Source organism: Enterobacter sp. 186315 (assembly GCF_053290175.1).
In genome coordinates, this window is sequence record NZ_JBPTTK010000018.1 from 1 (window position 1) to 81,486 (window position 81,486).

Annotated in this window: 74 protein-coding genes and 5 tRNA genes; 20 read left to right on the forward strand and 59 right to left on the reverse strand. The window is 57.2% G+C overall.

Annotated features, from left to right (window positions below; genetic code table 11):
* Positions 1-103: 103 nt before the first annotated feature.
* The 4 genes from hemG to pepQ are packed head-to-tail and all read right to left on the reverse strand — an operon-like array spanning position 104 to position 4,098.
* Positions 104-649 (reverse strand): menaquinone-dependent protoporphyrinogen IX dehydrogenase, encoded by a 546-nt coding sequence (gene hemG / locus ACSVHP_RS17555; RefSeq protein ID WP_417312702.1) that lies wholly within the window; start codon positions 647-649, stop codon positions 104-106.
* 11 nt (positions 650-660) lie between these two features.
* Complete coding sequence (trkH, locus tag ACSVHP_RS17560; protein WP_234674798.1) at positions 661-2,112, reverse strand: Trk system potassium transporter TrkH; 1,452 nt, start codon at positions 2,110-2,112, stop codon at positions 661-663.
* Between the two features lie 40 nt (positions 2,113-2,152).
* A complete protein-coding gene (locus ACSVHP_RS17565; protein ID WP_234674797.1) occupies positions 2,153-2,767 on the reverse strand; it encodes an IMPACT family protein in 615 nt (204 codons plus the stop codon).
* Positions 2,767-4,098, reverse strand: a complete 1,332-nt coding sequence (gene pepQ, locus ACSVHP_RS17570; RefSeq protein ID WP_447552581.1) for a Xaa-Pro dipeptidase — start codon at positions 4,096-4,098, stop codon at positions 2,767-2,769. Before pepQ ends, ACSVHP_RS17565 begins: the two co-directional genes overlap by 1 nt.
* A gap of 190 nt (positions 4,099-4,288) precedes the next feature.
* On the opposite strand from pepQ, the gene fadB reads away from it, so the two are divergent.
* Both fadB and fadA read left to right on the forward strand, forming a co-directional pair.
* Positions 4,289-6,478: a fatty acid oxidation complex subunit alpha FadB gene (fadB, locus tag ACSVHP_RS17575; RefSeq protein WP_447552582.1), complete on the forward strand. Its 2,190-nt coding sequence runs from the start codon at positions 4,289-4,291 to the stop codon at positions 6,476-6,478.
* 9 nt (positions 6,479-6,487) lie between these two features.
* Positions 6,488-7,651 (forward strand): acetyl-CoA C-acyltransferase FadA, encoded by a 1,164-nt coding sequence (gene fadA / locus ACSVHP_RS17580; protein ID WP_447552583.1) that lies wholly within the window; start codon positions 6,488-6,490, stop codon positions 7,649-7,651.
* A 163-nt stretch (positions 7,652-7,814) separates the two neighbouring features.
* Here fadA and fre read toward each other — a convergent pair whose 3' ends face one another.
* Entirely contained in the window at positions 7,815-8,516 is a 702-nt protein-coding gene (gene fre, locus ACSVHP_RS17585; protein ID WP_417312709.1) for an NAD(P)H-flavin reductase, read from the reverse strand.
* A gap of 30 nt (positions 8,517-8,546) precedes the next feature.
* The gene (ubiD, locus tag ACSVHP_RS17590) at positions 8,547-10,052 is read right to left on the reverse strand and encodes a 4-hydroxy-3-polyprenylbenzoate decarboxylase (RefSeq protein WP_417312711.1); all 1,506 of its coding nucleotides are present in this window, start codon (positions 10,050-10,052) and stop codon (positions 8,547-8,549) included.
* 169 nt (positions 10,053-10,221) lie between these two features.
* On the opposite strand from ubiD, the gene rfaH reads away from it, so the two are divergent.
* Entirely contained in the window at positions 10,222-10,713 is a 492-nt protein-coding gene (gene rfaH, locus ACSVHP_RS17595; RefSeq protein WP_234674801.1) for a transcription/translation regulatory transformer protein RfaH, read from the forward strand.
* Here rfaH and tatD read toward each other — a convergent pair.
* From tatD to udp, 9 genes are all read right to left on the reverse strand, one after another.
* Positions 10,710-11,492, reverse strand: a complete 783-nt coding sequence (gene tatD / locus ACSVHP_RS17600; protein WP_447552584.1) for a 3'-5' ssDNA/RNA exonuclease TatD — start codon at positions 11,490-11,492, stop codon at positions 10,710-10,712. The genes rfaH and tatD overlap by 4 nt on opposite strands.
* Positions 11,493-11,533: 41 nt before the next feature.
* Positions 11,534-12,304 carry a Sec-independent protein translocase subunit TatC gene (tatC, locus tag ACSVHP_RS17605; RefSeq protein WP_234674791.1) on the reverse strand — a complete coding sequence of 257 codons (771 nt, stop codon included), beginning with the start codon at positions 12,302-12,304 and terminating at the stop codon, positions 11,534-11,536.
* A 2-nt stretch (positions 12,305-12,306) separates the two neighbouring features.
* Entirely contained in the window at positions 12,307-12,849 is a 543-nt protein-coding gene (gene tatB, locus ACSVHP_RS17610; protein WP_447552585.1) for a Sec-independent protein translocase protein TatB, read from the reverse strand.
* A gap of 3 nt (positions 12,850-12,852) precedes the next feature.
* Positions 12,853-13,107, reverse strand: coding sequence for a Sec-independent protein translocase subunit TatA (gene tatA / locus ACSVHP_RS17615; protein ID WP_234674789.1), 255 nt, complete (start codon positions 13,105-13,107; stop codon positions 12,853-12,855).
* A gap of 76 nt (positions 13,108-13,183) precedes the next feature.
* A complete protein-coding gene (gene ubiB / locus ACSVHP_RS17620; protein WP_234674788.1) occupies positions 13,184-14,824 on the reverse strand; it encodes a ubiquinone biosynthesis regulatory protein kinase UbiB in 1,641 nt (546 codons plus the stop codon).
* Positions 14,821-15,426, reverse strand: coding sequence for a ubiquinone biosynthesis protein UbiJ (ubiJ, locus tag ACSVHP_RS17625; RefSeq protein ID WP_417312715.1), 606 nt, complete (start codon positions 15,424-15,426; stop codon positions 14,821-14,823). Before ubiJ ends, ubiB begins: the two co-directional genes overlap by 4 nt.
* A gap of 13 nt (positions 15,427-15,439) precedes the next feature.
* On the reverse strand, positions 15,440-16,195 hold the full coding sequence (gene ubiE, locus ACSVHP_RS17630) for a bifunctional demethylmenaquinone methyltransferase/2-methoxy-6-polyprenyl-1,4-benzoquinol methylase UbiE (RefSeq protein WP_234674786.1): 756 nt from the start codon (positions 16,193-16,195) through the stop codon (positions 15,440-15,442).
* A 66-nt stretch (positions 16,196-16,261) separates the two neighbouring features.
* Positions 16,262-17,719 carry a DNA recombination protein RmuC gene (gene rmuC, locus ACSVHP_RS17635; RefSeq protein ID WP_417312717.1) on the reverse strand — a complete coding sequence of 486 codons (1,458 nt, stop codon included), beginning with the start codon at positions 17,717-17,719 and terminating at the stop codon, positions 16,262-16,264.
* A 135-nt stretch (positions 17,720-17,854) separates the two neighbouring features.
* Positions 17,855-18,616: a uridine phosphorylase gene (udp, locus tag ACSVHP_RS17640; RefSeq protein WP_234674784.1), complete on the reverse strand. Its 762-nt coding sequence runs from the start codon at positions 18,614-18,616 to the stop codon at positions 17,855-17,857.
* Positions 18,617-18,876: 260 nt separating this feature from the next.
* Between udp and ACSVHP_RS17645 the strand changes: the two genes are divergently transcribed.
* Positions 18,877-19,683, forward strand: a complete 807-nt coding sequence (locus tag ACSVHP_RS17645; protein WP_234674783.1) for a dienelactone hydrolase family protein — start codon at positions 18,877-18,879, stop codon at positions 19,681-19,683.
* 78 nt (positions 19,684-19,761) lie between these two features.
* Here the strand turns inward: ACSVHP_RS17645 and metE are convergent, their stop codons facing one another.
* Positions 19,762-22,023, reverse strand: coding sequence for a 5-methyltetrahydropteroyltriglutamate--homocysteine S-methyltransferase (gene metE / locus ACSVHP_RS17650; protein ID WP_447552586.1), 2,262 nt, complete (start codon positions 22,021-22,023; stop codon positions 19,762-19,764).
* A 116-nt stretch (positions 22,024-22,139) separates the two neighbouring features.
* On the opposite strand from metE, the gene metR reads away from it, so the two are divergent.
* Positions 22,140-23,093 carry an HTH-type transcriptional regulator MetR gene (gene metR / locus ACSVHP_RS17655; protein WP_447552587.1) on the forward strand — a complete coding sequence of 318 codons (954 nt, stop codon included), beginning with the start codon at positions 22,140-22,142 and terminating at the stop codon, positions 23,091-23,093.
* Here the strand turns inward: metR and ACSVHP_RS17660 are convergent.
* From ACSVHP_RS17660 to pldB, 3 genes are all read right to left on the reverse strand, one after another.
* On the reverse strand, positions 22,981-23,880 hold the full coding sequence (locus ACSVHP_RS17660; RefSeq protein WP_234674780.1) for a carboxylate/amino acid/amine transporter: 900 nt from the start codon (positions 23,878-23,880) through the stop codon (positions 22,981-22,983). The two genes, metR and ACSVHP_RS17660, sit on opposite strands and share 113 nt — an antisense overlap.
* Before the next feature lie 82 nt (positions 23,881-23,962).
* Positions 23,963-24,763, reverse strand: a complete 801-nt coding sequence (yigL, locus tag ACSVHP_RS17665; RefSeq protein ID WP_234674779.1) for a sugar/pyridoxal phosphate phosphatase YigL — start codon at positions 24,761-24,763, stop codon at positions 23,963-23,965.
* A 26-nt stretch (positions 24,764-24,789) separates the two neighbouring features.
* Positions 24,790-25,782: a lysophospholipase L2 gene (gene pldB / locus ACSVHP_RS17670; RefSeq protein WP_447552588.1), complete on the reverse strand. Its 993-nt coding sequence runs from the start codon at positions 25,780-25,782 to the stop codon at positions 24,790-24,792.
* Between the two features lie 109 nt (positions 25,783-25,891).
* On the opposite strand from pldB, the gene rhtB reads away from it, so the two are divergent.
* The gene (gene rhtB, locus ACSVHP_RS17675) at positions 25,892-26,512 is read left to right on the forward strand and encodes a homoserine/homoserine lactone efflux protein (protein WP_417312726.1); all 621 of its coding nucleotides are present in this window, start codon (positions 25,892-25,894) and stop codon (positions 26,510-26,512) included.
* Here the strand turns inward: rhtB and rhtC are convergent.
* From rhtC to pldA, 3 genes are all read right to left on the reverse strand, one after another.
* Positions 26,509-27,129: a threonine export protein RhtC gene (rhtC, locus tag ACSVHP_RS17680; protein ID WP_447552589.1), complete on the reverse strand. Its 621-nt coding sequence runs from the start codon at positions 27,127-27,129 to the stop codon at positions 26,509-26,511. The genes rhtB and rhtC overlap by 4 nt on opposite strands.
* A 61-nt stretch (positions 27,130-27,190) precedes the next feature.
* Positions 27,191-29,020, reverse strand: a complete 1,830-nt coding sequence (recQ, locus tag ACSVHP_RS17685) for an ATP-dependent DNA helicase RecQ (protein ID WP_234674775.1) — start codon at positions 29,018-29,020, stop codon at positions 27,191-27,193.
* Positions 29,021-29,110: 90 nt separating this feature from the next.
* Positions 29,111-29,980 carry a phospholipase A gene (gene pldA, locus ACSVHP_RS17690; RefSeq protein ID WP_447552590.1) on the reverse strand — a complete coding sequence of 290 codons (870 nt, stop codon included), beginning with the start codon at positions 29,978-29,980 and terminating at the stop codon, positions 29,111-29,113.
* A gap of 165 nt (positions 29,981-30,145) precedes the next feature.
* Between pldA and yigI the strand changes: the two genes are divergently transcribed.
* Together yigI and rarD are read left to right on the forward strand one after the other, a co-directional pair.
* Positions 30,146-30,613, forward strand: a complete 468-nt coding sequence (yigI, locus tag ACSVHP_RS17695) for an acyl-CoA thioesterase YigI (protein ID WP_234674773.1) — start codon at positions 30,146-30,148, stop codon at positions 30,611-30,613.
* Between the two features lie 51 nt (positions 30,614-30,664).
* On the forward strand, positions 30,665-31,561 hold the full coding sequence (gene rarD / locus ACSVHP_RS17700; protein WP_234674772.1) for an EamA family transporter RarD: 897 nt from the start codon (positions 30,665-30,667) through the stop codon (positions 31,559-31,561).
* 436 nt (positions 31,562-31,997) lie between these two features.
* Here rarD and corA read toward each other — a convergent pair whose 3' ends face one another.
* The 8 genes from corA to lptM all read right to left on the reverse strand — a co-directional run bounded on the left by corA (position 31,998) and on the right by lptM (position 38,925).
* On the reverse strand, positions 31,998-32,948 hold the full coding sequence (gene corA / locus ACSVHP_RS17705; RefSeq protein ID WP_063868853.1) for a magnesium/cobalt transporter CorA: 951 nt from the start codon (positions 32,946-32,948) through the stop codon (positions 31,998-32,000).
* A 148-nt stretch (positions 32,949-33,096) separates the two neighbouring features.
* Positions 33,097-33,153 (reverse strand): YsgD/CorL family protein, encoded by a 57-nt coding sequence (gene ysgD, locus ACSVHP_RS17710; RefSeq protein ID WP_212743980.1) that lies wholly within the window; start codon positions 33,151-33,153, stop codon positions 33,097-33,099.
* 149 nt (positions 33,154-33,302) lie between these two features.
* Positions 33,303-35,465, reverse strand: a complete 2,163-nt coding sequence (gene uvrD / locus ACSVHP_RS17715; RefSeq protein ID WP_417314678.1) for a DNA helicase II — start codon at positions 35,463-35,465, stop codon at positions 33,303-33,305.
* 77 nt (positions 35,466-35,542) lie between these two features.
* Entirely contained in the window at positions 35,543-36,259 is a 717-nt protein-coding gene (gene yigB / locus ACSVHP_RS17720; protein ID WP_447552591.1) for a 5-amino-6-(5-phospho-D-ribitylamino)uracil phosphatase YigB, read from the reverse strand.
* Positions 36,259-37,161, reverse strand: a complete 903-nt coding sequence (gene xerC / locus ACSVHP_RS17725; RefSeq protein WP_234674768.1) for a tyrosine recombinase XerC — start codon at positions 37,159-37,161, stop codon at positions 36,259-36,261. The genes yigB and xerC overlap by 1 nt, the downstream gene beginning before the upstream one ends.
* On the reverse strand, positions 37,158-37,865 hold the full coding sequence (locus ACSVHP_RS17730) for a DUF484 domain-containing protein (protein ID WP_234674767.1): 708 nt from the start codon (positions 37,863-37,865) through the stop codon (positions 37,158-37,160). Before ACSVHP_RS17730 ends, xerC begins: the two co-directional genes overlap by 4 nt.
* Positions 37,862-38,686 carry a diaminopimelate epimerase gene (dapF, locus tag ACSVHP_RS17735; protein WP_447552592.1) on the reverse strand — a complete coding sequence of 275 codons (825 nt, stop codon included), beginning with the start codon at positions 38,684-38,686 and terminating at the stop codon, positions 37,862-37,864. Before dapF ends, ACSVHP_RS17730 begins: the two co-directional genes overlap by 4 nt.
* A 35-nt stretch (positions 38,687-38,721) precedes the next feature.
* Positions 38,722-38,925, reverse strand: a complete 204-nt coding sequence (gene lptM, locus ACSVHP_RS17740; RefSeq protein WP_234674765.1) for an LPS translocon maturation chaperone LptM — start codon at positions 38,923-38,925, stop codon at positions 38,722-38,724.
* 134 nt (positions 38,926-39,059) lie between these two features.
* On the opposite strand from lptM, the gene cyaY reads away from it, so the two are divergent.
* A complete protein-coding gene (gene cyaY, locus ACSVHP_RS17745; RefSeq protein ID WP_234674764.1) occupies positions 39,060-39,380 on the forward strand; it encodes an iron donor protein CyaY in 321 nt (106 codons plus the stop codon).
* Positions 39,381-39,517: 137 nt separating this feature from the next.
* Here cyaY and cyaA read toward each other — a convergent pair whose 3' ends face one another.
* The gene (gene cyaA / locus ACSVHP_RS17750; RefSeq protein ID WP_234674763.1) at positions 39,518-42,061 is read right to left on the reverse strand and encodes a class I adenylate cyclase; all 2,544 of its coding nucleotides are present in this window, start codon (positions 42,059-42,061) and stop codon (positions 39,518-39,520) included.
* Positions 42,062-42,410: 349 nt separating this feature from the next.
* Between cyaA and hemC the strand changes: the two genes are divergently transcribed.
* The 5 genes from hemC to ACSVHP_RS17775 all read left to right on the forward strand — a co-directional run bounded on the left by hemC (position 42,411) and on the right by ACSVHP_RS17775 (position 47,889).
* Positions 42,411-43,352, forward strand: a complete 942-nt coding sequence (gene hemC / locus ACSVHP_RS17755) for a hydroxymethylbilane synthase (RefSeq protein WP_447552593.1) — start codon at positions 42,411-42,413, stop codon at positions 43,350-43,352.
* On the forward strand, positions 43,349-44,089 hold the full coding sequence (gene hemD, locus ACSVHP_RS17760) for a uroporphyrinogen-III synthase (RefSeq protein WP_234674761.1): 741 nt from the start codon (positions 43,349-43,351) through the stop codon (positions 44,087-44,089). Before hemC ends, hemD begins: the two co-directional genes overlap by 4 nt.
* A gap of 21 nt (positions 44,090-44,110) precedes the next feature.
* Positions 44,111-45,307: a uroporphyrinogen-III C-methyltransferase gene (hemX, locus tag ACSVHP_RS17765; protein ID WP_417314670.1), complete on the forward strand. Its 1,197-nt coding sequence runs from the start codon at positions 44,111-44,113 to the stop codon at positions 45,305-45,307.
* A gap of 2 nt (positions 45,308-45,309) precedes the next feature.
* Positions 45,310-46,509 (forward strand): protoheme IX biogenesis protein HemY, encoded by a 1,200-nt coding sequence (hemY, locus tag ACSVHP_RS17770; RefSeq protein ID WP_234674759.1) that lies wholly within the window; start codon positions 45,310-45,312, stop codon positions 46,507-46,509.
* 168 nt (positions 46,510-46,677) lie between these two features.
* A complete protein-coding gene (locus ACSVHP_RS17775; protein WP_447552594.1) occupies positions 46,678-47,889 on the forward strand; it encodes an MFS transporter in 1,212 nt (403 codons plus the stop codon).
* 506 nt (positions 47,890-48,395) lie between these two features.
* Here ACSVHP_RS17775 and ACSVHP_RS17780 read toward each other — a convergent pair.
* The 17 genes from ACSVHP_RS17780 to trxA all read right to left on the reverse strand — a co-directional run bounded on the left by ACSVHP_RS17780 (position 48,396) and on the right by trxA (position 63,546).
* Positions 48,396-48,472 (reverse strand) — tRNA-Pro (locus tag ACSVHP_RS17780).
* Between the two features lie 43 nt (positions 48,473-48,515).
* A tRNA-Leu gene (locus ACSVHP_RS17785) sits at positions 48,516-48,601 on the reverse strand.
* Between the two features lie 20 nt (positions 48,602-48,621).
* A tRNA-His gene (locus tag ACSVHP_RS17790) sits at positions 48,622-48,697 on the reverse strand.
* 67 nt (positions 48,698-48,764) lie between these two features.
* Positions 48,765-48,841: transfer RNA gene (locus ACSVHP_RS17795), tRNA-Arg, on the reverse strand.
* 102 nt (positions 48,842-48,943) lie between these two features.
* A complete protein-coding gene (gene thrP / locus ACSVHP_RS17800; protein ID WP_417314667.1) occupies positions 48,944-50,329 on the reverse strand; it encodes a bifunctional threonine/serine APC transporter ThrP in 1,386 nt (461 codons plus the stop codon).
* Between the two features lie 196 nt (positions 50,330-50,525).
* Positions 50,526-51,266 carry a lipopolysaccharide N-acetylmannosaminouronosyltransferase gene (wecG, locus tag ACSVHP_RS17805; protein ID WP_234674756.1) on the reverse strand — a complete coding sequence of 247 codons (741 nt, stop codon included), beginning with the start codon at positions 51,264-51,266 and terminating at the stop codon, positions 50,526-50,528.
* A gap of 11 nt (positions 51,267-51,277) precedes the next feature.
* A complete protein-coding gene (gene wzyE, locus ACSVHP_RS17810; RefSeq protein WP_234674755.1) occupies positions 51,278-52,630 on the reverse strand; it encodes an ECA oligosaccharide polymerase in 1,353 nt (450 codons plus the stop codon).
* Positions 52,627-53,706, reverse strand: a complete 1,080-nt coding sequence (locus ACSVHP_RS17815) for a TDP-N-acetylfucosamine:lipid II N-acetylfucosaminyltransferase (protein WP_447552595.1) — start codon at positions 53,704-53,706, stop codon at positions 52,627-52,629. The genes wzyE and ACSVHP_RS17815 overlap by 4 nt, the downstream gene beginning before the upstream one ends.
* Positions 53,703-54,953 (reverse strand): lipid III flippase WzxE, encoded by a 1,251-nt coding sequence (gene wzxE, locus ACSVHP_RS17820; RefSeq protein WP_447552596.1) that lies wholly within the window; start codon positions 54,951-54,953, stop codon positions 53,703-53,705. The genes ACSVHP_RS17815 and wzxE overlap by 4 nt, the downstream gene beginning before the upstream one ends.
* A 1-nt stretch (position 54,954) precedes the next feature.
* Positions 54,955-56,085 carry a dTDP-4-amino-4,6-dideoxygalactose transaminase gene (gene rffA / locus ACSVHP_RS17825; RefSeq protein WP_447552597.1) on the reverse strand — a complete coding sequence of 377 codons (1,131 nt, stop codon included), beginning with the start codon at positions 56,083-56,085 and terminating at the stop codon, positions 54,955-54,957.
* Between the two features lie 4 nt (positions 56,086-56,089).
* Positions 56,090-56,767 (reverse strand): dTDP-4-amino-4,6-dideoxy-D-galactose acyltransferase, encoded by a 678-nt coding sequence (rffC, locus tag ACSVHP_RS17830; RefSeq protein WP_447552598.1) that lies wholly within the window; start codon positions 56,765-56,767, stop codon positions 56,090-56,092.
* Positions 56,764-58,026: a UDP-N-acetyl-D-mannosamine dehydrogenase gene (wecC, locus tag ACSVHP_RS17835; protein ID WP_447552599.1), complete on the reverse strand. Its 1,263-nt coding sequence runs from the start codon at positions 58,024-58,026 to the stop codon at positions 56,764-56,766. Before wecC ends, rffC begins: the two co-directional genes overlap by 4 nt.
* On the reverse strand, positions 58,023-59,153 hold the full coding sequence (wecB, locus tag ACSVHP_RS17840; protein WP_447552600.1) for a non-hydrolyzing UDP-N-acetylglucosamine 2-epimerase: 1,131 nt from the start codon (positions 59,151-59,153) through the stop codon (positions 58,023-58,025). The genes wecC and wecB overlap by 4 nt, the downstream gene beginning before the upstream one ends.
* A gap of 59 nt (positions 59,154-59,212) precedes the next feature.
* Positions 59,213-60,259 carry an ECA polysaccharide chain length modulation protein gene (gene wzzE / locus ACSVHP_RS17845; protein WP_447552601.1) on the reverse strand — a complete coding sequence of 349 codons (1,047 nt, stop codon included), beginning with the start codon at positions 60,257-60,259 and terminating at the stop codon, positions 59,213-59,215.
* Between the two features lie 12 nt (positions 60,260-60,271).
* Positions 60,272-61,375 carry a UDP-N-acetylglucosamine--undecaprenyl-phosphate N-acetylglucosaminephosphotransferase gene (gene wecA / locus ACSVHP_RS17850; protein WP_234674747.1) on the reverse strand — a complete coding sequence of 368 codons (1,104 nt, stop codon included), beginning with the start codon at positions 61,373-61,375 and terminating at the stop codon, positions 60,272-60,274.
* A gap of 241 nt (positions 61,376-61,616) precedes the next feature.
* The gene (rho, locus tag ACSVHP_RS17855) at positions 61,617-62,876 is read right to left on the reverse strand and encodes a transcription termination factor Rho (protein ID WP_447552602.1); all 1,260 of its coding nucleotides are present in this window, start codon (positions 62,874-62,876) and stop codon (positions 61,617-61,619) included.
* A 340-nt stretch (positions 62,877-63,216) separates the two neighbouring features.
* A complete protein-coding gene (gene trxA, locus ACSVHP_RS17860; protein ID WP_014072297.1) occupies positions 63,217-63,546 on the reverse strand; it encodes a thioredoxin TrxA in 330 nt (109 codons plus the stop codon).
* Between the two features lie 144 nt (positions 63,547-63,690).
* Here trxA and rhlB point away from each other — a divergent pair, with 144 nt between their 5' ends.
* The gene (rhlB, locus tag ACSVHP_RS17865; RefSeq protein WP_447552603.1) at positions 63,691-64,959 is read left to right on the forward strand and encodes an ATP-dependent RNA helicase RhlB; all 1,269 of its coding nucleotides are present in this window, start codon (positions 63,691-63,693) and stop codon (positions 64,957-64,959) included.
* A 6-nt stretch (positions 64,960-64,965) separates the two neighbouring features.
* Positions 64,966-66,450: a guanosine-5'-triphosphate,3'-diphosphate diphosphatase gene (gppA, locus tag ACSVHP_RS17870; RefSeq protein WP_447552604.1), complete on the forward strand. Its 1,485-nt coding sequence runs from the start codon at positions 64,966-64,968 to the stop codon at positions 66,448-66,450.
* 51 nt (positions 66,451-66,501) lie between these two features.
* On the opposite strand, the gene rep is transcribed toward gppA, so the two are convergent.
* Positions 66,502-68,526 (reverse strand): DNA helicase Rep, encoded by a 2,025-nt coding sequence (gene rep, locus ACSVHP_RS17875; RefSeq protein WP_417314650.1) that lies wholly within the window; start codon positions 68,524-68,526, stop codon positions 66,502-66,504.
* An 84-nt stretch (positions 68,527-68,610) separates the two neighbouring features.
* Between rep and ppiC the strand changes: the two genes are divergently transcribed.
* Positions 68,611-68,892 carry a peptidylprolyl isomerase PpiC gene (gene ppiC / locus ACSVHP_RS17880; RefSeq protein ID WP_039031237.1) on the forward strand — a complete coding sequence of 94 codons (282 nt, stop codon included), beginning with the start codon at positions 68,611-68,613 and terminating at the stop codon, positions 68,890-68,892.
* A gap of 76 nt (positions 68,893-68,968) precedes the next feature.
* Here ppiC and ilvC read toward each other — a convergent pair whose 3' ends face one another.
* Positions 68,969-70,444 carry a ketol-acid reductoisomerase gene (gene ilvC, locus ACSVHP_RS17885; RefSeq protein ID WP_447552605.1) on the reverse strand — a complete coding sequence of 492 codons (1,476 nt, stop codon included), beginning with the start codon at positions 70,442-70,444 and terminating at the stop codon, positions 68,969-68,971.
* 152 nt (positions 70,445-70,596) lie between these two features.
* On the opposite strand from ilvC, the gene ilvY reads away from it, so the two are divergent.
* Complete coding sequence (gene ilvY / locus ACSVHP_RS17890) at positions 70,597-71,487, forward strand: HTH-type transcriptional activator IlvY (protein ID WP_234674742.1); 891 nt, start codon at positions 70,597-70,599, stop codon at positions 71,485-71,487.
* Here ilvY and ilvA read toward each other — a convergent pair.
* The 7 genes from ilvA to ilvL all read right to left on the reverse strand — a co-directional run bounded on the left by ilvA (position 71,484) and on the right by ilvL (position 78,034).
* A complete protein-coding gene (gene ilvA, locus ACSVHP_RS17895; protein WP_234674741.1) occupies positions 71,484-73,028 on the reverse strand; it encodes a threonine ammonia-lyase, biosynthetic in 1,545 nt (514 codons plus the stop codon). The genes ilvY and ilvA overlap by 4 nt on opposite strands.
* Before the next feature lie 2 nt (positions 73,029-73,030).
* Entirely contained in the window at positions 73,031-74,881 is a 1,851-nt protein-coding gene (gene ilvD / locus ACSVHP_RS17900) for a dihydroxy-acid dehydratase (protein WP_447552606.1), read from the reverse strand.
* 60 nt (positions 74,882-74,941) lie between these two features.
* Entirely contained in the window at positions 74,942-75,871 is a 930-nt protein-coding gene (gene ilvE, locus ACSVHP_RS17905; protein WP_417314645.1) for a branched-chain-amino-acid transaminase, read from the reverse strand.
* Positions 75,872-75,889: 18 nt separating this feature from the next.
* Positions 75,890-76,153: an acetolactate synthase 2 small subunit gene (ilvM, locus tag ACSVHP_RS17910; RefSeq protein WP_417314643.1), complete on the reverse strand. Its 264-nt coding sequence runs from the start codon at positions 76,151-76,153 to the stop codon at positions 75,890-75,892.
* Complete coding sequence (gene ilvG, locus ACSVHP_RS17915; protein WP_447552607.1) at positions 76,150-77,796, reverse strand: acetolactate synthase 2 catalytic subunit; 1,647 nt, start codon at positions 77,794-77,796, stop codon at positions 76,150-76,152. Before ilvG ends, ilvM begins: the two co-directional genes overlap by 4 nt.
* 2 nt (positions 77,797-77,798) lie before the next feature.
* Complete coding sequence (gene ilvX, locus ACSVHP_RS17920) at positions 77,799-77,849, reverse strand: peptide IlvX (RefSeq protein WP_166792073.1); 51 nt, start codon at positions 77,847-77,849, stop codon at positions 77,799-77,801.
* Between the two features lie 86 nt (positions 77,850-77,935).
* Positions 77,936-78,034 (reverse strand): ilv operon leader peptide, encoded by a 99-nt coding sequence (ilvL, locus tag ACSVHP_RS17925; RefSeq protein ID WP_001311244.1) that lies wholly within the window; start codon positions 78,032-78,034, stop codon positions 77,936-77,938.
* Between the two features lie 342 nt (positions 78,035-78,376).
* On the opposite strand from ilvL, the gene ACSVHP_RS17930 reads away from it, so the two are divergent.
* Entirely contained in the window at positions 78,377-79,897 is a 1,521-nt protein-coding gene (locus tag ACSVHP_RS17930) for a YifB family Mg chelatase-like AAA ATPase (protein WP_447552608.1), read from the forward strand.
* Positions 79,898-79,928: 31 nt separating this feature from the next.
* Here the strand turns inward: ACSVHP_RS17930 and ACSVHP_RS17935 are convergent, their stop codons facing one another.
* The gene (locus tag ACSVHP_RS17935) at positions 79,929-80,267 is read right to left on the reverse strand and encodes a DUF413 domain-containing protein (RefSeq protein WP_234674735.1); all 339 of its coding nucleotides are present in this window, start codon (positions 80,265-80,267) and stop codon (positions 79,929-79,931) included.
* A gap of 118 nt (positions 80,268-80,385) precedes the next feature.
* On the opposite strand from ACSVHP_RS17935, the gene hdfR reads away from it, so the two are divergent.
* Positions 80,386-81,207 (forward strand): HTH-type transcriptional regulator HdfR, encoded by an 822-nt coding sequence (gene hdfR, locus ACSVHP_RS17940; protein ID WP_447552609.1) that lies wholly within the window; start codon positions 80,386-80,388, stop codon positions 81,205-81,207.
* A 98-nt stretch (positions 81,208-81,305) separates the two neighbouring features.
* Here hdfR and ACSVHP_RS17945 read toward each other — a convergent pair.
* Positions 81,306-81,381 (reverse strand) — tRNA-Trp (locus ACSVHP_RS17945).
* Between the last annotated feature and the right edge of the window lie 105 nt (positions 81,382-81,486).

The window sequence follows — 81,486 nt, forward strand, 5'->3', positions numbered from 1 at the left end:
CCGTTGTTCCGTGTCAGTGGAGGCGCATTATAGGGAGTTCTTCGGCGGTGACAAGCATAAAATTCAAAAAACTTTTCGTTCGCTCAATTTTCAAACTTAACGCTTATTTTACTCGCGATTTGTCCGTTAATTGGGCGATTTCACGGGCAAAACCGGCGACCTGGTTCCAGTCGGTATACACCACTTCTTTATGTGTATCCGTTTCGCCCCCCGTCATTTTCATAATCAGACGGATCATAAAGCGGTCATACCAGCGATAACGCGGATAACGAAGCGCCCCGGCGAAGACGGCACAGAGATCCGGTTGCCACGGCGAGTTCAGCAAAAACTTGCGGGTGTAGCTGTTGGTCTGCGGCGTGCGCTTCTCCGCTTTACGGGCAACAAGGTTCACGGAATAGAAAGCGCCGGGCAGTGCATTCAACGTGGCGGTATGCTTTTTCACAAAGCGATCCAGCGCCGGATGGAAATGGCCGTAACGAATAGACGCCCCAATAACGACGCGATCGTAATCCTGCCAGGTTATCTCTTCGGTACGGTTCAGGTTGACCACGTCAGCGTAAATCCCCAGCTCTTTTAATTCAGAAGCCAGATAAGAGGCAATCTCGCGCGTTTGCCCGTCCCGTGTAGAGAATAGAATTAATGTTTTCACTAATGACTTCCTTATTCGCGCCAGAATGTTGGGGTAAAGAGCACCAGCAGGGTAAAGACCTCAAGACGACCAAACAGCATATTGGCAATTAAGATCCATTTTGCCACCGGATTCATGCTGGCAAAGTTATCCGCCACCACGCCCAGCCCAGGGCCGAGGTTGTTCAGCGTTGCTACGACGGACGCGAACGCGGAGAAATCATCCACCCCGGTCGCGATTATCGCCAGCATACTGACGATGAAGACCAGCGCGTAGGCAGAAAAGAAGCCCCACACTGCCTCAAGAATACGTTCCGGCAGCGCGCGGTTGCCAAGCTTAATACTGTAAACCGCGTTCGGGTGTACCAGACGCTTAAGCTCACGGTTGCCCTGTTTGAACAGCAGCAGGATACGGATCACCTTCAGGCCACCGCCCGTCGACCCGGCGCAGCCACCGATAAACGCAGAGCACAATAACAGCACCGGCAGGAACAGCGGCCAGCGCGCGATGCTGTCCGTGGTAAAGCCCGCAGTGGTCGCCATCGACACCACCTGGAAGAAGGCCTGATTTAAGGTGGTCAACGCGGAGTTGTAGACATCGTGGAACCACAGCACCAGCGTACAGATGACCACCAGCGTCAGCTGGACGCCGATAAACATGCGAAATTCCGGGTCGCGCCAGTACACCTTCAGGCTGCGTCCGCTCAGTAAAGAGAAGTGCAGGCCGTAGTTACAGCCGGAGATCAGCAGGAAGATCGCAATAATGGTGTTGATGGTCGGGCTGTCGAAATAGCCGACGCTGGCATCATGGGTTGAGAACCCGCCAATAGCGATAGTGGCAAAGCTGTGTCCGATAGCGTCGAACGCGGGCATTCCGGCGAACCACAGCGCCAGCGCGCAGGCGACCGTCAGCAGAACATAAATCAGCCACAGGGTTTTCGCCGTTTCGGCAATACGCGGGCGCATCTTGTTATCTTTCAGCGGGCCAGGCATTTCCGCGCGATAGAGCTGCATCCCCCCGACGCCCAGAATAGGCAGAATGGCGACGGCTAATACGATGATCCCCATACCGCCGAACCATTGCAGCATCTGCCGGTAAAAGAGGATGGCGTGCGGTAAAGAGTCAAGCCCCACCAGCGTGGTGGCCCCGGTGGTGGTTAAGCCAGAGAAGGATTCAAAAAAGGCGTCGGTGATGGTCAGGTTGGGCTGTTCGGAGAAGATAAAGGGTAGCGCACCCACGCTGCCCAGCACCGTCCAGAACAGCACCACAATCAAAAACCCTTCCCGGGACTTCAGCTCACCTTTCTCACGACGGTTTGGCCACCACAGCAGCGAACCGATGACCAGCGCCACAAAGAAAGTCTGGGTAAAGGCACGCCCCGCGCCGTCCCGGTAGATAAGCGCTACCAGTCCTGGGAGAATCATGGTCCCGGAGAAGAGTATGACCAGCAGTCCAACGATTCGGGTAATGGCACGAAAATGCATCTCTGCCGCTTCCTTTGGTATTCAAAAAGTGAGGTGGGGATTATTCTTCAATCGGCAGCAATTGCAACGAACCACGGCTAAAATCAGCCAGCTTTGCTGAAAAAGCAGCCACTTCTGCCTGAGGAAGCGCCACGCGCAGCTGCACCGTTGCCAGGTACTCACTGTGCGAAATCACGCCGTTAAACTGCTTCAGCAGGGTTTCAATACCCGACAGCTGGGCGTAATCGCATAACAAAGTATATTCGGTGAGCGGCGTTTTGCGGGTAGTGCTAAGCAGATTTAGCGCCTGCTGCACGCCGCCGCCATAGGCTTTGACCAGCCCGCCCGTACCCAGCAAAATGCCGCCGTAGTAGCGCACCACCACGGCGGTTATCTCTCCCACGCCGCTTCCCATTAACTGAGAAAGCATGGGTTTACCGGCCGTACCCGCCGGTTCACCGTCGTCAGAAAACCCCAGCTGCTGCGAGTCGTTCGGCGGCCCGGCAACCCAGGCGACACAGTGGTGGCGCGCGTCAGGGTGTTCGGCACGAACGGACTCAACGAAGGCTTTTGCCGCCTCTACGCCGTCGGTGTGTGCCAGCAGCGTAATAAAGCGGCTTTTCTTGATTTCCTCAACGAAGGTGACCGGTTCAGCCGGTATCAGCCAGCTTTCCATCAGGCCAGTTTCAGATCCCGCGTCATGTTCTCAACGCTGTTTTCGTGGATAAAGACGTTATCTTCGATGCGAATGCCGCCAAACGGCTTCAGGGCGTCGATTTTTTCCCAGTTGAAGTGTTTGCTGAACTGGCCTTCACGCCACGGCGCGAGCAGGGATTCAATAAAGTAGATGCCCGGTTCGATGGTCAGCACCATGCGCGGTTCAAGAATACGGGTGCAGCGGAGGTACGGATATTTAGACGGTGCGGCCAGATGCGTGCCGGTATCATCCTGCATAAAGCCAGCCACGTCATGCACCTGCAAGCCCAGCGGGTGGCCAATACCGTGCGGCATAAATGGCCCGGTCAGATCGTTTTCCACCATTGCTTCTTCGCTCATGTCTTTGACAATCTGATGCTTACGCAGCAGTTTGGCGATGCGCTGATGGAACTGGATGTGGTAATCCACGTAGCTTGTTCCCGCTTTCATGGTGCCGATCAGCGCCAGCTGCTCGTCGTTCACGTCTTTAATCAGCTGGGCAAAATCGGTATCCGCGTTGGCGGCCCAGGTGCGGGTCAGGTCAGCCGCATAGCCGTTGTACTCTGCCCCGGCGTCCAGCAGGAAGCTGCGCATTTCGGACGGAACATGGTGATCGAGTTTGGTGTAGTGCAGAACCGAGGCGTGTTCGTTGAGCGCCACGATATTGCTGTACGGCACGTCGGTATCACGGTGGCCGGTGGCGGTCAGGTACGCCTGGTTGATATCGAACTCGCTCATCCCGGACTGGAAGGCTTCATGCGCCGCGCGATGACCATTAACGGCGGTCTTCTGCGCTTCACGCATACAGTAAAGTTCATAGTCGGTTTTGTACGAGCGATAATAGTGCAGGTAATCCAGCACCCCTTTCGGGTTGAGTTTGTCCGCGGCAATGTCTAGCCCCAGCGCGCGCTCCGGCTGCGGGCCAATATAGGCAATGTTGCCGCGCGCAGCGGGCAGCTGGCTACCGATACCGTCGGCTTTTGGCAGCGCAATTACCTCGACTTCTTCGGTCCAGAAGGAGGTCGGCAGCGGCTCGACGTTGTGCCAGTAATCCACCGGCAGATAGAACCACAGTTTCGGCTTGTTCACGCCGTCCACCAGCAGCCAGCAGTTTGGAACCTGTGTCACTGGCACCCAGGCTTTGAACTGCGGGTTAACCTTAAACGGATAGGCATGGTCATCGAGGAAGGTATTCATCAGCTCGCCGGAGTGGATCAGCAGGGCATCCAGCTTAAAACGAGCCAGAACATCGCGGGTACGTTCCTGTAAGGTAACAATATGATTTTTATAGAGTGAAGCCAGTGAGTCCATTGTTCGTCCTTTCGTTTTTTTGCGCTCAAGTCTTCGCATCTTAGCACACCTGCCCCGGACTGCGTGATTTCCGCCGAGCGTGATCAATGCAGCAATTTCTTAATGAGTAATTTGCATTTTATTAACATAAATTCCACACTCCGTTTCATCTGGTATGACCAGATCCACTTGCTGGATTCAGGAGACTGACATGCTCTACAAAGGCGACACCCTGTACCTCAACTGGCTGGAAGATGGCATTGCCGAACTGGTGTTCGATGCCCCCGGCTCAGTGAATAAGCTTGATACCGCGACCGTGGCCAGCCTCGGCCATGCGCTGGACGTACTTGAAAAACAATCAGATTTAAAAGGGCTGCTGCTGCGTTCTGAAAAAGCGGCCTTTATTGTCGGCGCGGATATCACCGAATTCCTGTCGCTGTTCCTCGTGCCGGAAGAGCAGCTGAGCCAGTGGCTGCATTTCGCCAACAGCGTCTTTAACCGTCTGGAAGATCTGCCGGTGCCGACAATCTCCGCCGTGAACGGCTACGCGCTGGGCGGCGGATGCGAGTGCGTGCTGGCGACCGATTATCGTCTGGCAACGCCTGACCTGCGCATTGGCCTGCCGGAAACCAAGCTGGGCATCATGCCGGGCTTTGGCGGCTCCGTGCGTATGCCGCGTATGCTGGGTGCCGATAGCGCGCTGGAAATCATTGCTGCGGGTAAAGACGTGGGCGCTGAACAGGCGCTGAAGATTGGCCTGGTCGACGGCGTGGTGAAACCAGAAAAACTGGTCGAGGGCGCTATCGGCATTCTGCTCCAGGCGATTAATGGCGATCTCGACTGGAAAGCGAAGCGTCAGCCGAAGCTCGAACCGTTAAAGCTCAGCAAGATTGAAGCCACCATGAGCTTCACCATTGCCAAAGGCATGGTGATGCAGACGGCGGGCAAACACTATCCGGCACCGATCACCGCCGTGAAGACCATTGAAGCGGCAGCACGTCTGGGTCGCGACGACGCGCTGAAACTCGAAAATCAAAGCTTTGTCCCGCTGGCGCACACCAACGAAGCCCGCGCGCTGGTCGGCATTTTCCTCAACGATCAGTACGTAAAAGGCAAAGCGAAGCAGCTGACCAAAAACGTTGAAACGCCAAAACACGCGGCCGTGCTGGGCGCAGGCATTATGGGCGGCGGCATCGCCTACCAGTCTGCGTGGAAAGGCGTGCCGGTGGTGATGAAAGACATCAACGACAAATCCCTGACGCTGGGGATGAACGAAGCGGCCAAGCTGCTGAATAAACAGCTGGAGCGCGGGAAGATCGACGGCCTGAAGCTCGCGGGCGTGATCTCTACAATTCAGCCCACGCTGGAATACAGCGGTTTCGATCGCGTGGACGTGGTAGTTGAAGCCGTTGTTGAGAACCCGAAAGTTAAAAAAGCGGTGCTGGCGGAAACTGAAGACAAGGTGCGACCGGACACGGTGCTCGCCTCTAACACCTCAACCATTCCGATTAGCGAACTGGCCAGCGTGCTGAAGCGCCCGGAAAACTTCTGCGGGATGCACTTCTTTAACCCGGTACACCGTATGCCGCTGGTCGAAGTGATCCGTGGAGAGAAAACCTCTGACGCGACCATCGCCAAAGTGGTGGCGTGGGCGAGCAAGATGGGTAAAACGCCGATTGTGGTGAATGACTGCCCGGGCTTCTTCGTGAACCGCGTGCTGTTCCCCTACTTCGCCGGATTCAGCCAGCTGCTGCGCGACGGCGCGGACTTCCGCAAAATCGACAAAGTGATGGAAAAACAGTTCGGCTGGCCGATGGGCCCGGCGTATCTGCTGGACGTGGTCGGCATCGACACGGCGCATCACGCTCAGGCGGTAATGGCGGCGGGCTTCCCGCAGCGTATGCAGAAAGATTACCGCGACGCCATCGACGCGCTGTTTGAAGCGAACCGCTTCGGTCAGAAAAACGGTCTGGGCTTCTGGCGCTATAAAGAAGACAGCAAGGGCAAGCCGAAGAAAGAAGAAGACGCGGCGGTGGACGGCCTGTTAGCAGAGGTCAGCCAGGCAAAACGCGACTTTAGCGACGAAGAGATTATCGCCCGCATGATGATCCCGATGGTCAACGAAGTGGTGCGCTGCCTTGAAGAGTGCATTATCGCCAGCCCGGCAGAAGCCGACATGGCGCTGGTGTATGGCCTGGGCTTCCCTCCGTTCCACGGCGGCGCGTTCCGCTGGCTGGATACGCTCGGCAGTGCGAAATATCTTGATATGGCGCAGCAGTATCAGCACCTCGGCCCGCTCTACGACGTGCCGGAAGGTCTGCGCAGCAAAGCGCGCCATAACGAACCCTATTATCCAGCAGTTGAGCCAGCCCGTCCGGTTGGCGAGCTGAAAACGGCTTAAGGAGTCACAATGGAAAAGGTTGTCATTGTTGATGCGATTCGCACCCCGATGGGCCGTTCAAAGGGCGGTGCGTTCCGTAACGTCCGCGCGGAAGATCTCTCCGCCCACCTGATGCGTAGCCTGCTGTCGCGTAACCCGGCGCTGGATCCGACGGCGCTCGACGATATCTACTGGGGCTGCGTGCAGCAGACGCTGGAGCAGGGCTTTAACATCGCCCGTAACGCCGCGCTGCTGGCGGAGATCCCGCACTCCGTTCCGGCGGTGACCGTGAACCGTCTGTGCGGCTCGTCCATGCAGGCGCTGCACGACGCGGCCCGTATGATCATGACCGGCGATGCGCAGGCGTGCATGATTGGCGGCGTGGAGCATATGGGCCATGTGCCGATGAGCCACGGCGTCGATTTCCACCCTGGCATGAGCCGTAACGTGGCGAAAGCTGCTGGCATGATGGGGCTGACCGCCGAGATGCTCTCTCGTCTGCACGGTATCAGCCGTGAAATGCAGGACGCCTTTGCCGCGCGCTCTCACGCACGGGCCTGGGCCGCCACGCAGTCCGGCGCGTTTAAGAATGAAATTATCCCCACCGGCGGTCACGATGCCGACGGGGTGCTGAAACAGTTTAATTACGATGAAGTGATCCGCCCGGAAACCACGGTGGAAGCGCTTTCTACGCTGCGTCCGGCATTCGATCCGGTGACCGGCACGGTGACCGCAGGCACCTCTTCTGCCCTTTCCGACGGTGCAGCGGCGATGCTGGTGATGAGCGAAAGCCGCGCCCGCGAGCTGGGCCTGACGCCACGCGCCCGAATCCGCTCGATGGCCGTTGTCGGTTGCGACCCGTCGATTATGGGTTACGGCCCGGTACCGGCGTCGAAGCTGGCGCTAAAAAAGGCCGGGCTGACCGCCAGCGATATCGATCTGTTTGAGATGAACGAGGCCTTTGCCGCGCAGATCCTGCCGTGCATTAAAGATTTGGGGCTGATGGAGCAGATTGACGAGAAGATTAACCTCAACGGCGGCGCGATCGCGCTGGGGCACCCGCTGGGCTGTTCCGGGGCGCGTATCAGCACCACGCTGATTAACCTGATGGAACGCAAAGATGCCCAGTTTGGTCTGGCAACGATGTGTATCGGATTAGGTCAGGGGATCGCGACGGTATTTGAGAGAGTGTAAATCTGGAAAAGTATCGTAGGCCCGATAAGCATCGCGTCATCGGGCTGTTGCCGGGAGGCGCTGCGCTTTCCCGGCCTACGAAAGGTATCTCGCCGTAATCACGAAGAGAGACGTTTTAGTTGCCGTTTTTCCCGCCTGTCAGGGGCGGGTTTTTTATTTATATCTAGATAAACGCAAACGCATCGCCGAACAGACGGTCTTCACGCGCGCCGCGTTCATTGCAGAACAGGTCACGTGCAATCTTCGCCATCTCAAAACGTCCCGCAATATAGATATCGTGGTTCGCCAGCGTACCGTGATCCTGCAACACCGCCGTCAGCACCGTACCGTTACGCCCGCGCCAGCCCTCTTCCGGCTGCTCGACAACCGGCTCAATGCGCAGGTTCGGGTGATTGACGCTCAGCGCTTCCAGCTCGGAGAGATCGTACAGATGTTTCTCTTCGCGGCCGCCCCAGTAGATAGTGATGTCGCGGTTCGGGTTACGCGCCAGCGCGGTCAGCAGAATGGAACGCACGTAGGAGAAGCCGGTACCGCCCGCAATCAGGATCAGCGGACGCTCTTCGTCATCGCGCAGCCAGGCTTCACCGTGGGGGATATCGACCACGATTTCGCGCTCTTTCAGAATGCGATCCATCACCGCCATCGCGTACAGGTTGAGCTCAGACGCGCCGATGTGAAGCTCGATAAATTCTTGCTCGGCAGGCGTAGAGGCCATAGAGAAAGGACGCTTATCACGCTCATCCATCACGACCATCAGGTACTGACCAGCGCGGAAAGAGAACGCCGCTTCTGGCACTAAACGGACGCGATATACGGTGTCGGTGATGGCATCTACCGAGGTCACTTTACAGCTTAAGGTTGTCATTCGCTCTCTCTGTCGGGAAGTCTATAGGGCTTAACGGTGCTGTTCTGGCTTACCGTTACTCATTATGGCCAGATCGTCCCAGATCGCGTCAATACGCGCGGTCACGTCAGGATCTTTTTTGATCGGGCGACCCCACTCGCGGTCGGTTTCGCCAGGCCATTTGTTCGTGGCATCCAGTCCCATTTTTGAGCCAAGCCCGGAAACCGGGGAGGCAAAATCCAGATAATCTATCGGCGTATTTTCCACTAACACCGTGTCGCGAGCCGGATCCATACGCGTGGTAATGGCCCAGATCACGTCGTTCCAGTCGCGGGCGTTAACGTCATCATCGCAGACGATCACAAACTTGGTATACATAAACTGGCGCAGGAAAGACCATACGCCCATCATCACCCGCTTGGCGTGGCCCGCGTACTGCTTTTTCATGGTCACGACGGCCAGGCGATACGAGCAGCCTTCCGGCGGCAGATAGAAATCAACGATTTCCGGGAACTGCTTTTGCAGGATCGGCACGAACACTTCATTCAGCGCTACGCCCAGCACCGCCGGTTCATCCGGTGGACGACCGGTATAGGTTGAATGATAGATCGCATCTTCGCGCTGGGTAATGTGCGTAACGGTAAACACCGGGAAGTTATCGACTTCGTTGTAATAGCCCGTGTGGTCGCCGTATGGCCCTTCTGGTGCCAGTTCGCCCTGCTCAATGTAGCCTTCCAGAACGATCTCTGCACTCGCCGGAACTTCCAGGTCGTTGGAAATGCACTTCACCACTTCGGTTTTGGTGCCGCGCAGCAGGCCTGCAAACGCGTATTCAGAGAGGGTATCGGGAACCGGGGTCACCGCACCGAGAATGGTTGCCGGGTCAGCGCCAAGCGCTACCGACACCGGGAAACGCTCGCCCGGATGGGCCGCGCACCACTCCTGGAAATCCAGCGCGCCGCCGCGATGCGACAGCCAGCGCATAATGAGCTTGTTTTTGCCAATCAGCTGCTGGCGATAGATGCCCAGATTCTGACGCTCTTTATGCGGGCCACGCGTGACGGTCAGCCCCCAGGTAATGAGCGGAGCGGCATCTTCAGGCCAGCACTGCATGATAGGAATACGGGTCAGATCGACGGCATCGCCTTCCAGCACTTTCTGCTGACAGGGCGCACCGCGCAGACGTTTGGTCGGCATGTTCAGCACCTGCTTAAACTGCGGCAGTTTGTCGAACAGATCGCGGAAGCCCTTTGGTGGCTCCGGCTCTTTCAGAAAGGCCAGCAGTTTGCCCACTTCGCGCAGCGCGGTGACATCTTCTTGCCCCATCCCCATCGCCACGCGACGCGGTGTGCCGAACAGGTTGCACAGCACCGGCATGGAGTAGCCTTTAGGATTTTCGAATAGCAAAGCGGGGCCACCGGCACGCAGGGTGCGGTCGGCTATCTCTGTCATTTCCAGATAAGGATCAACAGGAAGTGTGATGCGTTTGAGTTCGCCCTGCTTTTCCAGTAGCGTCAGGAAGTCGCGTAGATCGTGGTATTTCATGCAGTTAGTCATGGCCTCTCTGTAAGCGCTTCATTATACGGCGTAAGCCTGCGTGATGCTGTAATTTTGTTAAATTAGCGTGAAGTTCCGCGTCTTACTCCACTTTTGGCCATTATAATCACCTTAGCGATCCCGCCAGGGTTTTGATATGCTTGCGCCCCGAACAATGGGAAGAGTGATTATGCAGGCCTGGTATTTACTGTATTGCAAACGCGGGCAACTTCAGCGCGCGCAAGAACATCTTGAACGTCAGTCTGTGAACTGTCTGATGCCCGTGCTCACGCTTGAGAAAATGCAGCGTGGAAAGCGCACGACGGTCAGCGAGCCTCTTTTCCCGAATTACCTGTTCGTTGAATTCGATCCGGAAGTGATCCACACCACCACCATCAGCGCCACGCGCGGCGTCAGCCATTTCGTTCGTTTTGGCTCGCACCCGGCAACCGTGCCGTCTGCGGTGATTCACCAGCTTTCGGTCTATCAACAGCCCGAAGACATTACCGATCCGGAAACCCCTTACTCAGGCGACCAGGTAGTGATCACCGAAGGGGCGTTCGAGGGACTTCAGGCCATTTTCTCCGAGCCGGACGGGGAAGCCCGCTCCATGCTGCTGCTTAACCTGCTGAACAAGCAGGTGCTCCAGAGCGTGAAAAACACCGACTTCCGCAAGCTTTAAAACGCTACGCTAAACAGCCGGCGCACGTTGTTATCGGTCTGCGCTTCCAGCCACTGCGGATCTTCTCCGCGCCAGTGCGCTACTCTCTCCAGAATATGCCCCAGATACGCCGGTTCGTTGCGCCGTGACGCCGGTTTTGGCCGCATGTCGCGCGGCAGCAGATAAGGCGCATCCGTTTCAATCAGCAGACGATCCGCAGGGATAACGGGCAGCAGCTCACGAAGCTCCAGCCCGCGGCGTTCATCGCAGACCCAGCCGGTGATCCCCAGATATAAGCCACGGTTCAGGCAATCCAGCGCCTCCTCGCGCGAGCCGGTGAAGCAGTGCAGCACCGCTCCGGGCAGCTTATCGAGCCAGGGTTCAAGCAGGGTTAAAAAGCGCGCGTGGGCGTCGCGGCAGTGCATGAAGACCGGCATTTCAAGCTCCGCCGCCAGCGCCAGCTGGGCGGTAAAGGCGCGCTCCTGCTCGGCGGGAGTAGAGAAGTTACGGTTGAAATCCAGCCCGCACTCGCCAATCGCCACCACCTCAGAGGTGTTTGCCAGCGCATGAAGCGCCCCGGCGCTCTGTTCATTCCAGCTGCTGCTGTCGTGCGGGTGTACGCCCGCCGTCGACCAGCAACGGTCATAGCGCAGCGCTAGCTGCTGCGCCTGCTCGCTTTCGTGAAGATTGGTTCCGGTCAGCAGCAGACCCTTTACGCCTGCGGAAAAAGCGCGCGCCACCACGTCATCTCTGTCTTTGGCAAACTGGGCGCTGGTGAGGTTCAGGCCGATATCAAACATGCGGTTTCCCATGTAAAAACCGCCCTGACGGGCGGCTGGTTTTATTCTTCGGTGGTCTTCTCAGACTCGTCTTCTTCGTCTTCCTGCGGGCGTCGTTTCCCCACGTAGAAGCGTGAGAAGAACACGCCGACTTCAAACAGGCAGTACATCGGTATCGCCAGCAGCGTTTGCGAGAAAACATCCGGCGGCGTCAGCAGCATGCCGACCACGAATGCCCCGACCAGAATATAGGGACGCTTTTTGCGCAGATCGTCAGGCGTAGTCACGCCAACCCAGCACAGCAGCACGATAGCGACCGGCACTTCGAACGCCACGCCAAACGCCATAAACAGCGCCATGACGAAGCTAAGATAGCTGGCGATGTCGGTCGAGACCTGTACCCCTTCCGGCGCGGTGTGCGTCAGGAAGCCAAAGGCCAGCGGGAAGACGACAAAGTAGGCAAAGGCCATGCCGATGTAGAACAGCAGGGAACTGGACACCAGCAGCGGGATCACCAGCTTGCGCTCATGCTTATACAGCGCCGGGGCGACGAAGGCCCACACCTGGTAGAGGATCACCGGCGCGGAGGCAATCAACGATACCCAGAAGGTCAGCTTGATAGGGGTGAAGAACGGCGAGGCAACGTCCGTTGCGATCATCGTTGCGCCCAGCGGCATTTGCTTAATCAGCGGCGCGGAGACCACCTGATAGATATCGTTCGCAAAATAGACCAGGCATAAAAAAATGAGGAAAACTGCAATGATGCAGTTTAACAGGCGCTTACGCAGCTCTATGAGGTGCGTAATGAGCGGTTGAGTATCATCTACTGCCATGTTTACGCTTTATCACTCGACGAGGGGGATGATTCGGAAACGGGCGCGGCGGGCTTAGGTTCAGCCGCTTTCACAACGGGTTCTTCCGGTTGCGCCCGTTTTTTCACTTCAGGCTCCTGCGGCGTCTGCTCCGGCGCGGCAGCCTGATGCTCAGCGGTCGCTGGCGTAATACCTTCACGCTGCTCTTCGCTGCCCTTCACCACCGGGTTATGGATGGTATTGGCTTCATCGCTCGCTTTTTCAGGATCGTTAACGCTGTAGGAGCGCTTCATGGATTCTGCCGCTTCGCGCAGTTCGTCCATTGAGGCTTTCAGTTCCGGCGTCAGGTTTTCCATGCTCGCCTTCTCAACCTTTTTCAGGCTGTCCTGAAACTCCTGGAGCTTAAGCTCCTGCGCCAGCTCGTTTTGTACCGTGGTCGCCAGCGATCGCAGCGCACGCACCCAACCAGCAACGGTTTTTACCGCCACCGGCAAACGCTGCGGCCCCAGCACGATCAGGCCGATGACAAAGACCAGCAGCAGCTCACCAAAACCGATATCAAACACGACTTACACCTGCTCTTTATCGTGGCGTTTAGCGTCTTCCTTTTTGGCTTCTTCTTGCTTGTCGGCAATAGATTTAGCAGTGAAATCAGCGTCCTGGCTGGATTTATCCTGCTTTGCTTCATCGTCGCTCATGGCCTTCTTGAAGCCTTTGATAGACGCGCCGAGGTCGGAACCGATTGAGCCGAGCTTTTTGGTGCCGAACAGCAGCACAACGATGACGGCAATGATGACCAATTGCCAGATACTGATACCACCCATACATGTTCCTCAGTGATAGATGATTAATTAATCAGGCCGCATTATACGTATGCAACCCGGCGATAGCGACGCAAATTCAGCGCGTCTTTCTCCAGCCAGCGAACCAGACAACCACCCCGGCAGCCATGAGCCATGCGGGCATCATCTCCCAGTCCGGGCGATTGATCAGCAAAAGCGTACCGCTCAGCAGCAGCGTTGCGCCAATCCCAAACAGATATCGGGACTGTCCCTGACGAACACGATTCGAGTGAAGTTCGTTGGCGATTTTATCCATGCTGTGCTGAAGGTTCTTGCTCTGACGCAAACTGTCGTAAACCAGTTCAGGGATTTCCGGCATTTTTTCTATCCAGAACGGCGCTTTCTCTTTAAGAGAGCGCACCAGCGCCGGAATGCCGACCTGATCCTTAATCCAGGATTCAAGGAAAGGTTTCGCTGTTTTCCACAAGTCTAACTGAGGATAGAGCTGACGACCTACGCCCTCAACGTAAAGTAATGTTTTCTGGAGTAAAACTAATTGCGGCTGCACTTCCATATTGAAGCGGCGCGCGGTATTAAACAGATTCAGCAGCACGTGACCGAAGGAGATCTCCGAGAGCGGCTTTTCGAATATCGGCTCGCAGACGGTGCGGATAGCAAATTCGAACTCTTCGACGTTGGTGTCCGGCGGAACCCAGCCAGAATCAACGTGCAGCTCGGCCACCTTGCGGTAGTCGCGGTTAAAGAACGCAATGAAGTTCTCCGCGAGATAGCGCTTATCCTCTTTGTTTAGCGAGCCAACGATGCCGCAGTCGATACCGATGTATTTCGGGTTTTCCGGGTGTTCGTGGCTCACGAAGATGTTGCCCGGGTGCATGTCAGCGTGGAAGAAGCTGTCGCGGAAGACCTGGGTAAAGAAGACCTGCACGCCGCGTTCGGCCAGCAGCTTCATGTTGGTGCCCTGCTTTTCCAGCGCAACCACATCCGATACCGGAATACCGTAGATGCGCTCCATCACCATCATGTTCTGGCTGCAATAGTCGGAGTAGACCTCCGGCACGTAGAGCATCGGGCTGTCTTCGAAATTGCGGCGCAGCTGAATGGCGTTGGCCGATTCACGCAGGAGATTTAGTTCGTCAATCAGCGTTTTTTCGTACTCACGCACCACTTCCAGCGGGCGCAGACGACGTCCGTCCGGCAGCAGGCGTGGCACCCAGCGCGCAAGACGGTAGATCAGCTTCATGTCGGCTTTGATAATGGGCAGGATATCCGGGCGGATAACCTTAATAACCACCTCTTTGCCGTTCTCTTTCAGACGCGCGGTATGCACCTGCGCGATAGACGCGGAGGCCAGCGGCTGAATATCGAAATCATCAAACCAGGTTTCGACGGGGATATTGCCCATCGCTTCTTCGATCTGCTTTTTGGCTCGCGTGCCTTCAAAAGGCGCGACGCGATCCTGAAGCAGAGCCAGCTGATCGGCAATCTGCGGCGGGAAGAGGTCGCGACGGGTCGAGAGCATCTGACCGAACTTGATCCACACCGGCCCCAGCTCCTGCAATGCCAGACGCAGGCGTTCGCCGAGTTCCTGATCCTTATGACGGTTTGGCATCCAGAACAACGTCCGGCGCCAGATACGAAGCGGCAGCGTGATCCGCATTCTGGGGATGAGTTCGTCCAGCCCGTAGCTTAGAAAGGTCTGGACAATGAAGTAGAGGCGCCGAATTTCACCAGGCGTCATTTGCCCTCCAGTTTTTCCAGCCGTTTGCTTAATGCGTCAACCGCACGTTCAACCGCCGCCGTTTCTTCGGCAAACCAGGCCACTTCCAGCGGGCCCGGCGCCATGCGCCACTCTTCGGTCATGACTTCTGCCGCATAGCGCTGCTGGCGCTGAACGGTTTTACGCAGAAACGCCGACCCGCCGCGAATAAATTTGCTCGCACCTTCCGCCGCGATATCGCCGATGTAAGGGGCAAGCAGTTCAGCCGGATCAAATTCCGCCAGATCGGTCAGCGCAACGAAGTTCTGCACCACCTGGATGTCGCCTTCAACCTCCAGCTCGCCGCTGCGGATAAGCGCGGTAAGTTGCTGACGGTCGCGCAGCTTCGGCAGCACGCTCATACGCGTGATGACCGAGCAGTCGGCGTCGCCTTCCCACTCGCCCAGCACGTCAAGCTGGCGTTCGCTGAACACCAGCACCATCGGCGTTGAGAACTCTTTTAAAACGATACGCAGCACCTTGCCGTTTAGCCGCTGACGCGCGGTTTTAAGCGCAGGCGCGCGATACAAAAAGGCATTCAGGACATTCTCGATGCCTGCGGTCACTAACGGCTTAATGGGCATGGAATACCTCCACTCAGAACTTGTAACCGCGATGCAGCGCGACGACACCTGCCGTCATGTTGAAGTACTCAACGTTTTCAAGTCCGGCATCCTGCATCATCGCCTTCAGGGTATCCTGATCCGGGTGCATACGGATGGATTCCGCCAGGTAGCGATAGCTCTCGGCGTCGTTTGCCACCAGCTCGCCAATTCGCGGCAGAACGTGGAACGAGTAGGCGTCGTAGGCTTTGCTCAGCGGCTCGATAATCGGTTTGGAGAATTCGAGAACCAGCAGACGTCCGCCCGGCTTCAGTACGCGGTACATCGAGCGCAGCGCTTTGTCTTTATCGGTGACGTTACGCAGGCCAAACGAAATGGTGATGCAGTCAAAAGTGTTGTCCGGGAACGGCAGCGCTTCGGCGTTCGCCTGCACATACTCAACGTTACCGACCACGCCGATGTTACGCAGCTTTTCGCGTCCCATTTTCAGCATCGAGTCGTTGATGTCTGCCAGCACCACGCGGCCGGTTTCACCCACCAGACGCGAGAATTTTGCCGTCAGATCGCCGGTACCACCGGCCAAATCCAGCACCGTTTGCCCACGGCGCACGCCGCTACAGTCAATGGTGAAGCGCTTCCACAAGCGATGAATGCCGAACGACATCAAATCATTCATCACATCGTACTTCGCCGCCACGGAATGAAATACGTGGGCCACCATGTCAGCTTTCTGCGCTTTGGCGACTGTCTGAAAGCCAAAGTGCGTTGTGTCTTGTGAATCTTCAACCATCTCAGAGCCTGCTTATCAATCAAATGTTCGTGAAGTGTAACAGATTGGGCGCGTTTGCCCTACGGTTCAACCACCGTGAAAGAAACGGCCGGACCGTTCCGTTGAGGATAATTCCGAGGCTAAATCATTGTCTTCATTGTGAGTATTTTGTTCATCTGCTCCTTCGCGCAGACGATACTCCTCATCCTGAGCCGTGGCCTGTTCCACCAGATCCGGATTAATCTCGCGTTTTACCTCAACGCCGAGGCTGCGAAACGCCTCCGCTTGCGCCAGCAGGTTACCGCGCCCGGACGAGAGTTTTTTCATCGCCTGACGATAGTTATCCTGCGCGCGATCGAGGCTTTGCCCCACAGAGGACATGTCGTCGACGAACAGGCGCATTTTGTCGTACAGCTTGCTTGCGCGATCGGCGATCTGCTGCGCGTTTCGACTCTGATGCTCGTAGCGCCAGAGGTTGGCGATGGTTCGTAGCGCCACCAGCAGCGTCGTGGGGCTGACCAGCATAATGTTATTTTTCAGCGCCTCGGTGATCAGTTCGGGCTGTCTGTCGAGCGCCAGCAGAAAAGCAGGCTCGACCGGGATAAACATCAGCACGTAGTCGAGCGAACGCAGCCCCGGCAGCTGCTGGTAATCTTTGCGACCGAGCCCGCGAATATGGCTACGCACGGAGGCGATGTGCTCCTGTAGCGCCGACTCGCGGGTGTAGTCGTCTTCGGCATTGAAGTAGCGCTCGTAGGCCACCAGCGTCATTTTGGCGTCGATGACCACGTCCTTGCCCTGCGGCAGACGCACGATGACGTCAGGCTGCATTCGCGAGCGGGCGTCGTTTTCGATGCTGACCTGGGTTTCGTATTCGTAGCCTTCGCGCAGGCCAGAGGCCTCCAGCACGCGGGTCAGCACCACTTCCCCCCAGTTGCCCTGCGCTTTGTTGTCGCCTTTGAGCGCGCGCGTCAAGTTAACAGCCTCCTGCGCCATCTGCGCGTTCAGCTGCTGGAGATTACGAATTTCATGCGCCAGGGTGTGCCGCTCGCGGGCTTCCTGACCAAAACTGTCCTGCACCTGGCGGCGAAAACCGTCCAGCTGCTCGCGCAGCGGCGTCAGCAGGCTGTTGAGGCTCTGGCGGTTTTGTTCATCGACGCGGCGGTTGCTGTGCTCGAAAATCCGGTTCGCAAGGTTTTCAAACTGTTCGCTCAGGCGCTGCTCGCTGTTAATCATCTGGCGGATTTTATCTTCCGCGTGCAGCTGGGTGGACTCAAGGCGGGTGGTGACTTCGCGGAGATCGGCCTCCAGCGAGGTGTTGATATCGCGCAGGTTGCGCAGTTCGTTGTTGAGCAGCTCGCACTCGTCACGCCAGTGTCCGCTCTGGGCAAGCTGTTGTTTCGTCGCGCTTAACTCAGCGACCATCTCCTCGCGCTCTGCCAGCTGATCGGCCTTCTGCTGCGCGTGTTGATAGCTGGACATCAGCCAGCCTAACCCCACGCCCACCAGCGCCATCACTGCATAAATCAGGATTGAGATATCCACACCGCCCCCACATCAAAGAATGACCCGCACAAAATAGAATTGTGCTGTATAAACGTCCAGTTTGAAAGGAGTTTCCTGCGAGGCGCTACGCAAAAAAAAGGCCGACAGGTCGGCCTTTTATCTTTGAAGAGAGGACTAGATCAGGCGGCGAGCCGCTTCAACCACAATTTTCACCGCATGACTTTCGGTCTGCTTCATGGTTTCGGCGTTCGGGATCTCCTGCTGGGTGCGGTTAACGATAACACCCGCCACCATACCGGCGCGCAGACCCTGGCTTGCGCACATGGTCAGCAGCGTTGCAGATTCCATCTCGTAGTTCATCACGCCCATCGCCTGCCACTCTTCCATAGAGCCTTTGAAGCGGCTCACCACGCGACCGGAGAAGGTGTCGTAACGCTCCTGGCCTGGGTAGAAAGTATCAGAAGAGGCGGTTACGCCAACGTGCGTGGTGGCGCCAACGGATTTCGCGGCTTCAACCAGAGCAGTCGTACATTCGAAATCAGCTACCGCCGGGAATTCCATGGGTGCGAAGTGCAGGCTTGCGCCGTCCAGACGGACGGAAGCGGTGGTCACCAGAACGTCACCCACGTTGATGTGCGGCTGAATCGCGCCGGTGGTGCCGATACGCAGGAAGGTGCGAATACCCAGCTGCGCCAGCTCTTCAACGGCGATAGAGGTAGACGGGCCGCCGATACCGGTAGAACACACGATAACCGGTTTGCCGTCCAGCTCTGCGCGCCAGGTAGTGAATTCGCGATGGGATGCCAGCTTGACCGGCTTATCCATCAGCGCGGCGATCTTTTCCACACGCTCCGGATCGCCAGGGACGATCGCGAGCGTAGCCCCTTGTAAATCGTTTTTAGTGAGGCCGAGATGAAAAACATCAGACTTAGACATAGGTGACTCCTCTGTGGGTCGGTTTAGTCAGGAGAAGTAAAACGGTACTTTACAGAAGCAGTGGGTGAAATTTCGTGACGCATCTCACCATGAATGAAAATGATTGCAGTTAATTTCCATAAAAAAGTGACTAACATCACATTAACAATCTTATAGCGCGGTCTGTTGCACAAAAGATAGACCGTATCAGGCAATGTGAGTTGTTAACACAGTGACTATATTTACCTTTGCGCTAACTCAACATTGGTACGGAGAATGCCATGACTGAAAAATCCGGTTTTGCACCTGCTGCTGCCCCTCATGCTTCAACGATTGTCACCACCCCGGAAGAGGCAATCAGCGCAGGTGAGACCTCTATCCCCTCGCAGGGGGATAACATGCCGGCCTGGCACGCCCGCCCGAAATCCGCCGACGGCCCGCTGCCGGTGGTGATTGTGGTTCAGGAGATTTTCGGCGTGCATGAGCACATTCGCGATATTTGCCGCCGCCTGGCGCTGGAGGGGTATCTGGCCATCGCGCCGGAACTCTATTTCCGCCAGGGCGATCCGAACGACTACAGCGATATCCCGACCCTGTTCGCCAATCTGGTGAGTAAAGTCCCGGACGCGCAGGTGCTGGCCGATCTTGACCATGTAGCCAGCTGGGCCGCCCGCAACGGCGGCGATCCGCACCGTCTGATGGTCACCGGCTTCTGCTGGGGCGGTCGCATTAGCTGGCTCTACGCCGCCCACAACCCGCAGCTCAAGGCAGCCGTGGCCTGGTACGGTAAGCTGGTGGGTGAAAAAACGCTGAATTCACCGAAGCATCCGCTGGATATCGCGGTCGATCTTAACGCGCCGGTGCTGGGGCTTTACGGCGCTGAGGACACGAGCATCCCGCTTGATACGGTGGAGTCGATGCGTCAGGCGCTGCGGGCGGCAAACGCCAAAGCGGACATTATTGTGTATCCCGAAGCGGGACACGCGTTTAACGCCGATTACCGTGCGAGCTATCACCCGGAATCTGCGAAAGACGGCTGGCAGAGAATGCTGGCGTGGTTCAGGCAGTACGGTGGGAAAAAAGCCTAAAGCCCGGTGGCGGCTACGCCTTACCGGGCCTGTCTGTAGGCCGGGCAAGCGCAGCCGCCACCCGGCAATTCAGCGCCGCTATGCCTGACGCAGGTTCTGCGCCGCCTTCACCATGTTCGCCAGCGCCGCGCGGGTTTCCGGCCAGCCGCGCGTCTTAAGGCCGCAGTCCGGGTTTACCCACAGGCGCTCCGCCGGAATACGCTGAGCCGCTTTCTTTAATAACGCTTCAATCCATTTCACATCCGGCACGTTCGGGGAGTGAATGTCATACACCCCCGGCCCGATTTCGTTTGGGTAGTGGAACTCTTCAAACGCCTCCAGCAGCTCCATGTCCGAACGCGAGGTTTCAATGGTGATCACGTCGGCGTCCAGCGCGGCGATAGAATCCATGATGTCGTTAAATTCGCAGTAACACATGTGGGTGTGGATCTGGGTGTCGTCCTTCGCTACCGCCGCGTTAAGGCGGAATGCCTCCACGCCCCACTGTAAATACGCATCCCAGTCGCTCCGACGCAGCGGCAGGCCTTCGCGCAGCGCCGGTTCGTCAATCTGGATAATGCCGATGCCTGCGGCTTCGAGATCTGCCACTTCGTCACGCAGCGCCAGCGCAATCTGCTTCGCAATGGTTTCACGGCTGACGTCCTCGCGCGGGAAGGACCAGCAGAGAATGGTCACCGGGCCGGTCAACATGCCTTTCACCGGCTTGTCGGTCAGGGACTGGGCATACTTCGCCCACTCCACGGTGATCGCTTCCGGGCGGCTGATGTCCCCGATTACCACCGGCGGCTTGACGCAGCGGGAGCCGTAGCTCTGCACCCAGCCGTTCTGGGTGAAGACGAAACCGTCCAGATGTTCGCCGAAATATTCCACCATGTCGTTACGCTCGGCTTCGCCGTGGACCAGCACGTCCAGACCCAAACGCTCCTGCTCAACAATCGCCTGCTTGATGTGTTCCGCGATGCCGGTCCGGTAGTTGCCCGCATCGAGGTTGCCCTTTTTGAAGTCCAGACGAAGGCCGCGAATTTCCGTGGTCTGCGGGAACGAGCCGATGGTGGTGGTTGGCCACGCGGGCAGGTTGAAGCGGGTGCGCTGCGCTTCCGCGCGGACTTCATAAGGGTTCTGACGCTGGCTGTCCTGAGCGGTGATGGCCGCCAGGCGTTTTTCCACCGCCGGATTATGCACGCGGGCCGAGTGACGACGCGCCTGAATCGGTGCGCTCCAGTCGGCAATGGCCGCCGTGTCGCCGCTGTTCAGGGCATCGCGCAGCAGCGCAAGCTCTTCACATTTTTGCAGCGCGAAGGCAAACCAGCTCTTCACCTCGGCATCCAGACGGGTTTCGACGCTCAGGTCGATAGGGCTGTGCAGCAGGGAGCACGAGGAGGCCACCCACAGCTCACGTTTGCCGACGATATCCTTTATTTGTGCATATTTCTCAGTGAGATCGGCGCGCCAGACGTTACGCCCGTTAACCAGCCCCGCAGAGAGCAGCCAGTCGATCGGCAGGCGCTTGTGCAGCTGGGCTACGTCATCGCTGCCGTGCACCAAATCCACATGCAGCCCCTGGACCGGCAGCGCGATGATAGTGTCGAGGTTAGGCGCTACGCCTTCAAAGTAGGTGGTCAGCAGCAGCTTCACCTGGCCTGAAAGCGCGTCGTAGGCCGGTTTGAAGGCGTCGAGCCATTCCTGCGGCAGCTCCAGCACCAGCGCCGGTTCATCGATTTGTACCCACTGAATACCGCGTTTCGCGAGCTCCACCAGCACCTGTTTGTAGACCGGCAGGATGTCGTTCAGCAGGCTCAGGCGGTCGAACTGCTCGCCCTTCACTTTGCCGAGCCACAGATAGGTAACGGGGCCGAGCAGAACAGGTTTAACGTTATGGCCCAGCGCCAGCGCTTCGTCCACTTCCTCAAGCAGCTGCGTCCAGGTCAGTTTGAACTGCTGGCCTTTCACAAACTCTGGCACCATGTAGTGGTAGTTGGTGTTAAACCACTTGGTCATTTCCGCCGCTGCCGCCGGTTCCCCGGTCGGTGCGCGGCCGCGCCCCAGGCGGAACAGGGTGTCGATATCCACCGATCCATCTTTGTTCTGATGACGAGCCGGCACGTTGCCAAGCAGCAGGCTGGTGGTCAGAACATGGTCGTACCAGGCGAAATCGCCCACCGGCAGCAGGTCAATGCCCGCCTGCTTTTGCTGATCCCAGTGGCGCGCACGCAGCTCGCGGCCCACCGCCAGCAGTTCGTCACGGGTGGTATTGCCCGCCCAGTAGCTCTCTTGTGCTTTTTTCAGTTCGCGACGAAGGCCGACGCGTGGGAAACCGAGGGTGTGGCTGCGAATCGTCATGGTGTGTCCCCTGTGAATTTTTAGGATTTAGCCGTCCAGATGTTTACACTTCCATAATGTGTAGGTACTGTATATTCCTCAAGCGCAAAATGCTCATGGCGAAGTGAAGGACTTTCATGATCGAGATTAAACACCTGAAAACGCTCCAGGCGTTGCGGAACTGCGGCTCTCTCGCGGCGGCGGCGGCCACGCTGCACCAGACCCAGTCTGCCCTTTCTCACCAGTTCAGCGATCTGGAACAACGCCTTGGCTTTCGTCTGTTCGTGCGTAAGAGTCAGCCGCTGCGCTTTACGCCGCAGGGCGAAATTTTGTTGCAGCTGGCGAATCAGGTGCTGCCGCAGATTGCGAGCGCGTTGCAGTCGTGCAATGAGCCGCAGCAGACCAAACTGCGCATCGCCATTGAGTGCCATAGCTGTATTCAGTGGTTGACCCCGGCGCTTGAGAACTTCCGCCAGAAGTGGCCGCAGGTGGAGATGGACTTTACCTCCGGCGTGACCTTTGACCCGCAGCCCTCGCTGCAACAGGGCGAGCTGGATCTGGTGTTGACGTCCGACATTCTGCCGCGCAGCGGCTTGCACTATTCACCGATGTTTGATTTTGAGGTGCGCCTGGTGCTGGCACCGGATCACCCGCTGGCGGCGAAAACGCGCGTCACGCCGGAAGATCTGGCGTCCGAAACCCTGCTGATTTACCCGGTCCAACGCAGTCGGCTGGATATCTGGCGTCACTTCCTGCAACCCGCAGGCATTAGTCCACAGCTGAAAAGCGTGGATAACACCCTGCTGCTGATCCAGATGGTTGCCGCCCGGATGGGCATCGCGGCGCTGCCGCACTGGGTGGTGGAGAGTTTTGAACGCCAGGGTCTGGTGGTGACCAAAACCCTGGGTGAAGGACTGTGGAGCCGACTGTACGCCGCCGTGCGCGACGGCGAGCAGCGTCAGCCGGTAACTGAAGCGTTTATTCGCTCAGCGCGGAATCACGCCTGCGACCATCTTCCGTTTGTGCGGAGCGCGGAGCGACCCAACGGCGATGTACCCACAGCGAAGCCAGGATCACCGTTCCCCCAATAATGAAGCTCGGCCAGTGCGGCTGCTCCTGCCAGATGGCGAGGTTGACCAGCAGCCCGGCGGGCACGTGCACGTTGTTCATGATCCCCAGCGTACCGGCGTCTACCTGCGTAGCGCCGTAGTTCCACATGAAGTACCCCAGCCCTGACGCCACCACGCCCAGCCAGACCAGAACGCCCCACTGCACCGACGTGGTCGGCAGCTTTTGCGGATTACCGAGCATAAACCACGCCGCCACCGCAACGATCGCCGCCCCCATATAGAACCAGGCAAAGGCGTTGTGCTGCGGCATCGGGCGGGTCTCCATCAGGCGCTTGTAGCCCACCATGCCAATGGCAAAACTGATGTTTGCCAGCTGCACGAACATCAGGCCCGTCCAGAAGTGATCGCTCACTTTGTCGTAGCGAATAATCGCCGCGCCAAGCACGGCCAGCGCGGCGCTCAACAGATATCCCCAGCGCAAGCGACGCCTGCTGAGCAGATCGTAAATCAGGGTGATGTAGAGCGGCGTGAGCACCGTAAAGAGCAGGAATTCCGATACGGACAGGTAAACGTAGGCCCGGAAGCTGAACAGATACATGATGCCAAGCTGCATGGCGCCCACCAGCATGTAAAGCAGGAGGGTTTTAAGCGTCTGCCCGCGCGTGCGCAGGAACGGCAGGAACACCAGCGCCGCCAGCCCCACGCGCATCAGCACCGAGAAATAGCTGTCGACCGAACCGGCAAGGTATTCGCCAATCAGGCTAAAGGAGAAGGCCCACAGGATGGTGGTGATAATGAGTAGCGCCACAATGCTTGTCTCTCAGAAAGAAGGACAGGCATTGTAGCGAACTCTTTGGTTGACAACTGGACGTTAAACAACCAAATGAAGATTATTCAAGGAACAGTTTACGCAGGTATTTCGGCACGGCGTTATCGGCGTTGGTGCCGATCACTTCCAGCTCCGGGTGCAGATCTTTCAGGCGCTGGTGCGCGTTTTCCATGATGCAACCTTTGCCCGCCATGGAGAGCATCTCGGCGTCGTTCATGCCGTCGCCAAACGCGATGCAGTCTTTCAGCTCAAAGCCCAGGCGCTGGGCCACGGCTTCCAGCGCGTGTCCTTTGGAAACGCCGCCCGCCATCACTTCCAGACAGGTCAGCGTGGAGAAGCTGACGTTGACGCGATCGCCCCAGCGGGCGTTGATCGCCTGCTCCAGCGGCAGCAGCGCTTCATGGCTTTCGCAGGTGAAGAACACTTTGCTGATGCCTTCAGGATCCAGCAGGCCCGGCTCGTACAGGGAGTAGTTAAAGACCGCCTCTTTGAAGAAACGCATCTCGTCCGGGCGATGACGGTTCATAAACCACTCATCGTCGCGGTAAACGTTGGTGATGATGTCCGGACTGTTATGCACCACCCCGAAGAGATCGCTGGCGATATCGCGATCCAGGTTATGGGTAAAGATCAGGTTGCCGTCGGTGTCGTGTACGCGCGCACCGTTGGAGGTGATCATATAGGCTTTGATGTCCAGGTTATCGCGGATCTGCCCCACGTCCACGTGGTGGCGGCCGGTGGCAAACACGAAGTTCACGCCACGGGCGGTCAGGAGTTTCAGGGTTTCTTTCGCGTAAGGCGATAGGGTGTGATCGGGAGAAAGCAGCGTGCCATCTAAGTCAGACGCAACAACCTGGTACATAGGGAAATTTAACCTCAATAAAAAAATCAGTTATGCCGGTCGAAAAACTCGACGATGGCGTTGAGCGCGACTGAGCGCATGGCGTCCTTTTCAAAAAGGATCTCATGGTACGCGCCTTTTATGACCAGCGGTTTACCCCCTTCGCAGGGGTGACCCGCGGCGGCGCGCAGTTCACAAAAGCGGTCGTGCATACGGTTATCCACCACATGCTCCTCTTCCGCCTGAATCAAGAGCATTGGCGTGTCGTCATCGGCAGCGCCGGCAAGAACCTGCTCTCCGGCAAGAATGCCCTCCCGCACCCAGTGCCAGGTGGGGCCACCCACGCGCAGGCGGGGTTCATCGGCATAAAAACGCAGGTTACGACGATAACGCTGTCCGCTGTGGGTCAACACGTTGATGGCGAAAGGCAATGCCCGCCAGCGCCCGGTTCCGATGGCATAGTTTTCACGAATGCGCTGATGGCCCTCAGCCCAGTCGAGTAAATGGCGTACCATCCAGTCGGGTAAACGTATCACGATGCCGTACATCGGCGCGGTAAGCGCAATGGCATCACACTGGTGCTCATAGCGCTGCAAAAAGAGCGTTGAAATGGCGCCGCCCATCGAATGCGCGAGGATATAACGCTTGCGCCACGGGCCGGGCTGAACTTCCTGCTGCCAGAATGCGGCCAAATCCTCAACGTAATCGCTGAACTGCTCAACGTGCCCGCGATGCGTATCCGCCAGCATTCGCCCGGAAAGCCCCTGGCCGCGATGGTCGATAATCAACACATCAAAGCCAAGATGAAACAGATCGTAGGCCAGCTCCGCATATTTCACGTAGCTTTCAATACGGCCTGGGCACACGACGATGACGCGATCGTTTTTCTCATCGCGAAAACGGACAAAGCGCACCGGAATATCACCGACGCCAATAAACTCATCTTCCTCACGCTGACGCCAGAAATCGGTCAGCGGGCCCATAGAGAAAGCGGCAAAAGCGTTTTCTCGTGTTTCCCAATCCTTTTTCTGTTGAAACATCGGGTTTCCACCCCCGTAAGCCAAGGAATATCGTTTTTTCGCTACTGGTCACAAAATGCCGTAACAATAGCGTATTGTGGCATAAAAACAGACGATCAGGGAGTTTCAAATGACCTTCGAATGGTGGTTCGCGTACCTGCTGACATCCATTATCCTCAGCCTTTCACCTGGCTCTGGCGCCATCAATACCATGACGACCTCTATCAATCACGGCTATCGCGGCGCGGCGGCGTCCATTGCCGGTTTGCAGGCCGGGTTAGGCATCCACATCGTGCTGGTGGGGGTTGGCCTGGGAACGTTGTTCTCGCGCTCGGTGCTGGCGTTTGAGGTGCTGAAATGGGCCGGTGCAGCCTACCTGATCTGGCTGGGCATTCAGCAGTGGCGCGCGGCGGGCTCGATCAATCTTAATACGCTGGCGCAAACCCAATCGCGCGGCCATTTGTTCAAGCGGGCGGTGTTCGTCAACCTGACGAATCCAAAAAGCATCGTCTTTCTCGCCGCCCTGTTCCCGCAGTTTATCGTGCCGCATCAGCCACAGGTGATGCAGTACGTGGTTCTCGGAGCGACCACCATTATCGTCGATATTATTGTGATGATTGGTTATGCGACGCTCGCACAGCGGATTGCGGCGTGGATCAAAGGGCCTAAACAGATGAAGGCCCTGAATAAAGTGTTCGGTTCGCTGTTTATGCTGGTTGGCGCGCTGCTTGCGTCAGCGCGTCATGCTTAGCGCGAAATGATCAGATGAATACCAAAGCCGGTGAACAACGCGCCGGCAAAGCCGTCAATCCACTTCGCGATGCGCTGATAGCCGCGGCGCATCGCCGGTAGGGCAAACAGGCTCGCCACGATGGTGAACCAGGCGAAGGTTTCCACCACGATCAGCAGGAAAATTCCCCAGCGCGCGCCTGCGCCGACGCTATCGCCGACAAACAGCGAGAAGACGGAGCCGAAGTAAATAATGGCTTTCGGGTTTGCGAGATTGGTCAGCAGCCCTTTAACAAAGCTTTTGCCGCCGGTCGCCAGCTCTATTTTTGGCTCTTCTGCTTTCTTCTCTTCTTTTTTCAGCGCCCCGCGCAGCATCTGGTAGCCCATCCAGCACAGGTACAGACCGCCGCCGACCATAATGATGTTATGCAGCCAGGCCATTTTCGCGAGGATCAGGTTCAGGCCAAGCAGCGCGACTGCCGCCCACACCATGACGCCCATAGTGATGCCCAGAACGCCCATCATCGCCTCTTTGCGGGAGCGGCTGACGGCGGTTTGCGACACGAAGAAAAAGTCAGGGCCAGGGCTCATCAGCGCAACGATATGCACCAACGCCACTGTAAGAAATAGCATTAACATAATTAACTCGCGGGGGAATAATGTAGTGAGTCATCATCCTGGCACTTTTTTGACCGGCTGACTACTCCTCATCTTCGCCGTCGACGTGAGAGCGAATAAGTGCCATAAACTCTTTCCCGAAACGCTCCAGCTTGCGCGTGCCGACGCCGTTAACGCTGAGCATTTCGCCGGCGCTGAGCGGTGTCTGCTCGGCCATTTCAATCAGCGTTGCGTCGTTAAACACCACATAAGGCGGGATGTTCTCTTCGTCGGCGATGGCCTTACGCAGCTTGCGCAGTTTGGCGAACAGCTTACGGTCGTAGTTGCCGCCGTAGGATTTTTGCATCACGCGCGGTTTGAGTGCCACCACGCGCGGCACGGCGAGCTTAAGCTCAACATCGCCGCGCAGCACCGGGCGCGCGGCTTCGGTCAGCTGTAGCGCGGAGTGCTGGGCAATATTTTGCGTGGCAAAGCCGAGGTGAATAAGCTGTCGGATAATACTGACCCAGTGCTCATGACTCTGGTCTTTACCGATGCCGTAGACGGGCAGCTTGTCGTGGCCCATGTCCCGGATACGCTGGTTATTGGCCCCGCGCAGCACCTCCACCACGTAACCCATCCCGAAGCGCTGATTAACGCGGTAAATGGTCGACAGCGCCTTACGCGCGTCCATCAGGCCATCGTACTGCTTTGGCGGATCGAGGCAGATATCGCAGTTGCCGCACGGCTCCTGACGCCCTTCGCCAAAGTAGTTGAGCAGCACCAGGCGGCGGCAGGTTTGCGCTTCGGCAAACGCCCCCATCGCGTTGAGCTTATGGCGTTCGATATCCTGCAACTGCCCCTGCGGCTTCTCTTCGAGACAGCGGCGCAGCCACGCCATGTCCGCCGGATCGTAAAACAGCATCGCCTCAGCGGGCAGGCCGTCACGCCCGGCGCGGCCGGTTTCCTGGTAATAGGATTCGATATTGCGCGGAATGTCGAAATGGACCACAAAGCGCACGTTGGGCTTGTTGATACCCATGCCGAACGCCACGGTCGCCACCACGATTTGCAGGTCGTCGCGCTGGAATTTCTCCTGCACGTCGGCGCGGATGTGGTTTTCCAGTCCGGCATGGTAGGCCGCCGCGCTAAAGCCGCGGTTTTGCAGACGCGCGGCGGTATCTTCTACCTTCGCGCGGCTGTTGCAGTAGATGATGCCGGATTTGCCGCGCTGCTCCTGCACGTAGCGTAAGAGCTGATCCAGCGGCTTGAACTTTTCCATCAGCATGTAGCGGATGTTCGGGCGGTCGAAGCTGCTGACCTGAATATAGGGGTCTTTTAGCCCCAGCAGGCGCACAATGTCCAGCCGGGTGGTGTCGTCCGCCGTGGCGGTCAGCGCCATAAACGGCAGTTCGGGGAAGCGCTGACGCAGCTGCCCAAGCGCCGCGTATTCCGGGCGGAAGTCGTGTCCCCACTGGGAAATACAGTGCGCTTCATCCACCGCCAGCAGCACCGGATTCCAGTGCGCCAGGTGATCGAGGAAGTTGTCCAGCATCAGACGTTCGGGCGCGATGTACAGCAGGCGGATCTGCCCGGTACGACAGCCCGCCATCACCTCTTGCTGCTGCTCGCGGGTCTGCGTCGAGTTAAGACAGGCCGCCGCCACGCCGTTAGCGAGCAGTTGGTCAACCTGGTCTTTCATCAGGGAAATGAGCGGGGATACCACGACCGTCAGGCCGTTAAGCACCAGCGCGGGCACCTGATAGCAGAGGGATTTACCGCCGCCGGTCGGCATGACCACCAGGCAGTCGCGACCTTCCAGCACGGTTTCGATGATGGTTTCCTGGCCGGGGCGGAACTGCTGATAGCCGAAGGTTTCATGCAAAACCTGTTTAGCCAGCGACTCCTGATTCAAAACTTCCGCCTGCGCCACATTAACCCCACCCACCAGAAATAAAACAGGCGCTATTTTCAGCGCCTGAGAGAGAAACTTCAACGTTTAACGCAAAAACATTCGAGCGGCTTAGAAAAGATCGTTCAACATCACGCCCACACCGACGCGGGTCTGGTTGAAGTTGTAGTCGATCAGCGACTCGCCGTACCCGCTGTACACCTGCGTGTAGATGCGCACGTGTTTGGTCATTGGGTAGCTCAGGCCCAGCTCCGCGCCGCCGTAGCCGGTGTTCCAGTTGTACTGGCCTTTCGCGCTCAGCACCGCCTCGCCCAGCTGGTAGCCAATTTTGAGCTGGTAATAGCCCACGTACTTGGTGATATCCGGGTTGTCATCGGTATCGCCGATCACGTACCACGGCTTCACCTCCACCATAAAGTTGCCGTTTTGTGCCATCAGGCGGGTATAAAGACGGTTCCAGCTGCGGGACGTTGGATCGGAACGACCGTTGGAATCATGATTGTAGCCCATCTCCACGTCGCGCAGCGTCCAGCCTGCGAATTCGTAATCCGTCGCGAAGCCGAGGAACAGCTGCGGCTCATAGTTGGTTTCGCGGAACGGCGAGGATTCACCACTGTTAGAGAGCTGCCACCACGACTTCTGGGTATAAGAGGCACCGAGCACCGAGTTCGGCCCCAGAATGCCGCGCCAGAACGGGAACGCCAGGCTCAGCTGGAACTTCACCTCATCTTTACGCGCATTATCAGACCAGTTATAAGAGCTTATCGCTTCTTTATTGAGATCGCTGGTCTGAGTGTAAATCACGTAGTTGGTGTCGTAGGGGTAGAGCGTAAACGGATTGTCGTGCTCCTGGAGCATGTTGGCGATAACGCTGCCGCGCACCGCAGGTTTGTCATGCACCTCTTTAACCGTCGCTTCCTGCGCAAATGCTGTGACAGGCAGCGCAACGGCCGCCAGTAACCAACCCAGATACGTCCGCATCGGTGGTGTTCTCCTGAAATAAAGACATTAAATAAAGTGAATTGTTATGGTCAGACATTCTACAGAGTTCTGGCGTAACGTCTGCATCCTGGTTTCTGAAAGTGGAAATCCTTATCGGCGAGGCATAAAATCAACATTTTGTTAACAATAAGGACATCACCTCTCATGTCAGCCACGCTTACCGCCGAAGAAGCTTTAAAACTCGTGGGCGAGATTTTTGTTTACCACATGCCGTTTAACCGCGCGCTGGGGCTGGAGCTTGAGCGCTACGAAAAGGACTTTGCCCTGCTCAGCTTTAATAACCAGCCGATGATGGTAGGTAACTGGGCGCAAAGCATTTTGCACGGCGGCGTGATTGCTTCGGCGCTGGACGTAGCGGCGGGGCTGGTCTGCGTGGGCAGTACGCTGGCGCGCCATGACACCATCAACGAAGACGAGCTGCGCCAGCGCCTGTCGCGGATGGGCACCATTGATTTACGCGTCGATTACCTGCGCCCTGGCCGGGGAAATCGCTTTACCGCCACCAGCAGCCTGTTACGCGCGGGTAACAAAGTGGCGGTCGCGCGGGTCGAGCTGCATAACGAAGAGCAGGTTTATATCGCCAGCGCAACAGCCACTTATATGGTGGGTTGAGGCCGTAAAATCGGGTAAAGTGTGTCCACTTTTTTGTAACGGATCTTCCCGATGGATGCTAAACAGACGCGGCAGGGCGTGTTACTCGCCCTCGCCGCTTATTTTATTTGGGGTATCGCACCGGCGTACTTCAAACTGATCGCTTACGTACCGGCCGATGAGATCCTCACTCACCGCGTGATCTGGTCGTTTTTCTTTATGATTGCCCTGATGAGCGTCAGCCGTCAGTGGTCCGGCGTGAAAACGCTGCTGAAAACGCCAAAGAAGATTTTCCTGCTGGCGCTCTCGGCGGTGCTGATTGGCGGTAACTGGCTGCTGTTTATCTGGGCGGTGAATAATCATCACATGCTCGAAGCCAGCCTCGGCTACTTTATTAACCCGCTGGTCAACATCGTGCTGGGGATGATTTTCCTCGGCGAGCGCTTCCGTCGGATGCAGTGGGTGGCGGTGATTCTGGCCTTCTGCGGCGTGCTGGTGCAGCTCTGGACCTTCGGCTCGCTGCCGATTATCGCCCTGGGGCTGGCATTCAGCTTTGCCTTCTACGGCCTGGTGCGTAAGAAAATTGCGGTAGAAGCCCAGACCGGGATGCTGTTTGAAACCCTGTGGCTGCTGCCGGTGGCGGCGATTTATCTGTTTGGTATTGCCGATAGCGCCACCAGCCATATGGGGCAAAACCCGATGTCGCTCAACCTGCTGCTGATTGCCGCCGGGGTTGTCACCACCATTCCGCTGCTGTGCTTTACCGGTGCGGCAACGCGCCTGCGCCTGTCGACGCTGGGCTTTTTCCAGTACATCGGCCCAACGCTGATGTTCCTGTTAGCGGTGCTGTTCTACGGGGAAGTACCGGGTGCGGATAAGATGGTGACCTTCGCGTTCATCTGGGTGGCGCTGGCGATTTTTGTCGCGGATGCGATTTATACGCAGCGCAGGGTGCGTAAAGGGTTGTGATGTTCCCCTCATCCACTGGGCTGAGGGTTCCCGGTCATTTTTCTCATAAAGCGATGAGAATAATTACATATAAATAAATGCGTTACAGCGGCGCCATTGTCCGGCTGTAAATCGCCGAAGCGTTTCCGTAATGCCGGGGCGAGGCGCATGGACGCGCCGAGAGGGCATAGCCTGCATGGATGCAGGCTGGTGCCCGACCCGATAGCATGAAGGAATAAGCTGAGGGAATCGCGAAGCGACGATTTTCTTGCCGGGAGCCCGGGTTGTCAGGGTGGTGGCGGTGAACCACCCTGACACGTTCACAAGTATTGTGGTGAAAGAGAAGCAAGGAACCTAAGGTGAACGGAATGACCACCAGAGCCGTATGTTCCCCCTCACCCTAACCCTCTCCCCGAAGGGGCGAGGGAATTCACTCGCAGCGCCACCCGCCTGATTTTTACAGCCAGTTCTTGCGCTTAAAGTACAGATACGGCGCCAGCCCGGCGAGGATCATAAAGATAATCGCCCCCGGGTAGCCAAAGCTCCATTTCAGCTCCGGCATAAACTCAAAGTTCATCCCGTAGCTTGATGCCACCAGCGTTGGCGGCAGGAACACCACGGATACCACCGAGAAGATCTTGATGATGCGGTTCTGCTCGATGTTGATAAAGCCCATCGCCGCCTGCATCAGGAAGTTCACCTTCTGGAACAGGGATTCGTTGTGCGGCAGCAGGGATTCGATATCGCGCAGGATCTCACGCGCCTGCTCCAGCTGACCGCCCGGCAGCCTCGCCTTGCGCACCAGGAAGTTCAGCGCGCGCTGGGTATCCATCAGACACAAACGCACCTTCCAGCCGATATCTTCCAGCTCTGCCAGCGTGGAGAGCGCTTCGTCATATTCATCGCCCTGATGGCCTTCCATGATGACGCGGCTCAGCTTTTCCAGATCGCTGTAGATGTTTTCGATTTCGTCCGCCAGCTGTTCGATTTTGGTTTCAAACAGGTCAAGCAGCAGCTCGTAGGCATTGCCGTCGATCATCGCCTGGCTGCGGGCGCGCATACGGTATAAACGGAACGCGGGCAGTTCACGCTCGCGCAGGGTAAACAGGCGACCGTCACGGATGGTAAATGCCACGGTGGAGTTACCCGCGTGGTCTTCGGCATCTTCAAAGAAGAAGAAGGAGTGAATATGCAGGCCGTCTTCGTCTTCAAAAAAACGGGCGGATGCTTCGATGTCTTCCAGCTCTGGACGGGTTGCCAGGCTCTGTCCCAGCTCGGATTGTACGCGAAGACGTTCATCGTCGTCCGGCTCGACCAGATCCACCCATACGGCATCAATGAGGGGCTGCGACTCTTCGGCTTCTAGCCGAGTCAGTCGGTTATTTTCGAGTTGAAATGCGCTCAACATGACCGGGACTCCCAATGCAAAAAATATCGGACAGTTCGGTGGGCACACAGAAACGAATTGGGTTTCAGACCATTAAACAGCCTGACTCAGCGCGACGGGAATAATTGTCGCTGACAACCACTAAGGCCATCAGCAAGAGGAGATAGCCTTAGGAGTTGTTCCTGGATGACAGGGAATTGAGCCAGTATCTACTGGGTGTGTCCAAGGCGAATGTCCTCTTAGCGTAATCGTGCGCGCATGTTACGCCAGCAGTAACTGTGGCGTCAACACGCAACGAAACGCTGAAGACCAATAATTGACCCTTAATCTATAAGGCTAGCAGATAATTACAAAATAATGATATTTTTCTGAATGTTACACGGTTTCCAGACGCGCATACGCGGCAACCAGCCATTTAATCCCCTGCCCCTGGAACGCCACCTGCACGCGGCTGTGATCGCCGCTGCCTTCGAGGTTCACGATGGTGCCTTCACCGAACTTGGCATGACGCACGCGCTGTCCAAGCTTGTAGCCGGTGTCGTTTTCCGACATCGGGGTGCCCATCCGCTGATGGCTGACCGGACGGCTGATGCTGGCGCGCAGACGCACCTCTTCCACGCACTCTTCCGGCAGTTCGCCGATAAAGCGCGACGGACGGTGGTAAACCTCTTTGCCGTACAGACGACGCGTTTCGGCGTAGGTCAGCGTCAGCTTTTGCATCGCACGGGTCACGCCCACGTAGGCCAGACGACGCTCCTCTTCCAGACGTCCGCCTTCATCCAGCGACATCTGGCTCGGGAACATCCCCTCTTCCATCCCGACGATAAACACCTGCGGGAACTCCAGACCTTTCGCGGAGTGCAGGGTCATCAGCTGAACCGCGTCCTGCCAGGTATCCGCCTGCCCCTCGCCCGCTTCCAGCGCCGCGTGAGAGAGGAACGCCTGTAGCGGCATTAAGTCTTCGTCTTCTTCGTTGTAGCTGAACTGGCGCGTTGCCGTCACCAGTTCCTCTAAGTTCTCAATACGGGTCTGGCCTTTTTCGCCCTTCTCCTGCTCGTACATCATCCACAGGCCGGAGTCTTTAATCACCCGGTCGGTCTGAACGTGCAGCGGCATATCCGATGTTTCCTGCGCCAGCGCATCAATCAGCTCGATGAAGCGCTGCAACGCGCTGGCCGCGCGTCCGGCGAGGGCTTTTTCCTGCAACAGCTCGCGACACGCCTGCCACAGGGTAAGCTGGCGATCCCGGGAGGCCTGACGCACCACGTCCAGCGTGCGATCGCCGATGCCGCGCGTCGGGGTATTCACCACGCGCTCAAAGGCCGCGTCGTCGTTACGGTTAGCAATCAGGCGCAGATAGGAAAGCGCATCTTTGATTTCCTGACGTTCGAAGAAGCGCATCCCGCCGTAAATACGGTACGGCATGCTCACCTGCAAGAGCGCCTCTTCCAGCACGCGCGACTGGGCGTTGCTGCGATAGAGAATGGCGCATTGCTCCAGCGCGCCGCCGTTGTCCTGCCAGGTTTTAATGCGGTTCACCACGAAGCGGGCTTCGTCGAGTTCGTTGAACGCACAGTAGATAGAGATAGGTTCGCCGTCGACGCCGTCGGTCCACAGCTTTTTGCCCAGACGCCCGTTGTTGTTTTCAATCAGGGCGTTGGCGGCGCTCAGAATGTTGTTGGTGGAGCGGTAGTTCTGCTCCAGACGGATGGTTTGCGCGCCGGGGAAGTCGTTCAGGAAGCGCTGGATGTTTTCAACCTGCGCGCCGCGCCAGCCGTAGATGGACTGGTCGTCGTCACCCACGATCATGACTTTGCCGGTATCGCCCGCCAGCAGGCGGATCCACGCGTACTGAATGTTGTTGGTATCCTGGAATTCGTCCACCAGGATGTTGGTGAAACGCTCGCGGTAGTGCTGAAGAATGTGCGGTTTGTTGAGCCAAAGCTCGTGGGCGCGCAGCAGCAGCTCGGCGAAGTCCACCAGCCCGGCGCGATCGCACGCTTCCTGATAGGCCTGATAGACCTTCTGCCAGGTCTGCTCAACCGGATTGCCGAAGCTCTGAATATGGTGCGGGCGCAGCCCTTCGTCTTTCTGGCCGTTGATGTACCACATCGCCTGACGCGGCGGCCACTGCTTCTCGTCGAGGTTCATCGCCTTGATCAGGCGCTTCAGCAGACGCAGCTGGTCTTCGCTGTCGAGGATCTGGAAATCCTGAGGCAGGTTGGCGTCCATATGGTGCGCGCGCAGCAGGCGGTGCGCCAGCCCGTGGAAGGTGCCGACCCACATGCCGCCCTGGCTGCTGCCCATCAGCTGCGCGATACGGTGGCGCATCTCCGCCGCCGCCTTGTTGGTAAAGGTCACCGCCATGATCGAGTACGGCGAGCAGTTTTCCACGCTCTGAAGCCAGGCGATACGGTGAACCAGCACGCGCGTCTTACCACTGCCCGCTCCAGCCAGTACCAGCAGGTTGGTCCGCGAGGCGGCAACCGCTTCGCGCTGTTTATCATTGAGGCTGTCGAGCAGGTAAGAAACGTCCATTGGCACCGTCACAAATAGGGTGTTCGGCAACCGAAGGCTACCGGACACACTGTTAATTTATACAGAAGTACTGGTGATTATATCAGCGTAGTAAGGGATGCCAACCGCGAAATTTCGATGTGCGGCAGCAGGCGGCTGTCGCGGGCCTGCATCAGATCGGCATTTTCCGGCCTGATCCAGCAGGCCTGCATTCCACAGCGGATCGCCCCGGCAACGTCGGTGGTCAGGTCATCGCCGACGTGCAAAATTTCCCCGAGCGGCAGGTTCAGCTTTTCCGCCGCCAGATGGTACATGTCGTTGAACGGCTTCGAGCGTCCGTCCGGGCCAGCGCGCAGCACAAATTCAAAATAGTCGCCCAGGCCGAACAGCTCCGGCTGGGCGTTACCGTTGGTGATCGCCACCAGCGGCCATTTTTCCGCCAGCGCCTTCAGGGTGTCGTGAGTTTCCAGCGGCACGTCGATACGGCTGCGCCATTTGGCAAAGTTCGCCATCGATGCCTCCGCGCCAATAGCCGCATCGCGCGCGCTCATTCCGGCGTTGAGCATCGCCTGCTCCACCGCGCGGCGACGCCATTCCGTCACGTCATGATAAATCTCAGGCTCGGTTTCCCGCAGCGCCTGACGCAGCTGCTGGAAGTCTTTGTTCTGCATCGTCTTCAGCGCAGGATGGTAATTCTGCACAAACGCCAGCGACTCCTGCTCGGTACGCAGGATCACAGGGCGGTTGTCATAAAGGGTGTCATCAAGGTCAAACGTAAGTGCAGAAATCTGACCCAGTGGGCGGTAAAAGCGCATTATTTCCCCCGTTTGGCGCGTGGATGCGCCGCGTCGTACACCGAGGCAAGGTGTTGAAAGTCTAAGTGGGTATAGATTTGAGTGGTCGACAGATTGGCGTGGCCCAGAAGCTCCTGCACGCCGCGCAGGTCGCCGCTCGATTCGAGCATATGGGTCGCAAACGAGTGGCGCAGCTTGTGCGGGTGAACGTGGCTGTTCAGCCCCTGCTTAATGCCCCACTCCGCAAAACGCTTCTGCACGTTACGCGCCGATATCCGCTTGCCGAGCTTCGATAAAAACAGCGCGTTCTCCTCGGCACCAAACAGCCCGCGCAGATCCAGCCAGTGCTCAATCCAGGCCACCGCGTTACGGCCAATCGGCAGGCGGCGCTCTTTGCTACCTTTACCCATCACCCATACTTCGCCGGATTCCAGATCGAGATGTTTTAAATCGAGGTTCACCAGCTCCGACAGACGCAGGCCCGCGCCGTACATCACCTCAAGCATCGCGCGATCGCGCACGGCCAGCGGATCGTTAAGATCGATATCCAGCAGGCGATTCACGTCGTCGACGTCGATGTTTTTCGGCAGATGGCGCGGCGCTTTTGGCGTGGCGATCCCTTTGGCCGGGTTCGCTTTTAGTCCACCCTGGCTCACCAGCCAGTCGAAGAAGCTGCGCAGCGCAGAGAGCCTCAGCGCCAGGCTCGCCGGGCTTAATCCTTTACGACGGCTGCGCACCACAACGGCCCGCACGGTCGCAGCGTCACATTGTTGCCAGCTTTTCAGGCCGATTTCGTCGGCTATCTGAATGATGGCATCAAGCTGACGCTGATAGTTAAGCAGCGTTATCGGGCTAAGCTGGCGCTCAACGCCGAGGTAACGCAAAAAGCGCGCAACGTCATTCGCGAGAAGTCCGTCCGTCATATGCGTTCAATCCAGCGCTCCAGCAGCTCGGGCAACATCAGCGCTAACTCCTGCAACAGGTGCGTGCCCTGCCCCTGCTCGTAATGATGCGCGTCGCGGCTGGTAAATAGCATGACGCCCAAATCGCCGTCGCGCCCCATCAGCGACATTGCCACCGAGCCAATCGCTTTGGCTTCCGGCAGCACCACCAGCAGCTCTGGTCCGTTTAGCGGGCCAAGATAGTGATGCGCCTGTCCAAGACGCTGAATGCGCAGGGGTTCAAACGCCTGTCGGCTTAGCGCCAGATGGGTGAAGCCAGACGGTGCGCCGATGCGCCAGCGGTCAGGGAAGAGGCGAATGGTCGCGCCCGCCAGCCCCAGCTCCCGCGCCCAGCGGTGAAAGCGGCTGAGGAACTCGTCAAGGCTGTGCGCCGACGCCAGACGCGCCTGCAAGTGCAGCAAACGATAGAACAGGCTTTCGTTGTTGTTGGCCTGCTCCATCAGCAGCGTCATGTTCTCTTCGAGCTGATGGATGTGGTTGCGCGAGCGCGCCATGTGCCATTCGACCAGCGACACGGACTCACGTACCGGATGGGGCACGCGCATCTGTTCAACGATGCGCGCATTGCGGATAAAGAACTCAGGATTGTTCAGCAGATATTCAGCAACAGCGCTGTCGTCCAGCTCCGTCAACGTGTCCTGTAGCTCTTCCCCTGGTTGTTTCATAGATGGATAAACCCGTCATAGACATGTGCCGCCGGGCCAGTCATATAGAGTGGATGACCCGGTCCTTTCCAGGCGATATCAAGACGCCCGCCTGGCAACTCCACGCGAACCTCTTCTGCCAGTAATCCCTGAGCGATCCCCACGGCTACTGCCGCACAGGCACCGCTGCCGCAGGCCTGCGTTTCACCCGCACCGCGTTCAAACACGCGCAGGCGAATGTGTTCGCGTTTAACCACCTGCATAAAGCCGATGTTCGCCCGTTCCGGGAAACGTTCGTGGCTCTCAAGCACCGGCCCGAGCGTTTCGACGGCGGCGGTTTCCACGTCATCAACCTGAATTACGCAGTGGGGGTTCCCCATCGAGACCACGCCGCACAATACTGTCTGCTCGGCCGCACGCATAATATAGGTCTTTTCCGCTTTGTTGGCGCGAAACGGCACGGCGGAAGGCTCGAAGTTGGGCTCGCCCATGTTCACGCGCACCAGCTCATCGTCGGTGACGCTCAGTACCATGCGTCCGTTGGCGGTGCTCACGCGGATATCGCGCTTGTTGGTCAGCCCTTTCAGGCGGACAAAGCGGGCAAAACAGCGCGCGCCGTTACCGCATTGCGAGACTTCGCTGCCGTCAGCGTTAAAGATCCGGTAGTGGAAATCGAGATCGGGATCGTAGGGCGGTTCAACCACCAGCAGCTGATCAAACCCCACGCCCAGATGACGATCCGCCAGGCGGCGGATCAGCTCTGGTGAGAAAAAGACATTCTGCGTTACCGCGTCGACGACCATAAAGTCGTTGCCAAGGCCATGCATTTTAGAGAACTGCATCATTTGCTCCATTGCGCGGGTACAGAACGTAATTGTCAGATATTAACCTGAGTCGGACCACCGTCATTGCCGCGATCGTTGGTGTCCGGCGACGACGATTCAATGGTGCTAGGTGCCGGTTTGGTCGGCGGCGGCGCGGTTTTATCGGCTGGCGGGAAGTAAAGTGGCCCTTTTAGCCCACAACCGGTCAGGCTAAACAGAGTGACGAGAACGGCGAGCGTTCGAAAAACGTTTTTCATTATAAGTTGCCCATAAGCTCAAATCTTTTTCTATCATCGCAGGAGAAGACACAAAAGCAAGAGTTTGCCGCTTTCCTGCAACGGGAATTATTTAGCGTTATACTGCCGCCATCACGAAAAACAGGAACAAAACCATGAACGACAGTGAATTCCATCGCCTTGCCGACACCCTGTGGATGACCATCGAAGAGCGCCTGGACGACTGGGACGGCGATAGCGATATCGATTGTGAAATCAACGGCGGTATCCTGACCCTCAGCTTCGAAAACGGCAGCAAGATTATTATTAACCGCCAGGAGCCGCTTCACCAGGTATGGCTGGCCGCGAAGCAGGGTGGCTATCATTTCGATCTGAAAGGTGACGAGTGGGTATGCGACCGCAGCGGCGAAACGTTCTGGGATCTGCTCGAGCAGGCCGCAACCGCGCAGGCGGGCGAGGTGGTGAGTTTCAGGTAGTTTTTTTTGCCCGGTGGCGGCTACGCCTTACCGGGCCTACAACGGCTCGAACGTAGGCCGGTTAAGCGCAGCGCCACCCGGCAATAACAGCTCGAACGTAGGCCGGGTAAGCGTAAGCGCCACCCGGCGAAAAGCCCTCAGGAGAAATACTGCTGCAACAGCGGGGTCGTATCCTGATTCGCAGGCACCGCGGGCGCAATGGCCTGAGTACGGAACGGGATCACCTGCGCGCGGCCATCCACGTTCACAATCTGGTAGAACTGCGGCAGGTTGAAGTTGATAAAGCTTGAGCCGTAGGTAAAGCGATCGTGCGACGACGAGTAGAAGCGGCTGACGTCACGCACCAGCTCCTCTTTACTGCCCTCGCAGTGGTGATACACCTCGGCACGGTTGGTTTCATCCAGAATATAGATATTGAAACCGGCGTCGTTGCCCGACTCTTCAAAGAAGAACTGAATAATCCCTTCGCTGGCGAAGCCGTCCACCACCTGCGGCAGTTTGACGTGGTTCGTTTCCACCTGCACCGACAAGCCGTGCAGCTTGTTGTGCGAAATCGCGCCGTAAAACTCAATCGCGTTTTCCAGCTTCTGCACCGATACGTTCAGGCGTTCAAAGAACAGGCCCCAGGTCTGCCCGGATACGCGCAGCGCTTTAAAGCGCCCGGTTTCATGACGGGTACTGGAAAGGCGCAGCTCAATACACTCAGACACCAGCTGCTGCACGCGGGTACGGATCAGGCCACGCAGATGCTGGCTGTAGCAGAACACCTCAACGCTGTCCGGCGGTGCGGCATCCTGATGCATCTTGCCGAGAATCGTTTTCAGCGCTTCGATCATCGCCTGCTCGCCGTTGAAGTGCAGGGTACGCACTTCGTTCCACGAGTTGCGGTACAGCAGATCGACGCTGCCCACCAGGCAGTTTTGCTGCTCGCCAAAGCTGAAGACGTCCAGCTTGCGGAAATCAAAATGAACCACCTGATTGCGGAAGGCCGCCGTCGGGTCGTATTCCAGGTTGACGATAATCGCCAGATGGCGAATTTCACACGGGCTGTAGAGCGCTTTCGGCGTTGGCGCAGGCAGGCGCAGCGGGAAGTGGTGCGACACGTCCGCCACCATCTCCTGCAACTTAGCGAGATCGACCACCTCGTTGCCCTTGATAAACAACCGGGTGCGCGAGGTCAGCAGGCCGTTAAACCACGCCCAGGCCACCAGCTTGTTCAGATAGCGGTTATATTCCAGCGGCTGATGGCTGATGATCGAATCCATGCTTGGCGCACGGTTATACAGATACCAGCCGGTGCGGTTCGCACGGCCCGGCGGCACGTAAATAAAGGTGAGATTTGGCTCAGAAAGATCGGGCGAAATCTGCGGGTTCACCAGCGTCACTTTACCCGGCAGCGCTTCAAACGCAGCGTACAGCTTACGGGTCAAGACCCCGATATCCTGCGGGCTGGCGGAAACGCTGAGGTTGTTGCGGCGCGCAAAGCGGATCAGGTTACGGTAGCTTTGCATCATCGCATCGAGCAGTTCGTTGTGCGCTTCACGCACCTGATCGATTTTCCAGTTGGCGCGGTTGTCGAGCATGGACAGACGCTCTTCGTCCCATCCCCACTCTTTGACCAACTGACTGACCACTTCACGACGCCAGCCCACGCAGGCGCGCTCGCGGCTCAGTTTTTCGCATACTTTGAGATAGAAACATCGACGCACCAGGTCAAGGCGCGTGGTGTCGTCGATGGCTTTCAGGTATTCGGTGACGCGTTCCAGCATCATGCAGTACGCGTCCAGCCCGAAGGAGACAATTTCCCCGTCGTGCAGACGCTGTTTGATGTCTTTCGCCAGCAGGCGCGGCGTTGGGTATTCCCAGGAGTAGGCTTCGAGCAGCAGGGTTTTCAGCACCGCTTTGTACGGTGAGTCGATACTTTTATAGAGCTGCCACAGGCTTGCGCCAAAGTACTCTTCCGCCGACAGGGAGCTCAGGCCGCCCAGATCCAGCCACTCGTTTGGCGTCAGCACGCCCTGCGAGTACAGCGACATCACGTAGTCGTCGTAATGCTCTTCTTCGTCGCACGGCACCATATTCCACAGAATACGCTTACCCGCCAGACGAACGGCAGTACGGTAAAACTCATCAAGCAGCAGGATGTGCTGCGTCGAGCCGCAGTCTTCACCACCCAGACTGCCGCTTTCGTTGTGGCGGAAACGGTTTTCATCAATCAGGAAGAAGCTCACTTCCACGCCGAGCGAGGCCGCCCAGCTCTCCAGCAGGCTGCATTTACGCTGCAACAGCTGGCGCTCGTCGTTATCGAGCCAGGATTGATGGCAGACCCAGATATCCAGGTCAGAGGAACAGCTTTGCCCTACCGAAGAGGTACTTCCCATAGAGTAAACGCCGGTGATCGGCAGTTCACCTTTGGGTGATTCCTGCGGCGGCATTCCGCGGTAAAGTTCCAGCTCGTTCAGATAGTGCTGTTGGGTTTCATCAGGCGTGAAGAGGCAAATGCCCTGGGGAACGTTACCATCGAGGTAACCCGGCATCAGCGGATGGTGATAGTGCAATAATGTCGGCAGTAGACTGTAAACCTGCTGGAAAGCAGGTCCCATCGCAGCAAGCGCGCGATCGACACGCAGTTGGTTGATGGCATCCAGTCTCTGTTTCAGAGTCTCAATATAGAGGTACAAGACGTATCGCCTGATGTTTCCGGGAATCGCGATCTCTTCAAAAATCGAACAGTGGCGAGCCCGCAGTATTTCAAAAAGATAACCGTTACCCTTTTTCGCCCTTATCTTTATGGTGGTACAGACGAAAAAATGGTCTAAAACGTGATCAATTTAACACCTTGCCGATTGACCGTAAAGAAAGATGCGCTACATACAAGTGTAGCATCGTTCTGAACGTGTAAATTCCCGAATACGGCTGTGGCTGACGAGAACGCCGGCTTGTCCCTCTTTATCTTCATCAACCGTAAAACTGCCATCCGAGAGTCAACAATGTTAGGATGGTTAGTGATTGATAATGACGGTAACAAGCATGTTAGACAATGTTTTGAGAATTGCCACACGCCAAAGCCCCCTCGCGCTCTGGCAGGCACAATATGTTAAGCAGCGCCTTGAAGCCTGCCATTCCGGATTACGCGTCGAGCTGGTGCCTATGGTGACGCGCGGTGACGTGATCCTTGATACCCCCCTGGCGAAAGTGGGCGGAAAAGGCTTGTTTGTCAAAGAGCTGGAACTTGCATTGCTTGATAACCGCGCCGATATCGCCGTCCATTCCATGAAAGATGTGCCCGTCGAGTTCCCGGAAGGTCTGGGGCTGGTGACCATCTGCGAGCGCGAAGATCCGCGCGACGCCTTTGTCTCAAACCAGTATGACTCGCTCGATGCGTTGCCGACCGGCAGCGTGGTTGGCACGTCAAGTTTACGCCGTCAGTGCCAGCTGGCCGAGCGCCGTCCGGATCTGGTTATCCGCTCGCTGCGCGGCAACGTGGGCACGCGCCTTAGCAAGCTGGATAACGGCGAATACGATGCCATTATTCTCGCCGTTGCCGGGCTGAAACGCCTGGGTCTGGAATCGCGCATCCGCTTTGCCATGCCGCCCGAGCTGTCGCTCCCGGCCGTGGGTCAGGGCGCGGTCGGCATTGAGTGCCGTCTGGATGACGAACGCACGCGTGCGCTGCTCATGCCGCTGAACCATGACGACACCGCCATTCGCGTAAAAGCCGAGCGCGCCATGAATACCCGCCTTGAAGGGGGCTGTCAGGTGCCAATTGGCAGCTATGCTGAATTAACCGATGGTGAACTGTGGCTGCGCGCGCTGGTTGGCGCACCGGACGGTTCTCAGATGGTGCGCGGTGAGCGTCGCGGTAAGCCACAGGACGCCGAAGCGCTTGGCGTATCGCTGGCTGAGGAGCTGTTAAACAACGGCGCTCGCGACATTCTGGCTGAGGTTTATAACGGAGAGCCCCCTGCATGAGTATTCTCGTCACCCGCCCTTCTCCCGCAGGAGAGCAGTTAGTGAGCCGTCTGCGCACACTGGGGCAGGTGGCCTGGAGTTTTCCGTTAATTGAATTCTCCCCTGGTCGGCAGCTCCCACTGCTCGCCGACCAGATCCATGCCTTGCAGGAAGGCGATCTGCTCTTTGCCCTGTCGCAACATGCCGTGGAGTTTGCCCACGCGCAGCTGCAACAGTCAGGGCTACGCTGGCCAACCGCTCCCCACTATTTTGCCATCGGGCGCACCACCGCGCTGGCGCTGCATACCGTAAGCGGAATAGATATACGCTATCCGTTAGATCGGGAAATTAGCGAAGTCTTGCTACAATTACCTGAATTACAAACTATTGCCGGGAAGCGTGCGTTGATTTTACGCGGCAACGGCGGGCGAGAGCTGCTCGGCGAAACGTTGCGCGAGCGCGGCGCTGAGGTGACGTTCTGCGAATGTTATCAGCGCCATGCAAAGCATTATGACGGTGCCGAAGAGGCGATGCGCTGGCACGGGCGCGGCGTGGATACGCTGGTGGTCACCAGCGGCGAAATGCTGCAACAGCTCTGGTCGCTCATTCCGCAATGGTATCGTGAAAACTGGTTACTCCGCTGTCGGCTTCTGGTCGTCAGTGAGCGTCTGGCGAACCACGCCCGGGAACTGGGCTGGCAAGATATTCGGATCGCTGATAACGCCGACAACGATGCGCTGCTGCGCGCATTACAATAACTCTCAGAATGGGAAGCCATAATGACGGAACACGAAAAATCCTCCGCCGTGGTTGAAGAGACCAGGGAGACTGTGGAGGTTACGCCACAGCCAGAAACGACTGAGAAAACCGTTGAGAAGAAAAACGGCAGCAACAAAACCAGCCTCGCGCTGAGCGCGATTGCCATCGCCATTGCGCTTGCCGCAGGCGTGGGACTTTACGGTCTTGTGAAGCAGCAAGGCTCAAATCAGACCGCCACCAGCGACGCGCTGGTTAATCAGATCACCGCCCTGCAAAAAGCGCAGGAAACGCAAAAATCCGAGCTGGAAGGTGTCATCAAACAGCAGGCTACCGCGCTGTCTGAAGCGAACAGCAAGCAGCAGGAGCTGACCAAACAGCTCGACGAAGTGCAGCAAAAAGTGGCGACCATCTCCGGTACGGATGCCAAAACCTGGCTGCTCTCTCAGGCCGATTTCCTGGTGAAGCTGGCCGGACGTAAGCTGTGGAGCGATCAGGACGTCACCACCGCCGCCGCGCTGCTGAAAAGCGCCGATGCGAGCCTGGCAGACATGAACGACCCGAGTCTGATTACCGCGCGCCGCGCCATCACCGAAGATATCGCCAGCCTGTCTGCGGTGTCTCAGGTGGATTACGACGGCATCATCCTCAAGGTGAATCAGCTTTCGAATCAAATTGATAACCTCCAGCTGGCGGATAACAACGACGACGACTCCCCGATGGACTCCGACGGCACCGAGCTTTCCAGCTCGCTGAAAGAGTGGCGCGTGAATCTGCAAAAAAGCTGGCAGAACTTTATGGACAGCTTCATCACCATTCGCCGCCGCGATGAAACCGCCGTACCGCTGCTAGCGCCGAATCAGGATGTCTATCTGCGCGAAAATATTCGCTCGCGCCTGCTGGTTGCCGCACAGGCCGTGCCGCGCCATCAGGAAGAGACCTACAAACAGGCGCTGGACAACGTGTCGACCTGGGTTCGTGCTTATTACAACACCGACGACGCCACCACCACGGCGTTCCTCGACGATATCGATAAGCTGAGCCAGCAGAACATCACCATGAGCGTACCGGATAAGCTGGCCAGCCAGCCGATTCTGGAAAAGCTGATGCAGACGCGCGTGCGTAACCTGCTGGCGCAGCCGGGCGTTCCGGCAGAGCCAACCGCTCAGGCACCTGCCGCTGCCGCACCTGCGCCTGAAAGCGCACCACAGGGAGAGTGATCATGTTGAAAGTGCTTTTGCTCTTCTTATTGCTGATCGCCGGGATCGTCCTGGGGCCAATGATCGCCGGCCATCAGGGCTATGTTCTGATCCAGACCGATAACTACAACATTGAAACCAGCGTCACCGGGCTGGCGATCGTTCTGATCCTCGCGGTTGTCGTGCTGTTTGCCCTTGAATGGATCCTGCGCCGCATCTTCCGCACCGGGGCGCACACCCGCGGCTGGTTCGTAGGCCGTAAACGTCGTCGCGCCCGTAAGCAGACCGAACAGGCGCTGCTGAAGCTGGCCGAAGGCGACTATCAGCAGGTTGAAAAGCTGATGTCGAAAAATGCCGATCATGCCGAGCAGCCGGTGGTGAACTACCTGCTGGCCGCCGAAGCCGCGCAGCAGCGTGGGGATGAAGCGCGCGCCAATCAGCATCTTGAGCGCGCCTCCGAGCTGGCCTCTAACGATCAGATCCCGGTTGAAATCACCCGCGTGCGCTTGCAGCTCGCCCGTAACGAAAACCACGCGGCGCGCCACGGCGTTGACCGTCTGCTGGAGATCGCTCCGCGCCATCCGGAAGTGCTGCGTCTTGCCGAGCAGGCCTATATCCGCACCGGCGCCTGGGGCTCGCTGCTGGACATTATCCCTTCAATGGCGAAGGCCGACGTGGGTGATGATGAGCATCGCGATGAACTTCAGCGTATGGCGTGGATTGGCCTGATGGATCAGGCGCGCGCCGATCTGGGCAGCGACGGTCTGAAAACCTGGTGGAAGAATCAGAGCCGTAAAACCCGCCAGCAGGTTCCGTTACAGGTGGCGATGGCGGAGCATCTGATTGAGTGTGACGACCATGACACCGCGCAGGAGATCCTCCTCGACGGCCTGAAGCGTCAGTATGACGACCGTCTGGTGATGGTGATCCCACGCCTGAAAACCAATAACCCGGAGCAAATCGAAAAAATGCTGCGCCAGCAGATCAAAACCGTGGGCGATCGCCCGCTGTTATGGAGCACGCTGGGCCAGTCGCTGTTTAAACACGGCGAATGGCAGGAGGCGAGCCTCGCCTTCCGCGCCGCGCTGAAACAGCGTCCGGACGCGTTTGATTATGCCTGGCTGGCGGACACGCTGGACAAGCTGCACAAGCCGGAAGAGGCCGCGGCGATGCGCCGGGACGGGCTGCTGCTCACCTTGCAGAATAACGGCACCCAGCCGTAAGGGAAAAAGGAGGCCCTCTGGCCTCCTTTTTTTATGGCGGATTTCTGCTACATTCTTTGCAACATCCATCAAAACGAACCCGCCAATGTAACGATGTCTTTTCACTAACTTTTTTCACACACGCACGCTCTGTCGCGTGGACTAAATCGTTTTTGAAAGGAAATCGTCATGAACTCGCTTTTGTACGCGCTTATCGAAGCGCTGCGCTGCCACCGCTGGCTGCGCATGTTGGCCTGCGCCTTTATTTTCTCGTCACTCGGCAATGGGCTGACGCAGGTGGTTGTCTTTGGCCTGCTGCTGGAATGGCATGCCCCCGCCTCCCTGCTGACCCTCGCGTATCTTTTTGCCACCGTACCCGGCTTTATCGGCAGCCTGATCGGGGAAAAGCTGTGCCTGCGTTTTTCTCCGCTGAGCATTCTGATGCTGACGGAGCTTCTGGGACTGCTGGCCCTGCTTTTTCCATTACTGGGCGTGCATTATCACAGCGTATCGGCGCTGCTTGCCGTGCAATCCACCGAAGCGCTTTTAAGTGGTATGAGCTGGCCGGCGCTGACCTTACTGTTTAAACGCGGGCTGGCGGACCATGAACTGCCCGCGGCCACCTGCCTTGAAAACGTGATATTCGCTTCGCAGGTACTGCTGGGGACGGGGTTGGGCGTCGTACTGTTCGAGAAAGTGTCTCTCTTCTCGCTGCTGGCGATCGACGCCGCGAGCTTTGCAGGCTCGCTGCTGATGCTGGCTCTGGCAGATAAAACCTTTATCCAACGGGGAACGCCCACGTTTACGGAAGATACGCATTCGGTGCCCGTGCGCTGGCGGGCGCTGACGGTACGGCAAAAGCGTAGCCTGCTGCTTCTGCCCGCCCTGGCCGCCGTTGGCTCTCCTGCAATGGCGCTGCTTCCGGCGCTGGCACAGCAAATACATCCTGCGGAGGCGGCCAGCTTCGCCCTACCGCTTCTCTTCGCCCGCAGCATGGGACAGCTCTGTGGCCCGATGCTGCTAAAAAGGGACAGTCTGGCGCGGTATGCCGCGAAAAACCGGCTTCTTTTTATGTGTTTAAGCGTGTTTTTGCTTGCCTACGGTGTGATCCCCGTGGCGTCTGGCTCAACGGTATTTGCCCTGGGGGCGATCTTTATCGCCCATCTGGCGTCCAACGTAGTGTTTGCGGCAGGCACCTATGGCGTGCTAAGTAGTTTTCAGGCGATCCAGACCTCTTCCGCCAGCGGAACGGCCTGGCGATGGCAGACGATTAGCGCATCGCTTTTCACCGGCATTACCGCACTGGCCGCTTCATCGCTCGGGGCAATGCAGGCGCTTTACGGCGTTTCTGCCTGTACGCTGATGTGCGTTGTGCTCATCCTGGCGCGGTATCGGGAATAAGGCATAAAAAAACGCCTGCTATAAAAGCAGGCGTTAAAACAGGTCTGTAAGACAACATATTTGGTGCTTCACTCAACGTTGTGTCCATGGTGTTTGATGAGGCCGAAGCGACATCTGTCAGTGGACGATAAGCACCGTAAACGGCTCTGCGTCATTCCGGAGTTTATGAGGCACTAAGGCGAACATAAGAGGTGGAATGAGCATCTACACGTATATTATTGCACGTTATGTGCCAGAGTTGCAGTGGAGAGTGTTATTTCTCGCAACAATTTAAGCCATAAGGGTTTTTCGTCGTTTCCGGATGCTTTTGCCTTTGTCAGGACAGAGACATTGCAGCAAAGTGTTGCCTGAAAGCGACAGCAATATCAGCATTTGTTTAATTATAGCTATTTCAAATAGTTAGACGTCGCTGAATAACGACAAACGGGCGGGTCGTTGTCGGGAAATGACAACAGCATTGAGGAATGGCAGAAAACAAAAAACCCCGCCGAAGCGGGGTTCAAAATTGGTCGGCGAGAGAGGATTCGAACCTCCGACCCACTGGTCCCAAACCAGTTGCGCTACCAAGCTGCGCTACTCGCCGATGTACTGCTTTTTTGAATTTTTAGTTCAATTCATTAAAGTCGTGGTGCGAGGGGGGGGACTCGAACCCCCACATCCTAAGGACACTAACACCTGAAGCTAGCGCGTCTACCAATTCCGCCACCTTCGCATTTCACAACTTTTAAATAATGGGGTGGCTAATGGGATTCGAACCCACGACAACTGGAATCACAATCCAGGGCTCTACCAACTGAGCTATAGCCACCACTGATAAATCTTTTCACGCGGTACTGACTACTTCTCAGACCACCGCAGCTCCAGCACCGGGTAAATGGTGCGCCCGACAGGATTCGAACCTGAGACCTCTGCCTCCGGAGGGCAGCGCTCTATCCAGCTGAGCTACGGGCGCTTAGCGCCGTTGCGGGGCTGGATATTACGTACCTCCGTCCCCGCTGTCTAGTGCTTTTTTGAAAAATATGCGCGTTTGGTTATGGTTTGCACATTTTGCCGCTTAATCCTCCACTTTATGCGTGGTGGCGCGGCGTCCAAGGCCAAAAAGTTTATATGCTGCGGTCACGGCGGCCAGGAAGATCATCCCGACAAACAGCGACATGCGCGTATCTTCATTAAAGTACATCCCGATTAATACGCAAATCAGGAACGCCATCGTCAAATAGTTCGCATACGGGAACAGAATCGAGCGGAACGGATGGCTGGCAATCGCCTGCTTGTGCGCCTGACGGAAGCGCAGCTGGCTAATCAGGATCACAAACCACGGCACCATCCCAGGCAGCACGCTGGCGCTGTAAACATACACGAAGACGCGCTGCGGATTGGGAATGATGTAGTTCAGGCAGGAGCCAATCAGCAGGATCGCAATGGACACCGCCACGCCCGCCACCGGCACGCCCGCGCGGGAGACTTTGCTCATCGCCGCAGGCAGCTGGTTGTTTTTCGCCAGCGCGTACAGCATACGCCCGCAGCTGTACATGCCGCTGTTACAGCCAGAGAGCGCCGCCGTCAGCACCACAAAGTTAATGATCCCTGCCGCCGCCGTGATACCAATCTTCGCAAAGGTCAGCACGAACGGGCTGCCGGTGGTGCCGATTTCGTTCCACGGGAAGATAGTGACGATAACGAAAATCGCACCCACGTAGAAAATCAGAATACGCCACAGCACTTTGCCTACCGCGCTGCGCAGCGTCACCTGCGGGTTTTTCGCTTCCCCGGCGGTGATGCCGATAAGCTCCACGCCCTGGTAAGAGGCGACAACGATACAGAGCGCCGTCAGGAAGCCCTTCCAGCCGCCGGCGAAGAAGCCGCCGTTCTCGGTCAGATTCCCAAACCCGATGGCGTGCCCGCCGTTGCCAAAGCCGAAGAAAATCACGCCCAGGCCGACGACAATCATCACGATAATGGTGGTGACTTTGATCATCGCGAACCAAAACTCAATCTCACCGTACAGGCGCACGGCGGCAAGGTTCGCCAGCGCCACCAGCCCCACGGCGATCAGGGCGGGTATCCACTGAACCATATCCGGGAACCAGAACTGGACGTAGACCCCTATCGCGGTGATCTCTGAGATGCCCACCGCCATCCACATAAACCAGTACGACCAGGCGGTGAGATAGCCAAAGAACGGGCTCATATAGCGGTGCGCGTAAACGGCGAATGAGCCGGTGACCGGCTCCAGGAACAGCATTTCGCCCATCGAACGCATGATGAAGAAGACGAACAGTCCGGCGATGATATACGCCAGCAGTACCGACGGGCCCGCCCATTTGAGCGTGCTGGCGGAGCCCATAAACAGGCCCACGCCGATAGTGCCGCCCAGCGCTATCAATTCAATGTGTCGAGCTTCCAGCCCACGCTGAAGCTCAGGTTTTTTCTCTGCCATAAATCCTCGGTTGTGTTTGCTGTCTGCCGGTTTCTACCGGTTATTGTTTTTAGGGGGTACTGAAATACGGAGGGAATGGTTTCTTAAATTCTTCCAAATGGCAAACAATCCATTAAAAAAATGAATGTATTGCACAGATAGGCAGCAGTTTGGGAGGGGAGTGGCAGCGCGAATAGCATATCGCGCTGCTAAATGATCACATCTTTCCGGTGTAGTGCCAGGCGAGGTAGCGCAGAAGACGCGCCTGCCGCTTGATGCGCGTTGGCTGAGACAGCAGGCGATAGAGCCACTCCAGCCCGAGGTTCTGCCACACCTTCGGCGCGCGCTTAACGTGGCCGGTAAAAACGTCGTAGGTGCCGCCAACGCCCATGTACAGCGCGTCCGGGCAGACCAGACGGCAGTCGCGCATTAGAATTTCCTGACGCGGCGATCCCATCGCCACGGTGACAATCTTCGCCCCGCTGTCGCGCACGCGCTCGAACAGCGCCTGCCGATCTTCGGGTTTAAAATAGCCGTCCTGGCTGCCCGCAATGTTCACATTCCACTGGCTGCGCAGCTTCTGTTCGGTTTGCGCCAGCACCTCTGGCCTGCCGCCAATCAGGAATACCGGCGTGCCCTCTGCCCCTGCGCGCGCCATCAGCTGCTCCCACAGGTCGGCGCCCGCCACGCGAGAAACCTTCGCGCCAGGGTATTTTTTACGAATTGAGCGCACCACGCTGATGCCGTCCGCGTATTTAAACTCGGCGGCCTCAATCAGGCTTTTCACCTCAGCGTTATCTTCTACCGCCAGCATCTTTTCGGCGTTGATGGCGACCAGCGTGCCCGATTTCATCTGCCCTTCGGCAAACAGATAATCCAGCGCGTGTTGCATATCACGCCAGCCGATAAGCGATAAGCCGCGCAGCGCGTACTGCGGCGCGGTAGTCGTGTCAGTCATAACATCCCTACTCAGACGTGCGAAAGCGGTCTGCTGCTTGCCCGCTCGCGCTTATGCACAAGCCCGGCGCTGTCGAATAACCAGTAGAGCAGTTTTGCCAGCAGCAGGCAGAAGCCGAAAATTACCATGAAGAAAACCACGCGCGACACGAATGAATCCAGCCCCTCGCGCGCGAGAACGATCATATTGAAAATGGCACCAAAACAGAAGCTGTGCAAAATGGCGGCCTTATAGCGGTTAGTCTCTTCAAGACCACGCGTATAGAGCCAGTCGAACCACTTGATGATCAGCCCCACCGCCACCGCGCCCGGCAGGATAAACCAGGTACCGCCCATTACCACCAGCGAGCCGATCAGCGTAGGCGATATCGCCAGGCCCGAGTGGTTGTTGAGCACTTCCCAGGTAAAGTAGTTCGCCGTGTTCAGCACCACGCCAGGCCTGTCCGGCCACAGCCACGTCGGGATAAAGACGTAGAAGTCGCGGACAATCGGCGCCAGCCCCTGAAACTCAATCTTGTCGTAGTTTTGCAGCAGCAGCGCCAGGTTCTCCCACGGCGAGAAGGTGTCGCGGGTGAGATACAGAAACGTATAAAACGCCTCGTCGCCCGCCACGTTCAGCCCGTAGCGTTTCAGCGCCAGCCAGAACATCCCCACGATGCCGAACACCCCCGCCGCCGCCAGCATCCACAGGGAGATCCAGCCGCGAATGATGCCGATAAACAGGAAGATAGCGAAGGCGATGATGATATTGGCGCGCGTGCCGCCCACGATCATATAGGTCAGGACGCCGAACGCGACGGTGCTGACCAGGAAGAACAGCCAGGCTTTGCTGTCCTGGCGTAAAAAGAAGACCACCAGCATTGCCGGAATGAAGAAATAGAAGAAGCGCTTAAGCGCCACGCCGGAAACTTCCGCCGAGAAAATTTGGCTGTAGGATTGCAGCTTAAACAGCAGAAAACCGTTATGCATGAAGAAGATGCCGACGCTCACCAGCGCGATGGTCATCAGCATGATCCAAGTCAGGTGTGTTTCAACCCGGTTCATGGTGAAGATCGCCCGGCGCGGCGCGGTGTCTTTTACCGAACGCAGACGCGTTTTGTAGGTCACGTAATACACCGCGTAGAAACAGGTCGCCGACAGCAGCGCCTGCATCAGGATCTCCGGCGGGGCAACGCCCACGTCGAAGCGGAACACCAGAATACAGGTCAGCGGGAAGCCGAAGTAAAAGGTCAGCAGGAACAGCAGCGAGAAGAAAACGTTGAAGTTAAAGCGCACACGGCGGAACTCAAACCAGGTCAGCGTGGCGATAAACATCGCGCTCAGCAGCCAAATCACCAACAAGCCGCAAAATTGCAACTGGCTCATGCGTTGTCTCCTGATGCGATACGCAGCGCGCGATGCCACGGCGTAAGGTAGTTAGGGCTGAAGAAGTCGATGGCGTTTTTATCCACCAGCGCCAGCTGACGCTGCGCTTCGCGGACCACCTCTTCGCTGAGCGTGTCGGTGGTGAACAGCACCGGCAGATGCTGCTCGGCCATATCCTGCCAGAACGGGTTTTCACGGTTAAGCACGCACGGGATACCGGCCTGAATGAGCAGGCACAGCGTACCGATCCCCTGCTGGCGCGCGAAGATGAAATAGCCCAGATCGCACTGTCGCAGCAGCGCCAGGTAATCGTCAAACTCCAGCTTATCGCTGAGGATTTGCAGATTTTCCGCGCTGAACAGCGTAAGCCCTGCCGCGCGAACCTCGTCGATATAGGCCGCGTTATTCGCAGGATAGCCCATCGGCACAATCACGTTGACCGTATCGCCAAACTGCTGATGCACCGCCTTGAGGGCCGCGACGTGTTCGTTGCTGCGATCGCCAGAGTTGCCCACCAGCACCGTCAGCTTGCCTTCGCGACGCGCGTCGTTCGCCATGTCGTTCAGCGCCGGGTTCATGCGGGTCGGAAAATAGAGCAGCTCGCCGCGCACGTTCGGGTGCTGTTTCGCAAAATAGTTAAGATCGCCACGGGTGGCAAACACGCAGCCCACGCGCGCCTGCGCCATGCGGCGCAGCGGGTAGAACAGGCGGAATTTCCAGCCCCGGGAGACTTCGTACAGATCCGCGCCCCAGATGTGCCAGCTGAACTGGGACGGCTTAATGCCGCCACTCAGCAGCGCCAGCCACAGGCCGGTATTGAACTGGCCGTGGAAGAAGAACCGCTGCGCGCGGTTGGCTTTTGCTTTCGCCACCACCGCTTTTGCCAGCGCGGCTTTGTCCGGCCAGGTGGTGATGGTCAGCGCCGGGAACTGCGCGCTCAGGCTCTCGTCCCGGCTCGCAACCAGAAACACGCGGGCGTCAGCGCTCCCCGCCGCCAGCTCATCGTTGAAGAACCGCAGCACGGTCTGGTTGTGGTGTGGGATATCCGATCCCAGGATGTGAATCAGTGCAGTCATGCGCGTTTACGCCAAAGTAAAAATACGCCGCAACAGGCAGCGAAATAAACGATGTAAGTAGCCATATAGGCCTGAGCGGCACCGAGCGCGCCGTGCGCCGGGATCAGCCAGTGTGAGAGCGCAGTCAGCAGCGTAAACTGGCTAATTTCCGCCAGAATATACAGCCGCAGGGACGCTTTCGCGATCACCAGATAGCCGAAAACGTAAGCGCCTACTTTCAACACATCGCCCACCAGCTGCCAGGCAAAGAGGTCGCGCATGGCGGTGAACTTCGCTGAGAACAGCAGCCAGATCGCCACGTCGCGCAACAGCCAGACGGTAAAGCTGGCAACCGCCACGGCGGGCAGTACAAAGCGCAGGGAGCGGATAACCTCGCGGGTAATATCCTTTTTTTCACTCAGGCGCGATAAGGTTGGCAGCAACCAGACGCTAAAGGAAGCCGTAATAAATTGGAGGTAGGCGTCGGAAATGCTGCTTACGCCCTGCCAGATCCCCACCTCATCCCAGCTGTAGTGCGCCGCCAGCAGGTTTCGCATCATCACGTACGCCACCGGAATGGTAACGGAGGTAATCAGCGCCATCAGGGTAAATTTGCTTAATTGCCCCGCCAGCGCCTTATCCCACTGGGGTTTAAGATAGCTTAACGGGATAACGCCCCGTCGCATCAGCATAAACGCGGCAGGCACCACCACCAGCGCCGGAACCAGCGCCAGCCCTAACAGTGCCCCTTCATAGCCGCCGAGCCGATAGCAAAAGTAGTAGGCGATAACGCCAATGATGCTGCCGAAGATCAGCGCCAGCGCGTTTCCGGCAGCGTCGCGAAAGCCCTTCATCAGCGCCAGCAGCAGGTTTGCCCAGGCGATGCCCATCTGCACCAGCGCCACCAGGCGAACCAGCCCCTGATAGCGATCGTGACCAAACAGCCCCTGGCTGATAGGGCCCGCCGCCAGCAGGAACACGGCGGCCAGTAAGGTGGAAAAGCCCAGCACCATCGCGGATGAGGTGCCCACCACCTTGCGCAGCTTCGCGGCATCGTCATGATGCTGTGCGACAAATTTGGTCACGCCGTTGAAGATGCCCGCCCCGGCCAGCACGCCCAGCACCGTTACCAGCTGACGGAAATTACCCGCCAGCCCAACGCCGGAAGGGCCAAAGGACACGGCCAGCAGTTTGACGACGAGCAGGCCAGCGCCAATTTTTATCAGCGTGGACGCGGCGGTCCACACTGAGGCTTTTGCAAGAGACATATCAGCCGAAGTAGCTCAGGAGGGTGTTGATCACCGTGCGCTGATTGACGGGTGTGAGGTTGTAGAACAGCGGCAGGCGAAGCAAACGCTCACTTTCTTTTGTGGTGTAGCGGTCTTCACCGGCAAACATGCCGAACGCTTCCCCGGCCGGGCTGGAGTGCAGCGGAATGTAGTGGAACACCGCCATGATCTCGGCCTCTTTCAGCCAGGCGATCAGCTTAGAGCGGTCATCGTTGTCGCGCAGCTTGATGTAGAACATGTGGGCGTTGTGTATGCAATCCGCCGGTATAGTTGGCAGCTCGATACGTCCCGCTTTCGCCAGCGGCGCCAGCGCATCGTAATAGGTCTGCCAGAGCGTCAGGCGCTGCTGGTTGATGCGCTCGGCGGATTCCAGCTGCGCCCACAGATAGGCGGCCTGGAGATCGGCCATCAGGTAGCTTGAGCCAATGTCGCGCCAGGTGTATTTGTCCACCTGACCACGGAAGAACTGGCTGCGGTTGGTGCCTTTTTCGCGGATCACCTCGGCACGCTCCACCAGCGCGCGGTCGTTGATCAGCGTCGCGCCGCCTTCACCGCCCGCGGTGTAGTTCTTGGTTTCGTGGAAGCTAAAGCAGCCGATGTGTCCAATGGTTCCGAGCGCGCGGCCCTTGTAGGTCGACATCACGCCCTGCGCGGCATCTTCCACCACGAACAGGTCGTGCTTTTTAGCGATCGCCATAATGGTGTCCATTTCACAGGCCACGCCCGCGTAATGCACCGGAACAATCACCCGGGTTTTGTCGGTAATTGCCGCTTCAATCAGCGTTTCGTCGATGTTCATGGTGTCCGGGCGAACGTCCACGAACACAATTTTCGCCCCGCGCAGCACAAAGGCGTTGGCGGTGGACACGAAGGTGTAGCTCGGCATGATCACTTCATCGCCCGGCTGGATATCCAGCAGCAGCGCCGCCATCTCCAGCGACGCGGTGCAGGACGGGGTCAGCAGGACTTTGGCGCTCTGAAAACGCTGCTCCATCCACTGCTGGCAGCGGCGGGTAAAGCCACCGTCGCCGCAGAGTTTGCCGCTGCCCATCGCAGACTGCATATAGTCGAGTTCGGTGCCTACAACGGGAGGCGCGTTAAATGGGATCATCATGTCACCTGTATAGCCAGTAAGCGGTTGCGTCGACGTTGGCGCCACTCGCGATATAACGTTTAAGCGCGGCGGTGTTGCCCATCTGGGTCGCCACCCGCAGAGTAAAAAGCTGTTGCTGCTGCGCCCAGTGCAGTGCCGCCTGCATGAGTTTTTCACCCATGCCCCGCCCGGCCAGTAAACCGATGCGCGCGTCCTGCTCGCTGAGCTTGCGCAGGGAGACAAATCCCTGGAGCTGGCCATCCGCCGCGCGGAAGACCAGACAAACATGGTCAAACGTGCCCTTTACCGCATTCTCTATCCACTGAGCATAAAAGCGGCCGCTGTCCTGCGGCGCATACCAGGGAGCGCGAAAGCGGCTCTGGGCAAAGGCCTGCGCCGCCATCTGGCGCAGCGCCGGGATATCCTGCTCTGTTGCAATTTCCGCGCCCGGCGCGTGGTGTCGGGCAACGGGAATCGACAGATCCACCTCGCCCTCGACCAGCTGAAACCCCTGATGCTGGAGCGCGTCCAGCAGGTCGGCGCGCATGGCCGGAATTTTCGCCTGCACCCGCTGCCACGCGGCAAAATCCCCAGCGGTCAGCGCGGGCGCATCATCGCGCAGGCGCACAATCGCCGACGGCACGCCAAAGAAGGCGCTCTCCCACGAAAGGGATTCAAGCACCCCGTTCACATTGCTCAACGCCACACGCCTTTGGTATCAACAACATACTGCTGGCGTACCGCATCGCCAGGGATGGCTTTAAAGGCTTTGTGATCCACCAGCAGCACCAGCACGTCGGCCGTTGCCAGCGCGTCGTCAAGCGCGGTCAGGGTGCAGTGTCCCGCCAGTTTTGCAGGAAGCTCGTGGATGTGCGGCTCAACGACCAGCGTTTCGCCCTTATGCCATTCGGCAATCATCTCGGCGATTTCCATCGCCGGGCTTTCGCGCAGATCGTCGATGTTCGGCTTGAAGGCCAGGCCAAAGCAGGCGATTTTCAGCTCGCTGGCGCGCTTGCCGCTCTCTGCCAGGCAGTCTGCAACCGTGGCTTTCACCTGGTTCAGTACCCAGTGCGGTTTACTGTCGTTCACTTCACGCGCGGTGCGGATCAGGCGAGCCTGGTCCGGGTTCTGCGCCACGATAAACCACGGGTCGACGGCGATGCAGTGACCGCCCACGCCTGGCCCCGGCTGGAGGATGTTCACGCGCGGGTGGCGATTGGCAAGGCTAATCAGCTCCCAGACGTTAATCCCCTGATCGGCGCAAATCAGCGACAGTTCGTTCGCAAAAGCGATGTTCACGTCGCGGAAGCTGTTTTCCGTCAGTTTGCACATTTCGGCGGTGCGGGAATTGGTCACCACGCATTCGCCTTCGAGGAAAATCTTGTACAGCTCGCTCGCACGCGCGGAGCAGACCGGGGTCATGCCGCCAATCACGCGGTCGTTTTTAATCAGCTCAACCATGACCTGCCCCGGCAGCACGCGCTCCGGGCAGTAGGCGATGTTGATATCCGCCTGTTCACCCGCCTGCTGCGGGAAGGTGAGGTCCGGGCGGGCTTCTGCCAGCCACTGGGCCATTTGTTCGGTCGCGCCGACGGGCGAGGTGGATTCGAGGATCACCAGCGCACCCTTTTTCAGCACTGGCGCAATAGATTTTGCCGCCGCTTCGACATACACCATGTCCGGCTCGTGATCGCCCTTAAACGGCGTAGGCACGGCAATCAGGAAGGCATCGGCCTCCACAGGCGTAGTGCTGGCCTTCAGGAAACCGCCTTCAACGGCGGCTTTCACCACGCTGTCGAGATCCGGCTCAACGATATGAATTTCGCCACGGTTGATGGTCTCCACCGCACGCGCGTTGATATCCACGCCCACAACCTGCTTTTGACGAGAGGCAAAGGCCGCCGCGGTCGGCAACCCGATGTAGCCAAGACCAATGACAGAGATGGTAGTAAAACTCATAGCGATACCCGATTGTGTTTAAGTGCGTGCAAAATACGACCACAAGCCTGCCCGTCGCCGTACGGATTATGGGCGCGGCTCATCGCCTGATACTCTTCTTCGTCGTGCAGCAGGCGCGTGACCTCTTCGACAATGCGACGTGAATCCGTGCCCACCAGACGAACCGTGCCGGCCTTCACCGCTTCCGGTCGTTCGGTGGTTTCGCGCATCACCAGCACCGGCTTGCCAAGAGAAGGCGCTTCTTCCTGAATCCCGCCGGAATCGGTGAGGATCAGCCAGGCGTGATTCATCAGCCAGACGAACGGCATGTAGTCCTGCGGCTCGATCAGGAACACGTTCTCGACGTGGCCCAGAATGCGGTTGACCGGCTCGCTGACGTTAGGATTAAGGTGAACCGGATAGACAATTTGTACATCGTCATTCTCTGCGGCGATCTCCGCCAGCGCGTGACAGATCTCCTCAAAGCCGCGGCCAAAGCTTTCGCGGCGGTGGCCCGTCACCAGAATGGTTTTTTTGTCGTTGCTCAGGAACGGATAGCGCGCGGTTAGCTGACTTTTCAGGCTGTCGTTCGCCAGTACGCGGTCGCGTACCCAGATCAGCGCGTCAATCACGGTATTGCCGGTCACAAAGATTTTGTTGTCGGCGATATTCTCGCGCAGCAGGTTCTGGCGGGAGTTTTCCGTTGGCGCGAAGTGGTACATCGCCAGATGGCCGGTAAGCGTGCGGTTTGCCTCTTCAGGCCACGGGGAGTAGAGGTTGCCGGTGCGCAGCCCTGCTTCAACGTGCCCCACCGGGATACGCTGGTAAAACGCCGCCAGGCTGGTCGCCGCAGTGGTGGTGGTGTCACCGTGTACGAGCACCACATCCGGCTTAAAGGATTCCAGAATAGGCTTTAACCCTTCCAGAATACGGCAGGTAATCTCCGTCAGCCCTTGCCACGGTTTCATAATATTCAGATCGTAATCCGGGACGATGGAAAAGAGAGATAACACCTGGTCGAGCATCTCGCGATGCTGGGCGGTGACGCACACTTTCGCTTCAAAATCAGGGTCCCTGGCCAGCGCATGTACCAGAGGAGCCATCTTAATGGCCTCCGGCCGGGTGCCAAATACGGTAAGTACTTTCACATCGATTCTCTTCGATTAGCCGATGAAGGCGGTTGCGCCTTCATCGTGGACGGCCTTTTTTAATTTACGCGGCGACGTGTTAACGCCACGCCCGCGCCAGTCAGAGCACCAACAATACCCCACATGATCATCAGGAACGCACGGCGTGGGCTATCGCGTTTTACAGGCTCTTCTGGCGTACGCAAATAACGATAGGTCTGGAAACGCGGGTCCAGAGTCGGACCGACGTTCAGGGTGTTCAGCATCGCGCGGTTCTGATCGTAGTCGAGGTCAAATTCCGGGCCGACCGCCTGCTGGTTCTCCAGACGCGCCTGGAGCATTGGGCGACCTAACAGGAACATCTCAGAGTCCGGCAGCTGGTCCGCCGGAACGTCCGTTTCGGTGCGGGAGATGTTGCTCTGCTCCGCAATTTTTAGCGCCTGCTCAATGTTGTGAACGCGACGGGCGAAGATGGCTTTTGCCACCTCTTCCTGACGCTTAACCTGCGCCTTCATCTGAATAGTACGTGCCGCCCAGGCGCCCTTCAGCTCATCATTAAGATGGCTTGCCGCGCGCTGGCTGGCGAAAGCGACATACTGACGCAGCAGGTTGTTGGCATCCGGTGCGGTTTCAGCGATGAGCTTCACGTTGTCGTTCAGGTTGCGCATGGCATCGCCCGGCGTGAACTGGATGTTGTTGATCAGGTCATCCAGCAGCGCGGCGTCGGCCTTGCTGTTGCCGACCATGCGCTGTTTGTAATAATCCGTCTGGGACCAGAAATCGCGGCGGGTATCCCATGACGCCAGCTGCATCACGAACTCCCGGTAGGCATCGTCCATCACGGATGACTGATCCGTTGCCGCAGGGTTCGCTTTGAGATCCAGATTACGCAGGAACTGCTGCTGCGAATAAAAACCGCCCAGCATGTTGACCGTTGGTCTGTCAGTAATAGCGGTTGCGCTCCACTCTTGTTTCGCAAAGAAGGTATACGCCAGCGCGATTAACGCGAATCCGACTGCGACACCGGCAATCCACAGTTTGCCCGCCCATAACACGCGGAACAAGCCACGTATATCCAGCTCATTCTCGGTCATCTCTGATTTTGCTCCCGCCAACGGTTGAGTCATCACGATCCCAGTTTATTTAGTTAAAGTTGGATTATTACCACTATTTCGACGCATCCTGCGTTTTACACGCTTAATGAAACGCGCAACTTTCCAGGCGCGTTTAATGCAATAGCCATACAGCGAAAACGCTAGCAAGAACAATACCAACATTACCCACTCAGGGATAAAGTGGGCATATTCAGACGCCACCCCGATCCCCGCAAGAATAGCAGCCGCCACGGTTATCAGCACAAACGCCTGACGAGATGTGAAACCTGCTCGCATAATTAAATGGTGAATATGCTGACGGTCGGCTGAGAAAGGACTCATTCCCTTACGCAGACGGCGATACATAATCGCCACCATATCCATTAATGGAATGGCGATAATCCACAGCGCCGTGACCGGGCTGATCGGGTGCGTTTTACCCTGCGTAGTTTCAAGCAGGATCCAGATAATCGTAAAGCCAATCAGCGTGCTGCCCGCGTCGCCCATAAACACTTTATAGCGACGGCCCAGGGCGCCGAGATTGAGCAGGATATAAGGCAGAATGGCGGCAATCATGGCGAAGCACCACATGGCGAGGCTGTACTGGCCGTCGAACCATAAGATGATGCCGATAGCGGCGAACGACACGCTGGAAAGCCCGCCCAGCAGGCCATCGATACCGTCGACCATATTGAATGCGTTAATAGCAACCCACACGGCGAAGAGCGTCAGGAAATAGCCAAATGGCCCCAGAATCATCTCCCAGGGACCAAAAATATAGCCGAGGCTGCTCAGGTGAAGTTTTGCCCCCATCATCATGGCGACGGCAACGGCCGCCTGCACGAAGGCGCGAATTTTAACGCTGATATCGAAGCGGTCGTCGAGAGCGCCCACCACCACCAGCACGGTGGCGCAGCTGAGATAGAGCCTGACATGAGGGATGTAGTAATCCGCTATCGTAAACGCGAAGCAGATACCTGCAAATACGGAAATGCCGCCAACAAGTGGGATCATTCCTTGATGGCGTTTACGGAAGTTGGGTTTATCCACTAACCCCAGATACTTTGCCACCTTGCGCGCAAGAAAGAGAAAGCAGGTGGTAAACAAAAAAATACTGGTTAGCTCAGTAAACGTATCGAGTAGGTTCACAATGGATGTTCTCTACAAATGTCAGACAAGGAAGTATAACCACGAAGGCGCTCAGCCTGAAGGCTTAAAGCAAACCTCTTGCCGCTTCATTCGTTTATTATTCAAGCTATTAATGTTTTTACTGTGCGAATAATCTTATTGTCGCACCGAACGGTCAAATTTGGGAGCCTGCGGTAATAGCGTATAGGCCATAAATGAAAAACGCCACGTAAAAACGTGGCGTTTGCTGGCTTTATTTGCGTTACGAGCGTTTCATCATGTCGAAGAAATCGTCGTTAGTTTTGGTCATCGCCAGTTTATTAATGAGGAACTCCATTGCGTCGATTTCACCCATTGGGTGAATGATTTTGCGCAGGATCCACATTTTTTGCAGCTCTTCCTGAGTGGTGAGCAGCTCTTCCTTACGAGTACCGGAACGGTTGTAGTCGATAGCCGGGAAGACGCGTTTTTCAGCGATTTTACGAGAGAGGTGCAGTTCCATGTTGCCTGTACCTTTAAACTCTTCGTAAATAACCTCATCCATCTTAGAACCGGTGTCGATAAGCGCGGTTGCAATGATGGTCAGGCTGCCGCCCTCTTCGACGTTACGTGCCGCACCGAAGAAGCGTTTTGGACGGTGCAGGGCGTTGGCGTCAACACCACCGGTCAACACTTTACCGGAAGCCGGAACCACGGTGTTGTAAGCACGCGCCAGACGGGTGATGGAGTCGAGCAGGATGATAACGTCTTTCTTGTGTTCAACCAGACGTTTCGCCTTCTCGATAACGATTTCCGCAACCTGAACGTGGCGAGATGCCGGTTCGTCGAAGGTAGACGCAACCACTTCACCTTTAACCAGACGCTGCATCTCGGTCACTTCTTCAGGACGTTCGTCGATCAGCAGTACCATCAGCACGCAGTCTGGGTGGTTGTAAGCGATGCTCTGCGCGATGTTTTGCAGCAGCATGGTTTTACCCGCTTTTGGCGGAGCGACAATCAGACCACGCTGACCACGACCAATCGGAGAAGCCAGATCCAGAACGCGAGCGGTTAAGTCTTCGGTAGACCCGTTACCACGCTCCATGCGCAGACGAGAGTTCGCGTGCAGCGGCGTTAAGTTTTCAAACAGGATCTTGTTGCGCGAGTTTTCTGGTTTGTCGTAGTTAACTTCATTGACTTTCAACAGCGCAAAGTAGCGTTCACCCTCTTTAGGAGGACGAATCTTACCTGAAATGGTGTCACCAGTGCGGAGGTTGAAACGGCGGATTTGGCTAGGGGATACGTAGATGTCGTCGGGGCCGGCGAGGTAGGAGCTGTCTGCTGAGCGGAGGAAACCAAATCCGTCTTGCAGTATCTCCAGCACACCGTCGCCAAAGATATCTTCGCCACTCTTAGCGTGCTGCTTCAGGATGGCGAAAATGATGTCCTGCTTGCGCATACGAGCCTGGTTTTCCAGCCCCATATTTTCGCCGAGAGTGATCAGCTCAGAAACCGGCGTATTCTTTAATTCGGTAAGATTCATAATGGTGTGGGTTCTTAAACTCGGGGTGATTCTCGAACTTAATGTTGTGAATGGTATGGCAGGGTCATCCATGCCTGTTTAGCGGCCATCAACTCATGTCTGTACGCTGTCTGGTCACAGGGAAAGAACGCAGAACTGAAACGACAAGACGGATTGAGTGACAAGCCCGGAATTTAGCAACTTCACGCATTGTGTGTATCAGCAACGGGAAGTATGGGGTAAAGCAAGATTCAAACAACAGATATGTTTAAAACGAAGTCACAAGTAACTTAGCACGACTAAAGCCGGGCGTCCAGAGATCCACTTAATTTAGGCGCTCTGGACGCTCAGCGGAGAAACCTTACGCCAGGTTAGCGTCGAGGAACTCTTTCAGTTGACCTTTGGACAGTGCGCCCACTTTGGTCGCCGCCACTTCGCCGCCTTTGAACAGCAGCAGGGTCGGGATGCCACGGATACCGTATTTAGGTGCGGTGCCCGGGTTCTGGTCGATGTTCAGCTTGGCAACGGTCAGTTTGCCCTGATACTCATCAGCGATCTCATCCAGAATCGGGGCGATCATTTTGCAAGGACCACACCATTCAGCCCAGAAATCGACGAGGATCAGCCCGTCAGCTTTAAGTACGTCCGTGTCAAAACTGTCGTCAGTCAGGTGAATAATTTTATCGCTCATATATAACTCCACAGGAATAAGCCTGGTGCGTTGGTTTCGCGTCAATCAACGACGTGTTGATGTAGCATTAACCAACTAAAGGTTGACTTTATTTCACCGGATACGCTTTCGTAAAGCAATAGTAAGCTGATATTCTACCACACTATGAGCAAAACACATTTAACAGAACAGAAGTTTTCCGACTTCGCCCTGCACCCAAAGGTGATCGAAGCCCTTGAAAATAAAGGGTTTCATAACTGCACGCCCATTCAGGCCCTCGCACTGCCGCTGACGCTGGCAGGCCGCGATGTTGCAGGGCAGGCGCAAACCGGTACTGGCAAAACGATGGCGTTTTTAACGTCAACGTTTCATTATTTACTTTCTCATCCAGCAATTGCAGACCGCAAAGTTAACCAGCCGCGCGCGCTAATTATGGCCCCGACGCGAGAACTGGCGGTACAGATCCATGCAGACGCTGAACCGCTGGCACAGGCAACCGGCCTCAAGCTCGGTCTGGCCTATGGCGGCGACGGTTACGACAAACAGCTTAAAGTGCTGGAGAGCGGCGTCGATATCCTGATCGGCACCACCGGCCGTCTTATCGATTACGCAAAGCAGAACCACATTAACCTCGGTGCTATCCAGGTGGTTGTGCTGGATGAAGCCGACCGCATGTACGATCTGGGCTTCATTAAAGATATCCGCTGGCTGTTCCGCCGTATGCCTGTGGCCAATCAGCGCCTCAACATGCTGTTCTCAGCTACCCTCTCTTATCGCGTACGCGAACTGGCGTTCGAACAAATGAACAACGCCGAGTATGTAGAAGTTGAACCAGAGCAGAAAACCGGCCACCGCATTAAAGAAGAGCTCTTCTATCCATCCAATGAAGAGAAAATGCGCCTGCTGCAAACGCTGATCGAAGAAGAGTGGCCGGATCGCGCCATTATCTTCGCTAACACCAAGCACCGCTGTGAAGATATCTGGGGTCACCTGGCCGCAGACGGACACCGCGTTGGCCTGCTGACCGGCGACGTTGCGCAGAAGAAACGCCTGCGCATTCTTGAAGAATTTACCCGTGGTGACCTGGATATTCTGGTTGCAACGGATGTCGCGGCACGCGGCCTGCATATTCCTGCCGTAACCCACGTCTTTAACTACGATCTGCCGGATGACTGCGAAGATTACGTTCACCGTATCGGTCGTACCGGTCGTGCTGGCGCAAGCGGTCACTCAATCAGTCTGGCCTGTGAAGAGTATGCGCTGAACCTGCCCGCGATTGAGACCTACATCGGTCACTCGATCCCGCAGAGCAAATACAACCCGGAAGCGCTGTTAAGCGAATTGCCACCGCCGAAGCGCCTGACGCGCCCTCGCACCGGCAATGGTCCGCGCCGTTCCGGTGGCGCACCGCGTAATCGTCGTCGTTCAGGTTAAAAAAATATGCTCAGCTCCTCCTCGCTCTATGCAGCCATTGATCTCGGTTCCAATAGTTTTCATATGCTGGTTGTGCGCGAGGTGGCGGGAAGCATACAGACGCTGACGCGCATTAAGCGCAAGGTCCGCCTGGCGGCGGGCCTGAGCAGCGATAACCACCTCTCTCCCGAAGCCATGGAACGTGGCTGGCAATGTTTACGGCTTTTTGCCGAACGTCTGCAAGATATCCCCCATAATCAAATCCGCGTTGTGGCCACCGCCACGCTGCGTCTGGCCGTTAACGCCGTCGATTTCATTGCCAAAGCGCAGGAAATTCTGGGCTGCCCGGTGCAGATCATCAGCGGTGAGGAAGAAGCGCGCCTGATTTATCAGGGCGTGGCGCACACAACCGGCGGTGACGATCGCCGCCTGGTGGTGGATATCGGCGGCGCCAGTACCGAACTAGTGACCGGCACGGGCGCGCAGGCCACATCGCTGTTCAGCTTGTCGATGGGCTGCGTCACCTGGCTCGAACGCTATTTCACCGACCGAAATCTCGCCAAAGAGAATTTCGACGAAGCCGAAAAAGCCGCCCGCGACGTGCTGCGCCCGGTCATGGACGAACTGCGCTATCACGGCTGGAAAGTCTGCGTTGGCGCATCGGGCACCGTCCAGGCGTTGCAGGAAATCATGATGGCGCAGGGGATGGACGAGCGGATAACGCTCGCCAAGCTCCACCAGCTTAAGCAGCGCGCGATTCAGTGCGGTCGTCTTGAAGAGCTGGAAATTGAAGGCCTGACGCTTGAACGCGCGCTGGTTTTCCCGAGCGGCCTCGCCATTCTTATCGCCATCTTCACCGAGCTGAACATTCAGTGCATGACTCTGGCCGGTGGCGCGCTGCGCGAAGGGCTGGTTTACGGCATGCTGCATCTGTCGGTCGATCAGGATATCCGCAGCCGCACGCTGCGTAACGTCCAGCGCCGCTTTATGGTGGATATCGATCAGGCCCAGCGCGTCGGGCATCTGGCTTCCCGTTTTGCCGATCAGGTTGGCGGAAGCTGGGACCTGGAGCCGCTCAGTCGCGATCTGCTGCTGAGCGCCTGTGCGCTACACGAAGTGGGTTTGAGTATCGATTTCAAACAGGCGGCTGCACACGCGGCCTATCTGGTGCGCAACCTCGATCTGCCCGGCTATACGCCCGCGCAGAAAAAGCTGCTGGCGACCCTGCTGTTGAACCAGACCAATACGGTCGATCTCTCATCGCTGCATCAGCAAAACGCCGTTCCACCGCGCGTGGCGGAGCATCTGTGTCGCCTGCTGCGTCTGGCGATCCTGTTTGCCAGCCGTCGTCGCGACGATCTACTGCCGACCATCAGTCTGGTGGCGGAAGATGAAAAACTGTCGCTGACGCTGCCGGAAAAATGGCTGGACTGTCACCCGCTTGGGGCAGAACTGATTGACCAGGAGTGCCAGTGGCAGAGCTACGTCCACTGGGTGCTTGAGGTGCGGTAATACCCTGAATATTGCCGGGTGGCGGCTTCGCCTGACCCGGCCTACCGCTCATTATCCCTTCTCTTTGGCTTTTGCCAGCATGGCGCGAATGTTCGCCACGTTTGCCTGGCCTTTATGCATCCGCTCTTCAGCGGTGATCGCTTTGCGCTCCTGCTCCCAAATCAGATCGTCCTGCGGCAGTTCCAGCAGGAAGCGGCTCGGCTCCGGGCGCACCAGCTCGCCATACTGTCGGCGCTCTTTGCACAGCGTGAAGGTCAGCTCTTTCTGGGCGCGGGTAATGCCCACGTAGGCCAGACGGCGCTCTTCATCGACGTTATCTTCGTCGATGCTGCTCTGGTGCGGCAGCAATCCCTCTTCCATGCCCACCAGATAAACATACGGGAACTCCAGCCCTTTTGAGGCGTGCAGCGTCATCAGCTGAACCTGGTCGGCCTCTTCTTCGCTTTCGCCGCGCTCCATCATATCGCGCAGCGTAAAGCGGGTGACCACCTGCGTCAGGGTCATCGGCTCGTCGATCTCCGAGCCTTCGAGCATTTCGGTCATCCAGCTAAAGAGCTGGTTGACGTTCTTCATGCGCATCTCCGCCGCTTTCGGGCTGGCGGAGGTTTCATAGAGCCAGGATTCGTAGTCGATGCCGTGGATCAGATCGCGCACCGCCGCCACCGGCTCGCGCTCGGCCAGGCGCTGGATCTCACCGAGCCAGTGGGTAAAGCGGGTCAGGGAGTCGTAACCGCGACCGGTCAGCGTCTGGCTTAGCCCCATATCGAAGCTGGCGGTAAACATGCTTTTGCTGCGGGTCATCGCCCACTCCCCCAGCTTTTGCAGGGTCGCCGGGCCGATCTCACGTTTCGGGGTATTCACGATACGCAGGAAGGCGCTGTCGTCGTCCGGGTTGGTTAGCACGCGCAGATAGGCCAGCAGATCTTTGATTTCAGGGCGTGAGAAGAACGAGGTGCCGCCGGAAATTTTGTAAGGGATGCGGTTTTGCATCAGCATTTTTTCAAAGACGCGCGACTGATGATTACCGCGATAGAGGATCGCGTAATCCTTATATTCGGTTTTATTGACGAAGTGGTGAGCAATCAGCTCCCCCGTTACGCGCTCCGCTTCGTGCTCTTCATTATTGGCGCTAAGGACTTTCAGCTCGGTGCCGTAACCCAGCTCGGAGAAAAGGCGCTTTTCAAACACGTGCGGGTTATTGGCGATCAGGATGTTCGCCGCCTTCAGGATGCGGCCGGACGAGCGGTAGTTCTGCTCCAGCTTAATAACCTGAAGCGCCGGAAAATCTTTGCTCAGCAGCACCAGGTTTTGCGGACGCGCGCCGCGCCAGGAGTAAATCGACTGATCGTCGTCCCCCACCACGGTGAATCGCGCGCGCTGCCCGACCAGCAGCTTCACCAGCTCGTACTGGCTGGTGTTGGTGTCCTGATATTCGTCCACCAGCAGGTAACGAATTTTATTTTGCCAGCGCTCGCGCACCTCTTCGTTACGCTGAAGCAGCAGCGTTGGCAGCAGGATCAGATCGTCAAAATCCAGCACGTTGCAGGCTTTCATGTGCGCGTCGTACAGGCTATAGCAGTGGGCGAAGATCCTGTCCCGCTCGCCTTTGGCACTCGCCGCCGCCTGGGCGGGGGTCATCAGATCGTTTTTCCAGTTGGAGATCGTCGAGATCAGCTGTTGTAGCAGCACTTTATCGTCTTCGATCAGCCCCTCGGTCAGCTCTTTGAGCAGCGCCACCTGGTCGGTGTCGTCGAACAGCGAGAAGTTGGACTTCATCCCCAGCGCGGCGTATTCGCGTTTAATGATATCCAGCCCCAGCGTGTGGAAGGTGGAGATCATCAGCCCGCGCGCCTCTTTGCGCCCCAGCGTCTGGCCGACGCGCTCTTTCATCTCGCGCGCCGCTTTGTTGGTGAAGGTCACCGCCGCGATATGGCGCGCCTGATAGCCGCAGCCACGGATCAGGTGGGCGATTTTATTGGTGATCACGCGGGTTTTGCCGGAACCAGCCCCTGCCAGCACCAGACAGGGTCCGGTGACAAATTCGACGGCTTGTTGTTGTCCGGGGTTTAAACGCATAAGGATCGCTCATTGAAAGTCAGGAGGGGAGAATAACAGCGTGGTAGTATAGCGAGCCTAATCCATACCACTCAAGGCACGATCATGGCAAAAACAGCGGCAGCACTGCATATCCTTGTTAAAGAAGAGAAACTGGCTCTGGATCTTCTGGAGCAGCTTAAAAACGGCGCCGATTTCGGCAAGCTGGCGAAGAAACACTCTATTTGCCCGTCTGGCAAACGCGGCGGCGACTTAGGTGAATTCCGCCAGGGCCAGATGGTTCCGGCGTTCGATAAGCTGGTCTTCTCCTGCCCGGAGCTGGAGCCAGTCGGCCCGCTGCACACCCAGTTCGGCTACCACGTCGTTAAAGTTTTATATCGCAAATAAACAACAAGGCCTTCTCAGAGAGAAGGCCTTTAATGTTTGCCCCCTCTCCCTGTGGGAGAGGGTCGGGGTGAGGGCATCAACCCGCTACAGCAATACGCTTCATATCGGTCATATAGCCACGCAGCTTCTGACCAATCTTCTCGATTTCGTGACTGCGGATTGCATCGTTCACATCGCGCAGCTGCGCGTTATCCACCGCACCTTCAGCAATCGCCTGGCCCAGATCGCCCGTCTGCAAGGTGGTCATGAACTCTTTCAGCAGCGGTACACACGCGTAAGAGAACAGGTAGTTACCGTACTCGGCGGTATCAGAGATAACCACGTTCATTTCATACAGACGCTTACGGGCGATGGTGTTTGCGATCAGCGGCAGCTCGTGCAGTGATTCGTAGTACGCTGACTCTTCGATGATGCCGGAATCCACCATGGTTTCGAACGCCAGCTCAACGCCTGCTTTCACCATTGCGATCATCAGTACGCCTTTATCGAAGTACTCCTGCTCGCTGATTTTGCCGTCATACTGCGCGGCAGTTTCGAATGCGGTTTTACCGGTCTCTTCACGCCAGGTCAGCAGTTTTTTATCGTCGTTCGCCCAGTCAGCCATCATGCCGGAAGAGAACTCGCCGGAGATGATGTCGTCCATGTGTTTCTGGAACAGCGGCGCCATAATCGTTTTCAGCTGTTCAGACAGCGCGTAAGCACGCAGTTTCGCCGGGTTAGACAGGCGATCCATCATCAGCGTGATACCGCCCTGCTTCAGCGCTTCGGTGATGGTTTCCCAGCCGAACTGGATCAGTTTTTCAGCGTATGCCGGGTCGGTGCCCTCTTCCACCAGCTTGTCGAAGCACAGCAGAGAACCGGCCTGCAACATGCCGCACAGGATAGTCTGCTCGCCCATCAGGTCAGATTTCACTTCGGCAACGAAAGAAGATTCCAGCACGCCTGCACGGTGGCCGCCGGTCGCCGCAGCCCAGGCTTTAGCAATCGCCATACCTTCGCCTTTCGGATCGTTTTCCGGGTGAACGGCGATCAGGGTCGGGACGCCGAAACCACGCTTGTACTCTTCACGCACTTCCGTACCCGGACATTTTGGCGCGACCATCACGACGGTGATGTCTTTACGAATTTGCTCGCCCACTTCAACGATGTTAAAGCCGTGGGAGTAACCCAGCGCCGCGCCGTCTTTCATCAGCGGCTGAACGGAACGCACAACGTCGGAGTGCTGCTTGTCTGGGGTCAGGTTAACCACCAGATCCGCCTGCGGGATCAGCTCTTCGTAGGTGCCCACTTTGAAGCCGTTTTCGGTCGCTTTACGCCATGACGCGCGCTTCTCAGCAATCGCTTCTTTACGCAGGGCGTAGGAGATATCCAGACCGGAGTCACGCATGTTCAGGCCCTGGTTCAGACCCTGTGCGCCACAGCCGACGATGACCACTTTTTTACCCTGAAGGTAGCTCGCGCCATCGGCAAATTCATCGCGCGCCATGAAGCGGCATTTGCCCAGCTGCGCCAGCTGCTGGCGCAAGTTCAGTGTATTAAAGTAGTTAGCCATGGGTGATACCTCGTGATGTTGTGTGTCTTATTGTTCGGTTCGCGTTTCAGCGAGAATGTACCCACATTACAACAGGAAATTTATTGCGGAAATTGATATATTCACAACGTCACGTTGCAATTTCTGCAATGTAAAAAGAGGGGGTGAAATCCGTGGATTTACGCGATTTGAAATTGTTCCTGCATCTGGCGGAAAGCCGCCACTTTGGCCGCAGCGCGCGGGCGATGCACGTCAGCCCCTCTACGCTTTCGCGTCAGATCCAGCGCCTGGAAGAGGATCTGGGCCAGCCGCTGTTTGTGCGCGACAACCGTACCGTCACGCTCACCGAAGCGGGCGAAGAGCTGCGGGTTTTTGCCCAGCAGACGCTGTTGCAGTATCAGCAGCTGCGCCACACCATCGACCAGCAGGGGCCGTCGCTCTCCGGCGAGCTGCATATTTTCTGCTCCGTGACCGCCGCCTACAGCCACCTGCCGCCCATCCTCGACCGCTTCCGCGCCGAGCATCCCTCGGTTGAAATAAAACTCACCACGGGCGATGCCGCTGACGCGATGGAAAAGGTGGTGACGGGGGAAGCGGATCTGGCCATCGCCGGAAAACCAGAAACCCTGCCGGGCGCGGTGGCCTTCTCGATGCTCGAAAATCTGGCGGTGGTGCTGATTGCCCCGGCGCTGCCCTGCCCGGTGCGAAATCAGGTGTCGGTGGAAAAACCGGACTGGTCAACGGTGCCGTTTATCATGGCCGATCAGGGGCCGGTGCGCCGCCGCATCGAGCTTTGGTTCCGCCGTCAGAAAATCAGTAATCCGTCAATTTACGCCACCGTTGGCGGTCACGAGGCGATGGTGTCGATGGTCGCGTTAGGCTGCGGCATTGCGCTGCTGCCGGAAGTGGTGCTGGAGAACAGCCCGGAACCGGTGCGTAACCGCGTGATGATTTTAGAGCGCAGCGACGAGAAAACGCCGTTTGAGCTTGGCGTTTGCGCACAAAAAAAGCGGCTGCATGAGCCGCTTATTGATGCGTTCTGGAAGATATTGCCGAACCATTAACCCGCCAGGAAGAACCTGAACGCCGGGTTATGGGTTTCGTCGTGACACTCATAGCCCAGCTCGTTCAGCCGCGTTTCGAAATCAGGCTCGTGCTCGCCCAGCTCGAACGCCGCCAGCACGCGACCGTAGTCGGTACCGTGGCTGCGGTAGTGGAACAGAGAAATATTCCAGTGCGTGCCGAGCGTATGCAGGAACTTAAGCAACGCGCCCGGGGATTCCGGGAACTCGAAGCTGAACAGACGTTCACGTAGCGGCTTCGACGGGCGTCCGCCCACCATGTAGCGCACGTGCAGCTTCGCCATCTCATCGTCGGAGAGATCGACCACGCTGTAGCCGCCTTCATGGAGCAGGCTGAGGATCTCTTTGCGCTCGTCCAGACCACGGCTTAAACGCACGCCGACAAAAATGCAGGCATCTTTAGCATCGGCAAAACGGTAGTTAAATTCCGTCACCGAACGCCCGCCCAGCAGCTGGCAGAACTTGAGGAAGCTGCCCTTCTCTTCCGGAATGGTCACCGCCAGCAGCGCTTCACGCTGTTCACCCAGCTCGCAGCGCTCGGACACGTAGCGCAGGCCGTGGAAGTTCACGTTCGCACCTGAAAGTACGTGCGCCAGACGCTCGCCGCGAATGTTGTGCTGGGCGATGTATTTTTTCATTCCCGCCAGCGCCAGCGCACCGGACGGTTCCGCCACCGCGCGCACGTCCTCGAACAGATCTTTCATCGCCGCGCAGATCGCATCGCTGTCCACGGTGACGATATCGTCGAGATACTCCTGGCAAAGACGGAAGGTTTCGTCGCCAATGCGCTTAACCGCCACGCCCTCGGCAAACAGCCCGACGCGGGGAAGATCCACCGGATGCCCGGCATCGAGCGCCGCTTTCAGGCAGGCTGAATCTTCCGCCTCAACGGCGATCACTTTGATCTGCGGCATCAGCTGTTTGATCAGCACCGCGACGCCCGCCGCAAGACCGCCGCCGCCCACCGGGACAAACACGCGATCGAGATGGGCATCCTGCTGTAGCAGTTCCAGCGCCAGCGTGCCCTGTCCGGCAATCACCATCGGGTGATCGAACGGCGGCACCCAGGTAAAGCCCTGCTGTTGCGCCAGCTCAATCGCTTTGGCTTTCGCTTCGTCAAAGTTGGCGCCGTGAAGCAGCACTTCACCACCAAAACCACGCACCGCATCCACTTTGATATCCGCCGTGGCAACCGGCATGACGATCAGCGCCTTCAGCCCCAGACGCGCAGACGAGAACGCCACGCCCTGCGCGTGGTTACCCGCAGAAGCGGTAATCACGCCGCGCGCTTTCTGCTCATCGGTCAGCCCCGCCATCATCGCGTAGGCCCCGCGCAGCTTAAAGCTATGTACCGGCTGGCGGTCTTCGCGCTTCACTAAAATTACGTTGTCGAGGCGCGACGAGAGCTTGTCCATTTTTTGCAGCGGCGTGACCTGCACGGCCTCATAGACCGGCGCGCGCAGCACCGCCCGCAGATATTCCGCCCCCTCAGGGGCGGCGGATAAGGGTTGTGACTCGGCCATCATTAGCCCCCAAGTTTAGATTTATCGCGCACCGCGCCTTTATCTGCACTGGTGGCCAGGCTCGCGTAGGCACGCAGCGCGAAGGAGACTTCACGCTGGCGATCTTTCGGCGTCCAGGCTTTGTCGCCGCGCGCTTCCTGCGCTTCACGACGGGCGGCAATCTCCTGGTCGCTCAGCCTGAGCTGAATGCCACGGTTCGGAATGTCGATTTCGATCAGATCGCCGTCTTCGATGATGGCGATGTTGCCGCCGCTCGCCGCTTCAGGCGAAACGTGGCCGATAGACAGGCCGGAGGTCCCGCCGGAGAAACGGCCGTCGGTGATCAGCGCGCAGGCTTTGCCGAGGCCCATCGATTTCAGGAAGGTGGTCGGGTAGAGCATCTCCTGCATTCCCGGTCCGCCTTTCGGCCCTTCGTAACGGATAACGACGACGTCGCCCGCCACCACTTTACCGCCAAGAATGGCTTCTACCGCGTCGTCCTGGCTTTCGTACACTTTTGCCGGGCCGGTGAATTTCAGGATGCTGTCGTCAACGCCTGCGGTTTTCACGATGCAGCCGTTTTCCGCGAAGTTACCGTACAGCACGGCCAGACCGCCGTCTTTGCTGTAGGCGTGCTCCAGCGAGCGAATGCAGCCTTCGGCGCGATCGTCGTCCAGCGTGTCCCAGCGGCAGTCCTGCGAGAAGGCCTGCGTGGTACGAATGCCCGCCGGGCCGGCGCGGAACATGTTTTTCACCGCGTCGTCTTTGGTCAGCATCACGTCGTAGCGATCGAGTGCTTCAGGCAGCGTCAGGCCGAGCACGTTTTTCACGTCGCGGTTCATCAACCCGGCGCGATCCAGCTCGCCGAGAATACCCAGCACGCCACCGGCACGGTGAACGTCTTCCATGTGATATTTCTGGGTACTTGGCGCGACTTTACACAGCTGCGGCACCTTGCGGGACAGCTTGTCGATATCGCTCATGGTGAAGTCGATTTCGGCTTCCTGCGCGGCGGCCAGCAGGTGCAGAACGGTGTTGGTGGAGCCGCCCATGGCGATATCCAGCGTCATGGCGTTTTCAAACGCGGCTTTGCTGGCAATGTTGCGCGGCAGCGCGCTGGCGTCGTCCTGCTCGTAATAGCGTTTGGTCAGCTCAACGATGCGCTTACCGGCGTTAAGGAACAGCTGTTTACGGTCGGCGTGGGTCGCCAGCAGCGAGCCGTTGCCCGGCTGAGACAGGCCCAGCGCTTCGGTCAGGCAGTTCATGGAGTTGGCGGTGAACATCCCGGAACAGGAGCCGCAGGTCGGACAGGCGGAACGCTCTACCTGCTCGCTCTGCTCGTCAGAGACTTTTGGATCCGCGCCCTGAATCATCGCATCGACCAGATCGAGCTTGATGATTTTGTCGGAAAGCTTGGTTTTACCCGCTTCCATTGGGCCGCCGGACACGAAGATCACCGGAATGTTGAGGCGCAGGGAGGCCATCAGCATCCCTGGAGTGATTTTGTCGCAGTTGGAGATACAGACCATCGCATCGGCACAGTGGGCGTTGACCATGTACTCAACGGAGTCGGCGATCAGCTCACGCGACGGCAGAGAATAGAGCATACCCCCGTGACCCATCGCGATACCGTCATCCACCGCAATGGTGTTGAACTCTTTCGCCACACCGCCGGACGCTTCGATTTGCTCTGCGACCAGTTTACCCAGATCGCGCAGGTGGACGTGGCCCGGAACGAACTGGGTAAAGGAGTTCACCACAGCAATAATTGGCTTGCCGAAATCGGCGTCGGTCATCCCGGTGGCGCGCCACAGCGCGCGGGCACCCGCCATATTACGGCCGTGGGTGGTAGTGGCGGAACGATACTTAGGCATGGCTTATTTACTCCCGTCTGACTATCAAATGGGACGGTGCGTGCCGTCCCATATGTGTTCTTAGTTGTTGACCTGATCCAACCAGCCGTATTTATCTTCGGTTTCGCCGGTGAAGAGGCCAAAGAAGGCTTGCTGGATGCGTTTGGTGACCGGGCCACAGCGGCCTTCGCCCACCTGAATACCGTCTACGCTGCGAACCGGCGTGATTTCAGCCGCCGTACCGGACATGAACACTTCGTCGGCCAGATACAGGGATTCGCGGGACAGCACCTGCTCGCGCACTTCGATACCCAGATCTTTCGCCAGCTTGATAATGGCGTCGCGGGTAATGCCCGGCAGTGCAGAAGAGGTAAACGGCGGGGTGAACAGGATGCCATCTTTCACTTCAAACAGGTTCTCACCCGCACCTTCAGAGATATAGCCATTCACGTCCAGCGCGATACCTTCCTGGTAGCCATGACGGCGCGCCTCGCTGCCAACCAGCAGGGAAGAGAGGTAGTTACCGCCCGCTTTCGCGGCGGTTGGAATGGTGTTTGGCGCAACGCGGTTCCAGGAAGAGACCATTGCATCGATCCCCTGCTCCAGCGCTTCGGCGCCCAGGTAGGCACCCCACGGGAACGCGGCAATGATCACATCGGTGTTGTAACCGGCAGGTGGGTTCACGCCCATACCCACGTCACCCACGAACACCAGCGGACGAATGTAGGCGCTGGTCAGGTTGTTTTTACGGATCACCTCACGGCAGGCTTCCATCAGCTCATCAACGCTCTGAGAGACCGGGAAACGATAAATTTTGGCTGAGTCATGCAGACGCTGCATGTGTTCGCGATGGCGGAACACCACTGGTCCTTTGTGAGAATCGTAGCAACGGATACCTTCAAACACCGAGGTGCCGTAGTGCAGCGCGTGGGACATCACGTGGACCTTCGCGTCCTCCCAACGAACCATCTCACCATTGAACCAAATGTAATCAGCTTTTTTCGTCGTCATTTTTTCTTCCTGTCGCGCTTAAGCACGGATTTGTTGTGATGTGGTTGTGCTCTGGCAGATGGCAACATGGGCAACGTCTACCAGTTTTGATAACTGACTAAACAGTAAGTCGACCGGCCGAGGGCTGGCAACGGTTAATTCGATATTGATGTTTTGTGCATCCGTGGCGGTCTCCATATTCATAGAGCAAATTTGAAAACCACGATGACGGACCACGCGCAAAACGCGTTCTAACGTTTCCGGGTTGAAGCGAGCCTGCACGGCGACCTGATGATGCATCATGATAATTTCTCCAGCATTTGTGAGTTACTGGCACCTGGCGGTACCAATGGCCAGACGTTCTCAAGCTCGTCGATTGAGACATGAAGCAGGTAAGGCCCTTCGCTTGACAGCATGGTGTCGAGTGCCGCTTCAACCTGGTCTTTACGGGTGATGTGCTGGCCCGGGATACCAAAGGCGCTGGCCAGAACGAGGAAATCGGGGTTATCGGTCAGGGTGGTTTCGCTGTAGCGTTCCTGGAAGAACAGCTGCTGCCACTGGCGAACCATGCCTAAACGCTGGTTATCGAGTAAAACAATCTTCAGCGGCAGCTGCTTACGCTTCACGGTGCCCAGCTCCTGGACGTTCATCATGAACGAGCCGTCACCGGATATGCAGATGACGGTGTCGTTCGGACGCGCGACCTGCGCCCCCACGGCAGCCGGCAGGCCGAAGCCCATCGTCCCTAAGCCGCTGGACGTGATGAAGTTTTCGGGACGTGTGTAGGTCATGTGTTGCGCAGACCACATCTGGTGCTGGCCCACGTCGGTGGTCACCACGCAGTCTGTCGGCTTGCGATCGGAGAGCTGTTTTAACAGCAGCGGCGCGTAGATAGCCTCGCCCGGATGGTCGTAGCGCCAGGCGTGTTCAACGCGCATATCCGCCGCGTGCTGACGCCATTCGCTGATATCCAATGGCTGCTGCAATGCCGGTAACAGCGCATTGAGATCGCCCTGCAAGGCTACATGCACCTGGCGCAGCTTGTTCATTTCCGCCGGGTCGATATCCATATGAATGACTTTGGCATTCGGCGCAAAGGTATTCAGCTTGCCCGTAACGCGATCGTCAAAACGCGCGCCCACGGCGATGAGCAGATCGCACTCCTGAACGGCGAAGTTTGCTGCTTTGGTGCCGTGCATTCCCAGCATCCCCAAATAGTACGGGTAGTCCGCATCTACCGCGCCCAGCCCTTTCAGCGTGCAGGCGGCAGGTATTTGCGTTGCAGCGATAAACTCACGCAGCGCCGGAACCGCCCGTGCCATCCCCACGCCGCCGCCGACGTAGAGCATCGGCTTTTGCGCGTCGGCCAGCATCTGGCGCGCGGCTTCAACCCCGGCGTGAGGGAAAGCGTCGTTGTTTTCAACGGTGGAGAAATGCGGCTCCAGATCGCCCAGCGCAACCTGGATATCTTTAGGAATATCAACCAGAACCGGGCCAGGACGGCCTGAGTTCGCGACGTCGAAAGCTTCCGCCATCACGCGCGGTAACTCTTCCAGCGACTGCACGAGGAAGCTGTGTTTGGTGCAGGCCAGCGACAGACCGAGCACATCCACTTCCTGGAAAGCATCGGTGCCGATGAAGGGAGAAGCGACCTGGCCGGTAATGGCCACAACGGGTACGGAGTCGAGCAGCGCGTCGGCAAGACCGGTGATCAGGTTGGTCGCGCCCGGCCCAGAGGTCGCCATGCAGACGCCGGTTTTACCGGTCGAACGCGCATAGCCAATGGCCGCCATCGCTGCCCCCTGCTCGTGTCGGCACAAGAGGTGTTCCACGCCGCCGTCATACAGTGCATCGTAAATCGGCATAATTGCGCCCCCCGGATAACCGAAGACAGTTTCCACTCCCTGTGCGCGCAACGCATGTACCACCCACTGTGCCCCATTCATAGTTAGTTCCCCGTCATAAATCGGGAGAAACAGAATTTTGTGCTAGTCGTCATTCTCTGCTCCTCGTTTAAGTTTTTTAGTCATAAAAAAACCCCCGGACCTTTCGGTGCGGGGGTCTTAGTTCGTTAAGGCTTGATTCTTAAGCCTTTCCTCGTCCAAGTGCAGCCCCGCACGGTGGGATAATAATCACCACCACGCTAATCACGACCAGGCTAATCACTCGTAGAAGGGCTGTCATTGTCAGTTCTTTTTGCATCTTGTTCGAAGGAATGCCTAAAGAGTTATCACAGTTTTTGAATCTAACACAAGATTTATTTATGACGCGTTTGTTTAGCCTGCGAATCATTTTTCTAAAACACGTTGTTTTATATACAAAAAATAGAAAATGAATAATTTTCATTTTTTTAAAGGCTTTCGGAGAGCCATAACGAAGAATTTTCACGCTTTGCGACGCTGATTCCGGAGGAGTGCAATCGTTGCAACTTGTCGTGAAAAGTCAGGAAACTGCCTCGTAAATCAAACAAATCCCTCCTAACGGCAAAAACGCTTTCTGGCATAGTCGAGCAAACAGGAGGTGTTTATGTCACTGTCGGTTGTCTATACGCGAGCTGCGATTGGTGTAAAAGCGCCGCTGATTTCTGTAGAGGTTCATCTCAGTAACGGACTGCCCGGTCTGACCCTCGTCGGGCTGCCGGAAACCACCGTGAAAGAGGCCCGAGATCGGGTTCGTAGCGCAATCATCAATAGCGGTTATACCTTCCCGGCGAAGAAAATCACGATTAATCTCGCGCCGGCTGATTTACCCAAAGAGGGTGGACGATACGATTTACCTATCGCAATTGCGCTTCTCGCCGCCTCTGAGCAGCTCAACACCACAAGGCTAGGCTCGTACGAGTTCGTGGGTGAACTCGCGCTTACAGGCTCGCTAAGAGGCGTTCCCGGAGCAATATCCGGTGCGCTGGAAGCGATAGGTGCTGGTCGCCAAATCATTGTCGCCAATGAAAATGCGCCGGAGGTGAGCCTCATCGCCGAAAAGGGATGCCTGATAGCGGGTCATCTCCAGGAAGTGTGTGCGTACCTTGAAGGGCGGCATGAGCTGGATGAACCCCAGGAGGCAGACGTTGCCCTACAGGACAGCCTGGACGATCTCCGCGACATTATTGGTCAGGAGCAGGGAAAGAGAGCGTTGGAAATAACGGCTGCGGGTGGGCATAACCTGTTGTTGATAGGGCCGCCCGGCACCGGGAAAACGATGCTGGCCAGCCGCTTAAATGGCCTGCTACCGCCGCTCAATAATCGTGAGGCGCTTGAAAGCGCCGCAATCTTTAGCCTCGTCAGCGCGACGTCGTTGCACAAGCAGTGGCGGCGGCGACCGTTTCGCTCACCGCATCACAGCGCCTCGCTCACCGCGATGGTAGGTGGAGGAAGCATCCCCGGGCCTGGCGAAATTTCGCTGGCGCACAACGGCATCCTTTTTCTCGATGAGCTACCTGAATTTGAGCGACGCGTTCTGGATGCACTGCGTGAGCCTATCGAATCCGGACAGATCCATATATCCCGTACCCGGGCCAAAATTAGCTACCCGGCACGATTCCAGCTTGTCGCTGCAATGAACCCCAGCCCGACAGGGCACTATCAGGGCAATCACAACCGCTGCACGCCTGAGCAGACCCTCCGCTATCTGGGGAAGCTCTCCGGCCCTTTTCTCGACCGGTTCGATCTCTCTCTTGAGATCCCCCTTCCTCCTCCGGGCCTGCTTAGCCAGAACAACGGGCAAGGGGTGACGTCTGCGCAAGTACGTGAACGGGTTATTGATGCACAAGCTAAGCAGTACGCCCGCCAGAACAAGCTCAATGCGCACCTGGACAATGCGGAGATCAGGCAGTTTTGCCAGCTGGATACCGAAGACGCGGTTTGGCTTGAAGAGACTCTGGCAAGGTTTGGGCTTTCAATACGCGCGTGGCAGCGGTTGTTGAAAGTGTCGAGAACCATTGCGGATATTGAAGGCTGTACGGGAATAGAGAGGCGGCATTTGCAAGAAGCGCTGAGCTATCGCGCGATCGATCGTTTGTTGCTACATCTACAAAAGATGCTGGCGTAAAAAAGGGGCCTTAGCCCCTTTCTTCACCACGTTAGTCGTCAGACTCGGTGTAATCTTCTGCGCCTTCCATCTGCGGCTTACCGCCTGACAGCGTATGGAAACGCTTAGGACGCTTGATACGTGCCATATACTTTATCCATACACGTTCAGCTTCTGAAACCGGCTCACGTTCGCCACGGCAAACGGCAACAAACTGTTTTTCGTCTTCCGTTTCTGGTTCACGTTTCCCCAGATCCAACTCGTTGAAGGCATAACCATGACGCTCAAGCAGTTGTGCTTCTTTGATGGTGAAATCACCATGGCGAGAGAACCCGCGTGGATAATTTTTGTTGTCGAAAAAACGATTCATCGTCGTAAAGCTTTCCGCCATCCTACACGCTCCTAATTCTTTGGCCGAGCTATTTATGGCGCGGAGTATTAGTTACGCTTGACAGAGTGTAAAACAAAACATTTAAATCATAACGACAAATAATTTTGCGGAGAAAGATGTGGATACGGAATTGCTAAAAACTTTCCTCGAAGTGAGCAGAACGCGTCACTTTGGGCGAGCAGCGGAAGCCCTTTACCTGACGCAGTCAGCGGTTAGTTTTCGTATCCGCCAGCTTGAGAATCAGCTGGGTGTGAATCTTTTTACCCGTCATCGCAATAATATCCGTCTGACGCCGGCCGGAGAGAAGCTCTTACCCTACGCCGAAACGTTGATGAACACCTGGCAAGCCGCGCGAAAAGAGGTTGCGAATACCTCACGACATAATGAATTTTCGATCGGTGCCAGCGCGTCGCTATGGGAATGTATGCTCAGTCAATGGCTTACGCGTCTGTATCGCTCGCACAGTCATTTGCAGTTTGAGGCACGGATTGCGCAACGTCAGTCTCTGGTAAAACAACTGCATGAGCGTCAGCTGGATCTTCTGATCACGACAGAAGCCCCCAAAATGGACGAATTTAGCAGCCAAATTATCGGGCAGTTCAGCCTCGCGCTTTATGCCTCAGAGCCTTCAGCAATGAAATCCGATCTGAATTATTTACGGCTCGAATGGGGTCCTGATTTTCAGCAACACGAGGCAGGTCTGATTGCCAGTGATGACGTCCCACAGCTCACTACAAGCTCCGCAGAGATTGCGTGTCAGCAGCTCGCTTTACTTAAAGGTTGTACCTGGTTACCCACTCGCTGGGCGGACAATAAGCCTGGATTACACACCGTGAGCGATTCCTCTACCCTTTCAAGACCGCTGTATGCCATTTGGTTGCAGAACAGCGACAAGCAATCGCAAATAAAAGATCTCTTGAAAAACAACATAATGGAATGATGCTCATAATCTGCAAGGACGCAGTAAGCCACTTCTTAGGAGGGGTTTCGCCGTATTTCAGGCAAAAAAAATCCTTTGCCTAAGCAAAGGATTATATATGGCAGGGGCGGAGAGACTCGAACTCGCGACACCCGGTTTTGGAGACCGGTGCTCTACCAACTGAGCTACGCCCCTAAATCTTCTTGCCATTAAGCCTGCTAGGTAAGCAGGCTTAATGTCTTAATAAGTGGCGGAACGGACGGGACTCGAACCCGCGACCCCCTGCGTGACAGGCAGGTA

Excerpts from the sequence above, each read along its gene's own strand:
- trkH (WP_234674798.1), bottom strand. The coding sequence starts at position 2,112 with ATGCATTTTCGTGCCATTACCCGAATCGTTGGACTGCTGGTCATACTC.
- ACSVHP_RS17565 (WP_234674797.1), bottom strand. The coding sequence starts at position 2,767 with ATGGAAAGCTGGCTGATACCGGCTGAACCGGTCACCTTCGTTGAGGAA.
- pepQ (WP_447552581.1), bottom strand. The coding sequence starts at position 4,098 with ATGGACTCACTGGCTTCACTCTATAAAAATCATATTGTTACCTTACAG.
- fadB (WP_447552582.1), top strand. The coding sequence starts at position 4,289 with ATGCTCTACAAAGGCGACACCCTGTACCTCAACTGGCTGGAAGATGGC.
- fadA (WP_447552583.1), top strand. The coding sequence starts at position 6,488 with ATGGAAAAGGTTGTCATTGTTGATGCGATTCGCACCCCGATGGGCCGT.
- fre (WP_417312709.1), bottom strand. The coding sequence starts at position 8,516 with ATGACAACCTTAAGCTGTAAAGTGACCTCGGTAGATGCCATCACCGAC.
- ubiD (WP_417312711.1), bottom strand. The coding sequence starts at position 10,052 with ATGACTAACTGCATGAAATACCACGATCTACGCGACTTCCTGACGCTA.
- rfaH (WP_234674801.1), top strand. The coding sequence starts at position 10,222 with ATGCAGGCCTGGTATTTACTGTATTGCAAACGCGGGCAACTTCAGCGC.
- tatD (WP_447552584.1), bottom strand. The coding sequence starts at position 11,492 with ATGTTTGATATCGGCCTGAACCTCACCAGCGCCCAGTTTGCCAAAGAC.
- tatC (WP_234674791.1), bottom strand. The coding sequence starts at position 12,304 with ATGGCAGTAGATGATACTCAACCGCTCATTACGCACCTCATAGAGCTG.
- tatA (WP_234674789.1), bottom strand. The coding sequence starts at position 13,107 with ATGGGTGGTATCAGTATCTGGCAATTGGTCATCATTGCCGTCATCGTT.
- ubiB (WP_234674788.1), bottom strand. The coding sequence starts at position 14,824 with ATGACGCCTGGTGAAATTCGGCGCCTCTACTTCATTGTCCAGACCTTT.
- ubiJ (WP_417312715.1), bottom strand. The coding sequence starts at position 15,426 with ATGCCCATTAAGCCGTTAGTGACCGCAGGCATCGAGAATGTCCTGAAT.
- ubiE (WP_234674786.1), bottom strand. The coding sequence starts at position 16,195 with ATGGTTGAAGATTCACAAGACACAACGCACTTTGGCTTTCAGACAGTC.
- udp (WP_234674784.1), bottom strand. The coding sequence starts at position 18,616 with ATGTCTAAGTCTGATGTTTTTCATCTCGGCCTCACTAAAAACGATTTA.
- ACSVHP_RS17645 (WP_234674783.1), top strand. The coding sequence starts at position 18,877 with ATGACTGAAAAATCCGGTTTTGCACCTGCTGCTGCCCCTCATGCTTCA.
- metE (WP_447552586.1), bottom strand. The coding sequence starts at position 22,023 with ATGACGATTCGCAGCCACACCCTCGGTTTCCCACGCGTCGGCCTTCGT.
- metR (WP_447552587.1), top strand. The coding sequence starts at position 22,140 with ATGATCGAGATTAAACACCTGAAAACGCTCCAGGCGTTGCGGAACTGC.
- yigL (WP_234674779.1), bottom strand. The coding sequence starts at position 24,763 with ATGTACCAGGTTGTTGCGTCTGACTTAGATGGCACGCTGCTTTCTCCC.
- pldB (WP_447552588.1), bottom strand. The coding sequence starts at position 25,782 with ATGTTTCAACAGAAAAAGGATTGGGAAACACGAGAAAACGCTTTTGCC.
- rhtB (WP_417312726.1), top strand. The coding sequence starts at position 25,892 with ATGACCTTCGAATGGTGGTTCGCGTACCTGCTGACATCCATTATCCTC.
- rhtC (WP_447552589.1), bottom strand. The coding sequence starts at position 27,129 with ATGTTAATGCTATTTCTTACAGTGGCGTTGGTGCATATCGTTGCGCTG.
- pldA (WP_447552590.1), bottom strand. The coding sequence starts at position 29,980 with ATGCGGACGTATCTGGGTTGGTTACTGGCGGCCGTTGCGCTGCCTGTC.
- yigI (WP_234674773.1), top strand. The coding sequence starts at position 30,146 with ATGTCAGCCACGCTTACCGCCGAAGAAGCTTTAAAACTCGTGGGCGAG.
- rarD (WP_234674772.1), top strand. The coding sequence starts at position 30,665 with ATGGATGCTAAACAGACGCGGCAGGGCGTGTTACTCGCCCTCGCCGCT.
- corA (WP_063868853.1), bottom strand. The coding sequence starts at position 32,948 with ATGTTGAGCGCATTTCAACTCGAAAATAACCGACTGACTCGGCTAGAA.
- uvrD (WP_417314678.1), bottom strand. The coding sequence starts at position 35,465 with ATGGACGTTTCTTACCTGCTCGACAGCCTCAATGATAAACAGCGCGAA.
- yigB (WP_447552591.1), bottom strand. The coding sequence starts at position 36,259 with ATGCGCTTTTACCGCCCACTGGGTCAGATTTCTGCACTTACGTTTGAC.
- xerC (WP_234674768.1), bottom strand. The coding sequence starts at position 37,161 with ATGACGGACGGACTTCTCGCGAATGACGTTGCGCGCTTTTTGCGTTAC.
- ACSVHP_RS17730 (WP_234674767.1), bottom strand. The coding sequence starts at position 37,865 with ATGAAACAACCAGGGGAAGAGCTACAGGACACGTTGACGGAGCTGGAC.
- dapF (WP_447552592.1), bottom strand. The coding sequence starts at position 38,686 with ATGCAGTTCTCTAAAATGCATGGCCTTGGCAACGACTTTATGGTCGTC.
- lptM (WP_234674765.1), bottom strand. The coding sequence starts at position 38,925 with ATGAAAAACGTTTTTCGAACGCTCGCCGTTCTCGTCACTCTGTTTAGC.
- cyaY (WP_234674764.1), top strand. The coding sequence starts at position 39,060 with ATGAACGACAGTGAATTCCATCGCCTTGCCGACACCCTGTGGATGACC.
- hemC (WP_447552593.1), top strand. The coding sequence starts at position 42,411 with ATGTTAGACAATGTTTTGAGAATTGCCACACGCCAAAGCCCCCTCGCG.
- hemD (WP_234674761.1), top strand. The coding sequence starts at position 43,349 with ATGAGTATTCTCGTCACCCGCCCTTCTCCCGCAGGAGAGCAGTTAGTG.
- hemX (WP_417314670.1), top strand. The coding sequence starts at position 44,111 with ATGACGGAACACGAAAAATCCTCCGCCGTGGTTGAAGAGACCAGGGAG.
- hemY (WP_234674759.1), top strand. The coding sequence starts at position 45,310 with ATGTTGAAAGTGCTTTTGCTCTTCTTATTGCTGATCGCCGGGATCGTC.
- ACSVHP_RS17775 (WP_447552594.1), top strand. The coding sequence starts at position 46,678 with ATGAACTCGCTTTTGTACGCGCTTATCGAAGCGCTGCGCTGCCACCGC.
- thrP (WP_417314667.1), bottom strand. The coding sequence starts at position 50,329 with ATGGCAGAGAAAAAACCTGAGCTTCAGCGTGGGCTGGAAGCTCGACAC.
- wecG (WP_234674756.1), bottom strand. The coding sequence starts at position 51,266 with ATGACTGACACGACTACCGCGCCGCAGTACGCGCTGCGCGGCTTATCG.
- wzyE (WP_234674755.1), bottom strand. The coding sequence starts at position 52,630 with ATGAGCCAGTTGCAATTTTGCGGCTTGTTGGTGATTTGGCTGCTGAGC.
- ACSVHP_RS17815 (WP_447552595.1), bottom strand. The coding sequence starts at position 53,706 with ATGACTGCACTGATTCACATCCTGGGATCGGATATCCCACACCACAAC.
- wzxE (WP_447552596.1), bottom strand. The coding sequence starts at position 54,953 with ATGTCTCTTGCAAAAGCCTCAGTGTGGACCGCCGCGTCCACGCTGATA.
- rffA (WP_447552597.1), bottom strand. The coding sequence starts at position 56,085 with ATGATCCCATTTAACGCGCCTCCCGTTGTAGGCACCGAACTCGACTAT.
- wecC (WP_447552599.1), bottom strand. The coding sequence starts at position 58,026 with ATGAGTTTTACTACCATCTCTGTCATTGGTCTTGGCTACATCGGGTTG.
- wzzE (WP_447552601.1), bottom strand. The coding sequence starts at position 60,259 with ATGACTCAACCGTTGGCGGGAGCAAAATCAGAGATGACCGAGAATGAG.
- rho (WP_447552602.1), bottom strand. The coding sequence starts at position 62,876 with ATGAATCTTACCGAATTAAAGAATACGCCGGTTTCTGAGCTGATCACT.
- trxA (WP_014072297.1), bottom strand. The coding sequence starts at position 63,546 with ATGAGCGATAAAATTATTCACCTGACTGACGACAGTTTTGACACGGAC.
- rhlB (WP_447552603.1), top strand. The coding sequence starts at position 63,691 with ATGAGCAAAACACATTTAACAGAACAGAAGTTTTCCGACTTCGCCCTG.
- gppA (WP_447552604.1), top strand. The coding sequence starts at position 64,966 with ATGCTCAGCTCCTCCTCGCTCTATGCAGCCATTGATCTCGGTTCCAAT.
- rep (WP_417314650.1), bottom strand. The coding sequence starts at position 68,526 with ATGCGTTTAAACCCCGGACAACAACAAGCCGTCGAATTTGTCACCGGA.
- ppiC (WP_039031237.1), top strand. The coding sequence starts at position 68,611 with ATGGCAAAAACAGCGGCAGCACTGCATATCCTTGTTAAAGAAGAGAAA.
- ilvC (WP_447552605.1), bottom strand. The coding sequence starts at position 70,444 with ATGGCTAACTACTTTAATACACTGAACTTGCGCCAGCAGCTGGCGCAG.
- ilvA (WP_234674741.1), bottom strand. The coding sequence starts at position 73,028 with ATGGCCGAGTCACAACCCTTATCCGCCGCCCCTGAGGGGGCGGAATAT.
- ilvD (WP_447552606.1), bottom strand. The coding sequence starts at position 74,881 with ATGCCTAAGTATCGTTCCGCCACTACCACCCACGGCCGTAATATGGCG.
- ilvE (WP_417314645.1), bottom strand. The coding sequence starts at position 75,871 with ATGACGACGAAAAAAGCTGATTACATTTGGTTCAATGGTGAGATGGTT.
- ilvM (WP_417314643.1), bottom strand. The coding sequence starts at position 76,153 with ATGATGCATCATCAGGTCGCCGTGCAGGCTCGCTTCAACCCGGAAACG.
- ilvG (WP_447552607.1), bottom strand. The coding sequence starts at position 77,796 with ATGAATGGGGCACAGTGGGTGGTACATGCGTTGCGCGCACAGGGAGTG.
- ilvL (WP_001311244.1), bottom strand. The coding sequence starts at position 78,034 with ATGACAGCCCTTCTACGAGTGATTAGCCTGGTCGTGATTAGCGTGGTG.
- ACSVHP_RS17930 (WP_447552608.1), top strand. The coding sequence starts at position 78,377 with ATGTCACTGTCGGTTGTCTATACGCGAGCTGCGATTGGTGTAAAAGCG.
- ACSVHP_RS17935 (WP_234674735.1), bottom strand. The coding sequence starts at position 80,267 with ATGGCGGAAAGCTTTACGACGATGAATCGTTTTTTCGACAACAAAAAT.